The organism is Pseudomonas sp. GL_090, from assembly GCF_057837765.1.
Genome location: NZ_CM174452.1, coordinates 2,985,351 through 3,100,693 on the forward strand (window position 1 = coordinate 2,985,351; position 115,343 = coordinate 3,100,693).

Here is a 115,343-nt window from a genome sequence, read left to right on the forward strand (position 1 = left end):
GGGTGGCCAGCTCGCGGCCGTCCATGACCGGCAGGCCAACATCAGTCAACATCAGGTCAATTTGCTGGTTCACGTCCTTGAGCATTTCCAGTGCCTGGTCGCCGCCATCGGCTTCCAGCACCTTGAAGTCCAGTTCATCCAGTACGTCGACGATCAGCATGCGCACGATGGCATCGTCTTCGACGACGAGGATGGTGGAGGCGTTGGCGGATGACATGGTCGAATTCCCGAATAAGATAGGCATTGCCGGTCGCTGGAAATCACCGGTCTCTTGCATGAGTAAGTGGCGGATCCCGACAAGTTCCCTGCGCGATGGAAAAAGGATTGTCGGTGCAGGCGCAGGCAAGGATAACGCGGGCGCAGCGCATTTAGGACCCGGTGCGCAAACATGTCAGATAATTGGATCAATGTGCCAGTTTTGGGGCAAACTCCTTGCATTCTGACAGTTCGACAAGGCCTGCCCCATGACCTCAGCGTCCTCGGTTGATGAGCAACGATTTCGTAAACTGCTGAGCCGCAACATCAGCCTGCCTTTGGGGCTGGGTCTCATCAGCGCCGTGTTCTTCGTGTCGCTGATCAGCTATCTACTGTCGACGATCCAGTGGGTGGAGCACACCGACCGGGTGATCAATAACGCCAATGAAGCGGTCAAGCTGACCGTGGATCTGGAAACCGGGATGCGCGGTTTCCTGCTCAGTGGCGATGAACATTTCCTCGATCCCTACGAAACCGCCAAGCCGCGCATCGCCGTGGAGCTCAACTCCTTGCTCGAACTGACTGCCGACAACCCGGTGCAGACCGATCGCTTGCTACGGTTGCAGGCCTTGCAACAGGAGTGGACCCGCTACGCGCAATCGATGATCGATTTGCAGCGCAGCGGCGGCGATTATCGCGCCGTGGTCAAGGCCGGACGCGGCAAACGCCTGACCGATGAAATTCGCAAGCAGTTCGAGGCGGTGATCGACACCGAGCAACAGTTGCGCGCATCGCGTAATGATGAAGTGCGCCGTACCACGATCATGAGCATCAGCCTCTACCTGTTGTTCATCGCCGGGGTCAGCGGGTTGCTGGCGTATGTCGGGCGCCGAGACTTGATGACCCTGTCGCAGAAGTACAGCGTCAACCTTGCCGCCCAACAGGCCAGCGCCCATCGTCTGGAGCAACAGGCCTGGCTGCGCAATGGCCAGACAGAGCTGGCCGAACAGGTGCTGGGGCAATTGAGCCTGAGCATGCTGGGCCGCAACATCCTGCAATTCTGCGCGCAGTACCTGAGCACCGCCGTGGCGGCTATCTACGTGCGCGAAGACCATGGCGGCCTCAAGCGCATTGCCACCTACGGTTTCTCTCGCGAACAGGAGGAGCGTGAACAGCAGATCTACAGCGACGAAGGCATTGTCGGCCAGGTGGCGCAGCAGGCACGGCTGATTCGCCTGGATGAGGTGCCGCAAGATTACTTCAAGGTCAGCTCCGGCCTCGGTGACGGTTTACCCCGCAGTGTGCTGGTGGTGCCAACCAGCAACGACGAGCGGGTCAACGGCGTGATCGAATTGGGCTTTCTGCGTCCACTGACGGACCGTGACGTTGAATTGCTCGAGTTGATAGCCGGCAATATCGGCACCTCGATCGAGGCGGCCCGCTATCGCCAGCGTTTGCAGGAGGTGTTGGCCGAAACCCAGCAGCTCAACGAAGAATTGCAGGTTCAGCAGGAAGAACTCAAGACCGCCAACGAAGAGCTCGAAGAACAGTCGCGGATTCTCAAGGAGTCCCAGGCGCACCTGGAAACCCAGCAGGTGGAACTGGAGCAGACCAACGAACAGCTCGCCGAGCAGGCAGAAGTACTGGCCGAGCAACGCGACGCCATGGACCTGAAGAATACCGAACTCAATCAGGCCCAGGTCCAGCTCGAAGAACGCGCACTGGAATTGCAGCGTTCGAGCAAGTACAAGTCCGAATTCCTCGCCAACATGTCCCATGAACTGCGCACGCCGCTCAACAGTTCGTTGATCCTGGCCAAGTTGCTCGCGGAAAACCCGGAAGAAAACCTCACTGCCGAGCAAGTCAAGTTCGCCGAGTCGATCTACTCCGCTGGCAATGACTTGCTCAACCTGATCAACGACATTCTGGATATTTCCAAAGTCGAGGCCGGCAAGCTGGAAATCCGTCCGGAGAACTCCAGCGTGGCGCGCCTGGTGGATGACCTGCGCGGCCTGATCCAGCCATTGGCCACGGACAAGCAGCTGGATTTCCAGGTGAATGTGCAGGACGGTGCGCCGCTCATGCTGTTCACCGATCGCCAGCGTCTGGAGCAAGTGCTCAAGAACCTGCTGTCCAATGCCGTGAAATTCACGGAAAGCGGCAGCATCAGCCTGTCCGTCGCCGCTGCGCCGGGCGACGGCATCGCGTTCAGCATCCGCGATTCAGGGATCGGCATCGAGGTCGATCAGCACGAAAGCATCTTCGAAGCCTTCCGTCAGGCCGACGGCGCCACCAATCGGCGTTACGGCGGCACCGGGTTGGGGTTGTCGATCTCCCGTGACCTGGCGACCATGCTCGGCGGCTCTATCAGCGTGAGCAGCACGCCGGGGCAGGGCAGTGTGTTTACCCTGGTCTTGCCAGTGCAATACGTGGAACCGGGCGAAGTGCCTGTCGAACCGATGCGAGCCGCTCCAGGGGTGGCGCCGGGTGTATCGCCGCCCACGTTGTCGCCACGGGTGGCCGAAGTCGACATTCCGCGTTTCGACGATGATCGCAACAAGGGGCCGTTCACCACCCGCTGCATTCTGGTGGTGGAAGATGAGGCGAATTTTGCCCACATCCTTTACGACCTGGCCCATGAACTGGGTTATCAATGCCTGGTGGCCCACGGCGCCGACGAAGGCTACGAGCTGGCCAAGGCGTTCGTCCCCGATGCGATCCTGTTGGACATGCGCCTGCCGGATCATTCCGGCCTGACCGTGCTGCAACGTTTGAAGGAACACGCCGAAACCCGACACATACCGGTGCATGTGATTTCAGTCGAGGACCGGGTCGAGGCGGCGATGCACATGGGCGCCATTGGCTATGCGCTCAAACCGACCACCCGCGAGGAACTCAAGGACGTGTTTGCACGCCTGGAGGCCAAACTGATCCAGAAGGTCAAGCGCGTGCTGCTGGTCGAGGACGACGACTTGCAGCGCGACAGTATTGCCCGCCTGATCGGCGACGATGACATCGAGATCACCGCCGTTGGCCTGGCGCAGGAGGCGCTGGACCTGCTGCGCACGTCGGTCTTCGATTGCATGATCATCGACCTCAAGCTACCGGACATGCTCGGCAATGACCTGCTCAAGCGCATGTCCACCGAAGACATCTGTTCCTTTCCCCCCGTCATCGTCTATACCGGGCGCAACCTGACCCGCAATGAAGAGGCCGAACTGCGCAAGTATTCACGTTCGATCATCATCAAGGGCGCACGCTCGCCGGAGCGGTTGCTGGATGAGGTGACGCTTTTTCTGCACAAAATCGAATCACGGCTGTCCGATGAGCGGCAGAAGATGCTCAAGGTCGCCCGCAGCCGCGACAAGGTCTTCGAAGGCCGCAAGGTGCTGCTGGTGGATGACGATGTGCGCAACATTTTCGCCCTCACCAGCGCGCTGGAGCATAAGGGCGCTGTCGTGGTCATTGGCCGCAACGGCCGCGAAGCGATTGAACGACTGAATGAGGTACAAGATATCGATCTGGTGTTGATGGACGTGATGATGCCGGAAATGGATGGTTTTGAAGCCACTGTTGAAATCCGCAAGGACCCGCGCTGGCGCAAGCTGCCGATCATCGCGGTGACGGCCAAGGCCATGAAGGACGATCAGGAGCGCTGCCTGCAGGCCGGCGTCAACGATTACCTGGCCAAGCCCATTGACCTGGATCGCCTGTTTTCGCTGATTCGTGTGTGGTTGCCGAAGATGGAACGGATTTAGTGGAGCGCAATTCTTCAGTGGAGATAAACAGCGAAATCGAGTTGCGGTTGTTGATCGAGGCGATCTACCTCAAGTACAGCTACGATTTTCGCGATTACTCCAGCGCTTCGATCAAGCGCCGGGTCAACCATGCGTTGAGCCAGTTCGAGTGCAACACCATCTCGACGTTGCAGGAAAAGGTCCTGCACGATCCCACAGCGTTCATGCAACTGCTGCAATTGCTGACCATCCCGGTCAGCGAGATGTTTCGCGACCCCTCGCACTTCCTGGCCATCCGCAAGGAAGTGGTGCCGCTGCTGCGAACCTACCCCTCGATCAAGGTCTGGATCGCCGGATGCAGCACCGGTGAAGAGGTGTATTCGATGGCCATTCTACTGCGCGAAGAGGGCCTGCTGGACCGTACAATCATCTATGCGACCGATATCAATCCACGCTCGCTGGAAAAGGCCAGGCAAGGGATTTTCTCGATGGAGAACGTCCGGGCCTACACTGCCAATTACCAGCAGGCCGGTGGTCAGCGTTCGTTTGCCGACTACTATACGGCGGCCTATGGGTACGCGATTTTCGACAAGGCACTGCGTGAGAACGTGACCTTCGCCGATCACAGCCTGGCGACGGACAGCGTATTCTCTGAAACTCAATTAATTTCATGCCGTAACGTATTGATTTACTTTAATAAAAAGCTTCAGGATCGAGCGTTCGGACTGTTTCATGAGTCCCTCTGCCATCGCGGTTTTCTGGTGCTGGGCAGTAAGGAAACCCCGGATTTCTCAGCCTTCGGCGATCAGTTCGAGCCGTTGGTCAAACAAGAACGGATTTATCGAAAGTCATGAACAGTTCAACGAACTTGCCGGCAATCGAAGCGATCGTGATCGGTGCCTCCGCCGGTGTCGAGGCGCTGTTGAACATCCTCGGTCGTTTGCCTGTCGAGCTGGAACGAATCGCATGCTGAGTAGCCTCAAGTCCAAACTGCTGATCGTGGACGATCTGCCGGAGAATCTGCTGGCGCTCGAAGCACTGATCAAGCGTGAGGACCGTATCGTCTACAAGGCGCTGACCGCCGACGAAGCCTTGTCCCTGCTGTTGCAACACGAATTTGCCTTGGCCATCCTCGATGTGCAGATGCCCGGCATGAACGGCTTCGAGCTGGCCGAGTTGATGCGTGGCACGGAAAAGACCCGGAAAATCCCGATCGTTTTCGTCAGCGCCGCCGGACGTGAACTGAACTACGCCTTCAAGGGCTATGAAAGCGGGGCCGTGGATTTCCTGCACAAGCCGCTGGACATCCAGGCGGTCAAGAGCAAGGTCAACGTGTTCGTCGACCTGTATCGCCAAAGCAAAGCGATGAAGGAACAAGTGCAGGCCCTTGAGCAAAGCCGCCGCGAACAACAAGCGCTGCTCAAGCAACTGCAAAACACCCAGCTGGAACTCGAGCAGGCGGTGCGCATGCGCGATGACTTCATGTCCATCGTCGCCCACGAAGTGCGCACGCCGCTCAACGGCCTGATCCTTGAGACCCAGCTGCGCAAGATGCACTTGGCCCGGGACAACGCCGCCGCCTTCACCCTGGACAAGATGCACGCGATGGTTGACCGCGACGAGCGGCAGATCAAAAGCCTCATTCGGTTGATCGAAGACATGCTCGATGTCTCGCGCATTCGCACCGGCAAGTTGTCGATCCGACCGACGCGCGTCGACCTTTCAACGCTGGTTCGCGATGTGTTGCACAACTTCTCCCGGCAAATCGATGCCGCCGAGGCGTCGGTTTCGCTCGAAGCCACACAACCGGTGATCGGAAACTGGGACGAGTTTCGTATTGAACAGGTCATTTCCAACCTGTTGAGCAACGCCTTGCGCTACGGAGCCAGGAGCCCTGTCTCGGTGAAGGTCTACAGTGAAGGCGATCAAGCGCTGGTGGACGTGCAGGATCAAGGGATCGGCATCAGCGAAGCAAACCAGAAACGCATTTTCCAGCAGTTCGAGCGGGTATCGGCCAAGCACACCGTCGCCGGACTGGGCCTGGGATTGTTCATTTCAGAGCAGATTGTGGCCGCCCATGGCGGTACTATTACCGTCCAGAGCAGGATTGGCGAAGGCGCCTTGTTTCGCGTTTGTCTGCCGCTGTAGGAAAACAGCCAGGTACACGCAACCTCTGATCGGCCCCACGGTCGTATCAGCAGCAATTGACCGAACAAAGGCTTCCCATGAGCGAAGATGCACAAGATGTAGTACTCGTCGTCGAGGACGATCCCTCGATTCTGATGGTGCTGTCCGCTTATCTGTCGGGCGAGGGTTACCGCGTGTTGCAGGCCGAAAACGGCGAACAGGCTTTCGAAATCCTGGCGAGCAAACCGCACCTGGACATGATGATCACTGACTTCCGCCTACCCGGAGGAATCTCCGGCGTGCAGATCGCCGAGCCCGCCGTGAAGCTGCGACCGGAACTCAAGGTGATTTTCATCAGCGGCTATGCCCAGGAAATCCGTGAGACCGACAGCCCGATCACCCGCACGGCGCCGATCCTGGAAAAACCCTTCGATCTGGATAAATTGCAGGAACTGATGCAGGACATGCTTTCGTAAGCATTCAGACGCGGATTTCAGTCGGGGGTCAAAGCCCTTGTTGCAACGCCGGATCATCGGGGTTCATCTGTTCGAGTTGGGCCAACAGGATCTGCACATTTTGCAGCTGCCCGCTTTCCTTCCAGTAATTGATCAGCAGCACCCGTGCCTTGCGATCGTTCGGATGGCGCTGAACGACTTCCTGCAACTGTTTCTGCGCCGCTTCGAGCTCATGTTCACCGTGCAGCGTGGTGGCCAGGTCGTAGCGGTAATCCCGGTTGTTTGGCTCAAGTTCAACGGCCTTGGACAGGCCGAGCAGGGCGAATTCGCTTTGCTCGTGATGCAGTAGCCAGAGCCCCAGCGCGTGTTGCAGGTAGGCCGAATTGGGTTGTGCCTGCAGTTGCCTGGCCAACAGTTGCCGGGCAGCGTCGTTCTGGCCCTGTTTATCCAGCACCTCGATTTGCAGCACCAGCGCCGGCAGGTTGTCCGGCGCCAGGCGCAGGGTGTTGTCCAGCGCCTGTTGCGCCTCCTTGAGCTCGGCGTTGTGCAGGTGCAGCCGGGCCAGTTGGTATTGGTTTTCAGTGCTCTGCGGCTCGCTCTCGAGCACTTGCTCCCAGGCATCGATGGCTTGCTCCAGCGGCCCGAAATACAGACCCAGGTCATCCGGGGACAACCCCAGCAGCGCGTTGATCGCCGCCAGCCGCACGCTTTGTTCGCTGTCATCGAGCAGTGGCCCCAGCAGCAGGCTGCGCTGGCCGTTCGGTACCAGACTGCTAATGCTCCTGATCGCTGCGATACGCACGTCGGGCGACTCGTTCTGCAAGTCGGCATCCGCCAGCTTCAGGGCCACCGAGCTTGGATAGTTGGGCAGCTCGGCATGCAACCAGATACGACGTTTGGGGGACAGGTCCGGACGGGCCAGCTGCTGATAGAGCACCCGCGCGGCACCCGGTTGACCGGCCCGGGCAGCCGCCAGCGCTTCGCTGTAGCCATGCTGGATGGCTTCGGGAACCACCGGGGTGGTATCGCGCAGGGAGAACCACGCAAGGCCGATGACGAGCAGGGCGAAGGCGCTGATAAACAGAATGCGGCGGGACTTGGGCATGCAGGAATCCGGAAGCTGACAAGCTTTTGCAAAAGCTGCCAGCTTCGGTCAGGCCGGGCCTTGAGTCAAACCTTGACGACGTTCTCGCGCGATTCAAACCGTTGAACAGCCCTTCAGTCGACAATCAATGGACCGGCAAGCTGCGCCGACAGCAAAACCTGTCGAGGCACCGTGGCAGTGACTACGCTTGCTGGAGGTGTTTCGACGAGTGTTCCCATGCAAGGGTTGTTGCAGTACTTCAAGGCCATGCTCAACCCCGGGCCCGGGGTGTTGCTGTTTGCCCTGCGAACCATCACGGCCGGGTTGTTGACCCTGTACCTGGCGTTTTTGTTCGATCTGGACCAGCCCAAGTGGTCGATCATGGCCGTGGTCATCATCAGCCAGCCACTGGGCGGCATGGTGCTGGCCCGTAGCTTTGGTCAAGTCATCGGCACCACCATGGGGGCGGTCGTAGCGGTGGCAATCATGGCGATATTTCCCCAGGCACCGTTGCCGTTCATCACCACCCTGGCCCTGTGGCTGGCGCTGTGCACCGCTGGTGGCACGCTGTTGCGCTACACCAGTTCCGGGGCATTCGTGCTCAGTGGCTACACCGCCGTGGTCATCGCGTTGTTGGCAGTTCCCGATCAGGACGGCACCTTTTTGCTGGCGGTGACCCGCCTCACCGAAACCTTGCTGGCGGTTGCCTGCGTGTGCGTGGTCAGCCTGCTCACCGCCAGGCCGGAGGCCGTGGCCCGGGATTACTTCGCCAGGATCGATCAAATCACCCGGTTGCTGGCCACCCACGCCAGCGCCGTCATCCGCACTGAAGAGAGCGAAGCCGACTTCCAGCAGCGGCAAATGCAACTGTTGGGTCAGATCAGCGGCCTGGAGGGTGTGCGCCGACACATGTACTTCGATGCACCACGGTTACGCAGCGCCAACGGTCTGGTGCAACTGCTGGGCAACCAATTGGTGCTCTTGACCGCGCGGCTGACCGCCTTGCGCCACCAGCGGCTGCTGTTGACCGAGCGCTGGGAAGGTGAATTGCCTGAAGAAATTCAACGGCTGCGCGCCGAAGAGCTGGCCTTTCTCGATGAACTGGCGCGGGAGGGGCGTTCGCTGTCCAGTGAAAAGCGCCACCATTTCACGTCGCTGCAACAACGCTTTGATGAGCTGGCCTACAGGGCCGAACAATTGACCGAGCCGCTGCCGGCCACCTTGCGTTCCCTGGCCTGGTCGCTGCGCTGGGAGCAGGCGCGCCTGTTGCAGCAGCTTGAGCAGATTCTGGAATTGAGCGATGCCATCCAGAGCGGGCGGCCGGCCAGCAGCGTGTATCGCGGGCGGGAAAACCCGCTGCACCTGGACTTTACCCTGGCGACCATGAACGCTGTCCGGGCCTTTTGCGCGCTGTTGATCGCCGGCCTGATCTGGATCGAAACCGGTTGGGACGGTGCCCGAGGCGGGATGGTGCTGTTGGGCATCCTGTGCTCGCTGATGTCAACGTTTCCCCGGCCACTGATTGCGGTCCAAAGCTATGCCAGGGGATTCGGGCTGGCACTGGTGGCCTCGGCGCTCCTTCAGTTCATGTTTGTGCCGATGATCAGCAATTTCGAGATGCTTGCCTTGCTGCTGGCGCCCTTGCTCTACGCCGTCGCGGTGGGGCTGGCCAGCCCGCCCACCACGGGTACCGGCATTGGCCTGGGGCTCACGACGTTTTTGTTGCTTGGCCCGTTGAACTTGGGGATTGGGCAAAACACTGCCATCCAGTGGTTCGAGTTTGCCGGAGCCTATACCTGCGCGACCGTGCTGGCGTTGAGCGTCTACGCGCTGATCTTTCCGTTCATGCCGGACTTGCGCATGCGCCGGCTCCACAAAGAGAACGGCGAGCAGGTGTACGCCTTGCTGAAAACCTCGGCGACCGATGAACAGCAGTTTGCCTTCGAGAGCCGCATGGTTGATCGCCTGACCATGATGCTGGGGTTGCTGCCTGCGACCCGGGAGCCACAATCGCGTGAGCTGTTTCAAGTCAGCCTGGCCTGCATGGCACTGGGTATTGCCTTGAACCAGCTCAGGCAGCAGGGGCAGAACAACGCACTGCTGAGCCCGGATCTGCAAAGTCGCCTGTTTTCGACGGTCCGGGAAACGGGGAGGCTGGTCGCCGGCCGGCCCGGGGTCGAAGTGGCGCAGGTGCTTGATAGCCTGCACACTCTGGGTGACGATCTGGATGCTCTGCATACCGATGTCCATGAGCACTTGTGGTCGGTGTTCCGCATGCGTGTGGCGCTGTTGATCGTTGTGTCGTTCGTCGAGCGTTATCGCGGCTACTTTCAACCCTCAGGCGATGAAGGAGTCCCCGTCCTTGCCCATTGATCTGGAAGTGGGTGGCGCCTATCTGCCCCCGATTGCCCAGGCGCTGCTGCTGGGCCTGCCGATTTTCCTGCTGCTGGACTGGACGTTGCGGCGCCTCGGCGTGCTGCAGTTCGTCTGGCACGAGGCGTTGTTCGAAGGCGCGCTGTACGTCTGCGTCTGTGCCACGTTGATTCTGGTCATGGGAGCCTGATGTCATGAAGAACATCCTTTCCCGACTCACGACGCTGGCGGTGGTACTGCTGGCCTTCGTCCTGGGCTGGTTCGCCTGGGAGCATTACACCCGCGCGCCCTGGACCCGGGATGCCCGGGTGCGTGCCGATGTGGTGACCTTGTCCGCCGACGTTTCGGGGCGAATCGTCAGCCTGGCCGTGCAGGACAACCAGCATGTGAACAAAGGCCAGGCGCTGCTGGAGATCGATCCGGCGCGTTACACCCTGGCGGTGGAGCATGCCAGGCGCGCGGTGGAGGTGGCGAAAGCCTCGCTCGGCCAGGCCCAGGCGGCCATCATCGCCAGCGAAGCATTACTCAAACAACGTCAGAGCGAGGAGCAACGCCGGCGCACGCTCAAGGATCGTTCGGCGATTTCCGGCGAAGAGTGGGAAAAGGCCGCCACCGATGTGTCGGTGGCCCAGGCCGACTTGCTGCGTAACCAGGCCAATCTGGTGTTGGCCCAGGCCAACGTGCAACTGGCTATTGCGGCCTTGACCCAGTCCGAGCTCGACTTGCAGCGTACCCATGTCGTATCTCCGGTGACTGGCTATGTCACCAATCTGCTGACCCGGGAGGGCGACTATGCCTCGGCCGGCGGCCCCTTGCTGGCGCTGGTGGACAGCGAATCGTTCTATGTCAGCGGTTACTTCGAAGAAACCAAGTTGCCGCGGATCGGGGAGGGCGACCGGGTCCGGATCGAGTTGATGAGTGGCGAGACATTCGGCGGCAAAGTGCAGAGCATTGCCTTCGCCATCGCCGACCGGGAAAACCTGCCGGGCGGCCGTCTGCTGGCCAGTATCAACCCCAGTTACACCTGGATCAAACTGGCGCAACGGGTGCCGGTGCGGATCGAGATCGATGGCGACTATGCCGGTAAAAACAATCTGAGGGCGGGGACGACCGCCACTGTGACCGTCGAAGAACACCGCTAACCCTGTAGGAGCGAGCCTGCTCGCGAAAAACTCGATGACGACGAGGCGAATCAGGTTTGTCGCGTCATCGTTGACGTCCATCGCGAGCAGGCTCGCTCCTACATGGGGCAGGCGGTGTTTTTGAGGGCAAAAAAAGCCCCGCGACCGAATGAGACGCAGGGCAAAGGAATTTGGTTGGTTGCGGCCAACCAAAGGAGCGCTTTAAAACCGTATTACTTGCTCGCGACCGTCTCCGGCTGCCAGCCGCCACCGAGGGCCTTGTAGATCGCGACGATGCCGCGATACAGGTCGACTTCAGCCTGGGCCTGAGTGTCTTCGGCCGCCAGGCGTTCACGCTGGGCGTCGAGCAGCACGAGGAAATCGGTGTTGCCTTCGCGGTAGCGAATTTCCGCCAGGTCGGCGGCCGAGCGGCTGGACTCGCTCTGGCGAATCAGCGAAATCAAGCGCTGTTGGCGTTTGCCGTAGTCGCTGAAGGCGTTTTCCGATTCTTCCAGGGCCAGCAACACTTGCTGCTCGTAGGTCGCTAGGGCGCCTTCGGCATCGGCGTCGGCACCGCGCAACCGGGCCTTCACACTGCCCAGGTCAAACGCCGCCCAGGTGATGCTCGGGCCCAGCGCCCAGGCGTTGGCCGCCGAAGAGCCGATCTGCGAACCGCGCCCGGCGGTAAAACCGAGGAAGCCGCTGAGGCTGACCCGCGGGAACAGATCGGCCTTGGCCACGCCGATACGTGCCGTGGCCGACGCCAATTGGCGCTCGGCACTGCGAATGTCCGGACGGCGTTGCAGCAGTTCACCCGGATCACCGATCGGCAATGCCTTGGCGATCGCCGGCAAGTCTTTCGGGCTCAGGTCCACGGTCAACTTGTCCGGACGTTCACCCAGCAGGGTGGCGATGCGGTTTTTCTGCCGGACCTGTTCGGCCTGCAGTTGCGGCACGCTGGCTTCGACCGACGCCAGTCGCGCATCGGCCCGTTCCACGTCAAGCTGATCGCCAACGCCGGCATCACGCAGGCTGATGGTGATCTTGCGCGACTCCTGCTGGTTCTCCAGGTTGGCCAGGGCGATTTTTTCCCGCAGCTGCGCGCCGCGCAGTTGACCGTAGGAATCCACCAGTTCGGCAATCATGGTGACTTGCAGTTGGTACAGGTCGGCCTCGAACGCCTGTTGCTCGGCGTTGGCCGACTCGAGGTTGCGCTGGATGCGACCGAACAAGTCGATTTCCCAAGCCATGTCCAGGCCCAGGTCATAGCGTTCGCTGTTGACCCGGTCGGTGGTCTGCCCCGGAATCTGGCCTTTGCCCAGATCACTGCTGACGCGGCTGGTGATGGTCGGCATGGCGTCGTTGCTGACGTCATCGCGGATCGCCCGTGCGGCTTTCCAGCGGGCGAAGGCGACGCGCAGATCACGGTTGCCTTGCAGGGATTGCGTCACCAGCTGGTTGAGGGTCGGGTCTTCGAACTGTTGCCACCAGATGCCTTCGAAACGCGAGCGGTCAAAGTTCTTCTGGCCGGCGGCACCGTCGGTGGCGGTCGTGATGTTGGCCGGTTCAAGGGCTTCGGTCTTGTAGTCCGGACCCACGGCACAGGCGCTCAGCGCCAGTACCAGCAGGCTCGGCAGGAAGGCTTTCAAACTCATCAGTGCGACTCCAGCTTCAGGGTGGCCTTGGCTGCTTTGCGCTTCTCGCCGCGCTCGACAAAGTTACGAATCAGTACGTAGAACACCGGCGTCAGCAACAGACCGAAGAAGGTCACCCCGAGCATCCCGGAGAACACCGCTACACCCATGGCATGGCGCATTTCGGCACCGGCACCGCTGGAGAACACCAGAGGCACGACACCCATGATGAACGCGAAGGAGGTCATCAGGATCGGCCGCAGACGCAGGCGGCAAGCTTCCAGGACCGCCGCCAGCGGGTTCATCCCTTCGAGCTGTTTGTCCTTGGCGAACTCGACGATCAGGATCGCGTTCTTACAGGCAAGCCCCACCAATACGATCAAACCGATCTGGGTAAAGATGTTGTTGTCGCCACCGGAAGCAATTACCCCGGTAATCGCCGACAGCAGGGTCATCGGTACGATCAGGATCACCGCCAGTGGCAGGCTCCAGCTTTCGTACTGAGCTGCCAGTACCAGGAACGCCAGCAGCACGCAGAGCGGGAACACGAACAGCGCGGTGTTGCCGGACAGGATCTGCTGGTAGGTCAGGTCGGTCCATTCGTAGGTCATGCCGTTGGGCAGTTCTTCCTTGAGCAGTTTCTCGATGGCTTTTTCCGCCTGGCCGGAGCTGTAGCCGGGGGCTGCCGCACCGTTGATTTCAGCGGTGATGAAGCCGTTGTAGTGCATCACGCGGTCGGGGCCCGAGGTGTCGCTGACCTTGATGAAGGTCGCCAGCGGAATCATCTCACCCTTGTTGTTGCGCACTTTCAGCTGACCGATCTGGTCCGATTCGAGGCGGAACTGTTGCTCGGCCTGGACGTTGACCTGATAGGTGCGACCGAAGCGGTTGAAGTCGTTGGCATACAGCGAACCCAGGTAGATCTGCAGGGTGTCGAAGATGTCGCTGACGGCCACGCCGTGGGTCTTGGCTTTCTCGCGGTCGATGGCGGCATCGACCTGGGGCACGTTCACCGTATAGCTGGTGAACAGGCCGGCCAGTTCCGGCACGTTGTGGCTCTTGTTGATGATGTTCATGGTTTCCTTGTACAGCTCTTCGTAGCCCAGGTTGCCCCGGTCTTCGATCTGCAGGCGGAAACCACCGATGGTGCCCAGGCCTTGTACCGGCGGCGGCGGGAAGATCGCCATGTAGGCTTCCTGGATGTTCGCGTACTGGCCGTTCAAGGCACCTGCAATGGCCCCTGCGGACATGCTCGGGTCCTTACGCTCGTCGAACGGTTTGAGGGTCACGAACACGATGCCGGCGTTCGGGCTGTTGGTGAAACCGTTGATCGACAGCCCAGGGAAGGCCACGGCACTTTCCACGCCGGGTTGTTTCAGCGCCAGCTCGGACATGCGCTTGATCACGTCTTCGGTACGGTCCAGGCTCGAGGCATCCGGCAGTTGCGCGAAGGCCACCAGGTACTGCTTGTCCTGGCCGGGGACGAAACCGGTCGGGGTGCTGGAGAAACCGAAGAAGGTCAGGACCATCAGGCCGGCGTACAGCAGCAGGGCAATGCCGCTTGAGCGGATCACGCGGGCAACGGTGCCGACATATCCGTGGCTGGCCTTCTCGAAGAAGCGGTTGAACGGACGGAACAACCAGCCGCCGAAAATCTTGTCCAGCACCTTGGAGAAACGGTCTTTCGGTGCGTCGTGACCCTTGAGCAATACCGCGGCCAGAGCCGGCGACAGGGTCAGGGAGTTGAAGGCCGAGATCACCGTGGAAATCGCGATGGTCAGGGCGAACTGCTTGTAGAACTGGCCGGTCAGACCGGAAATGAACGCCGCCGGAACGAATACCGCACACAGCACCAGCGCCGTGGCAATGATCGGGCCGGTTACCTCGCCCATGGCTTTTTTGGTCGCTTCGACCGGGGTCAATCCGAGTTCGATGTTCCGCTCGACGTTCTCCACTACCACGATCGCATCGTCCACCACGATACCGATGGCCAACACCAGGCCGAACAGCGACAGGGCGTTGAGCGAGAAGCCGAACAGGTGCATCACGGCAAAGGTACCGATCAGCGAAACCGGCACGGCCACCAACGGAATGATCGAGGCGCGCCAGGTTTGCAGGAACAGGATTACCACCAGCACCACGAGGATCAGCGCTTCGAAGAGAGTGTGAACCACCGCCTCGATGGAGCCGCGAACGAAGATCGTCGGGTCATAGACGATGCTGAAGTCCATGCCTTCGGGGAAGGTCTTCTTCAGCTCGGCCATTTTCGCCCGGACTTCGTTGGAAATTTCGATGGCGTTGGAACCCGGACGCTGGAAGATCGGGATCGCCACCGCCGGCTGGTTGTTCAGCAGGGAACGCAGGGCGTACTGGCTGGAACCCAGTTCAACGCGGGCGATGTCCTTGAGGCGAGTGATTTCACCGTTATCGCCCGAGCGAATGATGATGTTCTCGAACTCTTCCTCGGAAACCAGACGGCCCTGAGTGTTGACCGACAACTGGAAGCTTTGGGCATTCGGGGCCGGGGGCGCACCCAAGGCACCGGCCGCCACCTGGCGGTTCTGTTCACGAATCGCGGTGACCACGTCGGTGGCGGTCAGGTTGCGCGAAGCGGTCTTGTTCGGATCGAGCCAGACACGCAGCGAGTAGTCGCCCATACCGAACAGTTGCACGTCACCGACACCGCCCAGCCGCGCCAACTCATCCTTGATGTTCAGGATCGCGTAGTTGGACAGGTAGAGCATGTCGTAGCGTTTGTCCGGTGAGGTCAAGTGCACCACCATCGTCAGGTCGGGCGACGCCTTGTCCACGGTGATACCGATGCGCGTCACTTCCTCGGGAAGTTTCGGCTCGGTCCGGGTCACGCGGTTCTGCACCTGCACCTGGGCGTTGTCCAGGTCGGTACCCAGGGCAAAGGTGATGGTCAGGGTGATCTTGCCGTCAGCAGTCGACTGCGAGGACATGTACAACATGTTCTCGACGCCGGTGATGGCCTGTTCCAGCGGAGCGGCCACGGTTTCACCGATGACTTTCGGGTTGGCGCCCGGGAAGTTGGCGCGGACCACCACGGTCGGCGGCACCACTTCCGGGTATTCGCTGATCGGCAACTGGAACAGCGAGATCGCACCGGCGATCAGGATCAGCAGCGACAGCACCGCTGCGAAGATCGGCCGCGAAATGAAGAATTGGGAAAAATTCATCGTAAAAATCCCTTAACCGCGTGGGGTCGTGGCAGCCAGTTTCACAGCCGTGCCCGGCGCAACCCTGGCAGGCGCGACTTGAGGCAGGTTGCTGGCTTCCAGCGCTTGGCGTTGTTGTGCGAGTGCCGCGAGGGTTTGTTCGCTGGCCATCGGAATCACTTCAGGGGTGACCGGTGAACCAGGGCGTACCCGTTGCAGGCCCTTGACGATGATGGTGTCGTCCTTGTTCAGGCCGTTGCGCACGATGCGCAGGCCTTCGATTTTCGGACCGAGCTCCACCGCGCGGTAGGCGGTCTTGTTGTCGGCATCCATCACCAGCACGAACTTCTTGCCCAGGTCGGTGCCGACCGCTTCATCGTTGATCAGCATGGCGCTGTAGGTGCCGCTGCCCACCAGTTTCAGGCGTGCATACAGGCCCGGGGTGTAGCTGCCGTCGCTGTTGTCGAACACGGCGCGACCACGGATGGTGCCGGTCTTGGGGTTGACCTGGTTGTCGACGAAGTTCATCACGCCCTGGTGCGGGTTGCCGTCCTCGTTGGACAGGCCCATGTAGACCGGGGTGGTGGCGCCGCGCTTGCCCTGGCGAGCGAGCTCGGTGTACTTGAGGAACACACGCTCGTCGGCGTCGAAGTAGGCGTACACCTTGTCGGTGGAGACCACGCTGGTCAGCGGGGTTGTATCGGCGGTCACCAGGTTGCCGGCGGTGATTTCCGCACGGCTGACGCGGCCGCTGATTGGGGCTGTCACGCGGGTGAAGCTCAGGTTCAGCTTGGCCAGGTCCAGTTGCGCTTGCAGGGCACCGACGGCGGCGCGGGCTTCCTGAGCGGCACTGGTACGCGAATCGGCAAGTTCTGCGGAAATGGCGTTGCTGGTGCGCAGGCGCTCGCCGCGCTGGGCTTCGTTTTCGCTACGGGTCGCATTGGCGCGCGATTGTGCAACCAGGGCTTCGAGGCGGCGGACCTCAGCCTGGAACGGACGCGGGTCGATCTGGAACAGCAGGTCGCCTTTCTTGACCAGGGCGCCTTCAGTGAACGCCACTTCATCGATCTGGCCGGAGACCCGTGGACGAATCTCGACGGTTTCCGGCGCTTCGAGGCGGCCGGTGAATTCGTCCCACTCGTTGACCGGTTGTTCCAGCACCTTGGCCACGCTGACCTTGGCCGCTGGCATGCTGGCGGCGGATTCCGGGGCCTTGCCGCACGCACTGATCACCATTACGGCCAACAGAGCCAACGGGAAGCGCAAATGTTTGAGTGACTGTTCCATGGATGCATCCGCCAATGTGTTGAGATTGGCGAATGATGCGCGGCGGGTTTGGATCTCACGAATCGAATGGGGCGAAGGTAACTATCATTCGGAATGATATAAGACCCAAGCCAGCCCTCTAGCCTGCGCCTTGCGTTCGGTCTTCATCAACTGGATTGATGACAATTGTGTGTTGCATTGGATGCAATAGTCAGACTTGGGACCGTGTTGCGGCTATCGCGAGCAGGCTCGCTCCTACACTGGATCTCATCAGCCATTGATTTAACGGAGTGCGACTGCCTGCGCTGTGCCAATTTCGTCACCGCCAATGCCCAAACCCATCAAGCCATGACGCCTCGGATAGACCACTCTGACCGGTCTGCCCAAGGAGATGACCATGATCCGACTGACCCTGATCGAAGCCCGTAAGTTGGCCGAATCGATCTTGTTGCACAACGGTTTTAATCTGGCCCATGCACAAGCGGTGGCGGCGACGGTGCTTGCTGGCGAACGTGATGGCTGCGCCTCCCACGGTTTGTACCGGATCCTGGGGTGTGTCAATTCCCTGCGGGCCGGCAAGGTGTCAGCCGATGCCGAGCCACAGGTGATCGACCAGGCGCCGTCGATTGTGCGGGTGGATGCTGGCGGTGGGTTTTCGCAGTTGGCGTTTCAGGCGGGGTTGCCGTTGCTGGCGCAGAAAACCCGGGCCAATGGCATTGCGGCGTTGGCAATCAACCGCTGTGTACATTTCTCGGCGCTGTGGGTGGAGATCGAGCAGCTGACGGCTGCCGGTCTGGTGGCACTGGCGTGTAATCCGAGCCACGCCTGGGTGGCGCCGGCTGGAGGACGATTGCCGGTGTTCGGCACCAATCCCATTGCCTTCGGTTGGCCGCGTGCGGGGCAAGATCCGTTTGTGTTCGACTTCGCCACCAGCGCGATTGCCCGTGGTGATATCGAACTGCACCGGCGTGCCGGCAAGGCGATTCCCGAAGGTTGGGGCGTCGACGCCCAAGGCCAGCCGAGCACCGACGCCAACGTGGTGCTCGACAGCGGTGCGATGCTGACGTTCGGCGGGCACAAGGGTTCGGCGCTGGCGGCGATGGTGGAGTTGATTGCCGGGCCGCTGATTGGTGACCTGACCAGTGCCGAGTCTTTGGCTTACGACGGGGGCAGCAAGTCGTCGCCGTACCATGGCGAGTTGATCATCGCCCTGGACCCTCGGCGCTTTCTGGGGGACGCCACTGAAGAACATTTGGCCCGGGCCGAAACGTTGTTCCAGGGCATTGAAGGGCAGGGCGCACGCTTACCGTCGCAACGACGTTACGCGGCGCGGGTACGCAGCCTGGTGGAAGGCGTGCAAATTCCCGAGGCGCTGTACAACGACCTGAAAGCACTGCTGGCTTGAATGGAATGGGTGCGCCCACTCCTGTGGGAGCGAGCCTGCCCGCGATGAGGGCATCAGATTCAACATTTTCGTCGACTGACATACCGCTATCGCGAGCAGGCTCGCACACAGTAATTTGAGTAGTTCGCAGATTTTGCATACAGCCACTGAACCTGTGGAAGCGGGCTTGCCCGCGAAGGGGCCGGTACATCCAGCATCCACATCGCCTGACACACCGCCATCGCGAACAGGCTCGCTCCCACAGAAGGTCGTGTTGTTAAACCGGGTCGCGTTGGCTGCGGCCATCCACCAGCCGTGCAATCCCCAGCGGGTTGGCGTTTTTCAAGGCGTCGGGCAGCAAGGCGTCCGGGCAGTTCTGGTAGCACACCGGCCGCAGGAATCGCTCGATGGCCAGGCTGCCAACCGACGTGCCACGGGCGTCGGAGGTTGCAGGGTAAGGCCCGCCATGGACCATGGCATCGCAGACTTCGACCCCGGTGGGGTAACCGTTGAACAGTACCCGGCCGACTTTTTGTTCCAGCAGTATCAGCAGGTCCGCATGGGTCTGAAGATCCGATGCTTCGCCAATCAATGTCGCAGTGAGTTGCCCGTGCAAGCTGTTCAAGGCCTGGCGCAGTTCAACCTTGTCCGCCACTTCAACGACAATGGTGGTCGGCCCGAACACCTCTTCCTGTAGCAGCGGATCCCCATTGAGCAGCAGGCTGACGTCGGCCTTGAACAGTTGCGGCCGCGCCTGATTGCCCTGCTGGTCGTGGCCCGCCAGGTGTGTCACGCCCGGATGCTCGAGCAAGGCCCGCAGCCCTTTTTCATAGCTGCCGAGGGTACCGGCATTGAGCATGGTTTGCGCCGGTTGTTCGGCCATCAGGTTGCTGAGTCGTGCAGTGAACGCCGTCCATTCAGGGGCGCGAATACCAATGACCAACCCCGGATTGGTGCAGAACTGCCCGCAACCCTGGACCACCGATGCCACCAGTTCACCGGCGATTTTCTCGCCGCGCGCACGCAAGGCTTCGGGCAATACCAACACTGGATTGATGCTGCTCATCTCGGCAAACACCGGGATGGGTTGTTGCCGTGCGGCGGCCATGTCGCAAAGGGCACGGCCACCTTTGAGCGAGCCGGTGAACCCGACGGCCTGAATCGCCGGGTGCTTGACCAGCGCTTCACCGACACCCGCGCCGTAGATCATGTTGAACACACCCTTGGGCATGTCGGTCTGCTCGGCGGCGCGCAGGATCGCATTGGCCACGCATTCGGCGGTTGCCATGTGCCCGCTGTGGGCCTTGAACACCACCGGGCAACCGGCGGCCAGGGCCGCTGCGGTATCGCCGCCAGCAGTCGAAAAGGCCAATGGAAAATTGCTGGCGCCGAACACGGCCACCGGGCCGACGCCAATCCGGTACTGGCGCAGGTCAACCCGTGGCAGCGGCTGACGCTCCGGCAGGGCACGGTCGATGCGCGCGCTGTAGAAATCGCCCCGACGCAGGACCTGAGCGAACAGACGCATCTGGCCGCTGGTGCGCCCGCGCTCGCCCTGAATCCGGGCGCTGGGCAGGGCGGTCTCACGGGTCACCAGGGCAACGAACTCGTCATCCAGGGCATCCAGTTGCGCGGCGATGGCTTCAAGGAACTCCGCCCGGCGCGTCGCCGGCAAATTACGAAAGGCTGGATGGGCGGCTGCAGCGGCCTGGGCGGCCGCGTCGACTTCTTGCGCAGTGGCTTGCACGAAAGAGTAGGGCAGTGCTTCGCCGGTGCTGGCGTCATGGCTGTTCAGGATGATGCCGCCGACGGCGCTGCGCGCTGCGCCGATGTAGTTGTGGCCAAGGATCTCAGACATCAAAAAAGCTCCTGTCGAAAAGTGGGGGAGCAACACAAAACCTCTGTGGGCGAGCTTGCTCGCGAAAAACGCAAGGACAACGCTTCCATTCAGACAACACGCGTTATCGTTGACGTCCATCGCGAGCAAGCTCGCTCCTACAGGGATTTACTCAGGCCAGAGAATCGGCCCGGCGTGGGCCAGTCGGGGCTGGGTCCAGCGCAGCAACCCGCGCCGCCGACTCGGCATCCACCTGGCGCAATGACTTGCCACGGGTCTCGCGGGTCAGGCCGACAGCCACCACGGAAATCAGCGCGGCACCCACCAGATACCAGGCGATCGGAGTCGAGCTGTGGTACTTGTTGAGCAAGGTGATGGCGATCAGTGGTGCAAGGGAGCCGGCGAAGATCGGCGCCACCTGGTAGCACAGGGACAGAGCGGTGTAGCGTACGTGGGTCGGGAACATTTCAGCCATCAGTGCCGAGTAAGGCGCATAAGTCATCGACTCGATGGCCAGGCCCAGGGTGATGGCGGCCATGATCAGCCAGTTGTTGCCGGTGTCCATCATCGGGAAACCGATGAAACCCCAGAACGCTGTGAGTACCGCGCCGGTCAGGTACACCGGCTTGCGCCCGACGATGTCCGACAGATAGCCCATCAGCGGGACCAGGAAAAAGTGCACCAGGTGCGCGCCGAACATCAGCAGCAGAATTTGCGAAGTGTCCTTGTGCACCACCAGTTTCAGATAGGTAATCGAGAACGTCACCACGGTGTAGTAGAGGATGTTCTCGGCAAAGCGTGCGCCGATTCCCACCAGCACCGAACGCCAGTGATGACGCAGCACCTCCACCACACCGAGCTGTTGCTGTTTGGTCTGTGCCTGACGGGCCTGGGCTTCCTTGAAGATCGGCGCGTCATCGACGCTGGTGCGAATCCAGTAACCGATCAACACCACTACTGCCGAGAACCAGAACGCCACGCGCCAGCCCCAGGCAAGGAACTGTTGCTCCGACAGGTTCGACGACAACAGCAGCAGGGCGACCGTGGCCACCAGGTTGCCGGCCGGCACCCCGGCTTGCGGCCAACTGGCCCAGAAGCCCCGACGATTGTCCGGGCAGTGTTCGGACACCAGCAGAATCGCGCCGCCCCATTCGCCACCGAAAGCGAAGCCCTGGATCAACCGCAACAGCACCAGCAACACCGGCGCGGTGTAACCGATCTGGTCGAAGCCAGGCAGGCAACCCATCAGGAAGGTGGTGATGCCGACCACGACCAGGCTCAGTTGCAGCAGGCGTTTGCGGCCGAATTTGTCACCGTAGTGACCGAATACCAGACCGCCCAACGGCCGGGCGAGAAAGCCGACCGCGTACAAGGCGAAGGCGGCGATGATGCCGTCGATGGGGCTGTCGGTCTGGCGGAAAAACAGCTTGCCGAAAACCAATGCCGAGGCGGTGCCGTAGAGAAAGAATTCATACCATTCGGCGACTGTGCCGGCCATGGCGGCGGCCACTACGCGTTTGAGTCCCGAGGGTGTGGTTGCGCTTTGCGTGTGTTGAGGATTCGACATGCTGACGTACCTTGTTGAGACGCAAAAAACGGGCAGCCGGGTCGGGCCGGTAAAGGCCCGCCCGGCAATCACTCAGAGACCGACGTCCGGCAGTTCCGGGCGGTTGGCCAATGCCTTGGCCATGATCTGCTCGACGAATACTCGGTCGGCTTCCGGCAGGGCCAGGCGTGGCGGACGGGTCAAGGCGCTGCCGCGACCGGCAATGGCTTCACACAGCTTGATGCACTGCACCAGGTCGGCACGGGCATCGAGGTGCAGGATCGGCATCAGCCATTCGTAGATCGGCATGGCTTCGGCGAAACGTCCGGCCTTGGCCAGGCGGAAGATGGTTTCGCCTTCTTTCGGGAACACGTTGGACATGCCCGAGACCCAACCTTCGGCACCCACGGCGATGCTTTCCAGCACCACGTCGTCGAGGCCGGCGAACAGCACGAAACGGTCACCGACTTCGTTGCGCACGTCGATGAAGCGGCGGGTGTCGCCGGAAGAATCCTTGAAGCACACCACGTTGTCGCAGTCGGCCAGGGAAATCAGGATGTCCGGGGTGACGTCGTTCTTATAGATAGGCGGGTTGTTGTAGACCATCAGCGGCACGTCGGCGTTTTTCGCCACGTAGCGGTAATGCTCGGCGGTCTCGAACGGCTTGGAACCGTAGACCAGCGCCGGCATCAGCATCACGCCATCGACGCCGACCCGGCGCACGGCATTGGCGACCTTGGCCGCTTGTAGGCTGGTGAACTCGGCCACGCCGCAGATCACCGGTACGCGACCACGGGCGGCATCGACAGCGACCTCAGTCACGGCGATTTTCTCTTCGGCGGTCAGCGAGGTGTTCTCTCCCACCGAGCCGCAGACCACGAGGCCCGACACGCCGTCGCGGATTACGTTGGAAATCACCTGATGGGTTTTTTCCAGGTTGATCGTGAAGTCATCGTTGAATTGAGTGGTCACCGCTGGGAAGACGCCACTCCAGTTAATGCGCTTGCTCATTGTTGCCTCCGGTTTGTTAATTGTATTTCGTATACGATATTTAAAATGACAAAGTTCGGCTAGTGCTTTTTTGGGTTTTCAGGGGGTTTTACTGGCCGTTGGTCTGGGGATTCAGGGATTGCATGATCAGGCGCCGGGCCAAGTGTCGGACAGGCGATAGCCTTGTGGCCACGGATCGCTTGGGTCGAGCAGCAATTGGTGGGTGCCGGTGATCCACGCCCGGCCGGAAATGCACGGGTAAATCGCGGCGCGGCCGGCGACTTCGGTCAGCGAATCAATGCGGCAGTGGAACTCGGAGCCGATAATGGAACGGCCGACAAAGCGCTCGCCAACCTGCATCAAGCCTTTGGCCTGCAACACCGCCATGCGCGCCGAGCAACCAGTGCCGGTGGGGGAGCGGTCGATCTTGCCCGGTTGAATCACCACCGCATTGGCGCCGGTGGCGATGCCGTTCTCATGGACAATGGGCGCGGCGATCTGGCAGAAGGAAATGTGCGACCACTCGGGGTTCAGCGGATGCACGAAGCCCAGTTGGTCGTTGGCCGCTCGAGTGATTTTCAGCCCGACCGCCACCAGGTCGGCCGCTTCATCCGGACGGATGGAGAAACCCAGGCCTTTGGCATCGGCAATCACGAAACTGTCGCCACCATAAGCGGTGTCAACCTTCAGCGAGCCGATGCCTTCGACCTCAATCCACGCATCCAGGCGATCAGCGAAGGACGGCACGTTTTTCACTTCCACCCGTTGCACCTTGCCATCCCGGCAGTCGGCCACGGCTTCGATCAGGCCGCCGGGTGCTTCCAGCACCAGGCGGGTTTGCGGCTCGGTCATGGGCAGGATGCCGCTGTCGAGCAACACGGTGGCGACGCACAACGAGTTGGAACCGGACATCGGCGGGGTGTCCGCCGGTTCCATGATGATCCAGGCCATCTGCGCCCGTGGGTCTTTGGCCGGGACCAGCAGGTTGACGTGGCGGAACACGCCGCCGCGGGGTTCGTTGAGGACGAAATTGCGCAGGGTTTCGTCCCGGGCGATCCAGCGCGACTGTTCCCACACGGTGGCGCCGGGCGGCGGGGCGACACCGCCGACGATCACATCGCCGACTTCGCCTTCGGCGTGGCAGCTGACGACGTGGATAACTTTTGATGAGCGCATGGTCTGATCCTTGTTTTGTCTGTGCGGGCCTCATCGCGAGCAGGCTCGCTCCTACACTGTTCGATATGCACCGCTAACCCTGTAGGAGTGAGCCTGCTCGCGATCGGGCCGTTAGTTATTTCACCGATTTGAGAAACGCCGCCGTTTCCGCATGCAGCGGATTGCCAATCACCTGATCCGGCGTCCCGATCTCATGCACCAGGCCATTGCGGAAGAACGCCACACGGTCGGACACGTCCCGGGCAAAGCGGATTTCGTGGGTCACCAACACCATGGTCATGCCGTCTTCGGCGAGCATGCGCATGGTGTCCAGCACTTCACCGACCAACTGTGGGTCGAGGGCCGAGGTGGCTTCGTCAAACAGCATGTAGTCCGGTGACATGGCCAGGGCGCGGGCGATGGCCATGCGTTGTTGCTGTCCACCGGACAGCTTGCCAGGGAAGGTCTTGAGCTTGTCGCCCAGACCGACGTGGGTCAGTTGCTTCACCGCTAGTTCTTCAGCTTCAGCCTTGCTTTTGCCCAGCACCTTGCGCGGCGCGAGCATGACGTTTTCCAGCACCGTCAGGTGCGGGAAGGCATTCCATTGCTGGAACACAATGCCGATTTTCTGCCGCAGGCGATTAAGGTCGGTGGCGCTGTGATGGACCTCGACGCCGTCAACGCGGATGTTGCCTTTCTGGATCGGTTCAAGGCCGTTGATGCACATCAGCAAGGTCGATTTGCCGGAGCCGGAGCCGCCGATGATCGACACCACTTCGCCCTTGCTCACCGTCAGGTTGACGCCCTTGACCACTTCGAGGTTGCCGAAGGATTTATGTACGTTGTCGATCTCAATCATTTTCTTGCCACCTTCTTTCCAGACGAGCGCCCAGGCGTGCGACCACCAGGCTCATGACGTAGTAGATAAGACCCGCGACGCACAGCACCAGCAACGGTTCCTGGATGCGGGTGACGATGGTTTGCGAGGCGCGCAGCAGTTCGACGATGCCGATCCACATCACCAGCGCGGTGTCTTTCATGACACCGAGCACCAGGTTCAGCCAGCCGGGGAACGCCACCCGGGTGGCCATCGGCAGGACGATCCAGCGCAAGTCCTGCAAGAAGCTCAGCCCCAACGAACGGCTGGCCCGGCGCACGGTGAACGGCACCGCCAGCACGCCGGCACGCACGATCTCGGTGAAGTACGCCGCCGCGTAAACCCCCAACACAATGCAGCCGACGCTGAAGGCGCTGATGTTCAAGCCGACGATGCTTTTGAGCGAGTTGAACAGCACGAACTGGATCAGCAACGGCACGCTGCGAAACACGTCCAGCACCCAGGCCAACGGCAGGCTGGCCCGTGGCAACAAGGCCCGCAGCAGGCCGAAGAACAACCCGGCCAAGGAGCCGAGAATGATCGACCAGAACGTCAGCTGCATCGTGACCCACGCACCGTTGAGCAGGAACATCAGGTCATTCGAGGAAAAATCGGTGGAAAACATGGACAGCTCCTCAGTAACGGAACAACCGCCAGGCCATCAGCCGGGCTGCCGCGACGATCGCCTTGGCAATCAAGTAATACAGCACCGCTGCGATGGCGAAATACTCGAAGGTGCGGAAGGTTTTGACGTTGTATTCCTGGGTCACACCGGTCAGGTCATTGTTCAGCCCAACGATCACCCCCAGCGACGTCATCAACACCGCCCAGACCATCTGGTTGGTCAGCGGGTAGAACACGATCCGCAGCAGTTGCGGGACGATGATCATGCGGTAGGCCTGGAAGGCACTCATGCCCAGGGAACGCGCCGCACGCACCTGGGTGTTCGGCACGGCCTTGAGGCCGCCGCGAAAGTTCTCCGCCAGATACCCGGCATTGTTGAAGGTGATCCCGGCCAGCAGGGCGAACCAGGAACTGACGTGCAGGTTCAGCGAGCCGAGGCCGAAGTAGAGGATGTAGATCTGGAACAGCGACGGGGTGTTGCGGGCAATCGATACCCAACCATTGCCGAACCCGCGCAGTAAGGGGTGTTTGGCCTCGCGCATCACCGTCAGGGCCAGGGCGATCAGCACGCCGAAGATCATCGACAGCGCGGCGGTTTCGAAGGTGACTATGGCACCGGCCAGCATGTCCGGCAGGGCGCGCAGGGCGGAGCGCCATTGGAAGCTGTAGTCAAACATGCGCAGGGCTCTCCAGTAGGGCAGCAGGTTGTAACCAGGCCGGCAAACGTCCGCTGGCCGTTGCGGTGCAGGCGGCGTCGACGCATTCGGCAAGGCTGGCGAAGTGCACCTGGCGGCCGACCAGGCCCGGTGCGTAGTGGGCGTATTTGCCCGAGTTGGTCATCAGGGTTTTAGCCGCCAGGGGGATGACGGGTTCGCCGAGCATGCACCAGCAGGTGTCGGTGATCAGGGTCGCGCCAAACGCTTCGATCACGGCGATGTGCCCGGCCTCGCGGGCCTGCTCCAACACGGCACGGCCGCAGGTGATGGCAAGCACCACATCCGGGTGTCTTTGTCGTCCCCGGCACAGACGCGCCAGGTGAGCGAACTCGCTGAGGGAAAAGTGCGGGTTACCCAGCGACACCACATCCACCCGGTTATCGCGAGCACTGTTGAGTTCGCGCCAACTCGACAGCAGGTCCTCCAGGCGGATTTTTTCCACGGCAATGCAAGTGTCCGCATCCAGCACCTGCGCCGGGTCAATGGCCTCCGGGGTGACCCCGGCGATGTGGAACAGTGGTGCCGCAGAGGTGGTGGCGAAGGCCGCGCCAAAGGCTTTGAGGTCGTCCAGGCTCGGTTTGCGTTTTTCCAGTCCCAGCACCAGCGGCACGCGACTGCCGGCCAGGGCACCCATGTGGTAACCCAGCAGCGGGTAGAAGGCATCGTCCAGTTCACCGAGGGCAGGCAACTCGATCAGCAACCGGGCCTTGCGTTGCGCGTCCAGGTGGCAGCCGATCAGCGGGGCGCGACCGGTGAGGGCGATGCAGATGTCCAGGTAGTCCGGGTATTTCAGGGTGCGTGCACCGAGCACGCTGTTGGCGTAGACCACTGCGTTGGATTCGGCCCAGACGATTTGCTCGCCAGCCTTCGGTGCTGTGTCGAGCAGGTACGGCGCGCAGGTGAAACTGAGCTGTGCGCCCATCGCCATATAGGCATCGCCCAAGGCACTGGCCGGTTCACCCAGTGCCGGGTCGATACCCAGTTCGCGCCAACGGCGCTGGTCGACGGAAATTGAATTGAGGGTGGTGGGCACTCGCACTTTTGCTCCCCATTGCACCAGTTGCCCGGCAAAGCGCAGGCTCGCCGGTCCCGTGTAAATGCAGCCATCGATGTGTGCTTGAGTGACATCCACCAAGTGGTCGGCACCCTGCAGTTCGGCCATACGCAAGACGATCTGCATGGCCATTTGCGCGGCCTTGCCATGCCGGCCATCGAGCAGCGCCCGATCGTGCTCGGTGAGCCTGATCGAGACAGTGCTGTCAGTGTTTGGTAATGGGCTGTCAAGCGCCTGCCAGGCGTCGCCCGGCAGGTGATCGAACAGGCTCAGCGTTGTATTTTCGACCCGGGCGAAGGCCTGGCCGCGCAAGGCGGCGAAGGCCTCCCCACCGATGCACAGCACCGGCAGGGAACGGGCAAAAATGGTCTGCGCCACCAGCACGCCCAAGGTCAGGATCTCGTCGGCTTCGGCCAGCACCAATGCCGCCGGTGCATGGCCGTTGCTGATCAGTTCCATCAACACACTGCTGCCGGTGCACGAGCCGCGACCACTGGGAATCGCCAGCACGCGGCCGGCCAGGTGTTGGCCGCTGAGCGGGTGATGGCGGTCGATGACTTCACCCGTGCAGGGATCGACGCCGCCCCAGAAGCTCAAGCCGACATCGGCGAACAGCAGGGCGCCTTGCGCGGCACCCGCCACCAGGCTGCGCCCGGTCAGAGAAATTGGCCCAGGCATGCCGGACATCTCAGTAGTAGACCTGAGGCACGGTCAGGTTGGTCGGCGGGATCTCGGTGCCGACCCATTTAACGAACAACTCCTTGTAGCGACCGGTGCGCACCTGTTGGTTGACGAACAGGTTGAGGTAGTTGAGCAGGCCGAACTCGCTGCGTTTGGCACCCAGGGACACGTAGTCGATGACGTACGGGGCGTTACCGGCGACTTTCAGGTTTTTGTATTTGCCCGACTTGAGGGTGGCGGCGGCCACGGTGTTGGTGACCACAGTGGCATCGATGTGGCCTTGGGCGACAGCTAGCAGGGTATCGCTCTGCGACTGGTAGGCTCGGAAACTGCCCGAACCCCAGTTCTTCACGTCTTTCTCCAGGGCGATGGCCTCATAGGTGCCGCTGGTGTTGCCCACTGCTTTGCCCTTGAGGTCGTCGAAGCCGTTGATGCCGGTGTCGTCGCGGGTCAGCACCACCATCTGGAAGGCAAAGTAGGGCACGGTGAGGCCAACGGTCTTGGCGCGTTCGAGGGTGTCGGAGGTGGATGCGACGATCACGTCAGCCCGCCCGGAGACCAGTGCCGGAATGCGATCCGGGAACGGCGTTTCCACCACTTCGGCCTCGACCCCGAGGATCTTCGCCAGGTCGCGGCAATAGTCCACATCGAAGCCGGCCGGCGAGTTGCTGGCATCGCGAAAACCCATGGGCGGGAAGTCCAGGGTCACGGCGCAGCGCAGCTTGCCCGAACCGATGATGTCGTCGAGCTTGTCGGCCTGGGCAGTGGCGATGAAAGAAGTACTGAGAACAGCGCTGAGGGCTACGGCAAATGCGGGGTTTTTCATAGAGGCCTCGTTGATGTGAAGTGCTGTTGATTATCGTATTGAGGATTTCGTATACGATATTAACAATAGCAATCAGCGTGCCCGATTCCAGTTTTAACAGTGAATAAATCGTCAGGCCTTGCAGTAGAGGTCTTGCGGGGGAGCAACGGGCGGGAGAGTGGAAGCCTGGGCAAACGATGGCAGTGTTACAGATGGGAGCAATGGGTGTGTGGGCGCACCTTTAAGGAACACTGGCAGGTGAGAGGTGCGTGCCGGTTTATCGGTTCATTGCGGGTTTTGTGGTGGATGAGGCCCGGAAGATCACTCTTCATCTCCCGCCTAACGCTGATTATCGCGATACTGACTCGGCGACAAACTGGTCAGCGCCCGAAACTGCCGGCTGAAGGCACTGTGGTCGGTGTAACCACAGCGCAAGGCAATCTCGGTGATCGGCAACTCGGTGTGCAGTAACAACCGCGAACCTTCTTCCAGGCGCGCCTTGTGAATCATTTGCCGTGGGGTGAGCTGGAACACCCGTTTGCAGTGCCGCTCCAATTGCGCCACGGAATAGCCAGCGATGGCGGTCAGTTCGGCGAGGCTGATGGCGCGGGCGAAGTGGCGGCGGATATGGGCATCCACGGCGGCGAGTTTCTGGAACGCCGGATGGTTCGACTGTGGCGATTGCAGGTCGCGGGAGATACCGGCCAGACCCACGATTCGACCCTGTTCATCCTTCAAGGCGAGTTTGTGGGTCAGGCACCAGATCGGCTGATTGCCATAATACAAATGCAGCTCCAGCTGATCGGCCAGTTCGCGACCGCTGGACAGCACTCGCCGATCCTGCTCGGTGTACAGCGGACCGAAGCGTTCCGGAAAGACCATTTCGGCGGTGCGCCCCAGCAGCTCGTCCCTGTGTTTGAAACCACAACGCCGGGCCAGGGTCTGGTTGACGAAGGCGTAGCGGGCCTCGCCGTCCTTGATGAAAAACACCACGTCCGACAGGGTATCGAGCAACGGCGCGATGGGCTGAAGGCTGTTCAGCAGCGTCGGCAGATCGCAAGGTTTAAAGGAGGTGAGCGAGGGATACATGGCGCTGGGGGTCTGAGGGTGACCCCCGGGATCATAGAGACTCGGCAGCGTGGCCGAAACCCCTGGCATGGTCATCACGCTGGCGGGGTATCGTCCAGGGACATCAAGGTTTCGATCCGCGCCGGGCTGAAGGGTGGACGCGGTGCCGAAGGTTGCCAGCCAAACAAATGCTGCACAGCACCGCCACACACCCGGCCCTGGCAGGCGCCCATGCCGCAGCGACTGGCGAGTTTGGCTTCGCGCCAGTCAGAGTGACCGGTCAATGCCGCGTAGGGCACGTCTTCGCAACGGCAAACCAGGGTGTCGGGGCGGGCCAGGGACTTGAGTCGCGGGTCGAGGGCGAACGCGCTGTTCAGCGCCTTGGCGAAACCCTGCCAGTGCGCCCGGCGCGGCCACAATTGCCTGGCGGCTTGCAGATTGCCGACTGCAGCGTGGCCGGCAATCGCACCTTCCACCAAGGCCAGCTCACTGCCGCCGAACCCTGTGCATTCGCCCGCCGCATAATGGTCGGCGCGGTTGCTGGCCTGCCAGGCATCCACCGCGATGGTTTGATCTTCGATGGCGCAACCCAGTGCCTGAGCCAACTGGATATTCGGAATCAACCCGAAACCACAGGCCAGCCGATCACATTCCAGTTCGACGATGTTGCCTTGTTGTTGCAGGCGCACGCCTTCCACTCGGTCGGTGCCGAGCGCGGCCAATACGTGGGTGGCGGTGCGGTAATGGTGGTCGAACAGACTGAACGATTGCAGCCATTTGCCGGGCCAGCGCGGCAGTTGCGTGGCGAAACCGGCGACGGCGCTACGGCTGGCTTGTTCGGCGATGCGTTGTACTTGCGCGCCATGCCGTTTGGCGGTGGCGGCACTGGCCAGTAACAGCGGGCCGCTGCCGGCGATCACCACGCGCTCGTTCTGCACCGGCAAACCGGCCTTGATCAGCGCCTGCAAACCACCCGCACCGGTGACACCCGGCAGGGTCCAGCCGGGGAAGGGCAGCAGCAATTCACGGGCGCCGGTGCACAGAATCAGCTTGTCGTAACTGATCAACCAGCCATGGTCGTCATCTTCCACCAGCAGTTGTTTCGCGCCGGGGGCGGCGATCACCCGAGTACCGGCGTGATGGCGGATGTTGTTGCACGACGCCAGACGCTCGCGCAGGCGCCGGGCCTGACCGGGCACGTTGGCTTGAGGGCCGTCGCGCCAGATTTGCCCGCCCGGCAACGGGTTGTCGTCGAGCATGACAATGCGGGCGCCGCTGGGGGCGGCGGCAAGGGCGGCGCTCATCCCGGCAGGGCCAGCGCCAATGATCAACAGATCAGCGTATTCATTCATGGGCGAGTCTCCACCTGCATGCCGTCACGGCACAGGGTCTGGCAAGCCAGGCGACGCCGGCCATCGATGGTCACCCGGCATTCCTGACAAATGCCCATGCCGCACAGCGGCGCACGGCGCTGACCGCTGACCGAGGTGCGCGTGCAGCCGTCACTGGCAAACGCCAGGGCCGCGGCGACGCTGGTGCCTTCGGCGACTTTCAGGGCGTGGCCGTCCAGCAACAATTCAGGCATAGACCGGTTCTCCGAGAAAACGCTGGGGCAGATAGGGTTGTGCGGCCAGTGGCGGGGTTTCGTTGAACAGTTGCGCCACCAGTAAATCGGCGGTGCCGGGGGCGGTGGTTACGCCCAGTCCTTCGTGACCGACTGCCAGCCACAAGCCTTGACGTTGTGGATGTTGGCCCACCAGCGGCAAGCCGTCGGGGCTGGCGGCGCGAAAACCGGTCCAGGCACGGATGCCATTGAGCCGGGCCAGCCCCGGCATGTACTCGGCGGCACGCTTGAGCATTTTCGCGAGCATCCAGCCTTCGACCTGCGGGTCGGTGGTGCCGAATTGCCGCGAGGCGCCGATGAACAGTTGCCCGGTGGGGCGCGGCTGGATATTGCAGGCGGTCGACGGCCCTGTGGCGTTGTGGGCACTGGTGACGTAACCCAGTTCCACCAGCGTATGGGTGACGCTGCCGGGGTAGCGGTCAGTGATCAGCAAGTGGCCTTTTTTCGGCTCGATGGGCAATTCCGGGCACAGCTCGCTGGCTTGAATACCGTTGGCCAACACCACGGCATCGGCACTCAACCAGTGACCGTCATCGAGGCAGACGCGGTTGCCGTCGACCGCACTGACCCGTGCCCGGCGCTGGCGGATGTTCGGTGTTTCGAGCATCCATCCGGCCGTCGCCGGGGCGTATAGAATGCCGTCGCCATTGATCAACAAGCCGCCTTCCAGTCCTTCGCTCAGTTCCGGTTCGCGCTGGCGCAGGGCACTGGCGCCGATCAGCTCGCAAGCCACGCCCTGGGCTTGCAGATTCAGGAACTTGCTGTGGGCCACTGCCATTTCTTCGGCATTCGCCGCCAGCCACAGCGTGCCGTTGCAGCGGTAGGCACAGCTGTCGGGCAGGTCCGTGCCCAGTTCGCGCCAGCGCTGCAACGAATATTGGCTCAGGGCCAGTTCGGCGGGGTTGTCGTCGAGTACCAGCAAGTGGCCCATGCCAGCGGCCGTGGCGCCGTGCAGGCCGGCGTCCAGCACCAGCACCTGCAAGCCGCGACGGGCCAGCGCCTGGGCACAGGCGGCGCCGATAATGCCGGCGCCGATCACGATCACATCGGCCACCTGGCCCTCGTTCATGGACGAATGCCCCAGGCGAACGGGTCGTCCTGTTCGATGATCAGGCTCGCCTCGGCACTGATGAACGCGCGCCCGCGAATGGTCGGCACGATGCGCTCACCCTGGAGTTCGTAGGAACCCTCGAACTCGCTGCCGATGACGCTGGCCTGGCGCCAGATCTGCCCCGGTTGCAACTTGTCGTCGGCCGCCAGGCAGGCCAGTTTGGCACTGGTGCCGGTGCCGCAGGGCGAACGGTCATAGGCTTTGCCCGGGCAGAGCACGAAGTTGCGGCTGTCGGCGTGATCGTCATCGGCGAACAACTCGACGTGATCGATCAAGCCGCCGTCTTCACCGCGAATGCCTTGGGCTTGCAGTGCTTGCTGCACGGCGAAGGTGTAGGCGGTCAGCGCTTCGAGGTTGTCGCCGGCCACCCGCTGGCCATGCTCGGCGATCAGGAAAAACCAGTTGCCGCCCCAAGCGATATCACCGACCACTTGGCCGATACCCGGCACCTGCACCGCCAGCGCCTTGCGATAACGGTAGGCCGGCACGTTGCGCACGCTCACCGAATGGTCTTCGTGCAGGGTTGCCTGCACCGTGCCCACCGGCGTTTCGATGCTGTGCACGCCGGGGCCGATCTTGCCCAGGTGCGCCAACGACGCCACCAGGCCGATGGTGCCGTGGCCGCACATGCCCAGATAACCGGTGTTGTTGAAGAAAATCACCCCGGCACAGGCGCCAGGGTCCACCGGCGTGCAGAGCAGGGCACCCACCAGCACGTCACTGCCCCGTGGTTCCAGCACACAGGCGGCGCGCCATTGATCATGCTGTTCGGCTAATACCCTGCGTCGTTCGGCCATGCTGCCAGTGCCAAGGTCAGGAAAGCCGGCGGTCACCAGGCGGGTCGGTTCGCCGCCGGTGTGGGAGTCGATCACACAGATGCGTTTCATGGGAGGGCCACGTCCATTCGGTTGAGTGAACGCAAGAGTGGCCCGTGCGGCGGGGTGTCGGCTTGATGGATTTAGTCTGTGTCGATGACGAAATCGGCACAGCGTCCACAGCGGTCAGTGGGTGTGGGGCAGGTGCTCGAACAGGGTCGTGCAGACGCCGGCAATGTGCTCGTCCAGAAGCTTCACCGCCAGGTCCACATCCCCGGCGCGGCAGGCCGCCAGGATCTCGCGGTGTTCGTGATCGGCCCGTTCCTTACCGGCCGACAAGCTCATCTGCATGCGTAAATAACGCTCCAGCTTGTCGTTGACCGAACGGATCAGACTCACCAGAAACGGTCGCTGCGCCGGCTCGTACAGGCAGGAATGCAGCTCCCAGTTGAGCTCGGCCCAGCGCCCCACGTCGTCCTCGCCGATGAATTCCTGACAGATGCGCTCGGCACGGGCGAAGGTTTCTTCGGTCATGTTCGGAATGGCCAGGCGCAGAATCTTGTCCTCCAGCAACATCCGCACTTCGAACATCTGCGCCAGTTCCGCATCGGAAACCCGCGTGACCATCGCCCCGCGATTGCGCTGGAACATCACCAACCCTTCGGCCTCCAGCCGCTTGAGGGCTTCGCGCACCGGGATCTTGCTGACATTGAACTGGCGGGCGATGTCGTCCTGGCGGATCGGCTCATCCTCGGCAAAATGCCCGGCGACAATCGCATCCCGCAGATGGCGGGTGATGATTTCCGAAGTCGAAGGCGTGTTACCAAGATCAGGTGCGTTGAGTTTGGTCAGGTTCACGGCGGCGGTCATGTGGAGTGAGATAGCGCTAGGGTATACGAAATTCTTTTGCCGATCTTCCCCGGTTCGACGTCGGTGTCGGTCCTGCAACCCGCTACAACAAAACGGGAACACTACGATTCTGAACGGCCGCCAAAAGTTAGCTCCATCCGGGGGCGTCCTTCTCCTTGGGCTTGATGATAGGTAAGTCCAGTAAACTGTGGCTAAATCTATAAAATAACCGATAAGACACAAAGTAATGGATTTACGCAACTTGATGGGACTTGGCGTTAATTCTATAATTTTGGGAGCTAACTCGCACAGAATGGGCTGGGTACACACTATGTTGGATTTAAGCTTCAGCAAGCCGAGTGAGGTCGTCAAGCGCCTCTGCGCTCGCTTGCGCACAGAGCGCTTGGCGCTGGACATGACACAAGCCGACTTGGCCGGGCGTGCCGGCATCGGCACCAACACCGTGTCCAACCTTGAAGCCGGGCGCAATGTCGGGTTCGAGAACGTTGTCCGGGTGGCGATGGCCCTTGGCCGAGCCAAGGAGCTCGAAGGCCTGTTCCTGCCAAAGCTGGAAAGCATCGAGGATATTCGGCGCTACGAAAACAGCGCCAATCGTCTCCGTACAAAGAGGAAGTCCGGTAATGCTTGAGCAGGTGAACGTCTTCTACGAGGGCTGGGGGGAGCGATGGCAATGGGGCACGCTGGTCTCCACCACCGCCCTGACCGGTCGCCCGCTGATCGTGTTCGAGTACAGCAATGAAGCCAGGCAAAGGGGCTTGGAACTGTCCTCCTACATGTTGCCGTTGGAGGGGACTCAGTTGCGCCGAGATTTTCCAGACCACCAACTGTACTTGCCAGGGCCTGTTTACGACTCGTTGCCGGATGGCTGGGGCATGTTGCTGATGGACCGTATGTTCAGGCGCCGCGGGCTCACCACGGCGCGCATCGGCTCACTGGAACGGCTGGCCTACATCGGTAGCAATGCGATGGGCGCCATGACGTTTGAGCCCGTGGCACCCGAAGGTCAGGAAGCTGAAGTCCACATCCCGCTGGAACAGCTTGCCGCCCAAGTGCAGGAAGTGCTCCATGGAGACGGTGGCGAGTTCCTGCAGAGGTTGCTGCTGGTGGGCGGCTCGCCTCAAGGTGCAAGGCCTAAGGCCCTGGTCTATCGCGATCCCGAAACTGGCGGGTTTACCACTGCCGTCACGCCGGACTTTGAAGCATGGTTGATCAAGTTCCCGGCCAAAGAAGAACATGCCGAGGTGTGTGCTATCGAGATGGTCTACGCCGAGTGCCTGCGCATGTGCGGTATCGAGACCCCTGACACACACTACTTCAGTCTGCCTAATGGGTTGGCAGCGTTTGCCAGTAAGCGATTTGACCGCCGGGATGGTCTGCGCATACCCATGCAAAGCCTCGCGGCCTTTACGGGGGCAAATTACCGGTCTCCGGGGGTGTTGGACTATGTCAACTTCTTGCGGGCAACACAGATGTGTACCAACGACGTGCGAGGGATGGCGGTGGCCTTCGAACGTGCCGTCTTCAATGTTGCGTTCAACAACAGAGACGATCATCCCAAGAACTTTGCCTACATCATGTCGCAAGACGGTCAGTGGAGACTGTCGCCGGCTTACGACGTGACCTTCTGCGAGGGGCCAGGTGGCTATCACCAGATGGATGTGATGGGGGAGGCCCTGTCGATTTCCCGCACGCAAATGCTTCGGCTTGCCGAGGAAGCCGAGGTGCCCCCGGACGCTGCAGGCAGAGTGATCGACGGCATTTGTGATGTAGCGAGCCGGTTTGCAACCATCGCCGAGAACCTTTACCCACGGGTTATTACTCAAGACACCTTGCGTACGATCCAGGGCCGCATCGATCAGAACGTAGCTCGGTTACACCGCGGTCACGCGGGCAGCGGTCGCCGTTGAAGATCGGAGCAACGGCGACTCTCATGATTGAAGCTGCCGCGTGCTTCGAGCACATAGGGTCCTGTGCTGTCGAAGACGGGGTGTTTGGTCTATTAAAAGTTGATCAGATAAACAGCCTGCCTGACGACGCCTAAAGACTGTCAGGGTCGCCAAAAAACAACATCGGTTCGAGTCAGGGTGGCTGATCGCTCCCTAGGCAAAAAATAAACCAATATCTCGATGTCTCAAGCGAGTTGGGCTCAGCGCTTAGGTATATTCGACTAAATCGCTTGAGTTCCGCTCGCAAACGACGCAGTGCAGAGTGCTGGTTATCTTTGCCGTTCTTCTTGAGGTTTCTGTAGCGCTTGATCCAAGCATAGTGGCTATGCGTCGACACACCAAGACGTGCCGCTACATCAGCAGCAGGTAGCTTCTTTTCGGTCACTTGATTGACCGCTTGGATTTTGAATTCTTCGGGGTAATGCGGGTTGCTCATGGCCTCTCCTAATTGGCCTCAGTTTAAGGCAGCGAGGTGTTTACGAAGCCCGGGGCGATTCAAATTGAGCCTTCCTGAGAAAAAGTACACGAATATGCCGATAGCCAAGGAGAACTGCAGAAACTCTCTATATCAATGCGCCCTGAGTTGGCTATATTGTCCATGTCCGAAAGTATATGGCGATGTCATAGCAGGGAGAAGTGGTAGGCATGGCTCCAGCTTCAAAGGCTGCTTATGATAAGTATAGATAATAGTGCGTAAAGCGGTTGAATACTTGGGAATCGTCAATGGTTTTATATAAAGTTATTGAATAATGGAGAGGGATGATGTTGGAGTTTGGGAGATTGAAGGTTAAATTTCAGAATATGAACTGGTCGGGGCGCTTTTACAGTTTTTCCGTCATTATCACAGTGATCGGAATGTTTTTGTCAGTGCTGGCGGGGTCTGCAATATTAAATAATGCTATTTTAATTGCTTCTATAGGGTTTGTTGTCGGCTTCATGTTTGTGTGTCTGCGCATATACCGCTGGTTTATCTCTGTATGGGATAAGCCTTTTGGTAAAGCACCCGTCATTTTGCTGCACTTATTGGTGTTGTTGATATCGACAGCCATTTCCAGATGGATTGTGGCTGAAGCCTTGGGGCTGCCACCGCAATCATTTGATATTACCGTCGGATTTCTAGTGCTTGCCTTTTATATTCCTGCATGGCTACTCTTGGGAGCCTTCGTGTTTACCCTACTTGGGTTCGTACTTTTAATTGGCGTCGGACTAGGAGCATTGTTTTTAATTCCACTGTCTGTTATTGCGAGCCTGTTGAACATTTTTAATCTGCTGCCGTACCTGCGCAAAGCATGGAGCAAAGTAGCGCCAGCCAGGCTCAGCTTCATCGATGTGCAGGGGCATTCGGTGGGCGCACTGTTGAGCGGAATCATTCTGATTAATCTATATGGAGCGCTCGTTTCTGATGTTCGGCCGTGGATTTACTCCTCGGTCAGGCTGATAGCTGTCCTCAGTGATTTTCAGCCTGCCGTTAACTATCCCGGCGTGCAAGCGGGTGAACGTGCCCATCCGTTAGATAACGGTTTTATTGCCGTAGCCAAGGTGATGGCCGATAATAGTATTGAAATCGTTGTGAAAAAACAGATTGAAGATTTTGAGTATCCGCAAAGTCACCCTGTCATCACTCCCATCCCTTCTATGAAACAGCTGACCGATCTCCTTATCCAACGCATGGATGACTATTTAACCACGTTACCCAGGCACGGACGCCCCGGCTGACCGTCAGACGGCATTGAAGCCGGCGCGGATCTTGTCTGCCAGCACCATCAACGCTTGCCGCTCCTGCGGGCTGATCGTCGCCAGGTAGGCGCGCCCCAGGGAGGTGAATTCCGTGGGCACATGTTGGTCGGTCTGCACGGTGCGCGGCGGGTTTTTGCGACTGATGCGGATGGACTCCAAGTAGACCATTTCATCGAGCTCGGCTGCGGCTATCCCGACATCCACCTTCAGTGCATGGGCCGCTTCTCGCATCAGCGGCGCGGCCAGGTGTACCAGCGAACTGCTGTTGTACATCGCATTGGCGAAACACAAGGTGGCGGGTGCGAGGCGATAAGCACTGCGCTGGCCGTTGTACACCAGCATGCCGCTGTGGATCAGGGTCTGAGTCAAACGACTGATGGTGGACTTGGACAAACCGGTGCGTTCGCTGATCTCACCATTGCCCAGATACTCCGTGCCTGCACGAAATGCCCGCATGATTTCCAGGCTGCGCTCAAGCGAACGGTTTATCGGCGCCTTGCCGGCACCGGGCGTATCAATCATGGGCCTGGCGGATTTTCCGTTGATCCTCCCAGGATTGCTCCACAGCAATCGGCGCCTGATCGAACAGGTGGCGGCGCAAAATTGCTTTCAGTTGAATGTCGTATTCGATGTCGACAGCGTCGGTCTGACCAAGCGCCTGGTGGCTGAGGGCATGGGCTATTCGATTCTTACTCATGCAGCAGTCCAAAAGGGCATCGCCAAAGGGATCTTGGTCGGCCATGCGATTGAACGACTGGGCATTCGCTCCACGGTTCCGTTGACCACACTCAAAGATCGCCGAAACAGTCGATTGGCATTGAGTTGGGAAAAGTTTCTGCTGGAGACCTTGGAAGACCTTGTGACGGTTGGAGCGTGGAAGGAGGCCACTCTTTGGCTTGGTCGAGAGTGATTTCGAGAGGGGATTGTTAGGGCTTGGGCTGGTGGCATCCTTTTCAAACCATCCAAAGTATGCCCTCAGATATGCCCCCGAGTGTGGCAATCCACTGGAAGTGAATGGGTCTCCATGGAACGTGAAAATGCAGAAATGATCAGTTGAACGGCTTGCCCGACGAAGCCTAGAGACTCTCAGGATCCCCAAAAAACATTTTGACTTGGCTCTAGGACAATGTTTTTAGGTCGATAACGCTTTTGTTTGCCCCCACTTTTGCCCCCATTCGCACCGAGTGTGCGAGTGATTGCGAATGGGGATCTCTGACGGACTACAGTATGGCAGTGGCTGGTATTCAGTGCGCCTCCGTATCTGGCAAATCCTTGGTCGTTCGGAAGAGGATATGGGTAATGAGTCGATATCCTTAAGTGGAGTTGTCGGGTCTGTCTCTCTGCACCTATCCTGAAATTGACTCGCGAGATGCTCGTGCTCTGCGTGATGTTGCCAGGGCTCTGGTCGCTAGGGGCATCGATCCGCGTGTCCATCGACAGCTGGAGCGTAATGCTAGTCGCCTGGTCACGGAAAACGCCTAAGAAGCGGTTGTTCTGCATTGAAAGTGGTACGCAAAGTTGAACATAGTGTTTCTGGTCGTGGGTCTCGATAGCCCGGTTGGACCCAGAACCTCCCGCCTCAATTGGCCGCCAAGTCGGCTGACAACGAGGGCGCTCAGGTTGAGATATAGAGGGGGCGCCTTACCTTCGCTATTCCTGGCCAGTTAAGCCGTTGGGCCAGGTCGCTGATCAGTCGTTAGGCAAGTGCAACTGCACTTCCATGGTGTCATGAAGGAGTCTGACGACCTCGATCACGTCGTCGTTTGCCACACGATAGAACACGATATGGCGTGGGCTTTTGACCGTTCCATGGGTTTGTTTGGCCTGCTGGCGTGAATAGATGAGGTGATAGCTGCGAAGGCCCGGTGCAAGCTCATCGCGGTCATGGCTGCCAATGCGATAAGGCGTGTCGGCAAGCGATTGCAGCGCCGCGAGGATCAGCGCCTGGTAGCGCTGGCGTGCTTGATCGCCGAACTGCGTCTGGGAGAGCCTAAGGATGTCGACAATGTCGGCGCGCGCCGGGTTGGAAATCCGATACTGCGGCATGCTCAGTGTTTCTCTCTCGCGGGGAGGGTTGCCTCCAGGCTCAAGCCCTCGAGGTAGTGCTCCAGATCCCCTTCGTTCACCTGAGTAAAGCGCCCGCGCTCAAGATCCATGATGCCGATCGAGGTCGCTTGACGCAGTGCCTCGATTTTGGCGGTGTCTTCGGCGACGCGCTGCTCCAATAAACGTAAACCTTCTCGCATCACTTCGCTGGCATTCTGATAACGGCCGGACTGCACCAAGTCATGGATAACTTGTTCCTGGTGAGGGGTGAGCACAACGTTTCGCGTCGCCATAACTAGCTCCAGTTCTATGCAAACAGGTACTTTTGATTGTTGGCATATTATGCCATTTTCGCTCGGGGAGAATAGCTTGGGGCCGACATTGGCGATCAGGTGATGGCTGACTCGGCGCCAATCAGCAAGGTTCAAAGTCATCCGCCCATAACAAAGCAATTGAATTTTAACGGTTAATTTCTTAGCTGGAAAACGAGTCTGTACGGAGGTGGTGTTGTTCGCTCATCGATTCCAGTGTCCACCATTTCGCTGAAAGCTTCAGGCCGGTCTATCGAATCGCAGAGTGTCCGGTCGGAGCTATCCTCATCAATAGCTCACTTGGCCTTAGGCTGGGGGCATCCTTTTCAAACCATCCAAAGCATGCCCTCAGATATGCCCTCGAGTGGAGCAATCCACTGGAAGTGAATGGAGCTCCAGGTTTGTGGAAAGGCAAAAATGATCAGATAAACTGCCTGCGCGACGACGCCTAAAGACTGTCAGGGTCGCCAAAAAACATTTTGACTTGGCTCTAGGACGGTGCTTTCAGCTAAAAAAATCAAGTTATGCCCCCATTTTTGCCCCAATTCGCACCGGGTGTTCAAGCGATCTCGAACGGCGATTCCTGATAAACACCAGTGTGGCTTTGGCTGTCTTTCAGTGTACGCCCTGAAGTCAGTATTTAATGTTCTTGTGACCGTCCTCATCCTGCCTCCGCGTTGCGTTGCAGTATTTTTATGCTGCAATGCGTCGGCAGCAGCCTTCCATCTGCGTGCAATCGATTTGGTTCTTGTTTCGGATGAGAGCGGATGTTGCAGTGGCCGAGGTCATCGAAGTGGTGGAGCAGGTCAGTTAGGTGGTGGCAGGCGAGGAGGGGATGCCTGCCAATGATCAGGCTGGCTCTTTCCAGGAGCTAAAGTAAGCGAATGTGGCCACCGTAGATGCCGCTGCGGAGTACGTACCGTACGAACCCGTGCGCTATCCGGTTTATCGGGGTACGGATCCTGCTCAAGCGGTGGAAGGGATGAGCTCTGATCAGTTCTTCGATTCGGCCTATACGCCGATTTTTGCAGAGCATGATCTCCCCCCGTCGTCAATGACGAAGGCCCAGTTCTGGCCCGACGTATAGCCTGTGCGCATGGCTGGGTGCGCACAGGTGCAGGTATCCAACATCGCGTTGACCAAGTCGCGCGCGCTCACTTCGGTTCACATGACGAGGAGCAGCTCGGCACCTTCTTCTGGCCGACCCACTTGTCACCGGAGGCATCTCCATCGTTCCGCCGACCAGGCGAGGAACAGTTTCAGACGGTTCAGACCATAGATGTGAATCGAAGCATTGGCGCGTGCTAGCTGTTGCGCATTGCCTGTGGCTACGATCAGGCCTGTGGGGTGCCGTGGATCCAGGCTATGCATCAAGTACGTGGCAGGATCATCCTCGCAAGGATTGATGAGTAGCGGCAGCTCTCTGGAAACGTCAGTCGTCTCCGCCGTGGCGCGCACGCCGTTGTCTTCCAGCGGGAAGCTATCTTTCTTACCTGCCTGGTTAGACACATCGCCTAGAGAGATGGCGGTGCGCTATCATCTGGGATCCTGAAAGCAAGCCAGCCGTTATCGGCTGTGTATTCCAGATCAGGGCTTTTGGCGGGGGTGTCCTCGGCAGATTTATCGTCAGATAGGAGACACGGATGCTCAGGCCTGTAGTGGCATTTTTCCATTCAGTTCATAAACGTGGCACTGCAATGATTTGCCAGGGCATTGGACAGTATCGGCGATACACCACGGCGTTGCGTAAGGCGCTGCAGGCCGCGCAGGATTTTTTGAGGGTTCCGAATGGCACCACGATCTTCGAGCCGCTGACGCCTGTTCTGTTAGACCTGCCTTCGTCGCAACGCTATGAGCGTGAGCTGTTGAGTGCGCTGGCCAATGACCAAGTGCGTAATGTCGCGATCACCGGTGAGTATGGCGCTGGCAAAAGCAGCGTGATCCGTACGTTTGTGGATAGGCATCCGGAATTCAACTTTGCGTTTATTTCATTAGCCGCCTTTGGCAAGGAGCGCGACCAGGCTGGGGACAACAAAGACCCCTCGGTGCCCGCGGCTAATGGCCAGCCCACTGCTCGGCCGCCAGAAAAACTAACCTCAGAACCTGCAGGCGACACCGATCTTTCAACGCGAATCGAGGAAGCCATCGTTCAGCAGTTGCTGTATGCCGTGCCGTCAAAGCAACTGCCCAAAACCCGCTTGAAACGCATCGTTCAAGCCTCATTGTCTGCGCTCTGGGGCTACACCGCGTTCTTCGTTTTACTGATGGTGTGCGCCCTAAGGCTATATGCGCCCGTGGCAGAGAAACCACTGATCATCATCCCTGAGTGGTTACGCGGCTGGCTGTTGCTACTTCCGGATTGGATGGCGGTCGCAGCGCTCGGTGTGGGCGGCGTGTACCTGGTGTTCTTTGGGCTAAGGTTGCTGTCCTCGATCAGCATTGACGGCTTCACCATCAAGGGAGGTAAGTTGGAAACGACGCACCAAGGTTCGGTGCTGCACAAAAATGTCGACGAGATTATTTACTGTTTTGAACGCAGCAATATCAATGTGGTGGTGATCGAAGACCTGGATCGCTTCGGCATTCAAGATGTGTTCACGCGCTTGCGTGAGATCAATTTCATCATCAAGCAGTCACCACAGATTCAGCGGCGCGTGTACTTTGTGTACGCGCTACGCGATGAACTGTTCGCAGTGGGTGAGAAAACCAAGTTTTTTGACCTGATTATTCCGATCATCCCGGTTGTCAACTCGGAAAATTCACGCGAGAAGATGATTGAGCTGCTGGGGTTGAGAAAGCTCAACGGGGTGCCGTTAGACACTGGGCTGAATCCGCATCTGCTTGAAACCGTGTCATATTTTATTGATGACATGCGCTTGATCAAAAATATCGTCAACGAATTTGACATGTTCTCCAGCATTCTGAGAGCGGGGTCGGGCTTGAAGCTGGCCCCCAATAAGCTATTTGCAATTATCGCGATTCGCAACTTGCACCCGAATGAGTATGCCGAGCTGGTAAAGCGCCGAGGGCCTATTTACGAGACGCTTCATGGCTTTCGCGAATGGCGGAGTCAACTGCACAAAAACGCTGAGAGTGTTTATCAGGCGCTGCGCGAGGAGCGCGAGCGGAAGGTGCAGGAAGTCGCTAGCAGCGCAGCCGAACTACGGACGCACGTTTGGTTGGCGCTATTAGAGAAATCTGGTGCTGAATTCGCTTCTCATGTGCGCATTCGAGATGCGGGCCACTACTCATTGCGCGAGTTTGTTCGCGATGACGTCTTTGACACCATTTTTTCTCAAAACGCTAAGTTAGCGATGATAACGCTTGACCGATATAGCCAGATATCAAACTCGACGTCGGTGCCCGATGCACCATTGGAACTGCTTGCTTCGACAAACTACCAAAAGCGTTATGACCTGCTCCAGCAAACGATGGGCAGAATTGATACAAAGATATCCGAGCAGCGTTTACAGTCGAGTCTGATCAATCGCCTGACCTTTCGTGGCGCCGCCAAACACGGCTATGGCGAAGTGATCCTGCAAAATCTAGCGGGTCTGGAAATTGTCATCTACCTGATGCGCCACGGCTACCTTGATACCGATTACCCAGATTACTTTGGCTACTTTTACCCTGGCTCGCTCACCGCGGAAGATAAAAACCTGCTGCTGGGGCTCAGAGGCGGCGCCATTCCGGACGTGACGACCGTCATCAGCGCGCCCAAGACAGTGGTGGAAAAACTCGATGTCGACGACCTTGGCGATGGAAGGGGTATCATCGCAACGCTGATCGATTACCTGGTGAGTGACGCCTACTCCGCGCCCGATTGGAGTCACGCGCGCGAGTTGCTCATGACCATTTTCAGGAGCGGATTGAAAGATCATCTGGGCAGGATGGCGGAGGCGGCCGAGTTACTGATTTCGGGGTCGAATTCACATCGTTTTGTTCGCGCCATCTTTGAATTTGAACCTGGTTTGTTTCGTGCACTGCTGACGGAGGCACCTCGATTCGAGACGGTGATCCTGAAGCAGTTGCTTATTGGCGCCATCCTGGATGGGTTGACCGCCGACCAGTTGCAGGCACTCGATGTTCATCCGAACACTGAAATTCGCAGCGCCATTGAGGCGCTTGAAGACAACTCGCGCTTGATGCCACAACTCAAAGTGGGCGAGGGCGGGTGGAGCTGGTTGAAGACTTTACCCGTTCAGTTCAATCACTTGGGCGAAACCACGCCTCTGGATGATCTTGCGCAACTGATCGAATGGCGCTGTATCGATTTTAACCTGCACATGCTTACCCTAGTTTGTCAGAAGGGTGACCCCAAAACTGCCGATGACCTACAAAGCAAATCCGCTCACGGCAGCGCGAGCGTCACTTACCGTCGCCTCAAGGCGCTGAATATTACGGGCCTTGATGAGCAGTTGCTTGAGTCGCCTGACGCGCTGGCAAATGTGCTTTTGAGTCAAACGGGTGAATTGGAGGAGTCAGCCGCGTCACTTTCAACGTTGCTGAAAGTGCTCGACGTTGCAGCGGAAACAACCAGCATGCACCTGCTGTTTGCGCGCACGATTTGTGAGGTTGAGCGCTTGGAGGACTTACCTCAAAAACTGTGGGCGATTGTGCTATCAACTGATCGCGTTTCGATGCGAGTTGACGCCGTCTGGTCTTTCTTCAACAACGTCTTGCTGCCAGCCCTTACTGATAAAGGTTGCGAGCCGGCAGACATGTTGGCCTTTGCGGATTTCATCAAGCTACACGCAAAATTGCTCAACCAACATTTATGGGTAAGCAATCAGGCCCGACATATAGATTTGCAGAGTTATCTACTGAGCGCACCAGCAGTCGACAACGAAACCGTTGTCGAGCTATTCGCTGGGCTGAACCTGAATAATCCGGTGATCCTAAGTGGTTCCTTAGGCAGATTGCCAGCAGAACGCTGGGCGATGCTGGCGAGCGCGGATTTCTTGGCATTCACTCCTGAGATCCGAGACTGTATCCGCACATACGACCTCAACTTGGAGGTTCCTTATCTCCTTGCGCACTGGCGTCAGGCACGAGAGCATATCGACTTTACCCAACTGCCCACCGAAATGGTGCTCACGCTCAGCCAAAGCAGCGTGCTGACACTGGATGCAAAGGTCACAATGTGGACCGCTATACCGGTTGAAATTTTTGATACCCACAAAGTGGTCGCCACGGAAATTGCCAGACTCTGTAGCAGTCTCAACGAAGGCTTCTCGCGTTTCCCTGTCTCGTTTGCTCCCATATTGAGAAAGCTCATAGCTGAGGATGGACTGTCTTCAGAACAGCGACAGGAAATGCTCGCCCATTGTTTAGCGTCAAGTACGTGGACAGATGTGGCGGCGTTGCTTGGGCTGCTAGCGGAAGGCTTTGACCGGTTAGCGCCTAACGTGAAAAAGATTGAGGTGGCACCCACTGCGGCCAATTTACGGTTTATGACGGCGCTGCGCGCAAGAGGTTTTGTTGGTAGCGTAACGACGAAGGGTGACATGCTCATAGCGAACACCCGGCCGAGTGAAATGAAGGATACGGAAAGCGCAGAGTAAACTGCTTGTTGGCCCGGTTTCATAAAAGCTGTTCTTGGATGAAGCGCAAGCACCGAATTCTAAGATGGTGCCTGAGGCCATTTTAAGTTGGTGTTTGCGAGAATCGTCGATTGCCCAAATTCGGGGTAGCACATGGATTAGGCGAAGGAGGGAACGACAACCCTGTGATAAGTCTACCTAGGAGCTCACTACTACTGCGGTGCCCTACCGCTTGGGCTCTCGGTCGTAAGGCTTGGATGTGTGCCAAGCCGCGTGATTGAAGCGGGTCGTTGTATGTCGCCTGTGCGAGGATGGCTCGCCACTTAAAGCAATCACCTTTGGAGTCCTTTATTGCTATGCAGCAGCTTGACTTCGTTGTGCCCTACGAAGACCGATGTGTACTCACGCCCAGTGGCTCGGCGGTGGTATGGCCGTTCATGAATGCGTCAAAAGGGCATGGCCCCCATGAGCTGTTCCTAGGCTCTGTACGAAAAGTACTGTCGCAAACACCGCATGGCACAAGCCAGCGAGACCATCGCCGCATAACTTTTCGCGAGTTTGTCGAACCGCGTAACGATGCGGCGATTCTCCTTTAGCCATCCGAACATGCGCTCGATGATGTTGCGCTGACGGTATTTAGGGCGATCAAACAGTCTCGGTAAACCCGGCTTGGGCTTTCGCTTCATGCTGCGCAACGGGATTACCGGCTGCATCCGATAACGGTCGCAGTAACGGCGCAACGCCTCGGCATCATAGCCCTTGTCAGCCAGCAACCATCGGCAGCGTTTGCGCGGGCGCCCACGCAGGCTTGGGATGTAAGCCTCATCCAGCAACGGCTGGGCATAAGCGATGTCGCTGGCTTGCCCACCCGACAGTAGAAAACGCAGGGGGACGCCATTGGCATCGCACAGCATGTGGATCTTGGTCGTCAGGCCGCCCCGGCTACGTCCGAGCGCATGGTCTTGCGGTTCTTCAGGCCCCCTTTTTTCCCGGCGCCTGATGAGGCTCGGGTTGCACGAACAGCCGTGGAGTCGATCATCCAGGTTTCCAGATCAATCAGACCTTGTTCGTTCAAGCGAATATGAAGCCGCCTAAGCATCTGATCGAAAACTCCGCGGTTGCGCCAGTCACGAAAGCGCTGATACACCGTCGACCATGGGCCGAAGCGCTCCGGCATATCGCGCCAAGCGGCCCCTGAGCAAAGCACCCAGAGCACGCCGTTAAGCATCAGACGATCATCTGTCCGTGGGCGTCCGTTACGGCGGGGCTCACTGAAGATATCTGCAACCAAATCCCAGGCTGCGTCGGGAAGTTCGTACCGTTTGACCATCATGGGCTCCTGCCTTTGATGGGCGCGGACTCTACTGAATCCCGGCGTTTGTGGGGCTCAAATGAGTTTCGGTAGATTTCGTACAGAGCCTAGATACCAATGCCCTGACCAAGACACAATGGGCGGCCGAGTTGCCAAGGGATGTTGTTGAGCGTTCGATCCTCAACCCCTGGCCGGCCATGCAGGAGCAATGGCTGTCCAATCCAGAGTTTCGCGCAGATCCGGTCAACAGAATTAACGCGATGATCAAGCCCTTGGTCGACCAAGGGTTTGTCTTCCGGGAAAACTTTGAGCGCGACCACGTGTCGTTACTGTGCAAGAACGAAGCTGCGCTGAAAAGCCAGTTCAGTTTGATATTTCCCTATATTGTGATCATGAAGGCATTGCTGTCGAAGAAAATGCCTCTGGACGAAGCGTTGCGTCAGCTTGATCGTATTGGTCAGGCCGATATTCCCCGATTCACCTCCAGCTTGATGTTGAGCGCCTTAGGCGTTGTCCTGAAGAGTAAGCAAGCGCTCAAGCTCACGGGAGATAGCAAGACTGCCTTTTCCTATTTGGATTCTTTCCTGGCCTTCCAGCCCGGACAAAAAGGTGAGGGTGATCACATCACTTTGCCGTACCTACGCAATCGGGCAGGCGACCTGAACCTCTGGTTGTTATTACCCACACTGCGCCAGCATAGGTATAAGTTTGTCGGCACTCCCGCAGTGGTTACGGGAGATAAGGTGCTACACCGATTGATAATGCGTGTGTTGCCGCCACGGCTTCATGAAAGCCAGCAAGCTTGTTTTTCCATCCTTCCAGAAGGGATGGAGGACGTGCAGTGGAAGAAAATTCTCCAGGTAGTAGAGTCGGTTCAAATTCGAGCAAATCTCACTGCCACGCAGCGTTCGCAGCGTATGAAAGCCTTGTTTGAGTTGGCGAAAGAGTTCTGTACCAGTGATGAGGAACGAGCGCAGTTGGATGAAGGGTGGGCACAGTGGTGCCTACCAGGACTTGCTCGGGGCATCCGTATGTGAACTCGCTCCAGTGATCGCGTGAAGACTGGGATACATAATTGCTGCAACAATGGAGTCTGGCTTCACATTGCGCCGTTCGATGTTCGCTGTGGACGACTACGGCTTTGTGCAGAAAGCCTAATGTTGGCAGTTGATTAATGGTAGGTAGCATGGTCATTTCCTTGGAGAGAACTCGTCGCCATCCTAGGGGAATGAGAGCTTCTCACTAAGTATCAAAACAGCGATACGTGCCAGAAGATGAAGTCTGAACTCACTAACCAGCTCAGCTTCCTGGCGTCCATTGTCACGGGGCTGGACGGTGGTCTTGGTGATGCATTCGCCGGGCACGAGGGCCGGATCGTGATGCTGGGTGCGTTGGGGCGTGCAGGACTACCTGACGCCGGTGCGCCTGCGCGAGGGCAACCGGCGCAGGTAGTAGAAGTGGTAGCGAGCGGCGATGTGATGGGAGAGGGCGGCCCTGTTGTCGGCATGCCGTTTCAGGACGTCGAAGTGGCAGATTGCTGCGGCTAGTTGGGCACGTTCAATTTTCGGGTCAGGGTCGCCCGGTGAAGCAGCCGTGTTCGTAACCAAGGCGATCCCGAGGTCGAATAGAGCTGCCTGTGGCCTGAAAACCGTTGAATGCATGATGACGCCACTCCTGGAAGGGAATGGCGAGATCCTGGGTAGTTTGACGCGGGCCCACAGCAATCAATACGGATTGCATTACCCCCCGATTGAATGGGCGGTGGTTGGCCCCAGTTCCAAGAGGGGCGCAAATCGAACGGTGGCCACTACCGTCCCCCAACGGTGGTGGCATATTAGTGCTATAGACAGGCAACATTCAGGGAATAGAGGTCCATGCCGACAAAAACTGCCGAAGATTTTCTGGCCGCGCTAGCGGATGAGCTTGCAATCAGCGAGTCACGTTACGACCAGGCCCGCCGCAGCTATGCATCATTGGGGGACTGGCTGCACCGTCCAGAGTCCACCGTCCTCGCATACGATCCTCAGGTCTATGTGCAAGGATCATTTCGGCTGGGGACGGCAATTCGTCCTTTAAATGATGAGGAAGAGTACGACGTCGACTCGGTGTGTTTGCTCCGGTTCCTTGGAACGAGAGATCTGACCCAGGCGCAGCTGAAGGAGCTTGTGGGGAACGAGATAAAGGCATACCGCAGAGCCCAGAACATGGTGAAGCCTGTTCGAGAGGGACGGCGTTGCTGGGTGCTTGACTATGCAGATGGTGCCCAGTTTCACATGGATATCGTCCCGGCTGTCCCAAACGCTGAGCGGCAGCGGTTGTTGCTCGAAGCTCGAAATCTTGACCTGAAATGGTCCGAGACGGCGATGGTCATTACGGATCTTGAGTCGCCTGTCTACCATGTGGTTTCCGATGACTGGCAGCGCTCCAACCCGAAGGGTTATGCCGAGTGGTTCAAGGGCAGGATGGGGGAAGTGTTCGAGCGCCGCAAGCGCGCATTGGCGGAGTCGATCAGAGCCAGCGTCGAAGATATTCCAGATTACAAGGTAAGAACACCTCTTCAGTCCGCCATCATGATCTTGAAGCGTCATCGTGACGGCATGTTCGAAGGGCGGTACGACGAACGCCCGATCTCGATCATCATCACGACACTTGCCGCCCATGCTTACAATGGCGAGGAAAAGATCGCTGATGCCTTGTACGCAATCCTCTCGCGGATGCATGACTTCATCGAGCATGATGGATCACACTGCATTATTCGCAACCCTTCCGATCCCCTTGAAAACTTTGCAGACAAGTGGCCTGTACATCCGGAACGGGAGGTCGCGTTTTTTGAGTGGTTGCATCAGGCACGTCAAGATTTTGAGAAGCTAGCGGGCCAGGTTGAGCGTCGCCGTCTGATCGAGAGTGTTCAACCCCGCATGGGGGCTGCCGTCGAGAGGGCTGCCACACGCCTCGGCCCTCTACCTGGCAGCATGCTGAGTCCTGCTTCAGCCGCCGCTGCAATCGCTTCAGCAGCCAGTGCCCTAGCTTTTCCGAATACTCGGCGGGAACCTACTTCGCCAAGGGGGTTTGCTTGATCTGGTGGGCGGAGCAACCACGCAGGGCACAGTCGGAGCGTGCTGCGATATCGGAACTGGCAGACAAACATGACTGGCTACAAGCGGTGGTCTGGAGGCTCACCGGGGAGCTACAGATCGCCGTCGACTTCGAGCTGGTAGTGAATGATAGGGTTATTCCACTGACACTGGACTTTCCTGAGTTCTTTCCGGATGTAGTGCCGTCGGTTGTGTCCCGCGAAAAGGAACGTCTGTCCGGCCATCAGTACGGCCCATCGGGTGAGCTGTGCTTGGAGTACCGCTCCGACAATTGGATGCCAGAGATCACTGGCGCCATGATGATAGAAAGTGCTCATCGTCTGCTTTCATCCGAACAGGAAACTGGTGAGCCCGCGCCGTCAGATCACAGAGTCCTCCCTGCGCAGCGAGCAAGAAACTCCAAATTCCGCTTCCTCTATTCCAGGGCTGTATGGGCTGGCCTGTTGTCGGTTGAAGAGGGACATGCAGTGGATGCTGAGCTGCAGGAGCATCACCTCGCCGGTGTATACGCCGCTCAGCTTGCACGAATAGGCCCTACAGAGGAGCCCATTTGGCAAGAGCCCAACAGACGTGGCTATGGTGCTACCTCATTGAAAGCAAAGGTAGTCCGCTTGCCAGAGGGGGCTGCAGTCAAGTGTCGAGCAGTCGATGAGCTTGTCGCACTACTAGAGCAGTTTGGCCTTGGAGAGTTGGCATCTGACTTGGTACAAGAGCCGAGCGAGATTGAAGTCATCCTCTTCGACGGACAGAGTATTCAAGCGCTGATGATGTTGGGCCAGGCTGGAGCAAAAACGCTCATCAACTACGACCTGGTATTTGCTGAGCGTGATGGCGCTCGTCTTGATCCCGCATACGTCAACCTCGGGTCTGCCAAGGTTGCGATTGTTGGCTGCGGATCTCTAGGTTCCAAGGTGGCCGTGCAGCTTGCCAGAGTTGGTGTGGGCAAGTTTGTGCTGGTGGATGGCGACATTCTGGCTGTGGGTAATTTGGTTCGTAATGAACTCGATTGGCGGGCGGTGGGGATGCACAAGTCGCAAGCACTGGCCGCTCGCGTGAATGAAGTAAATGCCGATTGCGAAGTCCTCACTCGTACTACTGTGCTCGGTGGCCAAGAGAGCGGAGGGTCAACCGCTACCACGATGGAGTACATCGCAGATTGTGATTTGATCATTGATGCAACCGCCGATCCCGCGGTCTTCAACCTTTGTTCGGCCATTGCACGAAGAGCCAAGAAATCGTTGTGCTGGGCTCAGGTGTTTGGTGGTGGGGCTGGCGGAATAGTTGTTCGGTTACGTCCAGATATAGATCCCACACCTTTGGAGACCCGTAGGCGCATTGAGGCGTGGTACGCCACTCAGGGCGTCGAATGGCCTGATGAACCGGCCGCCCAGCCTTATGCTGGGGGCGGCGAATCGGGAGTGCCGCTGATAGCCGACGATGCAGACGTCACTGTGATTGCTGCGCACCTGTCTCGCTTTGCCACTGATCTGCTTGCTCGTCCCGAAGCGACGATCTTCCCATACTCCGCTTATTTGATTGGCCTGTCTGGAAGATGGCTCTTTACGGCACCATTCGATGTTAGGCCGATCGATCTTGGCCCAACCGATGGTTGGAGCATGGAGGTACAAGATGGCGACGTTGAGGCCTTCAAGGAATTCTTCGCAGACCTTCTACCAAAGGCCAACGATGCAAGTTGAATTTGCGGATAGCGTCAAGGAGCAGTTGCGAAAGGCGCTCAGAGCGGCGGGTAGTCGAGAGATTGGCGGTGTGTTGATGGGGGAGCAGATTGAGCCCGGTCATTTCCGAGTTGTTGACTTGACGATTGACAGCCAGACGGGAGGGCAAGCCCATTTCGTCCGGAGTTCGGAAGCCCATGTCGAGGCATTGAATGCGTTCTTCTGCGAAACCGGGCATCAATATGATCGCTTCAACTACTTGGGTGAGTGGCATTCGCACCCTCGATTCCGGGTGACGCCTAGTGCTCAGGACGTTGAGTCTATGGTCGATCTTGTCAACGGTGAGCGCGGTATCGATTTTGCGGTACTGCTGATCGTTCGGCTGCAATGGTGGCGGAAGATCTCATGTTCTTGCACCTTGTTTCGTCGCCATTTTAGCCCATCACCGGTTGTCATTCTGGAGCATAGACATTGATAAATTACTTCATTAAATCGCTTATCGATTGGGTCTTCAGGCGACGTTCGCCGGGCGTCACACTGATTCGAGTAGGCGTGCCCCTCTTTGGTCTGGTGCTCGTAGGACTGACAGTCGGCATTACGATTCCAACTTCCCAGGGGCCGTTTAACTTTAGCTGGGATACCTCTGGAAGCTCCGGTGCGTTGAGCTGGGGTGTGTTCGCGATAGCTTGTGTGATTGTATTGCTAGGTGGATGGCTGGTCGTTCGTGATATCCGCCGAGAGAGCCGTAAAAAGGTCATCGTGATCGAGGCCAGAGGGTTGAGAGATTGGCAAGGTCAACCTCTGGCTTCAGCAGTTCCCTCATCAATACTCGGTCGCCGTGAGCAGGTGATCATCGACTTGAGGCAAGGAATTGTAGACGGACAGATCGTGAGCCCAGAGGCTGCAGTACGTCGAATTTCAAGCCTGCCTGATGACATTGCACGACGTTGCGATGGGTTGGATCGATCCGATATATCGTTTGTGCTCGGTGGGCTTGCACCGGTGCCATTGCTTTTTCTCCTCGGAGTGATCGTCGACGACGAGTCAAACACGGTCATCATGGACTGGGATCGGCAACTGCGTGCCTGGCGTGGGTTGACCGTTGATGATGACGGTAAACGCTTTGTGGTGGCAGGCTTGGATACCTTGCAAGCAGGGGCGACCCGCGTGGCGCTCTGTGTGTCCGCTTCGTACGATGTTTTGGATGTTGATGTGCAGATCGCTGAAGCAGGAACGCCCATTATCCGGATGGATCTGGAAGGGCGTGGTACCGACACGCATTGGTCCGAGTTGAAACAACAACAACTCGCTCAGCAGTTTCTCGATACAGTTATGTCCTTGGTTCGAAAAGGCGTTACAGAAATAACTTTGTTTCTGGCTGCCCCTGCAAGCCTGGCATTGCGGCTAGGCATGTTGTATGACAAGCGGAATCTCCCTCGCCTGGAGGTTAATCAGTACGAACAGGCCGATCCCAAACGATTCCCTTGGGTAGTGCGCATGCCTGTAGCGGGGGTGCTCCAGCCGGAAATCGCGCACCGATGATGTCGCTAAAGTTCTCTTGGCGCTTAGCGAAACACTGATGCTTAGGCAGGATTGCGGGCAGTGGGGGCATCCTTTTCAAACCATCCAAAGCATGCCCTCAGATGTGCCCCCAATGTAGCAATCCACTGGAAGTGAATAGATCTCCATGGTTTGTGGAAAGGCAGAAATGATCAGCCGAACAGCCTGCCAGACGACGCCTAAAGACTCTCAGGGTCGCCGAAAAACATCTGAATCCGCGACCGCAACCAGCGCTCCCCTGGATCATTATCCTGGGACCCACGCCAGGCCATGTGCAGCTCAAAGCTGCGTACCGGCAACGGCGGATCTTCGGCCCGCACACCGCCCGCGGCGGTCAGTGCCTCGGCGGTGTAGTCCGGCACCGTAGCCACGATGTCAGTGCCCGCGAGCAGGGTACTCAACCCGTTGAACTGCGGAACGGCGAGCACCACATGCCGCTTGCGCCCGAGTTTTTCCAGTTCTTCGTCAATAAAGCCGCTGAGGTCGCCAGCGAACGACACCAGGGCATGGGGGCGGGCGCAGTAATCATCCAGGCTCAACGGCCCCGGCACGGTGTCGGCGCGCAACAGCTTCGGCTGGCTGCGGCGCAGCACTTTGCGCTTGGCGTTGGCCGGCAGGTCGGTGGTGTAGCTGACACCGATGGATATCTCACCGGATGCCAGCAACCCCGGCATCAGGATGTAGTTGACCCGACGCACCACCAGCACAATCCCCGGCGATTCGGCACGCAGGCGCTTGAGCAGCATGGGCAGCAAGGCGAACTCGACGTCGTCCGAAAGGCCGATGCGGAACACGGCGGTACTTGTGGCAGGATCGAACTCGGCCGCACGGCTGACGGCGGTGGAAATCGAATCCAGTGCCGGCGAGAGCAGGGCGAAGATCTCGACCGCCCTGGCGGACGGCTCCATGCTGCGGCCGGTACGCACAAACAAAGGGTCATCGAACAACCCGCGCAGGCGCGAGAGCGCCGCACTGATGGCTGGCTGGCCGAGGAACAGTTTTTCCGCAGCGCGGGTCACGCTGCGTTCGTGCATCAATGTTTCGAAAACGATTAACAGGTTCAGGTCGACACGACGCAGGTCATTACGATTCATCTGGAGTCCTGGCAGAGTCAGCAAACTTGACGTGGGCGGCCATATGAGAACAATGGCCAGCAGGAATATTACGGGGAAAGGCTGGTACTCTGCACCGGGTAATTCAGTTTTTCCTACATAGGCTGCTTCGGTTTCTTACGACATTTGACGATGTTGCCACCGCTGCGGAATCAATGACAGGCATGTCGACTATTAATAGCCACTGATAGTGTTGGGTTGAAAGCCCAGCTAGAGTTCAAGGCATTAGAGGTTCATTTGGCGAGGTTTGCGATGTCCCGCACGATCCGTTTTCACAAGTTTGGTCCAGCCGAGGTGCTCAAATGCGAAGAGCATGCGACGGCTCTGCCTGCACCGGGCGAAGTGCAGGTGCGCGTCGAGGCGATCGGCATCAGTTGGTATGACACTCTCTGGCGCCAGAACCTGGCCTCGTCCCATGCCCGTCTGCCTTCAGGCCTTGGCCAGGAGATGGCCGGTATCATCACTGCTGTCGGTGATGGCGTCGATGACCTGGAAGTCGGTGACAAGGTCGCCAGCTTTCCGGCCCAAAGCCCGAACGACTACCCGGTCTACGGTGAGCTGATCGTTCTGCCACGCTCGGCGGTCACCCGTTATCCGGATGTGCTCAGCCCGATTGAAGCCAGCGTGCACTACACGCCGTTGTTGATCGCCTATTTCGCCTATGCCGATCTGGCACGAGTCAAACCCGGGCAATTCGCCCTGGTGACCGACGCCAGTCATTGCGCCGGACCTTCGTTCGTACAACTGGGCAAGGCCTTGGGTGTTCGAGTGATCGCCGCGACCAAGACGGCGGAAGAACGTGAATACCTGCTGTCGCTGGGTGCCGAGAAAGTGATCGTCACCGAGGAAGAAGATCTGCTGATGCGGATCAACAAAATCACCGATAACCGCGGCGTGGACGTGGTGTTCGATGGTTTGGGCGGTCCGCAGATGTCGTTGCTGGGCGATGTGCTGGCACCTCGCGGCAGCCTGGTGCTGTACGGCCTGCAAGGTGGCAACCAGACGCCTTTCCCGGCCTGCGCAGCGTTCCAGAAGAACATTCAATTCTTCGTACACTGCATCGGCAACTTCACGGGCAAGCCGGAACTGGGCATCACCCAGGACGAGGCCGCACTGCAACGTGCCTTGCGCGACATCAATCAGCTGACCGCCGACCGTGTTGTGCTGCCGCTCAAGACCCGGGTCTTCCCGTTTGCCGAGTTTGTCGAAGCGCACCGCTACATGGACGAATGCCCGTGCCGCGAACGGGTCGCGCTGCAGGTCGAGCCGGCCTGATACTTACCCAACAGTTCTCTCAACTACCCTCTCAAGAGTCCGTGCCCACACGGACTCTTTCGTTTGCGCCCCCCGAAACCCATCGATCCGCAGGCCGGTCCGGCAACTGAACTGGTTTTTGCCCGCAATCTGTAGCTTCTAATCAGCCACTAAGCCCTGATAATTGAATGATTACTTTCATCTCAAGGAATGAGTCATGGCTGGGTGTCAGGCTGAAACTTTTCACTGTGCGCCATCGGTGCAAATCTCCAAATTAGTTGGTTGTTGTTTAGTTGCCAAAAAAACAGCGACAACCTCCTTCCTTATTTCTTGTGTTAAGTGTCTGTGGGACCGTGTCGGATATTTCCTAAGACTTCCATTTAAAACGAGCAAACCCTTGCCGGCCGGGCGCTTCAGCCTTGGCTTTGTCGTTAGGAAGAGGGGGTGTTGCGATCATTTCAAATGATTTCAAGAAAATTCAAGTGTTAGCATTTGGCAATAAAGTCGATGACTCCATTCGTGCAGACAGTCCAACGGGATTGGCTGCCTGCACGATATTGAACTTACGAGTATCAGGTAAATAAAGATGACCAGCATCCATGACCAAGCGATGAACTATGTCTATCAACAAGTGCTGCAGCGATTGCTGGGTTTTTTCTCCCGTGCCGAACGCACTGCATTGCAATTGTTGATTCAGCGCCTGGCAGTGGCCGCCGGGGGCATGGAGCACATTGGCGATTACAAGGTGTTGGCGATCCAGTCCGGGGGGCGTGACAACTGCTACACGTTGGCACTGTTGCGTGCTGCGCAGTTGACCATCGCTACTCGCGCGCCAGCGACATTTCAGTTGCGCATCGCCTCGTTACGGTTGAGCGGAACAAACTGCGCGGCCGTGGAAAACATGCACCGGACCAACAGCGCGTTGTTTTTCTATGACGATCCCCGGGTCGAGGTGTTGATGGTCGATGATCGGGAAGTCTTGCCGTTCAACCACCTGACGCCGATTTCCGACGCCGGTCGCGAGTCCAGCCGCCTGAACCTGTTGATGATCGGCCATCGGCGGAAATGGTGCGACGGGTTCTTCCTGTGGGATGACGGTTATCTGGCCACGGGAGAGTTCTACGGGCAAATCGCCCGCTGGGACGGTGGTGTCGATGCTTTGCTCATCAGTGACACGCCGCGCCGGCAGAAGCAGTTCATCGAGGGTTTGAAACGTGCCGCCGCCAAAGCAGGGCTCCAGCCTTCCCACACGGGTGAAGCCGGTTGTGCGGGGTTGTTTGCATTGCTCGATGAACTGGGCAGCGACTGTTATCACAGGTTCTACGCCGATTACGGTCAGGCCCGGTGGCGCCCGCAAGAGCGCTTCGAAACCTGTCGTCGCGCGGCCTGCATCGACATTCACGACCTGCTGGTCAGCAATCTGGAAGACCGCTGGCCATTGCTGACTGAATTTCTCGGATTCCAGCCAGACGAGCTGTCCGCGCAGATCAGCGATAACGAATTCGTCAGCCCGTCGATCTCGGCGCACATCCGGGGGTTGCATGCGTGTTTCGTGCAGAATCGCAATTACGAATCCGGTGTTGCGCAATACCTGCAACGTGCCCTGGTGATGATGCGTCGCAAGCACTTGCCCGAGCGAATGTGCGAGCAGGCCATCGAGGTCTTCGGCAATCCGGCGACACTGGTCGAGCTGCGCGCCCGAGCGGCGGTCGAGGCACAAAAGAACCTGGGGCTGAGCGAAGCACAATTGGTGTGCCTGCTGTTCGCACCCTTTATCGAAAAAGGCGCGGGGCTCGAGCGTTTTCTGCGTCAATGCCATCCGGGCATGCTGGTGGCCATGCCCGAGCTGCACAAGGCCATGCAGGGGCATCCGGTGGCCGAGCAGATCATGCAATGGATGACGGATGTCAGCGGATTGCCCGTCAGCCTGATTGGCCAGCTTTACCGCATGGAGTGGACGCCCGTTGATGCTGACGGGACGGCTGAAGCGCACATTCAAAAGGGCGAGTCGCAAATGACGGCGGGCGATTCTGACGCCGGCATCACGCGGGAGGATGAATGGTCAGCGGGTCACTGAGCGTGGGCGGATTTTCAGTCAATGCAAATGGCCTTCGCCCATGAAAGGTCCACGAGAAACGGATTTCGCCTATCAGGCGGTTTATCGATACCTGGTCAGCCTGATCAACGAGTCTGAAGGGGATTCGCGCATCCGCCTGCCGTCGCTGCGGCATCTGGCGGAGCGCCTCAATGTGTCGATCTCGACCATTCAGTACGCTTATTCGCTGCTGGAGAAAGAAGGGCGCGTCTATTCGGTGGCCAAGTCCGGCTACTACGCGTTGCCGGTGTCCTCGATCAACCTGCAAGACAGCGGCAGCGACTTGCTGGAGGCGGTCTATGTCAATGCCAGGCGCCCGGGAATGCTGGTCTTGAGCACCGATGAGCCGGCGCTGCTGCAGCCGCTCGACAGCCCGTTGTTGCTGCTGGAACGGGAGTTGCTGCGCCAGTATCCCCGCCAGCCGCAGTCGCCTTCGCAACCCTGCGGCGAACTCGAGTTGCGCGCCGCCCTGGCAGCACGCTACACCACGTCGCCCATGCGTTACTGGCACGCCGATGATGTCTACATCGGCGCCGACCTGCGCGGCGTACTGGAAATCCTGATCGCCGTGCTGGGCTTGAAAGACGCCACGGTGGTGGTCGAATCACCGTGCGACTGGACGATCCTGCGTTTGTTTCAAGCCGCTTGCGTACGGGTGATCGAATTGCCTGTGCAAGCCGATGGTGGCCTGGATCCGCAACGTCTGACATTACTGCTCGATACCGAGCCGGTAAGGCTGGTGCTGTTGTCATCGGCCCTGAACATGCCCCGTGGCAGCCTGGCACCTGACGAAAACAGGCAGGCCATTGCCCGGCTGTTGGCCGCGCATGACAGTTGGGTGCTGGAAAACGACTGTTATGGCGAACTCGGATTCGATCTCGGTTGCGTGCGCTTTCGAGACTTGCTGGACCCTGAGCGGCTGATGGTGTTTTCCACATTCGAGAAAATCATCGGTCCGGAAGCGCCCTACGGTTATCTGCTTTCGAGGCATTTGAGCGCTGAACTGCAACGGCACTTTCTACTGCGTTCCTTCCGACTCTCGCCGATTCGCCAGAAAGCCATCGCCCGCTTGTACAGCAGCGGGCGCATCGATCAACACCTGCTGGTACTGCGACGGCTGCTCAAGGAGCGCAAGAGTCAAATGACCCTGCTGTTGCAAGAGCGATTGGGTGATGCCTTGCATTTCGTCGAACCAGAAGGTGGTGCAACGGTCTGGGCGCGTTCGTTGCGTCGGGTCAATGTCCGTCGCGTCTTCCAGCGTCTGCTGGCGCATCAGGTGGTGATCGCGCCGGGCGAGCTGTTCAGCCTCCACGGCCTGCACGGACAGCACTTGCGCCTGAGCCATACCTTCGGTGGCGAACACAATCTGGCGGCCGCACTGGGACTGCTGGGCGATGCACTGCGCCTGGAATCAATCGAGTGAGTAAGACAAAAAATAACAACCTCCACTGTGTTGGATCGATCCCATCGCGTTGCGGTCAAACTGCCAGTAAACTGCGACTCAATTCCTGAACCACTCTATTCCAGAGGTTTTGCATGACACTCAGTCCTTTTGCGGGTAAACCGGCACCGGCAGAATTGTTGGTCGACATCCCGCGACTGGTAACGGCCTATTACACCGGCCAGCCTGATGCCTCTATTTCCACCCAGCGCGTTGCCTTCGGCACGTCCGGGCACCGCGGCAGCTCGTTCGACTTGAGTTTCAATGAATGGCACGTACTGGCGATCAGCCAGGCGATCTGCCTGTACCGCGAAGCTCAAGGCATCGATGGCCCGCTGTTTGTCGGCATCGACACCCACGCGCTGTCAACGCCGGCAGGCGCCAGCGCCCTCGAAGTGCTGGCGGCCAACGGCGTGACCGTGATGATCGCCGAAGGTGACGAGTACACGCCGACACCGGCCATTTCCCATGCAATTCTCTGCTACAACCGTGGTCGCACCACCGGCCTGGCGGACGGCATTGTCATCACGCCGTCCCACAACCCGCCGCAAAGCGGTGGCTACAAGTACAACCCAACCAACGGCGGTCCGGCCGATACCCACATCACCAAGTGGATCGAAGCCAAGGCCAACGAACTGCTGGCCAACAAGCTCGCCGGCGTCAAGCGCATCAGCTACGAGCAGGCACTGAAGGCCGGCACTACCCATCGTCACGATTACCTCAACACCTATGTCGCCGACCTGATCAACGTGATCGACTTCGACGCCATCCGCGATGCCAAGCTGCGCCTGGGTGTCGATCCACTGGGTGGAGCAGGGGTGCGCTACTGGTCGGCGATTGCCGAGCATTACCGCCTGGACCTGGATGTGGTGAACAAAGAGGTCGACCCGACCTTCCGCTTCATGACTGTCGACTGGGACGGCCAGATCCGCATGGACCCATCGTCCGGCCACGCCATGCAAGGCCTGATCGGCCTGAAAGAACGTTTCGACGTGGCGTTTGCCTGCGATCCGGACCACGACCGCCATGGCATCGTCACGCCCTCCGGTGGTTTGTTGGCGCCGAACAACTACCTGGCCGTTGCCATTGACTATCTGTTCCAGAATCGTCCGCAATGGCGCGCCGATGCCGCCGTGGGTAAAACCGTGGTCAGCAGCGGCCTGATCGATCGCGTGGCCAAGCGCCTGGGTCGTCGCCTGTACGAAGTGCCGGTCGGTTTCAAATGGTTTGCCGACGGCCTGTTCGACGGCTCCCTGGGTTTTGGCGGCGAAGAAAGCGCCGGTGCCTCGTTCCTGCGCAAGGACGGCGGCGTCTGGAGCACCGACAAGGACGGTTTGATTCCGGCGCTGCTGGCCGCCGAGATGACGGCCCGCACCGGCCGCGATCCGAGCCAGGCCTACCGTGCCTTGACCGACGAACTGGGCGAGCCGTTCTCGGTGCGGGTCGACGCCAAGGCCAATCCGGAGCAGAAAGCGCTGTTGAGCAAGCTGTCGCCGCAACAGGTCACCTCGACCCAACTGGCCGGCGAGCCGATCCAGAGCATCCTCAGCCACGCACCGGGCAATGACCAGGCCATTGGCGGCCTCAAGGTCATGACCGAAAACGGCTGGTTCGCGGCGCGTCCGTCGGGCACCGAAGACATCTACAAGATCTACGCCGAAAGCTTCGTCAGCGACGACCACCTCAAGCAACTGGTGGCCGAGGCGCAAACGCTGGTGGATGGCGCGATTTCCTTGTAAGAGCGAGCCTGCTCGCGATGGTCGTCAACGATAACGCTGGCAGCCTGACACCCCGCGGTATTCTCGGGTTTTTCGCGAGCAGGCTCGCTCCTACATTGGACCGCATTCCCCATGTAGGCGCTGGCTTGCCAGCGAAGGCATTTGCACTAAAAAAGGGGCGACCAATACGGTCGCCCCTTTTTTTGCGATTTGCTCAGCGAGTCAAGCCAGATCCACCAGAACAATCTCGCTGTCCTCGATGGCCGTCACCCGCAACACGGGCTCATTGGCAACCGCGACACCATCTCGAGCTTGTGCACGCAAGCCATTGACTTCAATGACCCCGGTGGCCGGCACCAGGTACGCACGGCGCCCGGTGTCCAAATGGTATTCGGCGGACTCGCCGGCCTTCAGGTTGGCCGCTACCAGCCGGGCATCGGCGCGGATGCGCAGGCTCTGGTCGTCGCCTTCCTTGCCGCTGGCCAGGGTGACAAAACCTTCGCGGTCGCCTTTCGGGAACGGCTTGGCGCCCCAGGACGGGGCCAGGCCGGACTCGTTCGGGATGATCCAGATCTGGAAAATCCTCGTCGGCGTCGCTTCCAGGTTGTACTCGCTGTGGGCGATCCCGGTGCCGGCGCTCATGACCTGGACGTCACCGGCTTCGGTGCGGCCCTTGTTGCCAAGGTTGTCCTGGTGGGTAATGGCGCCTTCACGGACATAGGTGATGATTTCCATGTCCCGGTGCGGGTGTTGCGGGAAACCGGTGCCGGGAGCGATCACGTCGTCGTTCCAGACCCGCAGGTTGCCCCAGTTCATACGCTTGGGATCGTAGTATTCGGCGAACGAAAAATGGTGGTGAGCATCCAGCCAGCCGTGGTGAGCGCCGCCGAGCGAGTTGAAAGGTCTGAGTTCAAGCATGATCGTCTCCAGAAAAGGTTCGTCATGGGGCCAGGTGCCTGAGCCACGAAGCGAGACCGGTGAGTGATGACGGCCATCATCCAACAGGCAACAATCGATAAAAAGCGTAAAAAATGCCGCATTCCAATCGAATTAATTGATGTTAAATTACCTCGAAAGGCTCTCATTCAGCCTTCACTTCATCGTATAAGCCAATGAGCGATAAGCAATTGACTAGAACTCGACGGCAAATGCAGACACCATAGCGCTCAACAGCCTCACACCCTGGAGTCAGTCCGCGTGCCGCAACACACCCCCGATCTTCCGCCTGAACTTCGCCCCCTGGCCGAGATGCCGCTGATCAAGCGATGGCTCGCCCGATTCTTCGGCTACAGCCTGACCCGCCTGCACGCACAGCATCGTGCGTCGTGGTTGCATGGCCAGGCCGACGGTTTTCGCAGCGGTCACAGCGCCGGGGTCGATTACGGCTACAAGGAAGGCAAGCTCGAAGGGCTGGAGGAGGGTCGACAGGTTTTGCTGATCCGTGACTCGCGCAGCACCGAACACCGGCCGCCGAATGTCGATGACCTGCTGTTCGACGATTGGCGCCTGCCGTTGAGCGCCGAGTTGAAGAAACGCATGAAGGCCGATGTCGCCCGGTTGTTGCCCACCCATGCCCAACCCAGCGCCGCACAGTGGAAGATGATCTTCAGCGATACGCCGTCCACCTCGGTGATCGCGGGCGCTGGAGCCGGCAAATCGACCACGCTGGTGCTGCGTATTTTGCTGTTGACTCATTACCTGGGCTTTGAACTGAGTTCGATGACGGTGGTGACCTTCACCCGCGAGTCGCGCAAGGACTTCATCAACAAGCTGATCGAACTGTTTGCGCTCTGGGGCCGTGCGATCAGCTTCAAGGAGGCACGGGATCTGGTGCGCACCTTCCACTCGCGGATCCTGCCGATGGTGCGCAGTCTTCCGGGTTTCGAGCGTTTGCAGGCTTTCGAAAATCTAAGCCTGCGGGCCGCACAGGGTGATGAGGAGGTCGACAGCAATCCATTCGATCTGCGTATCAACGACGCTCAACGCCAACAGCTCAACGCCTGCTATCACCGTCTGCACAGTGACAATGAGCGTTTTCGCGAGCTGATCAAGCCATTGTCCCGGCATGCCCTGCAACTCAAGGAGCTGGAGCGCGATCACCCGGATGTACAGAAACGCATGGGCGTTACCGAACTGGCGGCCAAACGCGATGAAGAACTGTGCGACGCCATCGAGGACCTGTGGTTTCGCGCCGGTGCCTGGCCGATCAAGGGCATCGAACCCAATCGCCAGTCGTTCGATATCAACGGTTCGACCTTCCATTGTCACGGCTACATCCCGTCCCTGGATGCCTGGGTGGTGCTGGGGTTCGATCCTCGGGAAAACCCGCAGGTCACGCGACCCAACGCCAAGCTGTCGGTACGCGCAGAGTGGGCAGTCAAACGCACCCTGTTTCAAGCATTCTGCCGTAAACCATTGATATGGCTGGATAGTTACGAGTCATCCAGGCGTGTCCTGGCCTCACTGGCTGGCGATGCCAGTGCCGGGCCGGGCTTCGATTACAAGGTCAAGGGCGAGCTTGCTTCTGCGCCGCTGCTCGATTGCTTTGTCGCCGCCGCCGGGTTCATCGAAAACCTCGGGCTGGATGTGCCGAGCGCCGTCGGCCAGATGAGTTTCGCCAAGGACGATCCCGACCGGTTCTTCTTCGAGGCCTTGAGCCTTTACTGGCGGGCGCTGGAAGATCACTTGCTGGATCAGAAACCGCCGATCATGACCTACAACCGGATGTTCGCTCTGTTCAGCGAGCATTCGCCGCAGAACCTCAAGCTACTCGGCGATGAGCTGCTGCGGCCGCTGTCACACCTGATGATCGACGAATTCCAGGATGTCTCGCCGCAGATCGTCTCCTGGATCAGGGCCAGCCTGGCAGAGATCCGCAGTCGCGGGCCGGCCATGCATGTCGGGCGCGGCGCCCAGCGTTCCTCGCTGCTCTGTGTGGGCGATGACTGGCAGTCCATCTATGGTTGGCGCGGCAGTTCGCCGAGCTACTTCATGGAGTTCAACAAGGAGTTCCCGTCCCCGAGCACCACCAAGGTCATGCTCAGCGACAACTACCGCAGCCACCAGCACATCATCGATGCCGCCGAGCACATCGTGCGCGCAGCACCGGCGATTGCCGGGAAGAAAGCCAAGGCCAGCGGTGAACCCAAGGCATTGCTGCCAGTGAACGTCCTCGATCGTGATGACCAGGGCATGGCCCAGCGCCTGATGGAGCATTACCGAAAGGGCGATTCGATCTTGATGCTTTATCGAAAAAGTAGCGATAAGTTATTGATAGAAGAGCATATTCAGTCTGTACTTAATGTTGATTCTAGCTTGCCGCATGAGGCTCGCAGGCTCAAGCAACTGACCTATCACAGCGCCAAGGGCCTCCAGGCCGATGCGGTGTTTTTGTTGGGCGACTGCCAGCATCTGACCAGCTCGCCTTACAAGAATCAGGTTTACCGGATGGCGGGCCTGGGCAAGGCCGGTGACAGCGAACCCTACGACAACGCCCAGAAGGACGAGATCCTGCGGCTGGCCTACGTGGGTATTACCCGCGCTGTCAGCCATTGCTACTGGTACGTCGATGCACAGGACACCCAGGCCGCGAACATGCCCAAGGCCTCTGACCGGATCGGCAAGGGCAAGGCGTTCTTTGTCGATCATCGTAAAAGCCAAACCACTGCCTGACTTCTGTAGGAGCGAACTCGCTCGCGATGGTCGTTAACGATAACGCGGGTGGTCTGATTGAACGCGGCGCCCTCAAATTCATCGCGAGCAAGCTCGCTCCTACAGGTACAGGGAACAGCGCTCAACAAAAAGCCCACTTGAAGTGGGCTTTTTTAACATCTGAGCCTTCAGGCATAACTCCGGAGGGCTTGAGGTGGTACGAAGGCTTCAAGTTCATCCTCCACCGCTTCAATTATCAGTTCTACATCCGCGGCATTCATGACGGTGGCGCAGGGAATGCCGGCAATGGCGATCATGGTCTCGCCAGTGGCACGATCAAAAAGACGGGCAATCATGCTGCCCGGCGCGTCCATGCTCGCCTCGAAACCCATGGGATGAAAATGCCAGCGCATCAGCTGGCAGGCGTTTGGAAACGTGACCTTACTGAACCCTTTATTCATGTGTTGCCCGCCTTCATTATCGAGCGCGTCCGTTAGCTCATGGTAGGAGGGAAGAACCTTCATTGGTTCAACCAGTGACAGTTTTTAAAAGTAGCACCCGGATGTGAAAATAATGTGGAGTTTTCAGGTTGTTTGGCGATTGCCAACGTTTTTTTTGATCCAGCTCACGCTTATCGACCATTTGCCGGCACCCGTCACCCTCGGTTTAGTCGTTGAAGACAACGCGCAAGTTGGGCAAGCTCGGTCTTTTGCCGTCGAGATGTTCAATGCACGCCGATGATGATGGCCCGCTGCAAACCCAGGCCACGGGCGAGACGGTCATGCGCTATCACTTGCGCTGGAAGCACCGGGATCTGGACGGCGTCATGGCGCTCTATCACCCTGAAGTCCAGTACAACGATTTCTTCCAGAACAAAATCATGGGCCTGGCCGAATTGCGCGAGTACGTACGCAACAGCATGCCCCGGGATCCGGATGAGGCGCTGGAGCATTCCGACCGCATTCGACTGGACGGCAACACGGCGTTCATTCAGTACCGCATCACCCTGCGCGGCGGTGAAGGACTGGTGTCGTTCCGCGCCAGCGAAGCGATCACCGTCAAGGACGGGCTGATCTGGCGGGTCAATGAATATGCGTCATTGGTGCACGAGCAACCCGGCAGCAAAACGTCCGGCAACCAGCGCCCGGCGGTCAGCCGACTCGGCCTGTCGCCGCGCCAGTTGAGCTTCATGGCCGATGACCTGCAGCAGTATTTCCAGGGTCAACAGCCTTATCTGGACCCGGAGCTCGATCTGCAACGGGTGGCGAAAGAGTGTGGCTACAGCCGCAACCAGATTTCCTACCTGTTGAACCAGGTGCTGGGCCAGAGCTTCTACCGCTACGTCAACCAGGCGCGCCTGCAACATTTGCTTGCAGCGCTGGATGCCGCGACACCACCCGTGCGTATCGACGAACTGGCCTTCGCCGCCGGATTCAATTCGCTGTCGGCGTTCTACAGCTGTTTCCGCCAGCACACCGGCCAGTCCCCCAAGGCCTACGTCAAACAAATTTCTTTGCGTGCACGCGCGCAAGACAGCGCCTGAGCCCACGCACTAGGATCGACGCCATCGAAGTTTGAGTGGCGGAGTCTTGCATGCCGGCGTGGCGCACTATCAGTTTGTGGATGGACCAGCTCGACGAGCCGCTATTGGCGCGTCCGGCGCTGGAGCGGGACCTGGATGTCGACGTGGCGATCATCGGCGCGGGCTACACCGGGCTCTGGACCGCGTACTACCTCAAACAGCACAAACCTGATTTGAGCATCGCCATCGTCGAAGCGCAAACCGCTGGTTTCGGCGCGTCGGGGCGCAATGGTGGCTGGCTGATGGGCAATTTGCTGGGTGAAGATCGCCTGCTGGCCAATCTGCCGGCCGAAGATCGCCGCACCTCTTATGATCTGTTGCACAGCATTCCGGATGAAGTGGAGATCGTCCTCGAACGCGAGGGGATCGACTGTGATTACCGTAAAGGCGGCGTGCTGTATTGCGCAGCACGCTATCCGGAACAGGAGGCCAGCCTGCGTCACTATCTGGACGATCTTCATCGCCAGGGGCTCAACGACAGCCACTATCGCTGGCTGAACCCGGAACAACTGGCGCAACAGATTCGTGTCGCCAAACCTTACGGCGGCATCTACGCGCCGCACGTAGCGACCATTCACCCGGCCAGGCTGGTACGGGGGCTGGCCCGGGCGGTGGAGCGCCTGGGCGTCAGAATCTACGAAAACAGCGCGGTCACCCATTGGCAGTCCGGCAGTCTGCGCACGGCCAAAGCTTCGGTGCGCTGTCGCTGGGTGGTGCCGGCGGTAGAAGGCTACTCCGTGACGCTGCCGCCATTGGGGTGTTACCAGATGCCGGTGCAAAGCCTCATCGTCGCGACCGAGCCCTTGTCGGCGGCCACCTGGGACGAGATCGGCCTGAGTCGTGGCCAGGCGTTCAGCGAGGCCAGTCGCCAGGTCACCTACGGTCAGCGCACCGCCGACAACCGATTGATCTTTGGCGCCCGAGGCGGCTATCAGTTCGCCGGAAAGCTGCGGCACGACTTCAACCTGACCTCTGACGAAATACAGCTGCGGCGCTACTTGTTCGGCGAATTGTTCCCGCAGTTGAAGAACGTGCAGATCACCCATTCCTGGGGCGGCAACCTGGGTATGTCCCGGCATTTCCAGCCGCACATGCTTTGCGATCGGGCCAACGGCATTGCCCTGTCTGGCGGCTATGGCGGGGAGGGCGTCGGCGTTAGCAACCTGGGAGGTCGCACGCTGGCCGACCTGATCCTGGGGCGCGACACCGATCTGGTGCGCCAACCGTGGGTCATCCCCCAGCGCGGCCTCGATGCACTTCGGGCCTGGGAGCCGGAGCCGATCCGCTGGCTCGGCTACAACGCGATCATCCGCAGCTTTGTCCATGAGGACCAGACCCTGGCCAACCCGGCCACTGCGCCCTGGCGGCGCAAGCTGGCCAGCGGGGTGGCTGGTTTCATGGAAGGTTTCATGCACTAAACGCGCTTCTACATCGACAGGTATTCCCATGAGCATCACGCACTTCAAGAACACCGCAACCCTGAAACTGGACGAATCCAATCCGGTCGCCGTGCCCCTGGGTACCCCGGTGGCCGTGGCTTCGACCACCAGCGTCGAACGCGATGACGGTGTCGAGACCGGCGTCTGGGAATGCACCCCGGGACGCTGGCGGCGGCAGATCGTCGCCCAGGAATTCTGTCACTTCATCCAGGGCCGCTGCACCTTCACCCCGGACGGTGGCGAGCCCCTGCACATAGACGCCGGCGACGCACTGATGTTGCCGGCCAACAGCCTCGGCATCTGGGACATCCAGGAAACCGTGCGCAAGACCTACGTTCTGATTTTCTGAATATTCAATTCTTTGAAATTTGAAAGCTGATCCTTTGATTGCCTGCCAACAAAAAAAACCTACAGGAATCGACTCATGATCCGAAAGACACTGACCCTGGCCCCGCTGTTGCTCGTGGCATCGATCAGCCAGGCCGCCGAAACCGTCAAGATCTACAACTGGTCGGATTACATCGCGCCAGACACCACGAAAAATTTCCAGAAAGAAACCGGCATCGGCTTCACCTACGACGTCTATGACAGCAATGAGACCCTCGATGGCAAGTTGATGACCGGCAAATCCGGCTACGACGTGGTGTTCCCGTCCAACCACTTCATGGCCCGACAGATTGAAGGCGGCGCTTTGAAGAAGCTCGACAAGAGTCAGTTGTCGAACTGGAAAAACCTCAACCCTGTATTGCTCAAGGCATTGCAGACGAACGACCCGGGCAACGAACACGGCTTCCCGTACCTGTGGGGCAGCACCGGCATCGGCTACAACATTGCCAAGGTCAAGGCCGTGCTGGGGGACAACGCCCCGGTGGACTCCTGGGACCTGATCTTCAAGCCCGAGAACATGCAGAAACTGCAGAAGTGCGGCGTGGCCATCCTCGACAATGGCCCCGAGCTGCTACCGGCGGCGTTGAACTACCTCGGGTTGCCGCCTCACAGCAAGAACCCGGAAGACTACAAGAAGGCCGAAGCCCTGCTGATGAAAGTGCGGCCGTATGTCAGCTATTTCCACTCGTCCAAGTACACCAGCGACCTGGCCAACGGCGATATCTGCGTCGCAGTCGGTTTCTCCGGCGACATCCTGCAAGCGGAAAACCGCGCCAGGGAAGCCAACAACGGCATCGACATCGGCTACTCGATTCCCAAGGAAGGCGCCGCGATCTGGTTCGATATGGTCGCGATGCCGGCCGACGCTCCGGACGAAAAGGCTGGTTACGCCTTCATGAACTACCTGCTGCGCCCGGACGTCATGGCCAGCGTCAGCAACTACGTGCATTACGCCAATGGCAACGAGACGGCCGACAGTCTGATCGACCCGGCGATCAAAAACGACACCAAGGTTTACCCAAGCCCGGAAATGATGGGCAAGCTGTTTGCCCTGGAAGCCATGCCGCTGAACATCGACCGAGTGCGTACCCGGGTCTGGAACAAGATTCGCACCGGCAGCTAAAGCGGGGAGCGGCCATCGGGACAGGACGTCCCGATGCCATCGTCTTCAGCCGACCGGCTCGGCTGCACAACTCATCTGGCCTGAGCCGGGTATCTGGAAAAACACGTCATCGTCGATTTGCCAGAAGCTGTAGCTGCCTTTGTAATCCTTGCCCGTGTACCGGGTTCCGGAATTGTCGGGCACCTGATCCAGCGTCACCGAGGTGTTGGCCCATTTCAGGAACACCACGCCCGGTTCGACGGTAAAGAAGGTCGCGGCGACCAATGAGTTAAACCCTGCGCAACGATAAGCCAATGGGCCTTCCGTGAGCCTGCTGGGGTCCTTGGTTCTGGCAATGGCCGAACCCTGGCGCAGTTGGAACGCACGCTCGGCATAACTTCGCACGACGCACGCCCTGGCTTGAGCCCCGCCACCACACTGGTTACGGGACTCAATCCAGAACCGCTGATCGATCTCGACTTTATTCGGGCGCGGCACTGAATGGTCGTCGCTGAGCGCCAGGAGATAAAGGCGATCGAGTTCCAGGTCCATGCGCGCCAGTTGAGGGTCGTGACAGATAAGCTTTTCGGCGGATGCCTGGGGCGTGGCGCAATCGAAACTGGTTTTGTACGTTGGCAAAGGCTTTGGCTTTGGTTTTGCCTTTGTGGCGGCGTCACACAGGCTCGCCGTCACGCACGTGCTGACGGCGAGCACAGAGGCCAGAAGTGGCATGACCATTTTCATTTCGGCGTCACCTGAGTCTTTGCGTGATGCCCGTATTGCAACGCCTGTGCCGAAGCGTTGCACAGTCATTCGGTCGCACGGGGTCTATCGAGTGTAAAGCAGTGCTCGAAACCTGCCACATCGTGCCAGGAGAAACGTCAGTCTTCTTCTTCGCGAATCGTCGCCACTTCATCGGCCCTGACTTTCACCATCGCCCCCGAAATGTCCTCAAACTCAAAGAATCCGTCCTTGGTTTTGGTCTTCGGCATGTCTTTGGTCAGGTATTGAGTGCCGTTCTGCAGCGTCACCACCGTTTGCGTAGAGCAACCGCTCAGCGCCAGCAGGGCCGCTACAGCCAGGGGCAAGCCCAATGTCTTGATGTCCATGATCAACCTCCCGTTCGTTTAAAGCAGCGCCATCAGCCCGAGGCTGTCACTGCACCTCTATGGCGGTTGGTGCCGCCGGGGGGAAGAAAGTTCTACTGCCTTGGGAAAAATCCGTATTGCGCCGCCATTTATCCTTTTCCGATTGCGCCACGCGGCGTGGAACTGGTATCTGTATGCATAACCAGTACCCTCGCCATGGCCCATTTCCCAGTGACCGCAAATCCCCTCGACGATCCGTTCTATTACTTGAACAACTTCATGCAAGTGCTTGATTGGCTTGAGCAGCGCTTTGCCGATGTGCTGAGCGTCGACGAACTGCGTTTCATTAATGAGTTTAAGCGGTTGCCCCGTGAGTCGCAGGCACTGTTGGTCAGAATGGTCATGCGCAAGGGCGTTCATTTCAGGGCGAGCAAACTGCATTACGAGGAAATCGGCGATACCGGCAGCGCCGTCGAGCCGCTGTTAGCGCTTGGTTGGGTCGATGAGCAAATGCCATTGGCGGTCGAAGCGCTGTTTGAGGTGCTGCTCAAGGGGGAAATCCTCCAGGCCTTTGGCCCGGCGATCGATCAACCCAGAGGCAAGAAAGCCGATTGGTTGCCGGCGCTGTGCGAACAGTTTCCCCAAGTGCAAAGCTTCAATGATTGGTGCCCGACCCTGGACGAGCGCCTGTTCAGTCTGACCATCATGCAATTGTGCGATCGCCTGCGCCTGATGTTTTTCGGCAACCTGTATCAGGACTGGTCGGAGTTCGTGTTGGCCGACCTTGGTATCTACACCTACGAAAAAGTCGAATTCTGCGCCGAATCCCGTGGCTTGCGCAGCCGCGAAGACGTGGATGCCTGCATCCTCCTGCACGGGTACCAGCAACAATTCGAGGCCGGTGAAGCGCTGGAAGAGGTGGCCGAACGGATCAAGGAGCTGGCGCTGGACAATCCGTGGTTGCAACGCCGGCGCGGCAAGCTGCTGTTCCAGATGGCCCAGCACTGCGAACGCATCGCGGATTTCTCCATGGCCCTGAGCCTGTACCGCGAATGCGCTTATCCCGGCGCGCGGGCGCGGCTCATCCGCGTGCTGGAACGCAGCGGCCAGTTCGAGCAGGCCATGGACCTGGCCGAGCTGGCCGAACAGGCACCGGAAAGCGCCGCCGAACGCCAGCAATTACTCCGCGTGCTGCCACGCCTGCGGCGCAAGCTTGGCGGGCCGCCGATCAAGCGGGCAGCGCCTCGGGAAATGCAGCGTCTGGACCTGCAATTACCCCGGACAGACCCTGCGTTATCGGTGGAGTTCTACGTTCAGGCACACCTTGCGCAAGAGTCGGCGCCGGTGCACTACGTCGAAAACAGCCTGGTCAATTCACTGTTTGGCCTGCTGTGCTGGCCGGCGATTTTCGCGCCTTTGCCGGGTGCGTTTTTTCACCCGTTCCAGCGCGGGCCGGTGGATCTGCTCAGCGAAGACTTCCAGGTCCGCCGGGCCGAACTGTTTCAGGCTTGCCTGGCCGAACTCGACGACGGGCGCTACCGGCAGACCATCCGCGAACGTTATGCCGCCAAGTGGGGCGTGCAGTCGCCGTTCGTGTTCTGGAGCGTGCTCAGCGAAGCGTTGCTGGAGCAAGCCCTCGATTGCCTCCCGGCCGAACACCTCAAGCACTGGTTCAATCGCCTCTTGCTGGACATCAAGGCCAATCGCGCCGGCATGCCGGACCTGATCCAGTTCTGGCCGCAGCAAAAGACCTACCGCATGATCGAAGTCAAAGGCCCGGGCGATCGCCTGCAGGACAACCAGCTGCGCTGGTTGGAGTTCTGCCATGAACACCAGATGCCCATCGCCGTCTGTTACGTGCAATGGGCGGAGCAGGGCGATTGAGCTATAGCATCGCGGTGCGGGCGCTGTGCGAGTTCACCGCCAAGGTCGGCGATCTCGACCTGCGCTTCACACCGTCACCGACCGCGCTGGAAGGTATCGTCGGTCACCGCACCGTGGCCTCGCGACGCAGCGAGGGTTACCAAAGCGAAGTCGCCCTCGAGGGCCAGTATCAGACCTTGACGGTCAAGGGCAGGGCGGATGGTTATGACCCCGGGCAAAACTGCCTGGAGGAGGTCAAGACCTACCGCGGCGACCTGAGCAAACAACCGGCCAACCACCGTCAATTGCATTGGGCCCAGGTGAAAATCTACGGCTGGTTGATGTGCCGCAAACTGGATCTGGCACGGATCAATCTGGCACTGGTGTATTTCGATATCGTCAGCGAAAAGGAGACCTGCCTGGTCGAGCTTTTCGAAGCCACCGAGCTGCAACCATTCTTCGAACGGCATTGCGCGCGGTTCCTGCAATGGGCCGAGCAGGAAGTCGCCCATCGAGAAGGGCGCAATCGGGCCGCGCAGGGCCTGGCCTTTCCCCATGCCGGTTTTCGACCGGGGCAGCGCCATCTGGCCGAGTCGGTGTTCAAGGCCGTCAGCACGGGGCGCTGCCTGATGGCCCAGGCGCCCACGGGCATCGGCAAGACCCTGGGCACCTTGTTTCCCATGCTCAAGGCGCTGGCGCCGCAGCAACTGGACAAGGTGTTCTTCCTCACGGCGAAAACCCCGGGGCGGCAACTGGCCCTGGACGCCGCGCAAGTGATTCTTTCCAGCGTCGATGCGCCACCGTTGCGGGTGCTGGAGATGATCGCCCGGGACAAGGTCTGCGAACACCCGGACAAAGCCTGCCACGGCGAGTCCTGCCCACTGGCCCGGGGCTTCTACGATCGCCTGCCCGCCGCTCGGCAGGCGGCCAGCCAGATGAGCCTGTTGAACCAGAGCATCTTGCGCGAGATTGCCCTGGCGCACGATGTCTGCCCGTATTACCTGAGCCAGGAAATGGCGCGTTGGGCCGACGTGGTGGTTGCCGACTACAACTATTACTTCGATTTCAGCGCGCTGCTGTTCGGTCTGGCCCAGGCCAACAACTGGAAGGTCGCGGTGCTGGTGGACGAAGCCCACAACCTGGTGGAGCGCGGCCGGCAGATGTACAGCGCCAGCCTCGATCAGGCGACCTTCAACGGCGTGCGCAAAACCGCGCCTGAAGTGCTGAAAAAACCGATGCAGCGGGTCAACCGCGAGTGGAATGCCCTGCATAACGGGCAAACCGGCGCCTATCAGGCCTATGACAAGGCGCCGGAAAAGCTGCTTCAGGCACTGTCATCGTGCAGCGCCAGCATGGGTGACTACCTCAACGATCACCCTCAAGGCCTGGACAGCACGCTCCAGGGGTTTTACTTCGACATGCTGCACTTTTGCCGGGTCGCCGAACTGTTCGATGAGCAGTTCCTGTTCGACATCAGCAAGCGCGACCTGGAGCGCCAGCGCAACCTCTCGCAACTGTGCCTGCGCAATGTGGTCCCCGCCGGGTTCATCCGCCCACGCCTGACCGCCGCGCGGAGCACGGTGCTGTTTTCCGCGACCCTCAGCCCGCGGCACTATTACGCCGATTTACTGGGAACACCGGCGGACACCGTGTGCATCGACGTCGAGTCGCCGTTTCACGCCGATCAACTGCAAGTGCACATCGTCGACCAGATCTCCACCCGGTTCGTCCATCGCCAGTCGTCCCTCGAGCCGATCGTGGACTTGATCGCCAGACAGTTCTGCGAGCGCCCCGGCAATTACCTGGCGTTTTTCAGCAGTTTCGATTATTTGCAGCAGGTGGCGCAGTTGCTGGCCGAGAAACATCCGCACATCAGTCTGTGGTCACAGTCCCGAGGGATGGGCGAAGCGCAGCGCCAGCAGTTTCTCGACCGGTTCCACGCCGACGGCCAGGGCATCGGTTTTGCGGTGCTGGGTGGGGCCTTCGGTGAAGGCATCGATTTGCCCGGCGCCAGATTGATCGGCGCGTTTATCGCCACGCTGGGGCTGGCGCAGCTCAATCCGGTGAACGAGCAACTGAAACGGCGCATGGCCGCGATTTTCGGTGCCGGTTATGACTACACCTATCTTTATCCCGGTGTGCAGAAAGTGGTACAGGCCGCTGGACGGGTGATCCGTACGCAACAGGATCAAGGGGTGGTGATGTTGATCGACGACCGTTTTGGCGAGAGCAAGGTCAGGCAGTTGCTGCCGCGTTGGTGGGCGTTTCAAAATCCCGGCATGACGCATACTCCAAACCAGCGCTGCGGGCCATTGAGCAGCACCCCCCCAAGGCCTCAGCCAGACACTCAACGGGCGAATCACGGCGAACAGCACCAACGCGACCCGCAGCGCCCGCCAATCCCCGTGTGCGATCAGCACAATACCGACGCAGGTAAGGCGATGTGAGCGCCAGGGTCAGCAACACGGTCCCCTGCACCGCCACCCAGGCAGTAAAGTTCATCAACCGATAGTGGCGCGCAAGTACTCGGGGGTTAGCACGTTGAACCACATCAGGATCATCGTTACCAGAATGGTTACCAGCACCAATAACCCGACAGCCCAGACGCACGCGGCATTGAGCAAGCCCTGTTCCTTGCGCTCATGCATGAAAGTCGGCAGCCCGATGAACAGCAGGAACGTCGAATAAACCGAAGCCGCCGCCAGTACGATGATCGCAAGCCAGCGACTGGGGTACAGACCTGCAATACCTGCGATGAAGAAAGGCGTTGCGGTGTAAGCCGCGAAACCGATGCACTGGTTGATTGTCGGCCTGGCTTCGAAAGCGCGGGACATCCAGCGGATGAACGCGCCCATCACGGCGATACCGCCAATGATGGTCAGGTACAGCAACGCACTCAGTTGCAGTGCGCTGTGGGTGCTGAGCCGTACCGTTTCGTTTTCCGCCAGGCTCCAGCCGACGTAAGTCGTACCGATGAACAGGCACGTGGCGGGAATCAGGGCCAATAGCAGCAAATGAGCCAGGTAGTGGCGCGGATGGGCTTCCTCTTCCTTGCGAATATCCGTCCAGGCGAAGTTCGGTTGAGTGAACAGTTTGACGATAGGTGCGGACATGACGACCTCCAGGTATCAGGATCTATACGTTGTGGAGCGCTGGAGGTCGTCGCGGGTTCAACTTTTCAACGGCGTCACAGTATCGGTTTGCCACCGGTAACGCCGTAACGCTGGCCCGTGATGTAGCTGGCTTCATCCGAGGCCAGCAGCACGTAGATCGGTGCGACTTCCACGGGTTGACCAGGGCGGCCGAGTGCGGTGTTGGCACCGAAGTTTTCTACCTTTTCATCGGTCATCGTCGAGACGATCAGGGGCGTCCAGATCGGCCCCGGCGCGACGCTGTTGACCCGGATATTCCTGGGCCCCAGCAACTGGCCGAGGCCGGCGCTGAAGTTGGCGATTGCGCCCTTGGTGGTGGCATAGGCCAACAGGGACGGATTGGGCAAGTCGGAATTGACGGAGCTGGTGTTGATGATCGAGCCGCCAGGTCTCATGTGTTTCAGGGCCGCCTGGCAAATCCTGAAGATGGCGGTGATGTTGACGTCGAAGGTCATCACCCATTCATCATCCGAAATGTCTTCGAGGCTGTCGTGAGTCATCTGGAATGCGGCGTTGTTGACCAGCACATCGATGCGACCGAAGCGCTCGGCGGTTTTTTCCACCAGGGCCCGGCAGTGCGCCTTCTGCGCCACGTCCCCCGGCAGCAGCAGGCATTGGCGACCTGCCAGCTCGATCCAGCGAGCGGTTTGCCTGGCGTCCTCATGTTCATTGAGGTAGGCGAGCGCCACATCGGCGCCTTCACGGGCGAAGGCAATGGCGACCGCACGGCCGATGCCGCTGTCGCCGCCGGTGATCAGGGCGATTTTGCCGACCAGACGATCGGAACCCTTATAGGAGTGCTCGCCACAATCAGGCACGGGATCCATTGGGTGCTGAGCGCCGGGGACCGCTTGATGCTGCTTGGGGAAGGGTGGTTTGGGATAGTCGTTCATCATCGATCTCCGATCTCAAGGCTAAGGCGTCAGAGGGTTGACCCTGAGGTTTTAGCTGGAGTTCGGTTGGATTTTTGATGCCCCGGTCGCTGTAGGAGCGAGCCTGCTCCCACAGGGATCTTCGTTGTTGTTGAGGCGCGGGTCAGGCCTTGAGACGGTGCAAGCTGCGCTCCATCCGCGCAATGCCTTCTTCCAGCAACGACCGTGGGCAGCCGAAGTTCAGGCGTACGAACTGCTGGCAGTCATCGCCGAAATCCAGACCAGCGCTCAAACCCACCTTGGCCTGTTCGAGGAAGAACCGTTGCGGGTCGTCCAGCCCCAGCGCTGTGCAATCAAGCCACGCCAGGTAGGTGCTTTGCGGCAGGTTCATGGTGATGCCCGGCAGGCGGGTGCGCACGGCCTCGGCGAGGAAGTCGCGGTTGCCTTGCAGGTAGACTTTCAGCTCGGCCAGCCATGGCGCCGCTTCGCTGTAGGCAACACGGGTGGCTTCCATGCCCAGCGGATTGACGCTGTCGACCATGCCGCAACGGGCGTGGTTGACCTTTTCGCGCAGGTGGCGGTCCTGGATGATCATGAACGAGGTCTTGAGACCTGCGATGTTGTAGGCCTTGCTCGCCGACATCAGCGTGATGGTGCGCTGGGCGACTTGCGGGCTCAGGGTCGCCATCGGAATGTGCTGGCGACCGTCGAAGCACAGCTCGGCGTGAATCTCGTCGGAAATGATCCAGGCATCATGCTCAAGGCAAATGTCGGCAATGGCTTGCAGCTCTGCGCGGGGGAAGGCCTTGCCCAGAGGGTTGTGCGGGTTGCTCAGCAGCAGCGCGCCACCACCTTGCAGCGACTGGCTCAGGGTATCGAGCGGTGTGGTGTAGGTGCCGTCGGCTTGCGCATCGAAATTCAGTTCGACCTTGTTCAGGCCCCAATGGCCTGGTGCATGACGCAGCGGCGGGTAGTTCGGCACCTGCACAACGACATTCTGTGGTGCCTGTACCAGTGCCTTCAGCGCCATGTTGAAGCCGGACTCGACGCCCGGCAGGAAAGTCAGCTCCTGGGGCTCGACGCGCCAGGCGTACTTGTTCCAGAGGTCGGCAACGATTGCCTCGCGCAAGTCATCCTGGGCCACGCTGTAGCCGACCATCGGGTGTTCCAGTCGCTTTTGCAGGGCCTGGATGATCACCGGCGGCGCGGCGAAATCCATGTCGGCGACCCACATCGGCAACACGTCGGCCGGGTAGCGGCTCCACTTGGTACTGCCGGTGTGGTGGCGGTCGAACACCTGATCAAAATCGAAAGTCATGCGGGATCTCGTAGAAGCGGGGTTGAACATGCGCCAATGATAAACGCCAACCCCCTGTAGGAGCGAGCCTGCTCGCGAAGGAGTGTCAGATACGGTGATGTCGACTGACACACCATCGCGAGCAGGCTCGCTCCTACAAGGATTTTCACGGCCCGCTGGATTTGCCCGACGGTCGGTTTTCACACAAAGCACTAGTGCATTGACTACAGTTTGTAGTGTCGGCAGCCAGACTGCCCCGACCGTGGTTGTTCAAAAAAGCCCGGCCATGTACCGGGTTCCACCTGATCAGGAGTGCACGATGGATCTCAGCCGTCGTCAGTTCTTCAAGGTCGCCGGTATCGGCCTTGCAGGCTCTAGCCTGGGCGCGTTGGGCATGGCCCCGACGGTTGCCTTTGCCGAACAGGTGCGTCATTTCAAGCTCGCCCACACCCATGAAACCCGCAACACCTGCCCGTATTGCTCGGTCGGTTGCGGCTTGATCATGTACAGCCAGGGCGATGACGCGAAGAATGTCGCGCAAAACATCATCCACATCGAAGGTGACGCCGACCACCCGGTCAACCGCGGTACCCTTTGCCCCAAAGGCGCGGGCCTGCTGGACTTCATTCACAGTCCCAGTCGTCTCCAGTACCCGCAGGTGCGCAAGCCTGGCACCAAGGAGTGGGTACGAGTTTCCTGGGATGAAGCCCTCGATCGCATCGCCGACCTGATGAAGGCCGACCGCGACGCCAACTTCATCGAGAAGAACGCCAAGGGGCAAACGGTGAACCGCTGGTTGACCACCGGTTTTCTCGCGGCATCGGCGTCGTCGAACGAAGCCGGCTATATCACCCATAAGGTGATTCGCAGTCTCGGCATGCTGGGGTTCGATAACCAGGCGCGTGTCTGACACGGCCCGACGGTGGCAAGTCTTGCCCCGACGTACGGCCGTGGTGCCATGACCAACCACTGGACCGATATCGCCAACGCGAATCTGGTTCTGGTGATGGGCGGCAACGCAGCAGAAGCGCACCCGTGCGGCTTCAAATGGGTGACCGAAGCCAAGGCGCACAACAAGGCGCGACTGATCGTGGTCGATCCGCGTTTTACCCGGACCGCCTCGGTGGCCGACTATTACGCGCCGATCCGCACCGGTACCGACATCGCCTTCATGGGCGGGCTGATCAATTACCTGCTGACCGAAGACAAGATCCAGCACGAGTACGTGCGGACCTATACGGACGTGTCGTTCATCGTCAAGGCCAGCTACGGTTTCGAGGACGGGTTGTTCAGCGGTTACGACGCGAGCAAGCGCATCTACACCGACAAGTCTGGCTGGGGCTACGAAATAGGCGAGGACGGCTTCGCCAAAGTCGACCCGACCTTGCAAGACCCTCGTTGCGTCTACCAATTGATGAAGCAGCACTACAGCCGCTACACCCTGGAGCTGGCCAGTCAGGTCTGCGGCATGCCCGTGGACGCCATGCAGAAAATCTGGGAAGAGATCGCCACCTGCTCGCAACCGGGCAAAACCATGACGATTCTCTACGCGCTGGGCTGGACCCAGCATTCGACCGGCTCGCAGATGATCCGCAGCGCGGCCATGGTGCAATTGCTGCTGGGCAACGTCGGCATGCCGGGCGGGGGTGTCAATGCCCTGCGCGGGCACTCCAACATCCAGGGCCTGACCGACCTCGGCTTGCTGTCCAACCTGTTGCCCGGTTACCTGACCTTGCCGGCCGAGGCCGAACAGGATTACAACGCCTACATTGCCAAACGTGCGCTCAAGCCGCTGCGTCCCGGGCAGATGTCCTACTGGCAGAACTACGGCAAGTTCCACGTCAGCCTGATGAAGGCCTGGTACGGCGCCAATGCCACCGCCGAGAATCACTGGGGTTACGACTGGCTGCCCAAGCTGGACATTCCCGGCTACGACATCCTGAAAATGTTCGACATGATGGGCAAGGGCGAGGTCAATGGCTACCTGTGCCAGGGCTTCAACCCGATCGCCGCCTTGCCGGACAAAAACCGGGTGATGAAGGCGTTGGCCAAACTCAAGTGGCTGGTGGTGATGGACCCGTTGGCTACCGAAACCTCGGAGTTCTGGCGCAACGTCGGGCCTTACAACGACGTGGAAACGGCCAGCATCCAGACCGAGGTCATCCGCCTGCCCACCACCTGTTTCGCCGAAGAAAACGGTTCGCTGGTCAACAGCGGTCGCTGGCTGCAATGGCACTGGAAGGGGGCCGATGGCCCGGGGCAGGCGCGCACCGACGTGAAAATCATGGCCGAGCTGTTCTTGCGCCTGCGCAAGCGTTATCAGGCCGACGGCGGTGCCTGGGCGGAGCCGATCCTCAAGCTCGACTGGCCCTACAAAATACCGGATGACCCGACGCCGGAAGAGCTGGCCCGGGAATTCAACGGCTACGCCGTCGCCGATGTCACCGACGCCTCGGGCGCGGTGGTCAAGGCCGGACAGCAGTTGTCCGGCTTCGGCCAGCTCAAGGACGATGGCAGTACGGCGTCCGGTTGCTGGATCTTCTGCGGCAGCTGGACCGAGCAGGGCAACAACATGGCCCGGCGTGACAACAGCGACCCTTTCGGCATGAAGCAGAACCTGGGTTGGGCCTGGGCCTGGCCGATGAACCGACGGATTCTCTACAACCGCGCCTCTTGCGACCCTCAAGGCAAACCATGGGACGCGAACAAACGGCTGGTGTGGTGGAACGGCAAGGTCTGGACCGGCACCGACGTGCCCGACTACAAAGTCGACGCCCCACCGGAAGCGGGCATCAACCCGTTCATCATGAACCCCGAAGGCGTGGCGCGTTTCTTCGCCCTCGACAAAATGAACGAAGGGCCGTTTCCGGAACACTATGAGCCGTTCGAGACGCCCATCGGCATCAACCCGATGCACCCCAACAACAAGCAGGCGACCAGCAACCCGGCCGGGCGGATCTTCGATTCAGTCTGGGAAACCCTCGGGCAGGCCAAGGACTTCCCGTATGCGGCGACCAGCTACCGGCTGACCGAACACTTCCACTTCTGGACCAAGCATTGCCCGATCAATGCCATTACCCAACCTGAGCAGTTCGTCGAAATCGGCGAGGTGCTGGCCAAGGAGAAGGGCATTGCCGCCGGTGACCGAGTAAGGGTCAGCTCCAAGCGCGGGCATATCGAAGCGGTGGCGGTGGTGACCAAGCGGATTCGCCCATTGCAGGTCAATAACCAAGTGGTGCATCAGATCGGTATCCCGTTGCACTGGGGTTTCACCGGCGCAACCCGCCACGGTTATCTGACCAACACCCTGGTGCCGTTCCTCGGCGATGGCAATACACAGACCCCGGAATCCAAGTCATTCCTGGTCAACGTGGAGAAAGTCTAAATGGCCAGCCAAGACATCATTGCCCGCTCGGCCACCACCACGCCCGCGCCGTCGGTGCGCGGCGTGGAGGAAGTCGCCAAGCTGATCGATACCACCAAATGCATCGGCTGCAAGGCCTGCCAGGTCGCCTGTTCGGAATGGAACGAGCTGCGCGATGAAGTCGGTCACAACCATGGCACCTACGACAACCCGCAGGACCTCACCGCAGAAACCTGGACCTTGATGCGTTTCACCGAGCACGAGACCGACGCCGGCAACCTGGAATGGCTGATCCGCAAGGACGGCTGCATGCATTGCGCCGAACCCGGCTGCCTGGCGGCATGCCCCAGCCCGGGGGCGATCATCAAGCACACCAATGGCATCGTCGATTTCGATCAGGATCACTGCATCGGTTGCGGCTATTGCATCACCGGGTGCCCGTTCAACATTCCACGGATCTCGCAGAAGGATCACAAGGCCTACAAATGCACCTTGTGTTCGGACCGGGTGGCGGTGGGGCTGGAACCGGCCTGCGTGAAAACCTGTCCGACGGGTGCCATCGTGTTCGGCTCCAAGGACGACATGAAGGAGCATGCGGCCGAGCGCATCGTCGACCTCAAGAGCCGTGGCTTTGAAAACGCCGGTCTGTACGACCCCGAAGGCGTCGGTGGCACCCATGTGATGTACGTGTTGCACCACGCCGATACGCCAAGGCTGTACGCCGGCTTGCCCGATCACCCGGCGATCAGTCCGTTGGTGGGGCTGTGGAAGGGCATCAGCAAACCCCTGGCGCTGCTGGCCATGGGCGCGGCGGTGCTGGCCGGGTTTTTCCACTATGTGCGCGTCGGCCCGCAAATCGTCGAGGAGGATGAGCATCCGCAGCCGCCGGACAACGCCGTGCATGAGGTCGATCCGTCGGTGCATACCTTCGATCCCCGTGGGGAGGGCAGGCCATGAGCGACAAGACGATCCTGCGCTATACCAGCAACCAGCGCACCCATCACTGGTTGGTGGCGATTCTGTTCCTGATGGCCGGGCTGTCCGGGCTGGCGCTGTTCCACCCGGCATTGTTCTGGCTGAGCAACCTGTTCGGCGGCGGGCCATGGACGCGCATCCTGCACCCGTTCATGGGCGTACTGATGTTCGTGCTGTTTCTAGGCCTGGTGTTTCGCTTCTGGCGCGCCAACTACTTCATCGCCAATGATCGCCTGTGGCTAAGGCGCATCGACCGGGTCATGAAGAATGAAGAGGAAGGCGTCCCGCCCATCGGCAAATACAACCCCGGGCAGAAGCTGCTGTTCTGGACTTTACTGCTGTGCATGCTGGTGCTGTTGTTCAGCGGGCTGGTGATCTGGCGTGCCTACTTCAGCGAGTATTTCGGCATCACCGCGATTCGCTGGGCGATGTTGTTGCATGCGTTGGCCGGTTTCGTGCTGATTCTGAGCATCATCGTGCACATCTATGCCGGCATCTGGATCAAGGGCTCGGTCAGCGCCATGTTGCACGGCACGGTCAGCCGCGCCTGGGCCAGGAAACACCACGAACTCTGGTATCGCCAAGTGACTCAAGATGAGACCCGCGACGAAGCGCCTGAGCGACCGATCACCAAAAAGGGCTGACATTTGCCAACTATCCTGGAACCTGGAGAAATCGAAGCGGCGGCCAGTTCGCCGCCGTTTCTGTACATGCCACCGCATGAGCTTTTCAGCCTGCGTGCCCAGCGCCTGGAAAGCCTGGCCGAAGGGCACCCGCTGGCCGAATACCTGCGCCTGATCGCCGGGTTGTGCCGAGTGCAGCAACAGGTGCTGGACGACCCGCCGACAAGCGAACCCCTTGACCGACAACGCATCGAACTGTGCCAGCAACACGGCTTGCCGCCGTTCGCGGCCGACAGCCTGGCGCGCGAAGACGATTGGCAGCTTTACCTCGATGCCTTGTTGCAGCGCTATAGCGCACCGCCGCAATCGGCCGTGGTCGATGCCGTGGACACCTTGCGCCTGGCCGATGCCGGACAACGTCGCGCCTGGGCGGTGGCACTGGTCAGCGGTCAGTATTCGCTGGTGCCGGCCGCGCTGGTGCCGTTCCTCGGCGCGGCGCTGCAAACAGCCTGGAGCCATTGGCTGTTGAGCACGCCGAACTTGGCGCTGAGCGCAGGCGACAGTCTCAGCCAGTGTCCGGCCTGTGGCTCGCCGGCCATGGCCGGAGTGATCCGCCATCGCGGCAAGCACAACGGTTTGCGTTACCTGGTCTGTTCGTTGTGCGCCTGCGAGTGGCATGTGGTGCGGGTCAAGTGCGTGTATTGCGAGCAGAGCAAGGGCCTGGAATACCTCAGCCTTGAAGATGACCGTCATGCCGCCAACCAGGCACCGTTGCGCGCCGAAGTCTGCCCCGGTTGCAACAGCTATCTGAAGTTGCTCTATCTGGAGAACGATGCGGACGCTGAAGCGTTGTCGGCCGACTTGTCCAGCCTGATGCTCGACATGCGCCTGAGCCAGGACGGTTATCAGCGTCTGGCGCCGAATCTGTTGCTGGCGCCGGGAGACGAATAACCGCAGCGTCTACACTCTGGCGCGAGGGTCATTCGTTTTCAGGAGCGCCAGATGTCTGCTCGCAGTGCCAGCCAACCCCTGCGCCTACCTTCCATCGACAGTCTGTTGCGTCACCCGGCGTGCCGACCGTTGGCCGAGCGCTACGGGCGTGACGCCTTGCTGGGCGCCTTGCGGCTATTGCTGGATGAATTGCGCGAAGGGGTGCGGCAGGGTTTGCTCGAACCTGCAGAAGTCAGCACCGACGTGCTGGCGGGCAGGGTGGGCGAGCGATTGGCTAACGAGCATCGCAGCCATGTGCGCCGGGTGTTCAACCTCACCGGCACGGTCTTGCACACCAACCTCGGTCGGGCGCTGTTGCCCGAGGAAGCGATCGAGGCGGTGCAAATGGCCGCGCGCTATCCGCTCAACCTCGAATTCGACCTGCGTAGCGGCAAGCGTGGAGATCGCGACAACCTGATCGAAGGCTTGATCCGCGAGCTGACCGGCGCCGAAGCGGTGACCGTGGTCAACAACAATGCCGCGGCGGTGCTCTTGACCCTCAACAGCCTGGGCGCGCGCAAGGAAGGGATTATCTCCCGGGGTGAACTGATTGAAATCGGCGGCGCCTTCCGCATCCCCGACATCATGGCCCGCGCCGGGGTGAAGCTGCATGAAGTCGGCACCACCAACCGTACCCGTGCCCGTGACTATGAGGTGGCCATCGGCCCGCGCAGCGGCTTGATCATGCGCGTGCATGCAAGCAACTACAGCATTCAAGGTTTCACCACGAGCGTGCCGACCGCCGAACTGGCGCAACTGGCCCATCTGCACGGTTTGCCACTGCTCGAAGACCTTGGCAGTGGCAGCCTGCTGGACTTGACCCGCTGGGGTTTGCCGGCAGAGCCAACGGTGCGTCAGGCCCTGCTCGATGGCGCGGACATCGTCACCTTCAGTGGCGACAAACTGCTCGGCGGCCCGCAAGCGGGGTTGATTGTCGGACGCAAGGATTTGATTGCCAGGATCAAGAAAAACCCGCTCAAGCGTGCGCTGCGGGTCGACAAAATGACCCTGGCCGCCCTGGAAGCTGTGTTGGGTTTGTACCGAAACCCTGATCGCCTCGCCGAACGCTTGCCGAGCCTGCGCCTGCTGACCCGGCCACAGGCCGATATTCTCGCCCAGGCCGAGCGTTTGCAGCCGGTGCTGGTCCAAGTGCTGGGTGATGGCTGGAGCGTCAGCGCCATGCCGGCACTGGGCATGATCGGCAGCGGCAGCCAGCCGGTGGCACGACTGGCCAGCGCAGCGCTGTGTCTGCGCCCGCTGACGTCCAAGCGCTTGCGCGGGCGCGCCCTGTTGAATCTGGAAGAGGCCTTTCGCGCCTTGCCGATTGCGGTCCTGGGGCGCATCGACGATGACGCCCTGTGGCTGGACCTGCGGCAACTGGACGACGAGCCGGCATGGCTGGCGCAACTGAATCAATTACAGGTGGAGGGCCGGGCAGGGTGATTGTCGGCACCGCGGGGCACATCGACCATGGCAAAACGGCGCTGCTCCAGGCGTTGACCAGTCAGGCGGGTGACCGGCGCCGCGAAGAGCGCGAGCGCGGCATGACCATCGACCTCGGCTATCTGTATGCCGCACTGGAGCCGGATGCGCAGTTGACCGGATTCATCGACGTTCCCGGCCATGAGCGCTTCACCCACAACATGCTGGCCGGAGCGCAGGGCATCGATTTGGTGTTGCTGGTGGTGGCCGCCGATGACGGGGTGATGCCGCAGACCCGCGAGCACCTGGCGATAGTCGAGTTGTTGGGCATCCCCCGGGCACTGGTAGCGATCAGCAAGTGCGATCGGGTCGACAGCGCCCGGGTACAGGACGTGCGCGAGCAGATCCATACCTTGCTGGCGCCCGGCCCCTATGCCGATGCGCCGCTGATTGCACTGTCGAGCGTCACCGGCGAGGGCATCGAAAACCTGCGTCAACAATTGCTGCAAGCCCAGCGTGACGTTCAGCAACGCAGCACCGAAGGTGGTTTTCGCCTGGCGATCGACCGGGCCTTCAGTGTGGCCGGCACCGGTATCGTGGTGACCGGCACGGCGTTGTCCGGCCAGGTCACGGTGGGCGATACCCTGCTGCTGGGGCCACAAGGCAAACCGGTGCGCATTCGCGGCCTGCACGCGCAAAACCAGGCCGCCGAGCATGCCTTTGCCGGCCAGCGCGTGGCGTTGAACCTGAGTGCCGAACGGCTGGCCCTGGAACACATCCATCGCGGCCACTGGCTACTCGCCGAAGGTCTGTATGCGCCCACCCAGCGCCTGGACATCGACATGCAACTGCTGACCAGCGAACCCCGGGGCTTCGAGCACTTTCAACCGGTGCACGTGCACCTCGGCACCCAGGACGTCACCGGGCGCGTCGCCTTGCTGGAAGGCACCAGCCTGGCCCCCGGTGGACGGATGTTTGCGCAACTGTTGCTCAATACAGCGGTACATGCGGTGAAGGGTGATCCGCTAATCCTGCGTGACCAGAGTGCCCAACGAACCCTGGGCGGCGGCCGGGTTCTCGATCCGTTTGCCCCTTCTCGGCAACGCCGCAGCCCCGAACGCCTGGCTCAACTGGGGGCGCTGGCGAACTGTGCCGGGCTGGAAGATGTTTTGCCGGCGTTACTGGCCCATAGCGACACCGGACTCGATCCGCAGCGCCTGGAGCGGCAGTTCAACCGACCGCGCAGCCGTTGGGTGTTGCCCGCTGACGTGCGCCTGATCGAAACCCGCCAAGGCCCATTGCTGTTCAGCGCCAGTCGCTGGGAATCCTTGAAAGCGCCTTTGGTGGAGCAACTCGCGCGTTTCCATGAACTCGAACCGGATCAGATGGGCCCGGACCGGGACCGCCTGCGTCGATTCAGCGGCAACATGCTGGAGCGTTCGACCTTTATCAGCCTGCTCGACGAGTTGTTGGCCAGCGGCGACATCGCCAGCAGCGGACCATGGTTGCATCTGCCCGGGCATCAGGTGCGCTTGAACGAAGAGGATGAAGCCCTGTGGCTACAATTGCAGCCGCTATTCGAACAGGCCGGATTCGACCCGCCCTGGGTGCGCAATCTGGGACATGACGAAGCAACTGTCCGCGCATTGCTGCGCAAAATGGCGCGCCTGGGCTTGATGCACCAGGTGGTGCGCGACCTGTTCTACACCGACAGCATGATTCGCCGATTGGCGGCTATGCTGTTGCAACTGGCGGACGCCAACCCGGTGATCCAGGTGACGGCGTTTCGAGATGCGGTGGGCTTGGGGCGCAAGCGCAGCATCCAGATACTGGAGTGCTTCGACCGTATCGGCCTGACCCGGCGTTTTGGTGATCGACGCCAGATTCGCCTGGACAGTGCGTTTGCCCAACGCAATGAGCACTGATTCAAGGGCATGATTCAGAGGCAAGCATTCAAGGAAGGCAATCGCGCCCGGTGGCGCGGCCGGGCTTCAAACCCGGTTGGGGACGGCATCCGTTCCCGGGCAGGTTCGACTCCGGCTGCCTTCCGCCACTTTCCGTTCAGAACGGCCCGAAGTCCAACGGGTACTGAATGACCACGTACACCCGGTCGATGTCGTCGCCGACCTGGGCGGCGTTGGCCCGGTGTGACACATGGGACAGTTGCAGTGACAAGCCCTTGGCCGCTCCGGACTGCACGACGTAATGCAGGTCGATGTCCCGCTCCCAGTGCTTGCCGCCATCACCTTGTTGCGGCACGTAGGTGCCGGTCGCCGGGTCGAACGGGTTGTAGGCCCCGCCTTGTGGTGCATGGGTGCCGTCGATCTGGTCGCCGGTGACGTAGCGGGTCATGAACTTCAGGCCGGGTATCCCGAAGGTGGCCAGGTCCAGGTCATAACGAACCTGCCAGGAGCGTTCGTGGGCGCCGTTGAAGTCGGCGTACTTGATCGAGTTGGCGAGGTAGATGGAGTCGCCACCAACGAAATCGAATGGCGTGTCACCGTTGATTTTCTGATAGGCCAGGGTGAAACCATGGGCGCCGATCGTGTATCTGCCGGACAGGCTATACGCCGTATTGTCGATGGCACCGGCCAGCGCCTGGCCGGTGTCCCGGGTGTGATAGAGGTTGGCGTCGAGGAACACTTCGGACTGCTTGAAGTGCAAGTTGCCGTAGTACTGATGCCAGGTGTCGGTCAGCTCCGAGGCATACAGGGCGCCGCCAACCGGGCTTTGGGTAAACAGATCGGCACCGACAAACGAAATGCCGCCGGCCTCGGTGTTGGCGCCATAACCGAAAAAGTTGCCCTTGCCTGACGCACTGTCCTGATTCTTGAATGCCGTGAAGTGGCCGGCTTGCAGGTTCATGCCTGCGATTTCGCGGCTGTCGAGCAGAAAACCGGTGGCGTACTCCGGTTGCAGGCGTTTGTCTGCGGTGTCGAATACCGGGCTTTCGACCTCCATTTCACCAAACGCCAACGTGGTGTTCGAAGCCTTGAGCTTGATCGCGCCGCCACCGCTGGAGTAGTTGCTTTCGCTACGACCTTCACTGTCCACCGGCAGCAGACCGGTCCCGGAGTGGCCTTTGCCGCCGTCGAGCTTCAGTCCCACAAAGGCGTGGGCATTGAGACCGAAACCAACTGTGCCCGGCGTGAAACCGGATTCAAATGAGCTGATGAAACCTTGAGCCCATTCGGCCTTGTAGCTCTTGTCGGTCGGCGAGGGGGATCGATAGTCGCTGTTCAGATAGAAGTTTCGGCTGAGCACGCCAAGGGTCGCGCCGTCGAGAAAGCCTTTTGCGCCTTGTGCTGGTTCATCGGCCAGTGAGTGGGTGGCGAACAGGCAGAAGCACAGGGCAATCGTCACCCTGAAGTCTTGCGGGAAGAGGGTCATCAATGGCTCACCACAGGGGGGAGCGACTGCGATGATTCACTGTAGGAGCGAGCTTGCTCGCGATGGTCTCAATAGCGCCGTGTTCAGCCGGTAAACACGCATTATCGTTAACGACCATCGCGAGCAAGCTCGCTCCTACGGGAGTCCGCCTGCAGTCACTGTTTTTTTTTACGGACCTTAATGGCCTTCCGAGGCACCAAACATAGTCTTGGCGTAGATCAGGCCCAGACCGTAGGCACCGCCGTTGGCAATCGAGGTTTTCACCGTTTCGTCATAGGTTTCGCCGCGGGCCCAGTCACGTTGCAGTTCCAGCAGGTATTGCAGCGCGGTCATCGGCCGGGCGCCGATCTGGATCATGCGCTGCATGGCCATTTCATGGGCTTCGGTGCTGACGTCGCCACAGGCGTCGGCAATCACATACACCTCGAAACCCTGGTCAATCGCCGACAATGCCGGGCCAACGATGCAAACCGAGGTCCACAGACCGGCGAGGACAATCTTCTGTTTGCCGATGGCGTTGACTTCCACGGCGATGCGCTCGTCTTCCCAGGTGTTCATGCTGGTGCGGTCGATCACGTTGTGTTCCGGGAACACGGCTTTGATTTCGTCGAAGATCGGCCCGGAAAAACTCTTCTCGGCAACGGTGGTGAGGATGGTCGAGACTTTGAAGCCGCGGGCTGCCTTGGCCACCAGTGCGGCGTTGTTGCGCAGGGTGACGGCATCGATCGACTTGGTCGCGAAGGACATCTGCGACTGGTGGTCGATCATGATCAGAGTGTGGTCAGTCGGAGTCAGCAGGGTTTTGCCGGGAACTGCTTTTGCAATGGCCATGACAGGGTCCTTACGGGAGTGGAGTGAGGACGTCATGGTTACGTAGATCGAACCGGGAATATTGAATCGGTGTGCTGTCTTTGATGCCTGGTACTCAACACCTCCGTTGATTGTCACACTGCTATCGCGAGCAAGGATTGGGTGTATGCCAATTCCACTCAGTTCATTTTCACCACCGCCGGTGGCGTCCAGTCGCCGTCGAGGGCATCGGCTTGCGGCCAGTAGGCGCGGATGTACAACGAGAACTCGGCGCCTTTGGGTGAGGGCAGCCAGTTGCTTTCCTTGTCCTTGCCCGGTGATTCGCTCTGCACGTAAAGGGTCAGCGAGCCGTCAGGGTTGGTTTGCAGGGATTTGTTCTTGGTGCCGATGGAGTAACGCTTGAGCTCGTTCGGCGAGAAGAAGTGCTGTTCGTTGTACAGCGTCAGCGACCAGAACCCCTTGACTGGCGGCAGTTTGCCTTTGGCGAATGTCACGCTGTAGCCGTACTGACCGTTGAGGCGCAGGCCGTTCTCATCCAGATCCTGGTAGAAGTATTTGGTCTCTTTCTGCTGATTGACGAATATGTTCGAGCGCGCGACGGCGGTACGGGTGAAATAGTCGGTGCCGAACGCGGCACCGTTGCTTACCGTGCTCCAGTGATTCGGCAATTGCAGGCCGTAGTTGCGGAACTGCAACAGCGGGTCGATCACTTCTTTGTCGGCCTTTTTCGCCTCGTCGATCATCGCAGCGCGCAGTTGCGGGTCGGCCTTGGCGATGGCCGCGAGGGTGGCCATTTGCGCGTAGCGGGCCTCTTCGCCCGGCAATGGCTTGGCGTCCTTGAGCAAGGCCGGCAGTTCGTCGAAGAACTTTTCCGGCACCACCCATTTGGTTTCGGCGCTGCTTTCAGAAGCCTGAGCCGGGAATTTCGGCAGCCTGGCCCAGTTGCGCTTTTTCATATTGCCGTCGTACTGCGACAGCGGGTACATGTCGATGCCCGACAATGCCGGCTGCACGGCCAGGCGGTCGGCGGCGGTGTCGTCCTGGAATACCCGAGGGATCACGAACCCGGTGTTCGTGCGTGCCCGGTATACCCGCTTGATGCCGGGCGGCACCTTGCCGTTCCAGTCCGGGCCCACCAGCAAATAGAAACCTGGCTGGGTGTTATACATTTTGCCCAGCTCGGCAAAGCTGTCGGAACGCAGGTCCACCACCTGATACACCCAGAAGCGGCCGTCGAAGTCTGGCACTTGCAGCACCACCGGCTCAAGGTCCAGAGCAATGCTGCCGGCGCCGTACACCACGTCCTGATTCGGACAGGCTACCAGGCGCTCGGCCGGGTCGATGTAGTCGCTGAGCATCGACAGCCGATTGATCGGTGCCACGGGTACGATGCCGCCCATCAAGCCAGGTTCGGGCAGGTTCTTGAACGCCTGGCGACGATTGAAGATGTTGGCCATCGGCCAGGCCCAGAAATACGCCTCGCGCGCCATCATGCGTACGTACGGCTCAGTGACTTTGGTACCGGCGACAGGACCTGAGACAGGGCTGGTGGCCGGTGCGGCGACAGTGGCTTGTGCCGCGTAACCCGGAGTACCCGACAGGGCTGCGGCGGTGAGCGTACTGGCAAAGGTCAAGGCGAAGAGGGCATGGCGCCGGGGCAAACGATTCATAAAGCGTCCTTACTTGTTCGCAGTCACCTGATGCAGGTGATTCATTCTCAAGATAGCTCATCTTTACCCCGGTGCTGCTCAACGCAGGCGTGAGGACGTCAGATCGACCTCAGAGGTGATCGGCATCAATCACCGCCTTGGCGAATGCCTGCGGATCTTCCTGCGGCAGGTTATGGCCGATGCCGCCATTGATCAGCCGGAATTCGTATTTACCGGTGAAGCGCTTGGCATAGTCTTCAGGCGCCGGGTGCGGTGCGCCGTTGGCATCGCCTTCAAGGGTAATGGTCGGCACGCTGATGGACGGCGCCGTGGCCAATTTCTGCTCCAGCGCTTCGTATCGGCTCTCGCCCTGGACCAGGCCCAGGCGCCATCGGTAGTTGAACACGGTGATGTCGACATGGTCGGGGTTGTCCAGGGCCTTGGCACTGCGGTCGAAGGTGGCGTCATCGAACGCCCATTTCGGCGAAGCCAGTTGCCAGATCAATTTGGCGAAGTCGTGGGTGTTCTTCTCGTAACCGGCGCGACCACGGTCAGTGGCGAAGTAGAACTGATACCACCACTGCAATTCCGCCTTGGGTGGCAGCGGGTTCTTGCCGGCCGCCTGGTTGCCGATCAGGTAACCGCTGACCGAGACCAGTGCCTTGACCCGCTCCGGCCACAACGCCGAGACAATGTCGGCCGAACGCGAACCCCAGTCATAGCCACCGAGCACCGCTTGCTTGATTTTCAGGGCGTCCATGAAATCGATGACATCACTGGCCAGCGCAGCCGGTTGGCCATTGCGCAGGGTTTTATCGGACAGGAAATGCGTATCGCCATAACCACGGGCATAGGGCATCAGCACCCGATAACCCTTGGCGGCCAGCAAGGGCGCGACTTCGTCATAGCTGTGAATGTCATACGGCCAGCCGTGCAGCAGGATCACCACCGGCCCATCGGCCGGGCCTGTTTCGGCGTACGCCACGTCCAGCAATCCGGCGTTGACATGCTTGAGCGGGCCGAACGGCGAGGGCGCCGCCTGGGTGGTACCGGCAGGGGCCACTGCGGGCTGCGCGGTGACGGCCGTTTGTGCGTGGGCCGCGCCGAGCACGCCGAATAGCGACAGTACGAGGATCGAAGGACCGACCAAGTGGCGGCGAGTCTTGCCGGGGTTGCTGTTGCGCAGTGCCATCTTCATGGGATCTCTCCTTTACCAGCTATGGGTCAGGGGTTCCGTGCGAGCCCCTTCATACCTTGCATGCATTGAAGCGTGGCAACGTATCTGGCCTGTGTCCGATCGTCGGCCGGATGAAAGTCTGTGTATCGAGGTGTCGCGCTGACATACTGTGATACACAGCGGATCACCAAGGCCGACTGGTTTTCTGGACGAGGAGTTCGATTCGCAATGGCCAATGCTGAAATCGTGCCGGAAACGATTGGGTCAATTACGAAGAAATCGTGCTGTTGCACTGACAAAAACGAGGAAGACAATCAGGCCGCCCAGAGCGAACGACAAGGTGCTCAGATGGGCGACCGCCCCAATAAACACGGGACCGATCAGAATGCCCGCGTAGCCCATCGAGATGACAGCGGGGATGGCTACCGCCTGTGGCATACGTTGCTGCCGGCCTACAGCGGTAAAGAGCACCGGGACAATGTTCGAGCAGCCAGCCCCGACCAGGGCGTAGCCGATCAAGGACGCGGGCCAGCCATCGATTCCAAGCGACACGATCATGCCCGCGGCTGCGCAAAGCCCGCCAAGCGCAACGACGCGTACGCCGCCCAGTTTGCTGACGATGGCGTCCCCCGTCAGGCGGCCCACCGTCATCGCCGCGGCGAAGGATGCGTAGCCCAAACCGGCGATGCTCGGCTCTAACCCTCGGTTTGAGACAAGGAAGACTGCGCTCCAGTCAAGCATTGCACCTTCGGTGAGGAAGACGATGAAGCAGAGCGTCCCTAAAAGCAGCACGATACCTCTGGGCACCGCGAACAATGGCCCACCCCGTTCAGTGCCATAAGTCAGCAAAGCAGGCGCGGCCTTGTAAAGCGATCCCAAAACGGTGGCAACGATACAGAGCGCCGCAATCAGTGGATCCAGCCCCAAGGTCAATAAAGCGGTCATGGCCCCGGCGCCCACGATGCCTCCGACGCTGTAAAGGCCATGGAAGCCGGACTGAAGCGCCTGCCCGCTGTTTTTCTCGACGATGACGGACTGTATGTTCATGGCGCAATCAAGCATGCCCATACTGGCACCGAAGATAATGACAGCGATGACCAAGCCCGGCAGCCAGGTCAAGGTGCTCAACAGCGCAAGAACGGCACACAAGACAATCGTCGCCCAGATTACGACCGGTCGGCATCCATAGTGTGCAGTGAGATAGCCGGCGAAGGGCATGGCCACAATAGATCCACCGCCAAGGCCAAGCAGCAGCAACCCCAGGCCGCCATCGTCCAGGCCGGCGCGTGCCTTGACCAATGGAACCAGAGGCGCCCAAGCGGACATGAGCAAGCCCGCGATGAGGAAGGCAATGCGTGTAGACATCCGCTCGCTGTGGTTAGCCGTGGTTATCAACACCGACGATGGAGCATTCATGATTCTCGGTAATCCTTATCGATGATGTCAGCCACCGGTTACTCGGCTTGGACAGTGCGGGTTTCGTATGTTTTTTTCGTGCCCGGGCTTCGAAACTCAGCGCCTGCGCTCATACGTCGCTCTATAACTGCTTGGCGCTACGCCAAAGAAGTCACGAAAGCGCATATGGAAGTTGGCGAAACTACAGAAGCCGGTCGCAATCGCGATATCGGTGATCGGCCGATTGCTCTGCAGAATAAGCTGTCGTGCTCGAGTCAAGCGCAGCTCAAGGTAGTAGCGTGTGGGCGTGGCGCCCACGAAACGGCAGAAGCGCCGCTCCAATTGTCGTCGGGAAATTTTCACACATTCAGCCAGTTCGTCGATCGATAGTGGCTCTTCGATGTTCTTTTGCATCAGTTCTAAAGCGAGCTTCAGGGTTTGTGGCAAGGTGGGGTCAGTGTCAACGATGACAGTCGATATCCCGGAGACTTCAGCGGTTTGATCGCAACCGAGTATTTCCTCGACAGCGTGGGTCAGCGACACGCCTTGTTTAGAGGTGATGAGCTCCAGCATCATGCGTAACGAACTGCTGGCACCGGCGCATGTGATACGGTTTCTATCCAATACGTGAGTCCGACAAGTGACCAGGACTTTGGGGAAAACATCCTCCATCATCGCTCGCCCATCTGGATGGAAGGCACACTCGACACCGTCCATCAACTGAGCTTCCGCCAGAAAAAACGCACCATTCCACAAACCGCCCATGGTCGCGCCAAGAGAGGCGACGTTACGTAGCTTGCGCCGTAACAGCGGGTCGCTGATCAGCTTCACTCGCAAACCACCCGCGACAATGAGAACGTCGATGCGATCCGGTAGTTGGGATAACTCCAGGTCCGCTGAAATGGCGATTCCCAGATCGCTCATCACAAGACGGTTCTTGATGCCGACCGTCAACACCTCAAACGCCGGCGTCGAGCTAATCAGGTTGGCGGTCACCAGCGCATCGATAGCGCCGGTGAACGACATCATCGAGAAATTGTTCAAAAGCACGAACGCTACACGAGTCACCGCCGGCGGCTTTATTGGTTTCTGCGCCGTACAGGAGTACCCCATGTTCTTGTCTTTAAGCACGCTCTCGAATACGAATGGCATAAGCCCTCTTTGACACCTTTACCAATAGCTACGAAACCGTTGCTCAATCTAGACAGCGGTTTTTGGCGCAGACAGCAACAAGTCAAAGAATGACCGGCAGTCACCGCTCTCAGGCAGTGCTTCAACACTGCTCTTGATCGCGTTGCTGACCGCGGATCCCAGGCTGTCATCCGCCAGCAAATGATATTTAGCCGTGAGTTCGGCACTCGACATAGGGTTGCCGGGGTCGCCCTTGGCCGTCGCGGTTGGGCTCGTCAGACGCGTGCCGTCTTTCAGGGTGACGGTGACGCGGGAGAGGATTTCCTCAGGGAACCTGGCGGACAGGTCGGGCGCCTCATGAAGGGTTATCTTCGCGCTGATATTCAGGATGTCCGGCGCATGAATGGAGTCCCCGGTGACTTCGTCAGGGCCCAGCTTTCCACGAACGATCAAGGCGGCCAGTGGGAATGCCAGCGCGTATTGGGCCTCGTCCGCATTCTTCGGAAAATGCCCCTGCAGGCACACAGACTCGTGAAATGTCTCGACATCGATGGTCTCGATCAACTCAGCAGTGATGACAGGATGTGCTCGCATCAGATCGGTCATGGCCGTGAGTGCCGGTTGCGCCCAGCGACATACCGGCCACGGTTTGAAATATTGCTCGTCGATCTCCCAACGGGTTCCGATGTCCTGCCAGAAAGTGGAAATCTCCAAAGGTTCAACGGTGGCGGCTGGAGCGCCAGTGACACCGAGCTGTGCCATCAGTAATGCGTTCAGTCCGGCATACGCCCCGGCGCCGTGGGCATCGCGCAACATCGTCGGAAAGCTCACCAGGCGCATCATCGGGCACCTCGGGCCGAAGTATTCCGCGATACCCAGCGCATGACGGAAAGTCGTTTCATCAAGCTTCAGCAGGCGGGCTCCGGCGCAAACGACCCCGATCCCGGAAAAGGCGCCTGAGGCATGATATTCAGGGGCGGTGGCCATCAATGCCTGGCCCGCCCGCAAGGCAGTCTCGTAACCGATGCACAGTGCGCTGAGGAATTCTTCGCCGCTGATGTCTTTGCCCTGACTGCGATACGCGTCTACCAATGCCACAATGGCCGGGACAACGGTTGCACCCGCATGCCCCTTGGAGGTGAAGTGGCCTTCATGTGCATCCAGGCTATCAACGCAGAAACCGCCGGCATACGCGGCGCCCAGTGGATGTACGGCTCTGCCGTCGAACCAAAGGCGGCTGGACAGCTTGTTGGCAGAGTAGTGAGTGTCAGCGTAGGTTTTGAGCATCACACTGGTTTGATTATTGCGAGCTCCGGCGGCCACGCCAATGATGTCGAGCAGGCAAGTTTTAACCAACTCGCGTGTATGCAGGGGCGCGTCCTTGTAACTGAAATTCTGGACGAATGAATACAACTGCATTTCAATATTCCCGAGTGATGAACGCCGAAACGGATAAAAAAGTTGCCCGGTGAAGGACAACCTTTTACGCAGCTTTATAAGAGGGGACTAGTTCTTTGCGGTGGCGGTATTTGCCGCGGCACGTGCGTCTGCCAGCCAGCTGTCGTATTTCGCGCGATGAGCCGCGATCCATTCTTTGGCGTGCCGGGTAATGTCAGCTGCACTTTTTTCGCCATCGTGCATTTTGAGATTTTGCGCGCTTTCATCGTCGGTAGTGATCTGCATTTCCGACAGGAACTTCACGGCCGCCGGATTTTTCTCGGCGAACTCTTTGTTGATCACCGCTTTGACACTGTCTACCGCGAAACCAAGGTTTTTACCATTGAAGGTAGTGTTGACATCGTTTTTGCCGCCTGGAAGATCCGTACGCGGCACGGTCAGCCAGACAACATCCTTACCTTCGACCAGCACACCGGAGATCCACTGAGGCACCCAGGTGTAATAGAGAATTGGCTTGCCTTGTTTATAACGAGCGATGGTGTCGGCCATCAGCGCAAAGTAGGAGCCCTGGTTATTGGTTACGCTCTTTTCCAGGCCATAGGCTTTCATGTGGTGGGCAATGATGAGCTCACAGCCCCAACCAGGGTTGCAACCAGTGAGGTCAGCTTTACCGTCACCATTGGCATCGAACAGTTTGGCGATTTCCGGTTTCTGTAAATCTTCTATAGAGGTGATGTGGTGTTCATCAGCCGTTTTCTTGTCAATCATGTAGCCCTGCAACACGCCCGGCATAATGTCGCCGGTTTTCACCATCGTCTCATCGCCGCCGGCCTTCTGGTAGAAAGATTTGTGCAGTTCCTCCCACAGATGTACCGAGAAATCGGCGTCGCCATTGGAAATCGCCACCATCATGGTGGAGTACTCGGTTTCCTTGGGCGTCTCAACGTCGTAGCCCAACTCCTTGAGTCCCGCCATTGCAATTTCTCCGCGGAATCGCTCTTCGGCGATTGACGGGAAAATGGGAGTGATCGACACCCCTTTTCCAGGCAACTGCGCGGTGGCGGCCGATGCGAAAACAGGTGAAACCGCCAGTACTAAAAGCGCCACAGAGTGAATGAATTTCTGTTTTATTCCGACTGTTGTGAAGTTCATTATTGTTTACCTTGGCTGGATTACTAAGTTGGCATTTCTTTTGGTTCACGACGCGCCGCTTAGCGCAGTTAGCTTTCTTTGGGGCTGACTTCCATTTTCGTAACCGTGTTTTTTCTCTTCAGGCGATAGATGACACCCGCCGGACCGGTCTGGTACCAGTGCTCACCTTTGGTGGCTCTGTTACTGCGCTCGCCCATCGCCTGGGTCAGGCGGTCAAGGAAAATCGCCAGCAATACCAGGCCCAGGCCACCGACGGTTGCCAAGCCCATGTCAAGGCGGCCAATCCCGCGAAGCACCATCATCCCCAGCCCACCAACCGAAATCATCGATGCGATCACCACCATCGACAGTGACAACATCAATGCCTGATTCAAGCCCGCCATGATTGTTGGTGCAGCCAAAGGAAGTTGAACTCGCCTCAGCATCTGGCGTGGGGTACATCCGAAAGCCCGGGCGGCCTCAACCTTGTCTTCCGGCACCTGACGAATTCCCAGATTGGTGAGCCTGACCAGTGGCGCTACCGAAAAGATGATCGTGACCAGGACCCCCGGTACGTTGCCGATGCCAAACAGCATCACCACGGGTACCAGATAAACAAAAGCAGGCAGTGTTTGCATGGCGTCGAGCACTGGCCGCAGAAGCATCTCCAGCCGGTCACTGCGGGCACACAGGACACCCAGCGGTATGCCAATGACGGCACAGAAAAACAGTGAAGTGAGCACCAGCGCGAGGGTGATCATGGCGTCACTCCATACGCCGATCACGCCCAAGAGGGTGAGGGTGACGAGGCAAAGGACTCCGATCTTTTTCCCTCCTACCTGCCAGCCGAAGAGCGTCGCGATAATAATGAATATCGAGGGAGGAATAGCCAACAGTCCGAACTGAATACCATTAAGTACCTGGTCGATTGGCCATCTAATCGAGCGGAATACCTCGCGGAAATTATGAACCAGATAATTCAGGGCAATTTCTACCCATTGGCCCAAAGGGATGTTGATGGATTGGAACGGGTCGAGAAAACTGAATTCGTTCATGCTAATCACCTGAATGTCCGAGCCTGGCAAGCCAGCTAATAGAGACTATTAGTGTCGGCTCATTGTCTGAAGCAGTAGGCTCTTGGAGATCGTGCCTTTGAACACACCCTGGCGATCCAGGACGGCAACTGGATTAACTGCATCGGCGACGATGTGAAAGACGTCCTGCAGGAGTACATCGTCGCGCAGCGTAGGCGTGGATTGATCCACGGCGTACGGATGCTCTGCACAAATCCTGGCAACATCGCCAGCCTTCAGGATCTTCGAGGCATCGAACCCTTTGAAGAAAGCCCTGACGTAATCGTTCACCGGGTTGCAAAGCAGCTCTTGCGGGGTACCGATCTGTACGACCCGGCCACCCTCCATGATCGCTATGCGATGGCCGATGCGAATCGCCTCGTCGATGTCATGGGAGATGAAGATGATGGTGCGATGCTGTTCTGCCTGAAGGCGGATCAGTTCGCCCTGCATTTCGTGGCGAATCAACGGGTCGAGCGCCGAGAAGGCCTCGTCCATCAGCAGGATGGCTGGGTCGTTGGCCAGCGCTCGGGCCAGGCCTACCCGCTGTTGCATACCGCCGGACAGTTGGTGCGGGTAGCTGTAGGCGTGGCCATCGAGCCCCACCTGTTTAAGTGCCTCGAGTGCACGTTTATGCCGTTCGCTTTCCTCGACCCCCGAGATTTCCAGGCCGAAAGCAACGTTGTCGATCACACTCATGTGGGGCATCAGGGCAAACGACTGAAACACCATGCTCATGTCTTTGCGACGAACGCTGAGGAGATCGGCATCCGACAGACCGGTGATTTCCCGGCCGTTGAGATGGATTGTTCCGCAGGTTGGCTCGATCAGTCGATTGAACAAGCGCACCATCGTCGATTTCCCGGAACCGGAAAGCCCCATGATGACAAAAATCTCTCCACGTTTTACGGAGAAACTGGCGTCGAAAACGCCAACGACTTGACCGGTTTTGCTGAAAATTTCACTTTTATCAGCACCGCGCGCCAGCATCTCCATCGCGAGTTTTGGCTGAGTACCAAAGACCTTGTAAATGTTTTTTACCGAGAGTATCTCGTCACCAAGACTCATAATCCCTCCTGCTGCAATTACGACATAAGATCAAGAATTCAGGTGTACGTGTCTTGATCAATTCAGACGGTGCTTGTAGGGGCAGTCAAGCTGGGAGAAAGATTGGGAAATAGTCATAGTGACCATCCTCTTTATTATGTGATGTTTATTATTTTTGTTTTTGTCGGCGCTGAATTAAGCAGTTCCTTGAGAACCAAGTTATTACCTTATAGAGTCAGCGTCTAACAACATTTCTTCCCGCCAATCAATAACGCCATGTTATCAATTATTGAATCGAGTCAATTTGCGACTGCGGCAGTGCTAGTTGCGAAGACGAGTACGCCTGGCCCTGTCTTAGACCCTTTGTTTCAGCTACGCTCCAGCATTGGCTCCAGGTGGAACCTTCCCGCCGATCTCGTCCCTAACGGCCCTTCAAAGGGCCCCGAACCGGATATTCAATACTCTAGGTTATGGTTAAGCACATCGATCCAGACATGACGCTGCTGAAAATGCCGTCTCTGAAAGCAGTGAAGTCATTCGTAGCCGCCGCCAAATATCAGAGCTTTACGCGTGCGGCTGAAGCGCTGTGTGTTACTCAAGCGGCGATCAGCCGTCAGATTCGTGAGCTTGAGGCGTACCTTGGGGTGGATCTCTTCAAGAGGGTGGGGCGAGCTGTCGAGTTGACGGAAGCCGGATCGATCTTTTTTGATGCGGCACAGCTATCTTTCGTCAACATTTCCCAGGCGGCGGAGCGCATTCGCACCAACAATGCAGGCAAGCGCACGTTGACGCTTTGCTGTTCTCCCGCGTTTTCAGCTCTTTGGCTCGCAGCGAAGCTGCCAGGCTTTTTTACCAAGAACGCAGACATCGACCTCAATCTGGTCACCACTCAAAACTTTTTGTCGATGGAACCGGGTGTAACTCCGGACATCTTCATCACCAAAATGGCCAGGATTCAGGATGGCTACCGCAGTTATCCGTTGTTTCATGACGTCATCTATCCTGTGTGCACACCTCGCTACAAAGAGGAGCACCCTGAGCTGTCCAGCCTGGAAGGGTTACGCGACGGGGTTTTGCTCAACCTCAGCCCCTATGGCAGATCCCAGGTAGCGGAGCACGTTGACTGGGGCGTTTGGCTGGCTTATCACGATGTTGATATCGAGAAACGCCCCCACGACAGCCCTCACGTTTTCAACGCGAACGACTACAACCTGGTCATCAGCATGGTGTTGACCCATCAGGGTGTAGCCCTCGGATGGAATCACCTGGTTGCAAACCTGATCGAAAACGGCACGCTGATTCGGCCGATCGAAGAGGAAGTGGTTCTCCATGAAAGTCAGCACTATCTGACATTTCGTGAAGACCGGATCAATGACGACGCGTGTTGTCGGCTACGAGACTGGATTCTCGCCCAGTTTTCCTGAGCTGTCTGGAATACAGGAGTGCTGATTGAGCCGTGACTCGGGGTGCGAGGAGGGGAGAAGTTTGGGTATGCCGGTGGTGATCATTCGTGGTTCTCACCACCGGCAGTTTTGCTCTTAGCCGACAGATCTTAACGGGATCGTGTCATTGAGTTGCTCAAGCATCGTTTTGCAGTACCAATCATCAAACTGACACACACCAATTTCGCTGGCCACCGACAATGGGCCCGGCTCGTAAGCAGGAGAGCTGACGCCGACCTGTGCGCCTTCAACCAAGGTGCGATCCTGGTCATTGGTTGCAAGCCAAACCTTGGTCAGGCGATCGATGTCGTAGTCGACACCTTCCTGCGCGTCCTTCTTGACGATCCATTTTGTAGTGACCAACGTTTCGCCCGGACCGATGGGCAGAACGCGGAAGCTCAGCGCGTGATCGCCCAGAAAGTGGTTCCAGGTCGATGGGTAGTTGAAATACAGCAGCGCACCGATGTTGGCTTCACCGGTTGTGTCCAAGCGACCGGCAACCGCAGGCTTGCCATCCATTGTGTAGCTGACGGCACCGGAAAAAAGGGGGATGCGCGTCATGCGGAAGCGACCGTCTTCGTCCATGACCAATCGGCTGGGCAGGCCTGCCGCTTCGCAACGATCCCAATGCTCTTTGAGTTCAAGATCCTCATCGCCTCCGGCGCCACCCACTGATGGGTTGTCGACGAATGAGTGCATCAATTCCGGGTGAGTAAAATCGCAGTGGTAACACTCGCGGTTGTTCTCGAAAACCAGTTTCCAGTTACCTTTCTCGATGATGTTCGACTCAAACGCGACTTTACAGTCGTCCAGGTTATGAGGCGCAACGAAAGGCGTCAGAGATTTTCTGAATGACGAAAAGTCAGGCGCCACATCAGCGACGCACACATAGATGTACGTTTCGACGACCTCACAATGCACGGACTTCAAGCCATGCTGTGACTTGTCGAAGTCCTCCCCCATGTTTCCGGCGAAAAGCAGTCTGCCATCCAGTTCGAATGTCCATTTGTGGTAAGGGCACACCAGCTTGGCGACCTTGCCGCTCGCTTGCGGGCATACCTTGGAGCCGCGATGACGACAAGCGTTGTGGAATGCACGAATCTGCTTGTCTGCGCCACGGACGATCGCGACAGGGTAATCGCCGATTTGCAGCGACAGGTACTGACCCGACTTCTCCAGCTCAAATGTGTGCCCGGCGAAGATCCAGCTTTTGTGCCAGATCTGTTCCAGATCCTGCCTGTAGACATCTGGGTCGCTATAGAGGGTACCTGGCAGCGCATGGTCAGGCTTGCGCTGCGCAACAAGATTTGAAACTGCCGATTTAGTGCTCACGGTCAACACACTCCAAAATACCAAAGGGACGACAAAAGACCATTGTTTGCATCAATCTCGATATTGGGTAACGTCATTTCGCCGATAAAATATCGCTGTTGTAAAGACTACGTCTGCAATCACACCCCAACAAGAAACTTTTACGCTTATCAATGCATAAACAAATGTTATCGATCGATAGCGTAGCTTTAAGATGCTGTTCGTAATCAATTGATTTTAAAGGATTAATATTTTTCGACTCTGTGCGCTATATCGCTTTAAAGATGTCTATGCGAGGAAGACACGCTATTGACCACTCTATTGCCCCATGCCAGTCTGGATTCAACAGCTAACGGTACTTAGTCAGTAAAACAACCTCTGGCGATCTCGTGCTTGAGCATTGGGAACTGTCCCGTAAAGCATAGAGATCTTTATCGCGCCTCAAGGCATTAAAGCTGACGCGTTCGTTGATCTTCCACCTAACTCCCATTCGGAGCATTTATCTTGAAATTTGAAGGTATCTATACGCCAGCAGTAACTCCTTATAACTCTGATGGGGAGATTGACTGGGATGTGTACTCCCAAGTTTTGGAGTCGCTGATTGAGGCGAAGGTGCACGGCATTATTATCGGCGGGTCGACCGGCGAGTATTATGCGCAGACGTCGGAAGAACGCACCGAGTTGGCGGCCTACGCCAAAGACGTGATTGGCACGCGGGTGCAACTGATCGTCAGTACCGGGGCGATTCGCACCGAAGATGCGGTTCAGTACGCCAAGGATGCCAAATCGATCAAAGCGGACGCCATTCTTGTCACGTCCCCGCCTTATGCGCTGCCAACCTCACAGGAAAACGCGATTCACGCGCTCACTATCGATCGCGCAGCGAACTTGCCGATCATGCTTTACAACTATCCGGGGCGCATGTGCGTTTCGATGGATGAAGAATACTTCACGCGTGTCAGCCAATCGAAAAACGTCATCGCCATCAAGGAAAGCTCCGGCGACATGGGCCAGGTGCATAGGCTGGCCCGGCAGTTCCCCAATATCGCCTTGTCCTGCGGATGGGACGACCAGGCCCTCGAGTTTTTTGCCTGGGGCGCCCGCAGTTGGGTGTGCGCAGGTTCCAACTTCCTGCCCAGGGAACACGTTGCGCTTTATGAAGCCTGCGTGATCGAAAAGAACTTCGACAAAGGCCGTCAAATCATGTCGGCAATGATGCCGCTGATGAATGCCCTGGACGGTGGCAAGTTCGTGCAGTCGATCAAGTACGGCTGTGAAGTTGCCGGATTGAACGTCGGTAACGTGCGCCTGCCGTTGCAGCCACTTGAAGCGGACGAAAAACAGCGTTTCGCGTCGGTCATTACTGAACTCAAACGTAACGTAGCCAACATTACTTCGGGAGCCAGCCATGGGTGATCTTCTGAGCAAGGCCGAATACGCTGCTCTGGCCAAAGACATTTCGCTGCCATCCAGGGCGTTCATCAATGGCGCGTTCAAGCCCGCGATCTCTGGCAAAACCTTCGCCACGAACAATCCGGCAACCGGTGCCTTTTTGACCGACATCGCAGCTTGTTCGTCCGATGATGTCGACTTCGCGGTGAGCAATGCCAAGGAGGCCTTTGAGGATGGACGCTGGAGATCTGTTTCGCCTCGGGAGCGCAAAGCGGTTCTGTTGAAGTTTGCAAACCTGCTTGAAAGCCATCAACACGAACTGGCCGTTCTCGAAAGTCTCGATAGCGGCAAACCGGTCAGTGAATGTCAGTTGGTCGACATCCCGGACACCATCCACACGATCCGCTGGCACGCAGAACTGATCGACAAGATTTATGACAACACCGCCCCGGTGGGCAGCGACGCGCTGACCATGGTGGTCCGGGAGCCGATCGGCGTGGTGGGCTGCGTATTGCCCTGGAACTTCCCGCTGCTGATGCTGGCCTGGAAAATCGGCCCGGCGCTCGCTGCGGGCTGTTCGGTCATCGTCAAACCTGCCGAACAAACATCACTGACCACGTTGCGCGTTGCTCAGTTGGCGTTTGAAGCCGGTATACCCGCCGGGGTCCTCAACATTGTGACCGGCACGGGCAAAGAGGTCGGCGAGCCCATTGGCTTGCATAACGACGTCGACATGGTGAGCTTTACCGGTTCCACTGCGACCGGCCGCCGCTTCCTGCATTACGCCGCCGATTCGAACCTGAAGCGCATCGTCCTTGAGTGCGGCGGGAAAAACCCGGCCGTGGTGATGGACGATGCGCAAGACCTGGATCTCGTCGCTCAGCATGTCGTCAATGGCGCGTTCTGGAATATGGGCGAGAACTGCTCCGCGACCTCGCGTCTGATCGTCCATGCGTCTGTTAAAGACGAGCTGCTGGAGCGCATGGGCGCCTACATCCGCGAATGGAAGATGGGCGACCCACTTGATCCGGAAAACCGCGTAGGGTCGCTGGTCAGCCCTGAGCATTTCGCAAAAGTGAAGTCGTACCTTGAGCACGCCACCGTCGGAAAGCTTGAAGTGGTTTACGGTGGTGCGACCAAAGACGGTGCCTTCGTAGAGCCGACCGTGATAGACGGTGTCGGTCCAGACAACCGTCTGTTTCAGGAAGAGATCTTCGGCCCGATTCTTTCGGTCACCACCTTCAATACGATCTCGGAAGCGATTGCCCTGGCCAATAACACGGTCTACGGCCTGGCAGCCTCGGTGTACACCGCCAGTCTGCGCCGGGCGATCAGGTTGTCGCGGGAAATTCGCGCGGGCATCGTCACGGTGAACTGCTTTGGTGAGGGCGATGCTTCGACGCCATTCGGCGGCTACAAGGAGTCGGGCTTCGGCGGTCGGGACAAATCCATTTTTGCCCATGACCAGTACACCGAAATCAAAACAATCTGGATCGATGTGTCTGATCGGTCGGATGAAGAGACCGAAAAATGAGCACCCATACCATCAAGCGCCTGCCGGTAGATACCGGGGTTTCGGGTTGGGAGGCGATTTCCGCACGCACTGCGCCTGTCCGCATGCTTGATGGAAACGTGACGGCGGACTGGCTGATTATCGGTGCCGGTTTTGCCGGCTTGTCCGCCGCTCGCAGACTTTCACAGTTACACCCCGGTGACAGCATTGTTGTGGTCGATGCTCATGAAGTCGCCAAGGGGCCGGCAGGCAGGAACTCTGGTTTCATGATCGATGTGCCGCACAGTCTGTCGTCCGGGGAATACTCCGTGGCGAGTGAGTCTGCAACGGCGCTGGAAATCACGCAAAATCGTTTTGCGATTGATTTTGCCGCGCAAGCCGCACGCGAGTACGGCATGTCCACAAACACCTTTGACCCATCAGGGAAGATCAACGCGGCCGCCACTGAGCGGGGATTGAAGCTGAACGTCAATTACGCTCAATCCCTTGAGCGCATCGGCGAGAAGTTCGAGATGTTTGATGCCGCGCAAATGCGCGAAATCACCGGGTCCACCTATTACCACGGTGGGATCTACACGCCCGGTGCAGTGTTGATTCAACCCGCGCAATACATTAGAGACCTGGCAGCAGGGCTGGAAGGGAAAATCACGCTGTTCGAACGCTCTCCGATTATTGAGTTGACCAGGCAGGGAAGCGGTTGGAGCGCTCGATCTCATAACGGGACGGTGCACGCACCCAAGGTCATTTTGGGGGTTAACGGGCACATTGAAGACTTTGGACATTATCAAGGACGCCTGTTGCACGTCTTCACTTACGCCTCCATGACGGCCGCGTACAGTGATGATGCATTCAAGAAAGACGTGCCGGGTAGAGCCAAGTGGGCATTGTTGCCAGCCGATCCAATGGGAGCGACTGTTCGTAAAATCTCTACGGACGGTCTCTCGCGTATCGTCATCCGGACAAAGTTCACCTATGACCCGAGTATCCAGGTCACACCACAGCGTGTAGCGGCGGTGGCCAAGGAGCAGCGACACTCCTTGGACGCCCGCTTTCCGGAATTGAAATCCACTGCGTTGGAATTCAGTTGGGCCGGCCGTCTGTGTTTGAGTCGTAACAGCGCCGCTGCATTTGGCGAGATCGAAGAAAACCTGTATTCGGCTTGCTGCGAAAATGGGTTGGGAACGGTCAAGAGCACTCTGGCAGGTGTAATGGCGGCGGAATTGGCTTCGGGTATACGTTCTGATTTTTTGGAAAGTATCAGTCACGCGCCAGGGCCCAGCAGGCTCCCCCCCCAAATAATAACGAAGCTGGGTGTCAGTTCGGTCATTCGCTGGCATGAATTTTGGGCCGGGCGAGAAGGTTAACAAGTTTAAGTTGGTGGCTTTTCCTATATGGAGAGCATTTTTTCGATTCAGATCCGCGAGCGTGAACTGTCAGTGTTTATGTGCCTATCACGGACATCATTGCGATGGGTGCCGAGGCCAAGAATGGCAGGGGAGGAGCCATAAGCTGCACGCAGCGCTCTTGGCCATTTGTTACCCTGTGTACCAAAGAACAGGTCAGGGTAAAAAAGCGAGACGTAAAGTGATCGAACGACGAGATTTCAGCGGGTGTATGAAAGGCAAAAACCTGCGCTATGTGGAAGAGACCCGGAGTGAGCCGACGGCCCATGCCCGGGCAGGATTTTTACTGCTTGAGCACTTCTCGTTGCCTGCATTTACGCAAGCGCTCGATACGATAGTCACTGCCAACCTTTTGCGTCCAACGTTGTTCTCTTCACGAACCTTCGGGGTGCAGGACGGAGAGGTGACCAGCGACCTTGGCCTGGTCATTCGACCGGATGCGCGTTTGGACGTGGCAGCACTCAAAGACCTTGATTTGCTGGTGATATGCGGCGGCTATCGCACCGAACTCAAAGTCAATCACGAGCTGATCAGCATCCTTAAAACGGCATCGGAACTGGGTATCACCCTGGCCGGACTGTGGAATGGGGCGTGGTTTTTGGGCGTGTCAGGTTTGCTTGAGGGGTATCGTTGTGCGATTCATCCCGAACACCGACCTGCGCTCGCAGAAATTTCAAAAGTCACGCATGTCACCAGTGAAGCATTTGTCATGGATCGAGACCGGCTGACGGCTTCGAGTCCCGCGGGTGCCTATCATATGGCTCTCGAGTGGATCAAAGGACTGCACGGCAAGGCACTTGTCGAGGGCATCGAAGACATTCTGTCTTTCGAAGAGTCGCGGTATCGGCGTATCAAACCGACACAGAATATCTCGTTGAGTGCCCCCCTCAAAGAGGTGGTCAAGCTGATGGACGCCAACCTGGAAGAACCGTTGCAAATGGACCAACTGGCGGTCTATGCCGGACGCTCCCGTCGACAAATAGAGCGCTTGTTCAAAGAGCAACTGGGTACCACGCCGCAACGGTATTACCTGGAATTGCGTATTACCGAAGCACGGCGATTACTTCAGCACACAGAGCTGTCTCAGGTTGACGTGCTGGTCGCATGCGGCTTTGTTTCACCGAGCCATTTCAGTAAATGCTACAGCTCGTACTTCGGTTACCGGCCTTCGAGAGAAACGCGGATGGTGAAGTAAAAACCGGGCTGTCGAAAAAAATCAGGGAGGAGGGCATGACCGAGTTGCGATTGAAGTGTGACCGAACAAAAAATGCCGCGCCCACCGTTGCTGCGAGTCCTGGCGTCGCAAGGCCCCAACTCGGGATTTTTTTATGCCTGCTTTCAATGCTTATCTTTGCGAGCCAGGACGGAATAACCAAGTTGCTTGTCAAAGACTTCCCGGTTGCCCAACTGGTCATGGTGCGCTATTGGGTGTTTGTCGTTTTTGCCCTCGGATATGCCGCCTACCAAGGTAGGGGCAAAGAGTCATTTCGCAGTAAGCACCCTTGGCTCCAAATCATTCGAGCGCTGTTAGCCGTGGGTGAAACCATACTGTTTGCAGTGGGGCTACGATATTTGGGCCTGGCCGAAATGCATGCGCTCTATGCCGTATTTCCGCTGATGGCACTGGCATTGGCGGGGGCCGTGCTTGGGGAGTTCATAGGTCTGCGGCGCTGGATTGCCGCCGCCATAGGGTTCACCGGGACACTGATCATCCTTCGACCAGGCGCGGGCGTTTTTGAACTCGCGGCGCTGATTCCCCTGCTGGCTGCTTTAGCATTCGCGGTGTTCAACGTACTGACGCGCCGGATTAGCCAGCACGACGCCTTTGCTACGAACATGCTCTTTATGGCAAGTGTGGGTGCCCTGACAGTCACATTTGCGGGGCTACCCGCATGGGTTTCTCCGACTCCGGTCCAGGGCCTCTTGATGGGGATCCTGTCATTGACGGGCGTAGTCGCTCAGATTCTGTTCATTCAAGCACTGAAATACGCAACCGCTTCTACCCTGCAGCCTTTCAACTATGCGCTTCTGGTGTTCGCCACGTTGATTGGTGTGATCGTCTTTGCCGAGCGCCCTGACACATGGGTAGTTGTCGGAGCAGCGTTGGTGATTATCGGTGGGCTGTTTGCGATTAAAGCCAAGGCGTGAACACTCAATCTATCCTTTCGAGACGGATTGGCTCAGCTGATTTCTCTCCCCTAGACTGCCAAGGGGTCAGGGACTTATCCCGGACGACAGGAGCAAAAAGCGATGGTTGCGGACTGGAGTGGGCAGGTAGCGCTTGTCAGTGGCGCCGGTAGTGAGCGTGGAATTGGCTTTGCGATTGCGAAGCGCCTGGGCAGCTTGGGCGTACGGTTGATCGTCACTGGCAGCAGCGCTCGCATTCATGATCGAGTGGAGGAGTTGCGTGCCACAGGGTTTGAAGTGCAAGGGCGTGCGGCTGACCTGAGCCAGGAGGATCAAGTCCTTGAGCTGACCACCTGGGCCGAATCGGTATGGGGGCGAATTGATATTCTAGTGAACAATGCCGGCATGGCCGCACAGGGGCATCCGGAGCCTTTTGCCGATCTGGCGGACATGAGTGTCGATAGCTGGAATCTTTCGATTGCTCGAAATCTGACAACCGCCTTTTTGCTGACCCGTGGTGTTTTGCCGGGGATGCGTAACAGACGCTACGGCCGTATCGTCAATGTCAGCTCCACGACTGGCACTCGGGCAGGTAATCCAGGAGAGGCTGCTTATGCTGCGGCCAAAGCTGGGATGGTAGGTATGAACATGAGCCTGGCTCTTGAGGTCGCGCGCTATGGAATCACTGTGAATTCGGTCGCGCCGGGCTGGATCGCCACAGGGTCAAGCACTCCAGAGGAAGAGAATGCAGCGAAGTATGTTCCGGTTGGCAGGGCTGGTCGTCCGGAAGAAGTTGCTGCTGCTGTTACGTTCCTGGCCTCACCTGAGTCCAGTTACATTACCGGTGATTTGCTGGTGATCGATGGTGGCAATTGCTTGAGAGAGAACAAAGCGCCCAAGTAATGAATGCGACGCCTGGCGCACCGCACGCGGATCAACTTGAGCGGCGAGATATGCATCACTCAACGCGGAATTTATCCACCCTGGAGCAATGGCATTGCAGCGAATGCCGTCCCGCCCGAGATCGATCGATCGAGCGTCTCGAAAATGTACGCCCCTGTACATGCCGTGTACGCCACAGATCCTGAGGTGTACAGTGGCGAAGAATTTTCAAATAAAGGTGCACCCGAATGTCACAGACAGGAAGGGCGAAAACCAAAGCGCAGGATGCCGGCTGGCGAGGCTCCGTCGATGTTTGGCTGGACGCCGCCTACGATGCTCTTAAAGAGTCGGGTGTGGATGCTGTGCGGGTGATGCCGCTGGCCAAACGCTTGAATTTGTCCCGTACCAGCTTTTACTGGTTCTATGAAGATCGCGAACAGCTGCTCGCGGCACTCCTGGCTCGATGGCGGGACAAGAACACCGGCGGTATGGTCAGCCAATGCGAGAGTTACGCAGAAAGTATTTCCGAAGCGATTCTAAATGTCTTCGAATGCTGGGTGAACCCTGAACTGTTCGACTCGCAGTTCGAATTTGCCGTGCGCAGTTGGGCGCTGCAATCGGACGAGGTCACTGCTGAAATCGCTCTGGCCGATGAAACCCGGATGAATGCCCTGGCCGCGATGTTTCGACGGTTTGGCTACGACGGCGAGGGGGCCGATGTTCGGGCCAGGACGATCTACCTCACGCAGATCGGCTACATCTCCATGAAAACCAATGAAGATATCGTCGTACGATTTCGACGGATTCCTCAGTACGTGAGTGTGTTTACCGGCAAAGTACCCAAGCGGCGCGAGCTGGACCGCTTTTATGGAAAGTTCGGCTACGCGGAAAAAGAGCCCGGCGTTTTCGTTCCCTTGGTCGATACATTCGAGGAGTCGACTGCCGATGGAGAATAGAACTCTGGGCATCATCGGGGGCACCGGCTGGCTCGGCCGCGCTATCGCCCAGGCGCTGCTCGATAGCGGGTTCATCGGGCCTGACCGTTTGCTGATCTCGAACCGCTCCGGCGTCAGTACCTTCGAGCCAGGCGTGAGACTGCAGGCCGACAACCAGCAGTTGGTGGACCTCAGCGATATTGTCGTGCTGTCCATTCGGCCGGAGCAGTTTCGTGAACTGCGGATCAACGTTCGCGGCAAGCTGGTGATTTCCCTGATGGCCGGAGTTCCGGCGGCAACCATCAGCGCGGCCACCGGTGCGGATGCAGTGGTGCGGGCCATGCCGAATGCGGCCGTGGACATCAGGCAGTCGTTCACGCCCTGGCACTGTACCGGAAACCTTGTTGAACGCGATCGCCAGTGGGTGCAACGACTGTTCGAGTGCGTGGGTTCAGCGGACGAAGTGCCTGATGAAGACTGTATCGATTACCTCAGCGCGCTGTCCGGGACTGGGCCGGCCTTTCCGGCAATGTTGCAAATGGCACTGACTAATCAGGCGGTGGCTGCGGGAATTCCCCTTGCCATCGCCCAGCGCGCTGCACAAGGCGTGGTGGTGGGGGGCGGCCAGATGCTTGCCTGCCGCGATCCGCGGCAAATGATTGAGTCGTTGATGGCTTACCGTGGTGTGACGGCAGCAGCGCTGCAGTCGATGGCCGATCAGGATATCGAATCCATTGTGGGGCGGGCAGTCAATGCAGGCGCTGAGGTTGCGCGGCGGGGAATGTAGCCGGGGCAGGGGATATACAGTGAAGGCCCGCTGAAGGGCCTTCACTGCAGAAGGCGTCATGGGATGCTCCGTGCGGCCCTTGACCGCGCCAGACGTGCCAGGGATTCAGATTTCTTTCACCAGGCGCAAAGCGTCGTAGATGGCCGCGTGGGTGTTGCGAGCAGACACGGCGTCGCCGATCCGGAACAGCTGGAAGCGTCCTTCGGGATGGGTGACGATGTTCTGTGCCGTGCCGGCGATCAGGTCATGCTGCTCTACTGCGCCGCCATTGGTGGAGAGAGGACGCAGGTCGAAGTACAAATCGTCCAGCGGAAGGGTGCCGTGGTTGACGACCACCTGATCGACCACGCGCTGCTTGTGAACCTGTCCGTAATCGCTGCCAAAGGTTGCAACGAGCCCGCCATCACGTTTTTCCACGGTATCGACCCGGTAGGTCACGGTGAAGGTGACGTCCAGGTCCTGCAGGCTGCGCATGTAGGGCACCAGGTTCATGGCCATGACTTCAGGTGCGAACGAGCGGTCAGGGGTGACGATTTCGACGCTCGCACCGCTTTGCGCGATGACCTCGGCGGCCTGCAGGGCTGCATGATCCCCTGCATCGTCGAAGATCAGTACGTTGCGACCGGGCTTGATGTCGCCGGAAATGATGTCCCAGGTTGAAACCACGAGTTCGTTGCCTTTGCTGAGCACCTCGGTATCCGGCAGGCCGCCGGTCGCGACGATAACCACGTCAGGCTCGAAGGCTTGCACAGTGTCGGCTTCGGCCCAGGTATTGAAGTGAAACTTCACCCCCAGCCGTTCGCATTGCGCCATCCGCCAATCAATGATGCTGATCATCTCGCGACGACGCTCGCTCAGCGCGGTCAGACGAATTTGCCCACCGGGTTGGTCAGCGGCCTCAAGCACCGTCACGTCATGACCGCGCTCACCGGCGACCCGCGCCGCTTCCAGCCCGGCAGGGCCGGTACCGACCACGAGCACCTTGCGCTTGACGGCGGCTTTGGGAATGTCATGAGGCATGGTGGTTTCCCGCCCCGTCGCTGCATTGTGGATGCAGTAGGCCGCGCCGCCCTGGTAGATGCGATCCAGGCAATAGTTGGCGCCCACGCAGGGGCGAATGTCTTCTTCGCGCTTCTCGATGATTTTGCGCACGATGTGCGGATCGGTCATGTGCGCGCGGGTCATGCCCACCATGTCCACTTTGCCCGAGGCGATCGCGTAGCGCGCGGTGGCGACATCGGGAATCTTCGCCGCGTGGAAGGTCGGAAAGCCTGTCGACGAGCGGATCTCGCCAGCGAAATCGAGATGGGGCGAGTTGCGCATACCCTGAATCGGGATGACATCGGTCAGCCCTGCATCCGTATCGATGTGACCGCGCACGACGTTCAGGAAGTCGACCAGTCCGCTGTCCTTGAGCATGTGAGAAACCTGCATGCCCTCGCTGGCAGTGAAGCCGCCAGGCAGTTCTTCATCACCGGTGTAACGAACGCCCAGCAGAAAATCTTCGCCTACACGCTGGCGGATGCCACGCAGGATGTCGAAGGTAAAGCGCATGCGGTTTTCCAGCGACCCGCCGTAAGGGCCGTCGAGATCATTGGTCAACGGCGACCAGAACTGGTCCATCAAATGCCCGTAAGCCTGAAGCTCCAGGCCATCGAGACCTGCCGCCTTCATGCGTTCCGCGGCGTCTACATAGTCCTTGATGATCCGCTCGATGTCCCATTCCTCCATTTTCTTCGGGAAGGAGCGGTGCGACGCCTCGCGACGGTGTGACGGCGACACCACCGGTAACCAGTCGGCCTTGTCCCAGCGAGTGCGACGGCCCAAGTGAGTCAACTGGATCATCACTGCCGCGCCATGTTCGTGGCATTCATCGGTCAGGTCCTTCAACCAACCAACTACTTCGTCCTTGTAGGCGAGCACATTGTTGAACACCGGCGGGCTGTCTCGGGATACGGCAGCGGAACCGGCAGTCATGGTCAGGGCGACACCGGCTTTGGCGCGCTCCACGTGGTAGGCGCGATAGAGATCCTTGGGCATGCCGTCCACAGGGTAGGCCGGTTCATGGGAGGTGGTCATGATCCGGTTTCTGAGGGTCAGATTCTTGATTTTATAAGGTTGCAGCAAGGGATCGCTGGACATCGTGGTGCGCTCCAAAGTGGGCTTCATCAGGCTCGGTGACTTAAAACTAGGATAAATGTACACCTGTGTCAACGCTCGATGACACAGGTGTACATTTTGCTTGCATGCCGAAAAAACCAGGATTAACATCCGCCCAAACAAGGACGAATGTAGCTCGTCCGCGTCTGTCATCCATTTAGAAGGAGAGAAGCGTGACTGAGTTATTTGATATTCGTTTGGCCAGCAAACAAACTGCCTTCACTGAAATCCCGGTCATAGATATTTCGCCACTCATAAACGGCGAAAATCCGCTGCGGGTGGCAAGCCAGATAGGCGAAGCGTGCGAAAAGGTGGGTTTTTTTTATATAAAAAACCATGGCGTTTCGCAGCAACTGATAGACGAGATGTACAGGCTCACCAAACTTTTTTTCAAGCTTCCATCCGAAGAGAAGAACACACTTAATATCGTGAACTCCGGGCTAACGCTACGTGGTTACATCCCGATGTATGCGGAAAACGTAGATCCTGCCAATACGCGCGACTTCAAAGAGTGCTTTGATTACGGCGCCCATTACGATGAAGTTTCTCCGTTTTTTGGCCCTAATCAAATGCCGTCCGGACTGCCGCAATTCGAAACGGTTGCCGAGGCTTATCATTCAGCTGTATTGGCGCTTGCGAGAACGCTCATCGGCGGCATCGCGCTGAGTCTGGATTTGCCGCACAATTATTTTGAACAACGCCAACGCAAGCCCATCACTATTCAGCGCGTTTTGCGTTATCCGCCTCAGACAGGAAAGGTCTCCCTGGAAGAGATCGGTATTGGTGCACACACGGATTACGGCTTCCTGACAGTCCTGTCTCAAGACACAGTTGGCGGTTTACAAGTCAAGAACCGAGCAGGGGAGTGGGTTACTGCCCCACCCGTTGAAGGCACTTTTATCGTCAACATTGGTGATCTGGTTCAAACCCTCACCAACGATCGCTACACCTCGACAATGCATCGCGTCATCAATACGAGCGGTCTAGAGCGCTATTCAATACCTTTCTTTATTGATTTGGACTTCGATGCGGTTGTTGAGCCTGTGCCAACCTGCGTGAGTGAGGCTCTACCCGCGAAGTATGAAGCGTACACTTGTGGTAAACACAAATTTAAGCGTTTCGTTGATAGCTATGCGCATCTGAAAGTCGAATAGGGCGTTTTCTATGTGCATCCTGTATATGGCCGACCCCGCCGATGTGCAGAAATGGCGAGATTGCCTGTCAACGCTCGCCCCCGAACTAGAGTTCCGCCAATGGCCTGATATCGGTAACCCGGCAGAGGTGCACTACATCCTGGCTTGGGTGCCTCTTGCCGACATTGCGGAGCAGTTTGGTAATCTTCGACTCCTCTACGCTGCCGGGGCTGGAGTTGATCAGTTCGATCTGGCTCGTTTGCCTGCTAACGTGTCGCTGATACGGCTGGTAGATAGCTCGATGGCTGACATTATGGCCGAGTATGTTCTGTTTGGTGTTCTTGCCTTGCATCGAGACATCCTCGCTTACCAAGTGGATCAGCGCAGTGGTCGCTGGCAACCTCGACCAATCGTGCATGCTTCACAGCGGCGTGTTGGTGTCATGGGGGTTGGCAATCTCGGACGCGCCGCGCTTGATCGCCTTCAGCCATTGGGATTTCAGCTCAGTGGCTGGAATCGCTCTTTGAAGGAAGTGCCCGGTGGTCACTGTTACGTCGGCCCGGACGAACTGGAGGCGTTTTTAGGGCAGTGCGACATCCTAGTGAACATGTTGCCACTGACCCCCGAAACAGATGGGATACTCAATGCCGCGAGGCTCGATTGCCTGCCTCATGGAGCTGGACTGATTAACGTGGGACGTGGCGCCCACGTTATAGAAACGGCTTTGCTTTCCGCGTTGGATGAAGGCCGTTTGGGAGGAGCCGTACTGGATGTCCTGGTACAAGAGCCTCCTTCTCAAGACAACCCACTTTGGAAACACCCTCGAGTGCTCCTGACCCCTCATGTTGCAAGCGATGTGCAGATTGAAGGTGGTGTGGCAGTGATAGTTGAGAATCTTCGAAGAGAGCGTGAAGGAATGCCTCTGTTGAATGTGGTTGATCGGTCTAAAGGCTATTAGTTAGGAAGAGGAAGAGTGGAAGCTCCAGTCGAATACCATCGATACTGACCTATAACTTAGCTCAACTAAATGGTTGTTTAGTTTAGTTATAATTTCTGGTTATTAATGAAGGAGGGGA

The 115,343-nt window shown here is 58.8% G+C and carries 92 protein-coding genes, 1 tRNA gene and 2 pseudogenes (1 of these 95 only partly in view); 50 read left to right on the top strand and 45 right to left on the bottom strand.

Annotated elements, in window-relative coordinates; genetic code table 11:
* Window positions 1-217: the 5' portion of a response regulator gene (locus tag AC3ITA_RS13395; protein WP_414927582.1), read on the bottom strand. Its footprint begins 146 nt before the window's first position; 217 of the gene's 363 nt are visible here — the first part of the coding sequence; its start codon is at window positions 215-217; its stop codon lies off the left edge, out of view.
* Between the two features lie 247 nt (window positions 218-464).
* Here AC3ITA_RS13395 and AC3ITA_RS13400 point away from each other — a divergent pair, with 247 nt between their 5' ends.
* The 5 genes and pseudogenes from AC3ITA_RS13400 (at window position 465) to AC3ITA_RS13420 (ending at window position 6,535) form a co-directional block, all read left to right on the top strand.
* On the top strand, window positions 465-3,953 hold the full coding sequence (locus AC3ITA_RS13400; RefSeq protein ID WP_489280583.1) for a response regulator: 3,489 nt from the start codon (window positions 465-467) through the stop codon (window positions 3,951-3,953).
* Window positions 3,953-4,786: a CheR family methyltransferase gene (locus tag AC3ITA_RS13405; RefSeq protein ID WP_095942214.1), complete on the top strand. Its 834-nt coding sequence runs from the start codon at window positions 3,953-3,955 to the stop codon at window positions 4,784-4,786. Before AC3ITA_RS13400 ends, AC3ITA_RS13405 begins: the two co-directional genes overlap by 1 nt.
* Window positions 4,783-4,875: pseudogene (locus tag AC3ITA_RS13410) on the top strand (chemotaxis protein CheB); the annotation flags it as partial. The gene AC3ITA_RS13405 and the pseudogene AC3ITA_RS13410, both read left to right, overlap by 4 nt.
* 23 nt (window positions 4,876-4,898) lie before the next feature.
* Complete coding sequence (locus tag AC3ITA_RS13415; RefSeq protein WP_489280585.1) at window positions 4,899-6,080, top strand: hybrid sensor histidine kinase/response regulator; 1,182 nt, start codon at window positions 4,899-4,901, stop codon at window positions 6,078-6,080.
* A gap of 77 nt (window positions 6,081-6,157) precedes the next feature.
* Window positions 6,158-6,535: a response regulator gene (locus AC3ITA_RS13420; protein WP_095942212.1), complete on the top strand. Its 378-nt coding sequence runs from the start codon at window positions 6,158-6,160 to the stop codon at window positions 6,533-6,535.
* Window positions 6,536-6,563: 28 nt separating this feature from the next.
* On the opposite strand, the gene AC3ITA_RS13425 is transcribed toward AC3ITA_RS13420, so the two are convergent.
* Window positions 6,564-7,619 carry a tetratricopeptide repeat protein gene (locus AC3ITA_RS13425; RefSeq protein WP_095942211.1) on the bottom strand — a complete coding sequence of 352 codons (1,056 nt, stop codon included), beginning with the start codon at window positions 7,617-7,619 and terminating at the stop codon, window positions 6,564-6,566.
* Window positions 7,620-7,835: 216 nt separating this feature from the next.
* Here AC3ITA_RS13425 and AC3ITA_RS13430 point away from each other — a divergent pair, with 216 nt between their 5' ends.
* From AC3ITA_RS13430 to AC3ITA_RS13440, 3 genes are read left to right on the top strand one after another with little or no spacing between them, the layout of a single operon-like run.
* Window positions 7,836-9,971, top strand: a complete 2,136-nt coding sequence (locus AC3ITA_RS13430; RefSeq protein ID WP_489280586.1) for an FUSC family protein — start codon at window positions 7,836-7,838, stop codon at window positions 9,969-9,971.
* Window positions 9,961-10,161 carry a DUF1656 domain-containing protein gene (locus AC3ITA_RS13435; RefSeq protein WP_008001544.1) on the top strand — a complete coding sequence of 67 codons (201 nt, stop codon included), beginning with the start codon at window positions 9,961-9,963 and terminating at the stop codon, window positions 10,159-10,161. Before AC3ITA_RS13430 ends, AC3ITA_RS13435 begins: the two co-directional genes overlap by 11 nt.
* 4 nt (window positions 10,162-10,165) lie before the next feature.
* The gene (locus AC3ITA_RS13440; protein ID WP_095942209.1) at window positions 10,166-11,113 is read left to right on the top strand and encodes an HlyD family secretion protein; all 948 of its coding nucleotides are present in this window, start codon (window positions 10,166-10,168) and stop codon (window positions 11,111-11,113) included.
* A gap of 212 nt (window positions 11,114-11,325) precedes the next feature.
* Here AC3ITA_RS13440 and AC3ITA_RS13445 read toward each other — a convergent pair whose 3' ends face one another.
* The 3 genes from AC3ITA_RS13445 to mexE are packed head-to-tail and all read right to left on the bottom strand — an operon-like array spanning window position 11,326 to window position 17,192.
* The gene (locus AC3ITA_RS13445) at window positions 11,326-12,747 is read right to left on the bottom strand and encodes an efflux transporter outer membrane subunit (protein ID WP_095942208.1); all 1,422 of its coding nucleotides are present in this window, start codon (window positions 12,745-12,747) and stop codon (window positions 11,326-11,328) included.
* Window positions 12,747-15,926, bottom strand: a complete 3,180-nt coding sequence (locus AC3ITA_RS13450) for an efflux RND transporter permease subunit (RefSeq protein WP_489280588.1) — start codon at window positions 15,924-15,926, stop codon at window positions 12,747-12,749. The genes AC3ITA_RS13445 and AC3ITA_RS13450 overlap by 1 nt, the downstream gene beginning before the upstream one ends.
* 12 nt (window positions 15,927-15,938) lie before the next feature.
* A complete protein-coding gene (gene mexE, locus AC3ITA_RS13455; RefSeq protein ID WP_095942206.1) occupies window positions 15,939-17,192 on the bottom strand; it encodes a multidrug efflux RND transporter periplasmic adaptor subunit MexE in 1,254 nt (417 codons plus the stop codon).
* A 376-nt stretch (window positions 17,193-17,568) separates the two neighbouring features.
* Between mexE and AC3ITA_RS13460 the strand changes: the two genes are divergently transcribed.
* Window positions 17,569-18,576, top strand: a complete 1,008-nt coding sequence (locus AC3ITA_RS13460) for an Ldh family oxidoreductase (RefSeq protein WP_489280590.1) — start codon at window positions 17,569-17,571, stop codon at window positions 18,574-18,576.
* Between the two features lie 256 nt (window positions 18,577-18,832).
* On the opposite strand, the gene AC3ITA_RS13465 is transcribed toward AC3ITA_RS13460, so the two are convergent.
* From AC3ITA_RS13465 to AC3ITA_RS13535, 15 genes are all read right to left on the bottom strand, one after another.
* Window positions 18,833-20,413, bottom strand: coding sequence for an aldehyde dehydrogenase (NADP(+)) (locus AC3ITA_RS13465; RefSeq protein ID WP_489280591.1), 1,581 nt, complete (start codon window positions 20,411-20,413; stop codon window positions 18,833-18,835).
* Window positions 20,414-20,564: 151 nt separating this feature from the next.
* A complete protein-coding gene (abaF, locus tag AC3ITA_RS13470) occupies window positions 20,565-21,959 on the bottom strand; it encodes a fosfomycin efflux MFS transporter AbaF (RefSeq protein ID WP_150672475.1) in 1,395 nt (464 codons plus the stop codon).
* Window positions 21,960-22,031: 72 nt separating this feature from the next.
* Entirely contained in the window at window positions 22,032-22,949 is a 918-nt protein-coding gene (locus tag AC3ITA_RS13475; protein WP_489280593.1) for a dihydrodipicolinate synthase family protein, read from the bottom strand.
* A gap of 126 nt (window positions 22,950-23,075) precedes the next feature.
* On the bottom strand, window positions 23,076-24,104 hold the full coding sequence (locus AC3ITA_RS13480) for a trans-3-hydroxy-L-proline dehydratase (RefSeq protein ID WP_095942201.1): 1,029 nt from the start codon (window positions 24,102-24,104) through the stop codon (window positions 23,076-23,078).
* 115 nt (window positions 24,105-24,219) lie between these two features.
* On the bottom strand, window positions 24,220-24,942 hold the full coding sequence (locus AC3ITA_RS13485; protein WP_489280594.1) for an amino acid ABC transporter ATP-binding protein: 723 nt from the start codon (window positions 24,940-24,942) through the stop codon (window positions 24,220-24,222).
* Window positions 24,935-25,585 carry an amino acid ABC transporter permease gene (locus AC3ITA_RS13490; protein WP_223458077.1) on the bottom strand — a complete coding sequence of 217 codons (651 nt, stop codon included), beginning with the start codon at window positions 25,583-25,585 and terminating at the stop codon, window positions 24,935-24,937. The genes AC3ITA_RS13485 and AC3ITA_RS13490 overlap by 8 nt, the downstream gene beginning before the upstream one ends.
* 10 nt (window positions 25,586-25,595) lie before the next feature.
* A complete protein-coding gene (locus tag AC3ITA_RS13495) occupies window positions 25,596-26,261 on the bottom strand; it encodes an amino acid ABC transporter permease (protein ID WP_095942198.1) in 666 nt (221 codons plus the stop codon).
* Entirely contained in the window at window positions 26,254-28,032 is a 1,779-nt protein-coding gene (lhpI, locus tag AC3ITA_RS13500; RefSeq protein ID WP_489280596.1) for a cis-3-hydroxy-L-proline dehydratase, read from the bottom strand. The genes AC3ITA_RS13495 and lhpI overlap by 8 nt, the downstream gene beginning before the upstream one ends.
* A gap of 10 nt (window positions 28,033-28,042) precedes the next feature.
* Window positions 28,043-28,861, bottom strand: a complete 819-nt coding sequence (locus tag AC3ITA_RS13505) for an ABC transporter substrate-binding protein (protein ID WP_046042020.1) — start codon at window positions 28,859-28,861, stop codon at window positions 28,043-28,045.
* A gap of 318 nt (window positions 28,862-29,179) precedes the next feature.
* Window positions 29,180-29,929, bottom strand: a complete 750-nt coding sequence (locus AC3ITA_RS13510; protein WP_489280597.1) for an AraC family transcriptional regulator — start codon at window positions 29,927-29,929, stop codon at window positions 29,180-29,182.
* 74 nt (window positions 29,930-30,003) lie between these two features.
* Window positions 30,004-31,260, bottom strand: coding sequence for an FAD-dependent oxidoreductase (locus AC3ITA_RS13515; protein WP_489280598.1), 1,257 nt, complete (start codon window positions 31,258-31,260; stop codon window positions 30,004-30,006).
* On the bottom strand, window positions 31,257-31,493 hold the full coding sequence (locus tag AC3ITA_RS13520) for a (2Fe-2S)-binding protein (RefSeq protein ID WP_095942195.1): 237 nt from the start codon (window positions 31,491-31,493) through the stop codon (window positions 31,257-31,259). Before AC3ITA_RS13520 ends, AC3ITA_RS13515 begins: the two co-directional genes overlap by 4 nt.
* Window positions 31,486-32,601 (bottom strand): NAD(P)/FAD-dependent oxidoreductase, encoded by a 1,116-nt coding sequence (locus AC3ITA_RS13525; RefSeq protein ID WP_489280600.1) that lies wholly within the window; start codon window positions 32,599-32,601, stop codon window positions 31,486-31,488. The genes AC3ITA_RS13520 and AC3ITA_RS13525 overlap by 8 nt, the downstream gene beginning before the upstream one ends.
* Window positions 32,598-33,530 (bottom strand): 4-hydroxyproline epimerase, encoded by a 933-nt coding sequence (locus AC3ITA_RS13530; protein ID WP_414927593.1) that lies wholly within the window; start codon window positions 33,528-33,530, stop codon window positions 32,598-32,600. The genes AC3ITA_RS13525 and AC3ITA_RS13530 overlap by 4 nt, the downstream gene beginning before the upstream one ends.
* 114 nt (window positions 33,531-33,644) lie before the next feature.
* The gene (locus AC3ITA_RS13535; RefSeq protein ID WP_224789992.1) at window positions 33,645-34,316 is read right to left on the bottom strand and encodes a GntR family transcriptional regulator; all 672 of its coding nucleotides are present in this window, start codon (window positions 34,314-34,316) and stop codon (window positions 33,645-33,647) included.
* A 322-nt stretch (window positions 34,317-34,638) separates the two neighbouring features.
* On the opposite strand from AC3ITA_RS13535, the gene AC3ITA_RS13540 reads away from it, so the two are divergent.
* Window positions 34,639-34,956, top strand: coding sequence for a helix-turn-helix domain-containing protein (locus tag AC3ITA_RS13540; RefSeq protein WP_095942191.1), 318 nt, complete (start codon window positions 34,639-34,641; stop codon window positions 34,954-34,956).
* Window positions 34,949-36,235 carry a type II toxin-antitoxin system HipA family toxin gene (locus AC3ITA_RS13545; protein ID WP_489280602.1) on the top strand — a complete coding sequence of 429 codons (1,287 nt, stop codon included), beginning with the start codon at window positions 34,949-34,951 and terminating at the stop codon, window positions 36,233-36,235. The genes AC3ITA_RS13540 and AC3ITA_RS13545 overlap by 8 nt, the downstream gene beginning before the upstream one ends.
* A 265-nt stretch (window positions 36,236-36,500) precedes the next feature.
* Here the strand turns inward: AC3ITA_RS13545 and AC3ITA_RS13550 are convergent.
* Window positions 36,501-36,710 (bottom strand): annotated as a pseudogene (locus AC3ITA_RS13550) (transposase); the annotation flags it as partial.
* A gap of 344 nt (window positions 36,711-37,054) precedes the next feature.
* Between AC3ITA_RS13550 and AC3ITA_RS13555 the strand changes: the two are divergent.
* Entirely contained in the window at window positions 37,055-37,990 is a 936-nt protein-coding gene (locus AC3ITA_RS13555; protein WP_489280603.1) for a hypothetical protein, read from the top strand.
* Between the two features lie 3 nt (window positions 37,991-37,993).
* Here AC3ITA_RS13555 and AC3ITA_RS13560 read toward each other — a convergent pair whose 3' ends face one another.
* Window positions 37,994-38,533: an IclR family transcriptional regulator gene (locus AC3ITA_RS13560; protein WP_489280604.1), complete on the bottom strand. Its 540-nt coding sequence runs from the start codon at window positions 38,531-38,533 to the stop codon at window positions 37,994-37,996.
* Here AC3ITA_RS13560 and AC3ITA_RS13565 point away from each other — a divergent pair.
* Together AC3ITA_RS13565 and AC3ITA_RS13570 are read left to right on the top strand one after the other, a co-directional pair.
* Entirely contained in the window at window positions 38,532-38,921 is a 390-nt protein-coding gene (locus AC3ITA_RS13565) for a LysR substrate-binding domain-containing protein (protein WP_489280606.1), read from the top strand. The genes AC3ITA_RS13560 and AC3ITA_RS13565 overlap by 2 nt on opposite strands.
* A 407-nt stretch (window positions 38,922-39,328) precedes the next feature.
* A complete protein-coding gene (locus AC3ITA_RS13570; protein ID WP_489280607.1) occupies window positions 39,329-39,493 on the top strand; it encodes an integrase arm-type DNA-binding domain-containing protein in 165 nt (54 codons plus the stop codon).
* Window positions 39,494-39,700: 207 nt separating this feature from the next.
* On the opposite strand, the gene AC3ITA_RS13575 is transcribed toward AC3ITA_RS13570, so the two are convergent.
* Together AC3ITA_RS13575 and AC3ITA_RS13580 are read right to left on the bottom strand one after the other, a co-directional pair.
* On the bottom strand, window positions 39,701-40,057 hold the full coding sequence (locus AC3ITA_RS13575; protein ID WP_489280608.1) for a type II toxin-antitoxin system RelE/ParE family toxin: 357 nt from the start codon (window positions 40,055-40,057) through the stop codon (window positions 39,701-39,703).
* A gap of 2 nt (window positions 40,058-40,059) precedes the next feature.
* On the bottom strand, window positions 40,060-40,350 hold the full coding sequence (locus AC3ITA_RS13580) for a type II toxin-antitoxin system ParD family antitoxin (protein ID WP_092357218.1): 291 nt from the start codon (window positions 40,348-40,350) through the stop codon (window positions 40,060-40,062).
* A 1,661-nt stretch (window positions 40,351-42,011) separates the two neighbouring features.
* On the opposite strand from AC3ITA_RS13580, the gene AC3ITA_RS13585 reads away from it, so the two are divergent.
* A complete protein-coding gene (locus tag AC3ITA_RS13585) occupies window positions 42,012-45,932 on the top strand; it encodes a YobI family P-loop NTPase (protein ID WP_489280610.1) in 3,921 nt (1,306 codons plus the stop codon).
* A gap of 455 nt (window positions 45,933-46,387) precedes the next feature.
* On the opposite strand, the gene AC3ITA_RS13590 is transcribed toward AC3ITA_RS13585, so the two are convergent.
* Window positions 46,388-47,241, bottom strand: a protein-coding gene (locus AC3ITA_RS13590) for an IS5 family transposase (RefSeq protein ID WP_223549508.1) whose coding sequence is annotated in 2 segments (ribosomal slippage) — window positions 46,388-46,897 and window positions 46,900-47,241 — 852 coding nt in all. Because the reading frame shifts where the segments join, the coding sequence is not laid out codon by codon here.
* Window positions 47,242-47,420: 179 nt separating this feature from the next.
* Here AC3ITA_RS13590 and AC3ITA_RS13595 point away from each other — a divergent pair.
* From AC3ITA_RS13595 to AC3ITA_RS13620, 6 genes are all read left to right on the top strand, one after another.
* On the top strand, window positions 47,421-48,260 hold the full coding sequence (locus AC3ITA_RS13595) for a hypothetical protein (protein ID WP_489280611.1): 840 nt from the start codon (window positions 47,421-47,423) through the stop codon (window positions 48,258-48,260).
* A 237-nt stretch (window positions 48,261-48,497) separates the two neighbouring features.
* Window positions 48,498-48,770: a hypothetical protein gene (locus tag AC3ITA_RS13600; protein ID WP_489280612.1), complete on the top strand. Its 273-nt coding sequence runs from the start codon at window positions 48,498-48,500 to the stop codon at window positions 48,768-48,770.
* A gap of 327 nt (window positions 48,771-49,097) precedes the next feature.
* Complete coding sequence (locus AC3ITA_RS13605; protein WP_489280613.1) at window positions 49,098-50,300, top strand: nucleotidyltransferase domain-containing protein; 1,203 nt, start codon at window positions 49,098-49,100, stop codon at window positions 50,298-50,300.
* Window positions 50,297-52,015: a ThiF family adenylyltransferase gene (locus AC3ITA_RS13610; protein WP_301621351.1), complete on the top strand. Its 1,719-nt coding sequence runs from the start codon at window positions 50,297-50,299 to the stop codon at window positions 52,013-52,015. The genes AC3ITA_RS13605 and AC3ITA_RS13610 overlap by 4 nt, the downstream gene beginning before the upstream one ends.
* Window positions 52,005-52,469, top strand: coding sequence for a Mov34/MPN/PAD-1 family protein (locus AC3ITA_RS13615; RefSeq protein ID WP_489280615.1), 465 nt, complete (start codon window positions 52,005-52,007; stop codon window positions 52,467-52,469). The genes AC3ITA_RS13610 and AC3ITA_RS13615 overlap by 11 nt, the downstream gene beginning before the upstream one ends.
* A complete protein-coding gene (locus AC3ITA_RS13620; RefSeq protein WP_489280616.1) occupies window positions 52,466-53,536 on the top strand; it encodes an SAVED domain-containing protein in 1,071 nt (356 codons plus the stop codon). Before AC3ITA_RS13615 ends, AC3ITA_RS13620 begins: the two co-directional genes overlap by 4 nt.
* 197 nt (window positions 53,537-53,733) lie before the next feature.
* Here the strand turns inward: AC3ITA_RS13620 and AC3ITA_RS13625 are convergent, their stop codons facing one another.
* On the bottom strand, window positions 53,734-54,648 hold the full coding sequence (locus AC3ITA_RS13625; protein WP_414914456.1) for a LysR family transcriptional regulator: 915 nt from the start codon (window positions 54,646-54,648) through the stop codon (window positions 53,734-53,736).
* 270 nt (window positions 54,649-54,918) lie between these two features.
* Between AC3ITA_RS13625 and AC3ITA_RS13630 the strand changes: the two genes are divergently transcribed.
* The 4 genes from AC3ITA_RS13630 to pgm all read left to right on the top strand — a co-directional run bounded on the left by AC3ITA_RS13630 (window position 54,919) and on the right by pgm (window position 61,195).
* The gene (locus tag AC3ITA_RS13630; protein ID WP_095942188.1) at window positions 54,919-55,941 is read left to right on the top strand and encodes a zinc-dependent alcohol dehydrogenase family protein; all 1,023 of its coding nucleotides are present in this window, start codon (window positions 54,919-54,921) and stop codon (window positions 55,939-55,941) included.
* 565 nt (window positions 55,942-56,506) lie between these two features.
* A complete protein-coding gene (locus AC3ITA_RS13635; RefSeq protein WP_489280618.1) occupies window positions 56,507-57,997 on the top strand; it encodes a hypothetical protein in 1,491 nt (496 codons plus the stop codon).
* Between the two features lie 40 nt (window positions 57,998-58,037).
* Entirely contained in the window at window positions 58,038-59,438 is a 1,401-nt protein-coding gene (locus tag AC3ITA_RS13640) for an aminotransferase-like domain-containing protein (RefSeq protein WP_489280620.1), read from the top strand.
* Window positions 59,439-59,551: 113 nt separating this feature from the next.
* Entirely contained in the window at window positions 59,552-61,195 is a 1,644-nt protein-coding gene (gene pgm / locus AC3ITA_RS13645) for a phosphoglucomutase (alpha-D-glucose-1,6-bisphosphate-dependent) (protein ID WP_414927596.1), read from the top strand.
* Between the two features lie 201 nt (window positions 61,196-61,396).
* Here the strand turns inward: pgm and AC3ITA_RS13650 are convergent, their stop codons facing one another.
* Window positions 61,397-62,092 (bottom strand): pirin family protein, encoded by a 696-nt coding sequence (locus tag AC3ITA_RS13650; RefSeq protein ID WP_489280622.1) that lies wholly within the window; start codon window positions 62,090-62,092, stop codon window positions 61,397-61,399.
* Window positions 62,093-62,371: 279 nt separating this feature from the next.
* Between AC3ITA_RS13650 and AC3ITA_RS13655 the strand changes: the two genes are divergently transcribed.
* A complete protein-coding gene (locus AC3ITA_RS13655; protein WP_489280624.1) occupies window positions 62,372-64,846 on the top strand; it encodes a UvrD-helicase domain-containing protein in 2,475 nt (824 codons plus the stop codon).
* A 167-nt stretch (window positions 64,847-65,013) separates the two neighbouring features.
* Here AC3ITA_RS13655 and AC3ITA_RS13660 read toward each other — a convergent pair whose 3' ends face one another.
* Entirely contained in the window at window positions 65,014-65,286 is a 273-nt protein-coding gene (locus tag AC3ITA_RS13660) for a DUF1652 domain-containing protein (protein WP_095942234.1), read from the bottom strand.
* A 266-nt stretch (window positions 65,287-65,552) separates the two neighbouring features.
* Between AC3ITA_RS13660 and AC3ITA_RS13665 the strand changes: the two genes are divergently transcribed.
* The 4 genes from AC3ITA_RS13665 (at window position 65,553) to AC3ITA_RS13680 (ending at window position 69,356) form a co-directional block, all read left to right on the top strand.
* The gene (locus AC3ITA_RS13665; RefSeq protein WP_150672488.1) at window positions 65,553-66,368 is read left to right on the top strand and encodes a helix-turn-helix transcriptional regulator; all 816 of its coding nucleotides are present in this window, start codon (window positions 65,553-65,555) and stop codon (window positions 66,366-66,368) included.
* 50 nt (window positions 66,369-66,418) lie between these two features.
* Window positions 66,419-67,825 (top strand): NAD(P)/FAD-dependent oxidoreductase, encoded by a 1,407-nt coding sequence (locus AC3ITA_RS13670; protein ID WP_095942180.1) that lies wholly within the window; start codon window positions 66,419-66,421, stop codon window positions 67,823-67,825.
* Window positions 67,826-67,853: 28 nt separating this feature from the next.
* A complete protein-coding gene (locus AC3ITA_RS13675; protein ID WP_095942179.1) occupies window positions 67,854-68,195 on the top strand; it encodes a cupin domain-containing protein in 342 nt (113 codons plus the stop codon).
* Between the two features lie 75 nt (window positions 68,196-68,270).
* On the top strand, window positions 68,271-69,356 hold the full coding sequence (locus tag AC3ITA_RS13680; protein WP_414927601.1) for a polyamine ABC transporter substrate-binding protein: 1,086 nt from the start codon (window positions 68,271-68,273) through the stop codon (window positions 69,354-69,356).
* 45 nt (window positions 69,357-69,401) lie between these two features.
* Here AC3ITA_RS13680 and AC3ITA_RS13685 read toward each other — a convergent pair whose 3' ends face one another.
* Together AC3ITA_RS13685 and AC3ITA_RS13690 are read right to left on the bottom strand one after the other, a co-directional pair.
* Window positions 69,402-70,079: an MliC family protein gene (locus AC3ITA_RS13685; RefSeq protein ID WP_489280626.1), complete on the bottom strand. Its 678-nt coding sequence runs from the start codon at window positions 70,077-70,079 to the stop codon at window positions 69,402-69,404.
* 137 nt (window positions 70,080-70,216) lie between these two features.
* Window positions 70,217-70,444, bottom strand: coding sequence for a YgdI/YgdR family lipoprotein (locus AC3ITA_RS13690; RefSeq protein WP_095942176.1), 228 nt, complete (start codon window positions 70,442-70,444; stop codon window positions 70,217-70,219).
* A 195-nt stretch (window positions 70,445-70,639) separates the two neighbouring features.
* On the opposite strand from AC3ITA_RS13690, the gene AC3ITA_RS13695 reads away from it, so the two are divergent.
* Together AC3ITA_RS13695 and AC3ITA_RS13700 are read left to right on the top strand one after the other, a co-directional pair.
* On the top strand, window positions 70,640-72,307 hold the full coding sequence (locus tag AC3ITA_RS13695) for a VRR-NUC domain-containing protein (RefSeq protein WP_489280627.1): 1,668 nt from the start codon (window positions 70,640-70,642) through the stop codon (window positions 72,305-72,307).
* A complete protein-coding gene (locus tag AC3ITA_RS13700) occupies window positions 72,304-74,733 on the top strand; it encodes an ATP-dependent DNA helicase (protein ID WP_489280629.1) in 2,430 nt (809 codons plus the stop codon). Before AC3ITA_RS13695 ends, AC3ITA_RS13700 begins: the two co-directional genes overlap by 4 nt.
* 54 nt (window positions 74,734-74,787) lie before the next feature.
* Here AC3ITA_RS13700 and AC3ITA_RS13705 read toward each other — a convergent pair whose 3' ends face one another.
* The 3 genes from AC3ITA_RS13705 to AC3ITA_RS13715 all read right to left on the bottom strand — a co-directional run bounded on the left by AC3ITA_RS13705 (window position 74,788) and on the right by AC3ITA_RS13715 (window position 77,628).
* Window positions 74,788-75,399: a Yip1 family protein gene (locus AC3ITA_RS13705; protein ID WP_095942174.1), complete on the bottom strand. Its 612-nt coding sequence runs from the start codon at window positions 75,397-75,399 to the stop codon at window positions 74,788-74,790.
* Between the two features lie 74 nt (window positions 75,400-75,473).
* Window positions 75,474-76,331 (bottom strand): glucose 1-dehydrogenase, encoded by an 858-nt coding sequence (locus tag AC3ITA_RS13710; RefSeq protein WP_095942173.1) that lies wholly within the window; start codon window positions 76,329-76,331, stop codon window positions 75,474-75,476.
* Between the two features lie 142 nt (window positions 76,332-76,473).
* The gene (locus AC3ITA_RS13715) at window positions 76,474-77,628 is read right to left on the bottom strand and encodes a MalY/PatB family protein (protein ID WP_489280631.1); all 1,155 of its coding nucleotides are present in this window, start codon (window positions 77,626-77,628) and stop codon (window positions 76,474-76,476) included.
* 298 nt (window positions 77,629-77,926) lie between these two features.
* Between AC3ITA_RS13715 and fdnG the strand changes: the two genes are divergently transcribed.
* From fdnG to AC3ITA_RS13750, 7 genes are all read left to right on the top strand, one after another.
* Complete coding sequence (fdnG, locus tag AC3ITA_RS13720) at window positions 77,927-80,992, top strand: formate dehydrogenase-N subunit alpha (RefSeq protein ID WP_489280632.1); 3,066 nt, start codon at window positions 77,927-77,929, stop codon at window positions 80,990-80,992.
* Window positions 80,993-81,928 carry a formate dehydrogenase subunit beta gene (fdxH, locus tag AC3ITA_RS13725; RefSeq protein WP_489280634.1) on the top strand — a complete coding sequence of 312 codons (936 nt, stop codon included), beginning with the start codon at window positions 80,993-80,995 and terminating at the stop codon, window positions 81,926-81,928.
* Complete coding sequence (locus AC3ITA_RS13730; RefSeq protein ID WP_095942168.1) at window positions 81,925-82,590, top strand: formate dehydrogenase subunit gamma; 666 nt, start codon at window positions 81,925-81,927, stop codon at window positions 82,588-82,590. The genes fdxH and AC3ITA_RS13730 overlap by 4 nt, the downstream gene beginning before the upstream one ends.
* A gap of 3 nt (window positions 82,591-82,593) precedes the next feature.
* On the top strand, window positions 82,594-83,520 hold the full coding sequence (fdhE, locus tag AC3ITA_RS13735; RefSeq protein ID WP_095942167.1) for a formate dehydrogenase accessory protein FdhE: 927 nt from the start codon (window positions 82,594-82,596) through the stop codon (window positions 83,518-83,520).
* Between the two features lie 51 nt (window positions 83,521-83,571).
* A complete protein-coding gene (selA, locus tag AC3ITA_RS13740) occupies window positions 83,572-85,002 on the top strand; it encodes an L-seryl-tRNA(Sec) selenium transferase (protein WP_489280637.1) in 1,431 nt (476 codons plus the stop codon).
* Window positions 84,999-86,906: a selenocysteine-specific translation elongation factor gene (gene selB, locus AC3ITA_RS13745; protein WP_489280777.1), complete on the top strand. Its 1,908-nt coding sequence runs from the start codon at window positions 84,999-85,001 to the stop codon at window positions 86,904-86,906. Before selA ends, selB begins: the two co-directional genes overlap by 4 nt.
* Before the next feature lie 32 nt (window positions 86,907-86,938).
* A tRNA-Sec gene (locus AC3ITA_RS13750) sits at window positions 86,939-87,034 on the top strand.
* An 8-nt stretch (window positions 87,035-87,042) separates the two neighbouring features.
* Here AC3ITA_RS13750 and AC3ITA_RS13755 read toward each other — a convergent pair.
* The 10 genes from AC3ITA_RS13755 to AC3ITA_RS13800 all read right to left on the bottom strand — a co-directional run bounded on the left by AC3ITA_RS13755 (window position 87,043) and on the right by AC3ITA_RS13800 (window position 99,203).
* Window positions 87,043-88,371: an OprD family porin gene (locus tag AC3ITA_RS13755; protein WP_489280639.1), complete on the bottom strand. Its 1,329-nt coding sequence runs from the start codon at window positions 88,369-88,371 to the stop codon at window positions 87,043-87,045.
* A gap of 177 nt (window positions 88,372-88,548) precedes the next feature.
* The gene (locus tag AC3ITA_RS13760) at window positions 88,549-89,202 is read right to left on the bottom strand and encodes a hydrolase (RefSeq protein ID WP_489280641.1); all 654 of its coding nucleotides are present in this window, start codon (window positions 89,200-89,202) and stop codon (window positions 88,549-88,551) included.
* Window positions 89,203-89,360: 158 nt separating this feature from the next.
* Entirely contained in the window at window positions 89,361-90,851 is a 1,491-nt protein-coding gene (locus AC3ITA_RS13765; protein WP_095942162.1) for a DUF1254 domain-containing protein, read from the bottom strand.
* 109 nt (window positions 90,852-90,960) lie between these two features.
* On the bottom strand, window positions 90,961-92,028 hold the full coding sequence (locus tag AC3ITA_RS13770; protein ID WP_489280642.1) for an alpha/beta fold hydrolase: 1,068 nt from the start codon (window positions 92,026-92,028) through the stop codon (window positions 90,961-90,963).
* Window positions 92,029-92,271: 243 nt separating this feature from the next.
* The gene (locus tag AC3ITA_RS13775) at window positions 92,272-93,423 is read right to left on the bottom strand and encodes an MFS transporter (RefSeq protein WP_489280644.1); all 1,152 of its coding nucleotides are present in this window, start codon (window positions 93,421-93,423) and stop codon (window positions 92,272-92,274) included.
* Between the two features lie 96 nt (window positions 93,424-93,519).
* A complete protein-coding gene (locus AC3ITA_RS13780; protein WP_489280645.1) occupies window positions 93,520-94,554 on the bottom strand; it encodes a GlxA family transcriptional regulator in 1,035 nt (344 codons plus the stop codon).
* A 48-nt stretch (window positions 94,555-94,602) separates the two neighbouring features.
* Window positions 94,603-95,952, bottom strand: a complete 1,350-nt coding sequence (locus AC3ITA_RS13785) for an MmgE/PrpD family protein (RefSeq protein ID WP_414927611.1) — start codon at window positions 95,950-95,952, stop codon at window positions 94,603-94,605.
* 87 nt (window positions 95,953-96,039) lie between these two features.
* Complete coding sequence (gene proX / locus AC3ITA_RS13790; RefSeq protein WP_172435297.1) at window positions 96,040-97,083, bottom strand: glycine betaine/L-proline ABC transporter substrate-binding protein ProX; 1,044 nt, start codon at window positions 97,081-97,083, stop codon at window positions 96,040-96,042.
* A gap of 68 nt (window positions 97,084-97,151) precedes the next feature.
* Complete coding sequence (gene proW, locus AC3ITA_RS13795) at window positions 97,152-98,117, bottom strand: glycine betaine/L-proline ABC transporter permease ProW (RefSeq protein WP_095942157.1); 966 nt, start codon at window positions 98,115-98,117, stop codon at window positions 97,152-97,154.
* Between the two features lie 48 nt (window positions 98,118-98,165).
* The gene (locus tag AC3ITA_RS13800) at window positions 98,166-99,203 is read right to left on the bottom strand and encodes a quaternary amine ABC transporter ATP-binding protein (RefSeq protein WP_489280646.1); all 1,038 of its coding nucleotides are present in this window, start codon (window positions 99,201-99,203) and stop codon (window positions 98,166-98,168) included.
* Between the two features lie 449 nt (window positions 99,204-99,652).
* Between AC3ITA_RS13800 and AC3ITA_RS13805 the strand changes: the two genes are divergently transcribed.
* Window positions 99,653-100,606 carry a LysR family transcriptional regulator gene (locus AC3ITA_RS13805; protein ID WP_172435296.1) on the top strand — a complete coding sequence of 318 codons (954 nt, stop codon included), beginning with the start codon at window positions 99,653-99,655 and terminating at the stop codon, window positions 100,604-100,606.
* A 114-nt stretch (window positions 100,607-100,720) separates the two neighbouring features.
* Here the strand turns inward: AC3ITA_RS13805 and AC3ITA_RS13810 are convergent, their stop codons facing one another.
* Window positions 100,721-101,956 carry an aromatic ring-hydroxylating oxygenase subunit alpha gene (locus AC3ITA_RS13810; protein ID WP_095942231.1) on the bottom strand — a complete coding sequence of 412 codons (1,236 nt, stop codon included), beginning with the start codon at window positions 101,954-101,956 and terminating at the stop codon, window positions 100,721-100,723.
* A 483-nt stretch (window positions 101,957-102,439) separates the two neighbouring features.
* Between AC3ITA_RS13810 and AC3ITA_RS13815 the strand changes: the two genes are divergently transcribed.
* The 8 genes from AC3ITA_RS13815 (at window position 102,440) to AC3ITA_RS13850 (ending at window position 110,974) form a co-directional block, all read left to right on the top strand.
* Window positions 102,440-103,351: a dihydrodipicolinate synthase family protein gene (locus AC3ITA_RS13815; RefSeq protein WP_414927612.1), complete on the top strand. Its 912-nt coding sequence runs from the start codon at window positions 102,440-102,442 to the stop codon at window positions 103,349-103,351.
* Complete coding sequence (locus AC3ITA_RS13820) at window positions 103,344-104,861, top strand: aldehyde dehydrogenase (RefSeq protein WP_489280649.1); 1,518 nt, start codon at window positions 103,344-103,346, stop codon at window positions 104,859-104,861. The genes AC3ITA_RS13815 and AC3ITA_RS13820 overlap by 8 nt, the downstream gene beginning before the upstream one ends.
* Complete coding sequence (locus AC3ITA_RS13825; RefSeq protein ID WP_489280651.1) at window positions 104,858-106,204, top strand: NAD(P)/FAD-dependent oxidoreductase; 1,347 nt, start codon at window positions 104,858-104,860, stop codon at window positions 106,202-106,204. The genes AC3ITA_RS13820 and AC3ITA_RS13825 overlap by 4 nt, the downstream gene beginning before the upstream one ends.
* A gap of 220 nt (window positions 106,205-106,424) precedes the next feature.
* A complete protein-coding gene (locus tag AC3ITA_RS13830) occupies window positions 106,425-107,438 on the top strand; it encodes a GlxA family transcriptional regulator (protein WP_172435295.1) in 1,014 nt (337 codons plus the stop codon).
* 35 nt (window positions 107,439-107,473) lie between these two features.
* Entirely contained in the window at window positions 107,474-108,391 is a 918-nt protein-coding gene (locus AC3ITA_RS13835) for a DMT family transporter (RefSeq protein WP_489280654.1), read from the top strand.
* Window positions 108,392-108,493: 102 nt separating this feature from the next.
* The gene (locus tag AC3ITA_RS13840) at window positions 108,494-109,273 is read left to right on the top strand and encodes an SDR family NAD(P)-dependent oxidoreductase (protein ID WP_150672498.1); all 780 of its coding nucleotides are present in this window, start codon (window positions 108,494-108,496) and stop codon (window positions 109,271-109,273) included.
* A gap of 227 nt (window positions 109,274-109,500) precedes the next feature.
* A complete protein-coding gene (locus tag AC3ITA_RS13845; RefSeq protein WP_095942148.1) occupies window positions 109,501-110,208 on the top strand; it encodes a TetR/AcrR family transcriptional regulator in 708 nt (235 codons plus the stop codon).
* Window positions 110,198-110,974 carry a pyrroline-5-carboxylate reductase family protein gene (locus AC3ITA_RS13850; RefSeq protein WP_489280657.1) on the top strand — a complete coding sequence of 259 codons (777 nt, stop codon included), beginning with the start codon at window positions 110,198-110,200 and terminating at the stop codon, window positions 110,972-110,974. The genes AC3ITA_RS13845 and AC3ITA_RS13850 overlap by 11 nt, the downstream gene beginning before the upstream one ends.
* Before the next feature lie 105 nt (window positions 110,975-111,079).
* Here the strand turns inward: AC3ITA_RS13850 and AC3ITA_RS13855 are convergent, their stop codons facing one another.
* The gene (locus tag AC3ITA_RS13855) at window positions 111,080-113,116 is read right to left on the bottom strand and encodes an NADH:flavin oxidoreductase (RefSeq protein ID WP_150672559.1); all 2,037 of its coding nucleotides are present in this window, start codon (window positions 113,114-113,116) and stop codon (window positions 111,080-111,082) included.
* A 191-nt stretch (window positions 113,117-113,307) separates the two neighbouring features.
* Between AC3ITA_RS13855 and AC3ITA_RS13860 the strand changes: the two genes are divergently transcribed.
* Together AC3ITA_RS13860 and AC3ITA_RS13865 are read left to right on the top strand one after the other, a co-directional pair.
* A complete protein-coding gene (locus AC3ITA_RS13860) occupies window positions 113,308-114,288 on the top strand; it encodes an isopenicillin N synthase family dioxygenase (protein WP_095942145.1) in 981 nt (326 codons plus the stop codon).
* 25 nt (window positions 114,289-114,313) lie between these two features.
* Window positions 114,314-115,225 (top strand): 2-hydroxyacid dehydrogenase, encoded by a 912-nt coding sequence (locus tag AC3ITA_RS13865; protein ID WP_489280659.1) that lies wholly within the window; start codon window positions 114,314-114,316, stop codon window positions 115,223-115,225.
* Window positions 115,226-115,343: the final 118 nt, after the last annotated feature.

Coding starts and splice junctions, on each gene's coding strand:
- AC3ITA_RS13845 (WP_095942148.1), top strand. CDS start 109,501: ATGTCACAGACAGGAAGGGCGAAAACCAAAGCGCAGGATGCCGGCTGG.
- AC3ITA_RS13695 (WP_489280627.1), top strand. CDS start 70,640: ATGGCCCATTTCCCAGTGACCGCAAATCCCCTCGACGATCCGTTCTAT.
- AC3ITA_RS13575 (WP_489280608.1), bottom strand. CDS start 40,057: ATGCCGCAGTATCGGATTTCCAACCCGGCGCGCGCCGACATTGTCGAC.
- AC3ITA_RS13865 (WP_489280659.1), top strand. CDS start 114,314: ATGGCCGACCCCGCCGATGTGCAGAAATGGCGAGATTGCCTGTCAACG.
- fdxH (WP_489280634.1), top strand. CDS start 80,993: ATGGCCAGCCAAGACATCATTGCCCGCTCGGCCACCACCACGCCCGCG.
- AC3ITA_RS13670 (WP_095942180.1), top strand. CDS start 66,419: ATGCCGGCGTGGCGCACTATCAGTTTGTGGATGGACCAGCTCGACGAG.
- AC3ITA_RS13525 (WP_489280600.1), bottom strand. CDS start 32,601: ATGAACGAGGGCCAGGTGGCCGATGTGATCGTGATCGGCGCCGGCATT.
- AC3ITA_RS13835 (WP_489280654.1), top strand. CDS start 107,474: ATGACCGAGTTGCGATTGAAGTGTGACCGAACAAAAAATGCCGCGCCC.
- AC3ITA_RS13605 (WP_489280613.1), top strand. CDS start 49,098: ATGCCGACAAAAACTGCCGAAGATTTTCTGGCCGCGCTAGCGGATGAG.
- AC3ITA_RS13420 (WP_095942212.1), top strand. CDS start 6,158: ATGAGCGAAGATGCACAAGATGTAGTACTCGTCGTCGAGGACGATCCC.
- AC3ITA_RS13710 (WP_095942173.1), bottom strand. CDS start 76,331: ATGAACGACTATCCCAAACCACCCTTCCCCAAGCAGCATCAAGCGGTC.
- AC3ITA_RS13400 (WP_489280583.1), top strand. CDS start 465: ATGACCTCAGCGTCCTCGGTTGATGAGCAACGATTTCGTAAACTGCTG.
- AC3ITA_RS13425 (WP_095942211.1), bottom strand. CDS start 7,619: ATGCCCAAGTCCCGCCGCATTCTGTTTATCAGCGCCTTCGCCCTGCTC.
- AC3ITA_RS13600 (WP_489280612.1), top strand. CDS start 48,498: ATGAAGTCTGAACTCACTAACCAGCTCAGCTTCCTGGCGTCCATTGTC.
- AC3ITA_RS13705 (WP_095942174.1), bottom strand. CDS start 75,399: ATGTCCGCACCTATCGTCAAACTGTTCACTCAACCGAACTTCGCCTGG.
- AC3ITA_RS13780 (WP_489280645.1), bottom strand. CDS start 94,554: ATGCCATTCGTATTCGAGAGCGTGCTTAAAGACAAGAACATGGGGTAC.
- AC3ITA_RS13585 (WP_489280610.1), top strand. CDS start 42,012: ATGCTCAGGCCTGTAGTGGCATTTTTCCATTCAGTTCATAAACGTGGC.
- AC3ITA_RS13805 (WP_172435296.1), top strand. CDS start 99,653: ATGGTTAAGCACATCGATCCAGACATGACGCTGCTGAAAATGCCGTCT.
- AC3ITA_RS13755 (WP_489280639.1), bottom strand. CDS start 88,371: ATGACCCTCTTCCCGCAAGACTTCAGGGTGACGATTGCCCTGTGCTTC.
- AC3ITA_RS13580 (WP_092357218.1), bottom strand. CDS start 40,350: ATGGCGACGCGAAACGTTGTGCTCACCCCTCACCAGGAACAAGTTATC.
- selA (WP_489280637.1), top strand. CDS start 83,572: ATGTCTGCTCGCAGTGCCAGCCAACCCCTGCGCCTACCTTCCATCGAC.
- AC3ITA_RS13640 (WP_489280620.1), top strand. CDS start 58,038: ATGAAAGGTCCACGAGAAACGGATTTCGCCTATCAGGCGGTTTATCGA.
- AC3ITA_RS13440 (WP_095942209.1), top strand. CDS start 10,166: ATGAAGAACATCCTTTCCCGACTCACGACGCTGGCGGTGGTACTGCTG.
- AC3ITA_RS13650 (WP_489280622.1), bottom strand. CDS start 62,092: ATGCTTGAACTCAGACCTTTCAACTCGCTCGGCGGCGCTCACCACGGC.
- AC3ITA_RS13560 (WP_489280604.1), bottom strand. CDS start 38,533: ATGATTGATACGCCCGGTGCCGGCAAGGCGCCGATAAACCGTTCGCTT.
- AC3ITA_RS13545 (WP_489280602.1), top strand. CDS start 34,949: ATGCTTGAGCAGGTGAACGTCTTCTACGAGGGCTGGGGGGAGCGATGG.
- AC3ITA_RS13825 (WP_489280651.1), top strand. CDS start 104,858: ATGAGCACCCATACCATCAAGCGCCTGCCGGTAGATACCGGGGTTTCG.
- AC3ITA_RS13820 (WP_489280649.1), top strand. CDS start 103,344: ATGGGTGATCTTCTGAGCAAGGCCGAATACGCTGCTCTGGCCAAAGAC.
- AC3ITA_RS13680 (WP_414927601.1), top strand. CDS start 68,271: ATGATCCGAAAGACACTGACCCTGGCCCCGCTGTTGCTCGTGGCATCG.
- AC3ITA_RS13480 (WP_095942201.1), bottom strand. CDS start 24,104: ATGCGCTCATCAAAAGTTATCCACGTCGTCAGCTGCCACGCCGAAGGC.
- AC3ITA_RS13675 (WP_095942179.1), top strand. CDS start 67,854: ATGAGCATCACGCACTTCAAGAACACCGCAACCCTGAAACTGGACGAA.
- AC3ITA_RS13465 (WP_489280591.1), bottom strand. CDS start 20,413: ATGTCTGAGATCCTTGGCCACAACTACATCGGCGCAGCGCGCAGCGCC.
- proW (WP_095942157.1), bottom strand. CDS start 98,117: ATGAACGAATTCAGTTTTCTCGACCCGTTCCAATCCATCAACATCCCT.
- AC3ITA_RS13775 (WP_489280644.1), bottom strand. CDS start 93,423: ATGAATGCTCCATCGTCGGTGTTGATAACCACGGCTAACCACAGCGAG.
- AC3ITA_RS13495 (WP_095942198.1), bottom strand. CDS start 26,261: ATGTTTGACTACAGCTTCCAATGGCGCTCCGCCCTGCGCGCCCTGCCG.
- abaF (WP_150672475.1), bottom strand. CDS start 21,959: ATGTCGAATCCTCAACACACGCAAAGCGCAACCACACCCTCGGGACTC.
- AC3ITA_RS13685 (WP_489280626.1), bottom strand. CDS start 70,079: ATGAAAATGGTCATGCCACTTCTGGCCTCTGTGCTCGCCGTCAGCACG.
- AC3ITA_RS13530 (WP_414927593.1), bottom strand. CDS start 33,530: ATGAAACGCATCTGTGTGATCGACTCCCACACCGGCGGCGAACCGACC.
- AC3ITA_RS13450 (WP_489280588.1), bottom strand. CDS start 15,926: ATGAATTTTTCCCAATTCTTCATTTCGCGGCCGATCTTCGCAGCGGTG.
- AC3ITA_RS13510 (WP_489280597.1), bottom strand. CDS start 29,929: ATGTATCCCTCGCTCACCTCCTTTAAACCTTGCGATCTGCCGACGCTG.
- AC3ITA_RS13630 (WP_095942188.1), top strand. CDS start 54,919: ATGTCCCGCACGATCCGTTTTCACAAGTTTGGTCCAGCCGAGGTGCTC.
- AC3ITA_RS13765 (WP_095942162.1), bottom strand. CDS start 90,851: ATGAATCGTTTGCCCCGGCGCCATGCCCTCTTCGCCTTGACCTTTGCC.
- AC3ITA_RS13540 (WP_095942191.1), top strand. CDS start 34,639: ATGTTGGATTTAAGCTTCAGCAAGCCGAGTGAGGTCGTCAAGCGCCTC.
- AC3ITA_RS13565 (WP_489280606.1), top strand. CDS start 38,532: ATGGGCCTGGCGGATTTTCCGTTGATCCTCCCAGGATTGCTCCACAGC.
- lhpI (WP_489280596.1), bottom strand. CDS start 28,032: ATGCCTGGGCCAATTTCTCTGACCGGGCGCAGCCTGGTGGCGGGTGCC.
- proX (WP_172435297.1), bottom strand. CDS start 97,083: ATGAACTTCACAACAGTCGGAATAAAACAGAAATTCATTCACTCTGTG.
- AC3ITA_RS13800 (WP_489280646.1), bottom strand. CDS start 99,203: ATGAGTCTTGGTGACGAGATACTCTCGGTAAAAAACATTTACAAGGTC.
- AC3ITA_RS13730 (WP_095942168.1), top strand. CDS start 81,925: ATGAGCGACAAGACGATCCTGCGCTATACCAGCAACCAGCGCACCCAT.
- pgm (WP_414927596.1), top strand. CDS start 59,552: ATGACACTCAGTCCTTTTGCGGGTAAACCGGCACCGGCAGAATTGTTG.
- AC3ITA_RS13445 (WP_095942208.1), bottom strand. CDS start 12,747: ATGAGTTTGAAAGCCTTCCTGCCGAGCCTGCTGGTACTGGCGCTGAGC.
- AC3ITA_RS13690 (WP_095942176.1), bottom strand. CDS start 70,444: ATGGACATCAAGACATTGGGCTTGCCCCTGGCTGTAGCGGCCCTGCTG.
- AC3ITA_RS13760 (WP_489280641.1), bottom strand. CDS start 89,202: ATGGCCATTGCAAAAGCAGTTCCCGGCAAAACCCTGCTGACTCCGACT.
- AC3ITA_RS13490 (WP_223458077.1), bottom strand. CDS start 25,585: ATGTTTTCCACCGATTTTTCCTCGAATGACCTGATGTTCCTGCTCAAC.
- AC3ITA_RS13520 (WP_095942195.1), bottom strand. CDS start 31,493: ATGCCTGAATTGTTGCTGGACGGCCACGCCCTGAAAGTCGCCGAAGGC.
- AC3ITA_RS13460 (WP_489280590.1), top strand. CDS start 17,569: ATGATCCGACTGACCCTGATCGAAGCCCGTAAGTTGGCCGAATCGATC.
- AC3ITA_RS13855 (WP_150672559.1), bottom strand. CDS start 113,116: ATGTCCAGCGATCCCTTGCTGCAACCTTATAAAATCAAGAATCTGACC.
- AC3ITA_RS13595 (WP_489280611.1), top strand. CDS start 47,421: ATGCAGGAGCAATGGCTGTCCAATCCAGAGTTTCGCGCAGATCCGGTC.
- AC3ITA_RS13415 (WP_489280585.1), top strand. CDS start 4,899: ATGCTGAGTAGCCTCAAGTCCAAACTGCTGATCGTGGACGATCTGCCG.
- AC3ITA_RS13665 (WP_150672488.1), top strand. CDS start 65,553: ATGCACGCCGATGATGATGGCCCGCTGCAAACCCAGGCCACGGGCGAG.
- AC3ITA_RS13475 (WP_489280593.1), bottom strand. CDS start 22,949: ATGAGCAAGCGCATTAACTGGAGTGGCGTCTTCCCAGCGGTGACCACT.
- AC3ITA_RS13505 (WP_046042020.1), bottom strand. CDS start 28,861: ATGAAAAACCCCGCATTTGCCGTAGCCCTCAGCGCTGTTCTCAGTACT.
- AC3ITA_RS13840 (WP_150672498.1), top strand. CDS start 108,494: ATGGTTGCGGACTGGAGTGGGCAGGTAGCGCTTGTCAGTGGCGCCGGT.
- AC3ITA_RS13615 (WP_489280615.1), top strand. CDS start 52,005: ATGCAAGTTGAATTTGCGGATAGCGTCAAGGAGCAGTTGCGAAAGGCG.
- AC3ITA_RS13850 (WP_489280657.1), top strand. CDS start 110,198: ATGGAGAATAGAACTCTGGGCATCATCGGGGGCACCGGCTGGCTCGGC.
- AC3ITA_RS13625 (WP_414914456.1), bottom strand. CDS start 54,648: ATGAATCGTAATGACCTGCGTCGTGTCGACCTGAACCTGTTAATCGTT.
- AC3ITA_RS13770 (WP_489280642.1), bottom strand. CDS start 92,028: ATGAAGATGGCACTGCGCAACAGCAACCCCGGCAAGACTCGCCGCCAC.
- AC3ITA_RS13715 (WP_489280631.1), bottom strand. CDS start 77,628: ATGACTTTCGATTTTGATCAGGTGTTCGACCGCCACCACACCGGCAGT.
- AC3ITA_RS13515 (WP_489280598.1), bottom strand. CDS start 31,260: ATGAATGAATACGCTGATCTGTTGATCATTGGCGCTGGCCCTGCCGGG.
- mexE (WP_095942206.1), bottom strand. CDS start 17,192: ATGGAACAGTCACTCAAACATTTGCGCTTCCCGTTGGCTCTGTTGGCC.
- AC3ITA_RS13660 (WP_095942234.1), bottom strand. CDS start 65,286: ATGAATAAAGGGTTCAGTAAGGTCACGTTTCCAAACGCCTGCCAGCTG.
- AC3ITA_RS13785 (WP_414927611.1), bottom strand. CDS start 95,952: ATGCAGTTGTATTCATTCGTCCAGAATTTCAGTTACAAGGACGCGCCC.
- AC3ITA_RS13485 (WP_489280594.1), bottom strand. CDS start 24,942: ATGATTGAGATCGACAACGTACATAAATCCTTCGGCAACCTCGAAGTG.
- AC3ITA_RS13430 (WP_489280586.1), top strand. CDS start 7,836: ATGCAAGGGTTGTTGCAGTACTTCAAGGCCATGCTCAACCCCGGGCCC.
- AC3ITA_RS13635 (WP_489280618.1), top strand. CDS start 56,507: ATGACCAGCATCCATGACCAAGCGATGAACTATGTCTATCAACAAGTG.